Below are 115,343 nucleotides of genomic sequence, written 5' to 3' on the forward strand. Positions count from 1 at the left end.
CGCTTTCGCACCTCAGTGTCAGTATCAGTCCAGGTGGTCGCCTTCGCCACTGGTGTTCCTTCCTATATCTACGCATTTCACCGCTACACAGGAAATTCCACCACCCTCTACCATACTCTAGCTTGTCAGTTTTGAATGCAGTTCCCAGGTTGAGCCCGGGGATTTCACATCCAACTTAACAAACCACCTACGCGCGCTTTACGCCCAGTAATTCCGATTAACGCTTGCACCCTCTGTATTACCGCGGCTGCTGGCACAGAGTTAGCCGGTGCTTATTCTGTCGGTAACGTCAAAACACTTACGTATTAGGTAAATGCCCTTCCTCCCAACTTAAAGTGCTTTACAATCCGAAGACCTTCTTCACACACGCGGCATGGCTGGATCAGGCTTTCGCCCATTGTCCAATATTCCCCACTGCTGCCTCCCGTAGGAGTCTGGACCGTGTCTCAGTTCCAGTGTGACTGATCATCCTCTCAGACCAGTTACGGATCGTCGCCTTGGTGAGCCATTACCTCACCAACTAGCTAATCCGACCTAGGCTCATCTGATAGCGCAAGGCCCGAAGGTCCCCTGCTTTCTCCCGTAGGACGTATGCGGTATTAGCGTCCGTTTCCGAGCGTTATCCCCCACTACCAGGCAGATTCCTAGGCATTACTCACCCGTCCGCCGCTCGCCACCAGGTACAAGTACCCGTGCTGCCGCTCGACTTGCATGTGTTAGGCCTGCCGCCAGCGTTCAATCTGAGCCATGATCAAACTCTTCAGTTCAAACATCTTTGGGTTTTTAAGAAACCCTAAACTTGGCTCAGCAATCGTTGGTTACATCTTTGATTTCTCGCGGAGTAACTTGTGATGCTGATAATCTTGTTGACTATCAGTCTGACTCCACAAGCACCCACACGAATTGCTTGATTCAGTTGTTAAAGAGCGGTTGGTTAAGATCTTTCGTCTCAACCGAGGCGCGCATTCTACAGCAGCCTCTGTTGCTGTCAAGCGGTTATTTTCAGAAGTTTTCAAAGTTTCCTTTGCAACTTCAACCACTTGCGCTTCCGATCTCTCGTTAGCGGGAGGCGAATTCTACAGCGTTACTCGCTGCTGTCAACACCTCTTTTTCTCCGCTTTCGACCGAGAAGATCGAACCGTCAATCAAGCCACACAAACCCGCTTGATCAACTCCTTCTGGGCTTCGATGACCTGAAGCAACTCACTGTCGAAAACTGCGTAACTCTTTGTTTACCAAGGAGTTTTCCGTTTCGACTGCGCCGGAAGTGGGGCGAATTATAGACTTCCAGAATCTGCCGTCAACCCCTGATTTCAGGTTTATTCGGATTTGAGCGTAATGCGCGCAAATGCCTTCTTTCCAGCCTGGCAAACATGGGTCGCGCCCAATACATATATAAAGGTGCGATCGACAACCTCGCCATCTATACGCACACCACCGGAACCCAACAGGTCTCTCGCGACAGCCGAGTTCTTGACCAGGCCTGCCTTATTAAGGACAGCAGCAATCGGCATGTCTTCAGCAGCGATCAGTTCGATCTCTGGCAGATCGTCCGGTAGCTCGCCATCCTTCATACGGTTGCCCGCCGCACGGTGAGCATTGGCCGCAGCCTCTTCACCATGAAAACGCGCAACGATCTCTTCAGCCAGTTTGATTTTGATATCACGCGGATTGGCGCCCGCCTCGACATCCGCACGGAATGCATTTATCTCATCCATGGAGCGGAAGCTGAGCAATTCGAAGTAGCGCCACATCAGCGCGTCCGGAATCGAGACCAGCTTGCCGTACATGACACCCGGCGCCTCCTGGATACCGACGTAGTTGCCCAAGGACTTGGACATCTTCTTCACGCCATCCAGACCTTCGAGCAGCGGCATGGTCAGAATGCATTGAGCCTCTTGACCATAACTGCGCTGCAGCTCACGTCCCATCAGTAGGTTGAACTTCTGGTCGGTACCGCCCAACTCGACATCCGCGCGCAAAGCGACCGAGTCATACCCTTGAACCAACGGATAAAGGAACTCGTGAATGGCGATTGGCTGATTGGTGGTGTAGCGCTTGTCGAAGTCGTCGCGCTCAAGCATGCGAGCCACTGTGTATTGCGAAGTCAGACGAATGAAGTCTGCTGGCCCCATCTGATCCATCCAGGTGGAGTTGAACGCTACTTCCGTCTTGGCTGGATCAAGAATCTTGAAGACTTGAGTCTTGTAGGTCTCGGCATTCTCGAGAACCTGCTCACGGGTGAGCGGAGGACGCGTCGCGCTCTTGCCGCTTGGATCACCGATCATCCCGGTGAAGTCACCTATAAGGAAGATCACCTGATGCCCCAGCTCCTGGAACTGGCGCAGCTTATTAATAAGCACGGTATGACCCAAGTGCAAATCCGGCGCAGTCGGATCGAAGCCTGCCTTAATACGTAGCGGTTGGCCACGCTTGAGCTTTTCGATCAGCTCGGACTCGACCAACAGTTCTTCCGCACCACGTTTAATCAGCGCTAGCTGCTCTTCAACCGACTTCATAACAGACCCGCAAGGCTCGAATTCAAAGGGGACCAACCATACAAGATCACGCGTCAAATACAAAGTTTGGCCGGCGCGATGACGCCAATCCGCTGACAGAGTGACCGCGGACTTGCTTCAGAGATGATTTGGTTATATTTTATACAGTTATTTCATCTTCATCATGTCATTCATCTTTTCCAATTCATCTTTTTCAAAGTCAAAAATTACCTATGACCAAAGAATCGTCTAAAGCGCCACCGCTTTACCCGAAGACCCACCTGCTCGCAGCAAGCGGTATCGCCGCTCTTCTGAGCCTGGCGCTTCTGGTATTCCCTTCCAGTGATGTAGAAGCCAAAAAGACAACGCTGAGTCTTGAACTGGAAAGTCCTGCTGAACAACTGACACAAGATCAAGACGCTGCTGAAGCCGTCCAAGCCACAAATGAGCCGGCAGCCTCGCCTTTCGCGCAGATCGAAAACAGCGCCGAAGAACCTCAGGAAACCGCCCAGGCCGAGCCTGCACCGACGCCTGTCGTCGAAGAAAAGAAGGCGCCAAACCACAGGGAAGTGATCGTTTCCAAAGGCGATACGCTGTCCACGCTGTTTGAGAAAGTCGGCCTCCCCGCCACTTCAGTGCATGAAGTACTGGCCAGCGATAAACAGGCCAAGCAATTCAGCCAGCTCAAACACGGCCAGAAACTCGAATTCGAACTCGCCCCCGACGGCCAACTGACCAATCTGCACAGCAAGGTCAGTGACCTCGAAAGCATCACTCTGACCAAGAATGATAAGGGTTATACGTTCAACCGCATTACCGCCAAGCCTACCGTGCGCTCCGCCTACGTTCATGGCGTGATCAACAGCTCGCTGTCGCAGTCTGGCGCGCGCGCCGGCCTTTCCCACAGCCTGACCATGGACATGGCCAGCGTGTTTGGCTATGACGTCGACTTCGCCCAGGATATTCGCCAGGGCGACGAGTTTGATGTGATCTACGAGCAGAAAGTCGTCAACGGCAAGGCTGTCGGCAACGGCCCGATCCTTTCCGCACGTTTCACCAACCGCGGCAAAACCTACACCGCCGTGCGTTACACCAACAAACAAGGCAACAGCAGCTACTACACCGCTGACGGCAATAGCATGCGCAAGGCGTTTATCCGCACGCCGGTAGACTTCGCCCGCATCAGCTCGAAATTCTCCATGGGCCGCAAACACCCGATCCTGAACAAAATCCGCGCCCACAAAGGTGTCGATTACGCAGCACCACGCGGTACCCCGATCAAAGCAGCCGGTGACGGCAAAGTATTGCTGGCCGGTCGCCGTGGTGGCTACGGCAATACCGTGATTATCCAGCATGGGAACACCTACCGCACGCTGTACGGCCACATGCAAGGCTTCGCCAAAGGCATCAAGACTGGCGGCAGCGTCAAGCAAGGCCAGGTGATCGGATATATCGGCACAACCGGGCTCTCCACCGGCCCGCACTTGCACTATGAGTTCCAGGTCAATGGCGTGCACGTCGACCCACTGGGCCAGAAAGTTGCGATGGCCGATCCAATCTCCAAAGGGGAACGCGCACGCTTCCTTGCGCAGAGTCAGCCGTTGATGGCCCGCATGGATCAAGAGAAGTCCACTATGCTGGCTTCGAAGCGCTAAATCATGACGCTCTATATAGGTGTGATGTCCGGGACCAGCCTAGATGGCTTGGACATTGCGCTGATCGAGCTGACCCCGGCGATCAACTTGATCGCCACGCACTACACTCCCATGCCTGATTCCCTGCGCACCGAGCTGCTTGGCTTGTGCGCCAGCGGCCCGGACGAGATTGCCCGCTCCGCCATCGCTCAACAGAACTGGGTGAAACTGGCCGCTCAGGGCATTAACACCCTCCTCCAACAACACAACCTGAAACCCGAAGACATTCGAGCGATTGGCAGCCACGGCCAGACCATTCGCCATGAACCGGCGCGCGGCTTCACCGTACAGATAGGAAACCCTGCCCTATTGACCGAGCTGACCGGCATCACCGTGGTCAGCGACTTCCGCAGCCGTGACGTGGCCGCCGGCGGACAAGGTGCACCGCTGGTTCCAGCCTTTCACGAAGCGTTGTTTGATGAACGTGCCGGTAATCGTGCGGTGCTGAACGTTGGCGGATTCAGCAACCTCAGCCTGATCGAACCCGGCAAGCCTGTCGCCGGCTTTGACTGCGGCCCAGGCAACGTTCTACTGGATGCGTGGATTCATCAGCAACGCGGCGACAACTTTGATCGCGACGGCCAATGGGCGGCCAGTGGCAAGGTTGAACCGGTTCTGCTGTATGAATTGCTGAGTGATCCGTTCTTCGTGACCAAAGGCCCGAAAAGCACCGGTCGCGAAGTGTTCAACCTGCCATGGCTGACACAACATCTCTCGAAGCTCCCGACCTTCGCCGCTGAAGACGTGCAAGCAACCCTGCTTGAGCTGACCGCACTGACCATCGTCGAATCGCTGCAGCACGCTCAATCGAATACTCAGGAACTGTTGGTCTGCGGTGGCGGCGCCCATAACGCCACACTGATGAAGCGCCTGGCCAGCCTGCTACCCAACGCGACAGTCAGCAGCACCGCCGCCTACGGCGTGGACCCGGACTGGGTTGAAGCCATGGCCTTCGCCTGGCTGGCCCATTGCTGCCTGGAAGGCGTCGCCGCCAATCGCCCAAGCGTCACCGGCGCCCGCGGCCTGCGCGTACTCGGCGCCATCTACCCGGCATAAACGCCACACAGCAAAACGCCGCAAAGCCCTGAAGCCATGCGGCGCTTGATGATGCGGTGAAGGGCGATCAGATCGAGAACGAAGAGCCGCAACCACACGTGGTGCTGGCATTCGGATTCTTGATTACGAAACGCGAACCTTCCAGACCTTCCTGATAATCCACCTCGGCACCTGCCAAGTACTGGAAACTCATTGGGTCGACCACCAGACTCACACCTTCGCGCTCGACGATGGTGTCGTCATCGGCCACTTCTTCATCGAAGGTAAAGCCGTACTGAAAACCTGAACAACCGCCGCCCGTAACGAATACGCGCAGCTTCAAGCGATCATTCCCCTCTTCATCGACCAGGCTCTTCACCTTGTGCGCGGCACCGTGGGTGAATTGCAAAGCGGTGGGGGTGAAGGATTCGACGCTCATGCTGACTATCTCCCGGCGTTACGCCGCCATAATGCGTGATGACGCGCATTATCCGCTTCTCCTAGAAAATTGGTCAACTATTGTTACGGTATATCAATAAACCCGATTGCCGGTTCTAAATGCAAAAAGGCCCGTCAGACGGGCCTTTTTACTGAGCGGGATAAAACCTTACGGCAGCATGCCGGCGTGGGACAGGCCCAAGCGCTCATCCAGCCCGAACAGAATGTTCAGGTTCTGCACCGCCTGACCCGACGCACCTTTGACCAGGTTATCGATCACCGACAAAACCACCACCAGATCACCGTCCTGCGGACGATGCACCGCGATACGGCAGACGTTGGCGCCGCGCACGCTGCGGGTTTCCGGATGGCTGCCGGCCGGCATCACATCGACGAACGGTTCGTTGGCGTAGCGCTTTTCAAACAACGCCTGCAGATCCACCGAGCGATCCACGACAGTCGCATACAGTGTCGAATGAATGCCGCGAATCATTGGCGTCAGGTGCGGAACGAAGGTCAGACCGACGTCCTTGCCCGCTGCGCGACGCAGACCCTGGCGGATTTCCGGCAAGTGACGGTGACCTTTGACGGAATAGGCTTTCATGCTTTCCGACGTCTCGGAGTACAGCGAACCGACCGAAGCACCACGGCCCGCACCGCTGACACCGGATTTGCAGTCAGCGATCAAACGCGTGGTATCGGCCAGCCCGGCTTCGAGCAATGGCAGGAAACCCAATTGCGTAGCCGTTGGATAGCAACCCGGCACGGCGATCAGGCGAGCATCCTTGATCTGCTCGCGATTGACTTCCGGCAGACCGTAGACCGCTTCCTCCAGCAGCTCCGGCGCACCGTGCGGCTGGCCGTACCACTTGGCCCATTCAACCGAGTCTTGCAGGCGGAAGTCCGCCGACAGGTCGATGACCTTGGTCCCGGCCGCCAGCAATTCGCCAGCCAGCGCATGGGCAACACCGTGCGGCGTGGCGAAGAACACCACATCACAGGCGCCCAGTGTCTTGATGTCCGGAACGCTGAACGCCAGGCCGTCGTAGTGGCCTCGCAGGTTCGGGTACATGTCAGCCACGGCCAGACCGGCCTCGGATCGGGAAGTGATCACGACCACTTCAGCTTGCGGATGCTGTGCCAACAGACGCAGCAGTTCGACACCGGTGTAACCCGTGCCGCCGACGATACCGACCTTGACCATATACCTGCCCTCAACGAACCCACTGGAAAGCCGTCGATAATAGGGGCCGCGCGGCCCTGCGACAACCGCTTAGGTGACGTGCGGACAGTCAAGCCTCTACTATTCGGGCTACCGTGAACCTGGGAATAACTAAAAATGCTTTATCTGTGGCTCAAAGCGCTTCATATCATCAGCATGGTCTGCTGGTTTGCCGGCCTGTTTTACCTGCCGCGCCTGTTCGTTTATCACGCCCAAAGCGAGGATACCGTCAGCAAGGAACGCTTCAGCCTCATGGAGCGCAAGCTGTACCGCGGCATCATGGGCCCGGCGATGATCGCCACGCTGATTTTCGGTATCGCGCTGATCTGGCTTAACCCAAGCATCTTCAGCCAGGGCGCCTGGATTCACGCCAAGCTGACGCTGGTGGTGATCCTGATCGGCTACCACCATATGTGCGGCGCGCAGGTGAAACGTTTTGCCCGTGGCGAAAACACCCGCAGCCATGTCTTTTATCGCTGGTTCAATGAAGTGCCGGTTCTGATATTGCTGGCTATCGTAATTCTGGTCGTTGTTCGGCCGTTCTAATAAGCACAACTCACCGGGGTACTTCCAATGTCGCTGCCCGCTTTGCTCGAACAACGTTTGCGCCTGCCCGTAGTGGCTGCGCCGATGTTTCTGATTTCCAATCCGCAATTGGTGCTCGCCTGCTGCCGTAACGGCGTGGTCGGCAGTTTTCCCGCACTGAACCAGCGCGAGAGCAGCGGCTTCAAGGCCTGGCTGGAAGAGATCGAGGCAGGGTTGGCGACACTGGAGAATCCTGCGCCTTACGCCGTGAACCTGATCGTCCACAACACCAACCCACGACTGCAAGCAGACCTTGCGATCTGCATCGAGCATAAAGTGCCGATCGTGATCACCAGCCTCGGCGCTGTGAAAGAAGTAGTCGATGCCGTTCACAGCTATGGCGGCCTGGTGTTTCATGACGTGACGACCCGTCGCCATGCCGAAAAAGCCGCCGAGGCCGGTGTGGACGGTTTGATCGCCGTGGCAGCAGGCGCCGGTGGACATGCCGGGACCTGGAGCCCGTTCTCGCTGATTGCCGAGATTCGCCAGTTCTTCGACAAAACCCTGCTGCTGGCAGGCTGCCTTAACCATGGTCACGAAATTCTTGCCGCGCAATTGCTCGGTGCGGATCTGGCCTACTTCGGTACGCGATTTATCGGCACGACGGAAAGTCATGCGCCTGACGCTTACAAAGAGATGTTGCTGACTGCCAGAGCCGCGGACATCGTCCATACGCCAGCGGTGTCAGGCGTACCGGCAAGCTTCATGCGTCAAAGCCTGGAGGCCGCCGGTTTCGACATGGCCGCGTTGCAAGGCAAGGGCGAGGTCGACTTCGGCTCCAAACTCAAGCCGATCAGCGATGAAGCCAAAGCCTGGAAAACCGTGTGGTCTGCAGGCCAGGGTGTCGGGGAAATCGATGATTTGCCAAGCGTCGATCAACTGGTCGCTCGACTGGACGCGGAATATCGCAAGGCACTGGAACTGGCGGCACAGCTGCCTAAACGCTGGCCGCGCTGAGATGAAAGTTTGGCCAGCCCGCCCCGGCTGGCCTTACACTCCACGCCTGTAACATTTCCTCATTCAAAAACTCGCGACAAGGATGCCTCGCAATGAGCGACAACCGTTTCAAGATCGTGTTCGACGGCGCTCTGCTGCCAGGCGTTGACGCCACCACCGCTAAACAGAAGCTGGCCGAGCTATACAAAAGTGAAGTCGCTGCGGTCGAACGGCTGTTCACTGGCAAGACGGTTACGCTCAAGAAAGACCTGTCGCACACCGACGCGCAAACCTACCTTCAGGCGCTGACGAAAACCGGCATCGATGCTCGCATCGAAAGCGAGCCGTCCATAGAGCTGAACCTGGCCGATGCTCACGAACACCGGCCCGTCAGCAGCCCATCCGGATTCGCCGACCCGGCATCCCCTTACGCCCCGCCTCGGGCTACCGTCGGTGAAGCCCTGCCAGAATACGCCACACTCAAGCCATTCAGCGTTGAAGGCCGCATCGGTCGTTTGCGCTATCTTGCCTGGACGATGGCCCTGACGCTGGTCACGCTGGCCGTCGGTTCGGTACTGGCCATTTTTGCCTTCGCCATCATCAGCGCCGATTCAACCGCAGGCCTGATTCTCGGTGGCCTGGTGGCGTTCATCCTGTTCATTGCCATGGCGGTCGTGAGCATTCAGATCAGCGTTCAGCGCCTGCATGACATCGGCTGGTCCGGCTGGCTCTGGCTGCTGAACCTGGTCCCGTTCGTGGGCAGCTTCTTCCCGTTCGTGATCATGATCGCCCCGGGCACCAACATCGCCAATCAATACGGCGCGCCGCCTCCACCTAACACCACCGCGGTCAAAGTGCTGTCTTCGCTGTGGGTCGTGTTGATTGCCATCGTCTTTATTGGCGCACTGGCCGGAGGCTTGACGGCTATTCAGGAAGAATATGAAACCGCGGCCGAAACCAGCTACGACAGCAGCTCAGTGATTACCGAAGAAATTGAAGTCGAGCCGGCGCAAGAGGCGGAGCAAGCAGCGGATTCCGCAGAGGAAGAAGCCGAATAAGCCCCGGCCCCTGTAGACTCTGCGAAAGAATGAACAGCGCTCCCCGCCCGTGACACCCGCGTCGCCGGCGCGGAGCTGTTGCGATGGAGAACTGCATGACCCGTTACGCTCTGATCACCGGCGCTTCCAGCGGCATCGGCCTGGCGATGGCCGAAGCGCTGGCCCGCCGTGGCCGCAGCCTGATACTGGTGGCCCGACAGCGTGATCAGCTGGAAAGTATTGCAATCGAATTGACCCAACGGTTTGGCGTGGAAGTGCTGTTCCGCGCCTGTGACCTCGGTGAACCACTACGGCTGTCCGGGTTCCTGCTGGAACTGGAAGAAGGTGACCGGCAAATCGATTTGCTGGTCAACTGCGCGGGCATCGGCACCTGCGGGCCATTTCTGGCCCAAGACTGGATGACCGAGCAGGACCTGATCGAAGTGAACATCCTGGCCCTCACCCGCTTGTGCCATGCCATCGGTAACAGCATGGCCTTGCAGGGTGGCGGGCAGATTCTGAACGTCGCTTCAATGGCGGCATTTCATCCCGGCCCGTGGATGAGCACCTATTACGCCAGCAAAGCCTATGTGCTGCACTTTTCCGAAGGGCTGCGCGTCGAGCTGAAGAAGTGCGCAGTCAAGGTCTCGGTGCTTTGCCCCGGCCCGACACGTACCGGCTTCTTCCGCACTGCGCAGTTGAACACCGGCAAACTGGCCGACAGCAACCTGCTGATGAGTCCAGAAGAGGTTGCGCTGTATACCGTGCGAGCCCTGGAGAAAAATCGGGCAATCATTATTCCGGGTCGGGGGAACCGCTGGCGTGCCTTCCTGCCGCGGCTCGGCTCTCGCTGGCTGAACCGGACAATCGCGGGCATGGTCAACAAGGCCTACTGTCCGCGCTGACCAGGCCTCAAGGTAAAAGGCTGGGCTCGGGGATAACCCATGAGTACACTCAGGCCAGCCCCAACAACGGAGAAAACAGCTGTGGATACTCTGTTCACCAAGATCATCAACCGGGAAATCCCGGCAAAAATCATTTACGAGGACGACCAGGTACTGGCCTTCCACGACATCGCCCCACAGGCACCGGTGCATTTTCTGGTCATCCCGAAAAAAGCGGTGCGCACCCTCAACGACCTCACCGAGGACGACAAGGCATTGGCCGGACATATCCTGTTCACCGCCCAACGCCTGGCCCTGGAACTCGGCTGCGAGGAAGGTTTCCGTGTGGTCATGAACTGCAATGAACTGGGTGGACAGACGGTCTATCACATTCATATGCATGTGTTGGGTCAGCGCCAGATGCACTGGCCGCCGGGCTGATTGCAGCAAACCTTGTGGGAGCGGGCTTGCTCGCGAAAGCGATATGTCAGTCGACATCAACGTTGCATGACACACTGCCTTCGCGAGCAAGTCGGATCGCCGCACCGCCGATTCCACAAAGGCTCGTAGCTCAGCAACTGCTTCACAATGACCCAGCGCAAACCTTCCCCGGCCGATTGGGTTAAACTGGCCGCCGAGATTCTTCCCGGAGGTCAGCATGACTACCCAGCGTCACTACTCGCCGATTGACCGCCTTCTGCTGCAAGCCGATGCCGCGATGCGTACCTTGCTGCCCTTCAGTGGCCAGCCGTACCGTCCGTCGCCCGCCATCGTGCAGCCGGATGCGCAAATGAGTGACGAAGACACCCGCCACGTTGCCGGTTTGATGCGCATCAACCATACCGGTGAAGTCTGCGCCCAGGCGCTGTATCAGGGTCAGGCCCTGACTGCGAAGCTGCCGCATGTACGCGCCGCCATGGAACATGCTGCCGAAGAAGAAATCGATCACCTGGTTTGGTGCGAGCAACGCATCAAACAGCTGGGCAGCCACACCAGCATTCTCAACCCGCTGTTCTACGGCATGTCGTTCGGAATTGGCGCGGTGGCTGGATTGATCAGCGATAAGGTCAGCCTGGGTTTCGTTGCCGCGACCGAGCATCAGGTGTGCAAACACTTGAACGAGCACCTTGAGCAATTGCCGGAAGAAGATGAAAAGTCCCGGGCGATTCTTGAGCAGATGCGGATTGATGAAGAACATCATGCCGAGAGTGCGCTGGATGCCGGAGGTTTTCGTTTTCCGGCGCCGGTGAAATTCGGGATGAGTTTGTTGGCAAAAGTGATGACCAAGAGTACTTATCGGATCTGATAGATGCATTGCCTGACAAGGTCTCTTCGCGAGCAGGCTCGCTCCTACAGGGGATTTTGCGACAGACATGAAAAAGGCGACTGCCGTGAGGGAGTCGCCTTTTTTTGTGCTCGAAAATCTTAGTTAGGCATGTTGCGCGCGTAGAAGATTTCCAGCATTTCGTGTTTCACACGGTCGGTCACCTGAGCTCGCTGCTCGGAGGACAGGCTGTTGGTGGCGTCGCCAAACAAGTAGTTGTCCAGTTCGAAGTTCTTCAACAGCATCTTGGTGTGGAACAGGTTTTCCTGGTACACGTTCACGTCGGTCATCTGGTACGCGTCGCGGGTGTCGTCGGAGAGGTAGTTCTGAATCGAGTTGATCTCGTGATCGATGAAGTGCTTGTTGCCTTCCACGTCACGGGTGAAACCGCGCACGCGATAATCCACGGTCACGATGTCCGAATCGAACTGGTGAATCAGGAAGTTGAGCGCCTTGAGCGGTGAAATGACGCCACAGGTCGACACGTCAATGTCCACACGGAAGGTCGCAATGCCATCGTCCGGATGGATTTCCGGGTAGGTGTGCACCGTGATGTGGCTCTTGTCGAGGTGAGCCAGGATAATCTCGGGCAACGGGCCCGGCGACTCTTCGATCTGGCTGTCGGTCGGGGTTACCGGCTCTTCAGAGATCAGAATCGTGACGCTGGCGCCCTGGGGTTCATAGTCCTGACTGGCAATGTTCAGGATGTTGGCACCAATGATATCGACAACTTCTGTGAGGATCTGCGTCAGGCGTTTCGCGTTGTACTCTTTATTGATGTACTCGACGTAAGCCTGTTGGTCTTGCGGGGTTTCCGCGTAGCAGATGTCATAGATGTTGAAGCTCAAGGTCTTTGTCAGGTTATTGAACCCGTGGAGCTTGAGTTTGCTTTTCACCGTTAAAAACTCTCTATGTATTGCGGCCCGGGCCGCGTGATCAAGCATGCCCGTCAGATGCGAACAACGCAGCTGCGTAGGACGGTTAACACCTCTTCGCGATGGCGATTTTGGTTGTCTGTTCGGGTTTGCAGCCGTCGAAGACGGGCCACTACCCTGAAAAAAGTGGCGCATTATGCAGACGTCAGCTTGGGATCGCCAGAGTCTGCACTGCTTTTATGATAGTTGAATGTCGATTCAACCGAGTTCGATGATCTCGTAGTCGTGGGTAATCGCCACGCCAGCCGCGCCGAGCATGATCGACGCCGAGCAATACTTCTCCGCTGACAGTTCGATAGCGCGTTTGACCTGGGCTTCTTTCAGCCCGCGGCCCTTGACCACGAAGTGCATGTGGATCTTGGTGAAGACTTTCGGATCTTCGGTCGCACGCTCGGCTTCGAGGAAGGCTTCACAGCTTTCGACGGCCTGACGGGACTTTTTGAGGATGCTGACCACGTCGAAATTGCTGCAACCGCCAACACCCAGCAGGAGCATTTCCATCGGCCGGACACCCAGGTTACGACCGCCTGCATCGGGCGGACCGTCCATGACCACGACGTGACCGCTGCCGGATTCACCGAGGAACATGGCTTCGCCAGCCCATTGGATGCGTGCCTTCATCGCCAGACTCCACTGCTTAAAAAAGGGTCGCCAGCTTAGCACAGGGCCCCTGATCTACAGCGCCCTGCATTCGTAGGGCATAACCATCCGAACCGTAGGTAATTTCTCGAATATTGCGAGAAGTGTCTGTTAAGCTGGCGCCAATTCGCTGGCGCATAGCCAGCTTTGCTGGCATCCGTCGTCATCGACTCATAAAAAATCAAACACACCGTGAAGTCTTTTCGGGATACAACCATGGTTGCTATTGCCCCAACCCCCAAAATCAAGAACCTCGACAAGCTGTTGATGCATTGCCAGCGCCGTCGTTATGCGGCCAAGAGCAACATCATTTGCGCCGGTGATCGCTCGGAAACGCTGTTCTTCATCATCAAGGGTTCCGTCACGATCCTGATCGAGGATGACGACGGCCGCGAAATGATCATCGCCTACCTGAACTCCGGGGACTTTTTCGGCGAGTTGGGCCTGTTTGAACAAGCGGGGCTCGAGCAGGAACGCAGCGCCTGGGTACGCGCGAAGATCGAGTGTGAAGTGGCGGAAATCAGCTACGCAAAATTCCGCGAACTATCCCAGCAGGATCCAGACATTCTTTACGTGCTCAGCGGACAAATCGCACAACGTCTGCGTAATACCACGCGCAAGGTCGGCGATTTGGCCTTCTTTGACGTCACCGGCCGCGTCGCCCGTTGCCTGCTGGAACTGTGCAAACAGCCGGACGCCATGACCCACCCGGACGGCATGCAGATCAAAGTCACCCGTCAGGAAATCGGGCGGATTGTCGGTTGTTCACGGGAGATGGTCGGTCGCGTGCTCAAGGATCTGGAAGAACGCAACCTGGTGGACGTCAAAGGCAAGACCATGGTGGTCTTCGGTACGCGCTAAGCTTGAAAACTCAAGCGGCGAGCATGTCCGCCAGCAGCTGGCGATAAAGCGCATCAAGCCGCCCGAGCGCATCGGGCGCGGCAAACTTCTCATGCAGGGCAATGTGGCTTTCGGCGCGCACCCGCTGCTCAAGACCGCACGCTTCGTTGAAGCGATTGACCGCAGCGACCATCGATTCACGCTCGTTATCCAGCAACAACGCACCGTGCACCAATCCAACTGGACGCGCTCCACCCTTACTCTGGCGCCAGCGCTGAGCGGTGCCGACCATCTTACGGCCGTCGAGGTTGACGTTGAAACGGCCATCGCAGAACGCACCGTCGACTTCGCCCAAGGAAGATACGCCGCCCAGCTCATCGAGTAACTGACAGATCGGGTCGCAGAGACGGCGATAAGCGGTTTCGATGCGGTTCTGGTCACCTTCGCTGCGAGGGGGTGCGTAGACCAGCGCGATATTGATAGTGGAAGCCGATTGCGGCACAGGCTCTCCGCCGGTTTCACGCAGCAGCACTGGCCAACCGGCGGCGGCTGACACTTCACAGGCGGCTTCGAAACCTGGCAGGCGGTTCAGACGTCGGGGCATGACCAATGCGCGGTCGCTGGGTTGCCAGAACAATAAGCCGAAGTCTGAATCGCCGGTGCAGACATGGGCCAGCAGGTCTTGCTCGGCTTGCAGGCCGGCTTCGACGGTCAGATGGGTCGGCTGAGTCATGGGCTACTCCACTAGGCGTAAAGTCTTTGGGAAATTTGAGGGCCTCTTCGCGAGCAAGCCCGCTCCCACATTAGAATTGTGTACACAGATCCAATGTGGGAGCGGGCTTGCTCGCGAAGGGCGCGCAGCGGTTTGCCTGACTGCACTCAGTCGAGCGTAGAACCGCTGACCGGACCGCCGCGCTCAGGAAAGAACAGGCGCTGCAACTCGGTGCCCGGGCTTTCGGCGCGCATAAACGCCTCGCCCACCAGAAACGCGTACACGTCACTGATTTCCATCAGCTCCACATCGGCCCGGTTGAGAATGCCGCTTTCCGTAATCACCAGGCGATCACGCGGGATGCGTGGCAACAGGTCGAGCGTGGTTTCGAGGCTGACGTCGAAGGTGTGCAGGTTGCGGTTGTTCACGCCAACCAGCGGTGTATCGAGGGTTTTCAAGGCCCGCTCCAGCTCGTCGCCATCGTGGACTTCCACCAGCACGTCGAGGCCGACGCTTTTGGCCACGGCCGCCAGTTCGGCCATCTTCAGGTCATCCAAGGCGGAGACGATCAACAGCACGCAGTCAGCGCCCAACGCGCGGGCTTCGACGATCTGGTACGGATCGATCATGAAATCCTTGCGGATCACCGGCAGGTTGCAGGCCGCCCGCGCCTGCTGCAGATATGCATCGGCGCCCTGGAAGTAATCGATATCGGTCAGCACCGACAAGCACGTCGCGCCGCCCTTCTCGTAGCTTTTGGCGATGTCGGCAGGAACGAAGTGCTCGCGGATCACGCCTTTGCTCGGCGAGGCTTTCTTGATTTCGGCAATGACGGCCGGCTGTTTCAGCTTGGCCTGAGCAATCAGTGCCTTGGCAAAACCACGGGGTGCATCGGCCGCCTTGGCCAGGCTTTCCAGCTCCGCCAGACTCACACGGGCGCTACGCTCGGCAACTTCCTGGACTTTGCGGGCCAGAATGTTTTCCAGAACCGTCGGTACACTCATCCCTCATTCTCCACTTTGAATACCGCGGTAAATGCACCCAACTCCTCAAGTTTTTCCCGAGCGAGGCCTGTGTGCAGCGCATCGTGCGCCAGGGCAACGCCTTCTTTCAAACTGGTTGCCAGGTCGGCGGCGTACAGCGCCGCACCGGCATTGAGCACGATCATCTCGGCGGCTTTCTGGCCGCTTTCGGTCTTGCGCTTGCCCAGGGCATCGCGAATCAGCTCAAGGGACGCCGCCGGGCTTTCCACCGCCAGGCCGTGCAGGCTTTGGCTCTTCATGCCCAGGTCTTCCGGCTCGACCCAATATTCAGTGATCTGGTCATTCTTCAGTTCTGCCACATAGGTTGGCGCCGCCAGACTGAACTCATCCAGGCCATCCTTCGAATGCACCACCAACACGTGCTTGCTGCCCAGACGTTGCAAGACTTCGGCCAATGGCCGGCACAACGCCTGGCTGAACACGCCCACCACCTGGTGTTTCACGCCGGCCGGATTCGTAAGCGGGCCGAGCATGTTGAACAGGGTACGCAGGCCAAGATCCTTGCGCGGGCCGGCGGCGTACTTCATTGCACTGTGATGGGTCTGGGCAAACATGAAACCGATGCCGACATTGTCGATGCAGCGTGCCACCTGGACCGGAGTCAGGTTCAGGTAGATCCCGGCCGCCTCCAGCAAGTCAGCGCTGCCGCTTTTGCCCGACACCGCACGGTTACCGTGCTTGGCCACGGTGCATCCGGCCGCTGCCACCACGAAAGAGGAAGCGGTCGATACGTTAAAGATGTTTGCACCGTCACCACCGGTGCCGACCACGTCGACGACGCCGTCGAGGGTCTTGAGTTCGACCTTGTCCGCCAGCTCGCGCATGACCGACACCGCGCCGACGATCTCGTCGATGCTTTCACTTTTCATGCGCATGGCCATCATGAACGCGCCGATCTGCGCATCCGTGCATTGCCCGGTCATGATCTCGCGCATGACATCGCGCATCTCATCGGTGCTGAGGTCGAGGTGATCGACGATACGGCTCAGGGCTGTCTTGATATTCATGAAAAGTCCTTAGCGCGTGCCGCCGGTTTGTTTGAGGAAGTTAGCGAACAGCTCGTGGCCCTGCTCGGTGAGAATAGACTCGGGGTGGAACTGCACACCCTCGATGTTCAATGTCTTGTGGCGCAGGCCCATGATTTCGTCGACCGAGCCGTCTTCGAGCTGGGTCCAGGCGGTCAGCTCCAGGCAATCGGGCAGGGTTTCGCGCTTGACGATCAGCGAGTGATAACGCGTCACCGTCAGCGGACGATTCAGGCCTTCGAATACGCCCTTGTCCTCGTGGAATACCGGGCTAGTCTTACCGTGCATGACCTGCCGGGCGCGGACCACATCACCGCCAAAGGCCTGACCGATGGATTGGTGACCGAGGCAGACACCAAGAATGGGCAGTTTGCCGGCGAAATGCTTGATCACATCGATCGAGACTCCGGCTTCGGTCGGGGTGCAAGGGCCGGGGGACACGACGATACGCTCAGGGTTGAGCGCTTCGATTTCGGCAACGGTGAGCTCATCGTTGCGCACGACTTTGACCTGGGAGCCGAGCTCACCGAGGTATTGCACAACGTTGTAGGTAAAAGAGTCGTAGTTATCGATCATCAGCAACATGGCGGTTGGAACCTCTTGAATTCACTGACTTTAAGTACAGCCTTCGAATGATTACCCGCAACGTCCTGCGCTTTGTCAGTCGCCGGGTGCGCCGGCAAAGCGGTATGTCATACGGGTGAAGAAGGCAAATCGGTACAGGTCCGGCGGGGCCGGCAAAAGAATTCAGGCGCGCCAACGCCAGCGGGCGTGTGCCTTGATGACTTGATCCAGAAGTTTGCTGATGATCAACACGGGGAAGGTCTCATTCATACGTCTCGGCACAGTAACTTAGCTGGGCAGAGCGTGCAATATAGCCGGCGTGACTGGCCGCGAAACAATTGAACGGTTCGCGACCGATGGCAAAAGGCCGGAAGTTTTTGGTACTGTCGTTTCGTTCACTACAACAATAAATAAACGGACTTGCTCATGATCAAACAGACGTTGTTTGTACCGCTCGCAGGATGCTTGCTCGCCATGGCCTGCGCCCAGGCGATCGCCGCGCCTAATCCTTACTCCAATTTCGTCGTCTTCGGTGACAGTCTCAACGATGCCGGGACCTTTGCCGACACGGGCGGGCCTGCCGGTTCGACCCAGCGCTTTACCAACCGGACGGGGCCGGTTTACCTGGATGGCAGCGGCGAAGTCCGCTCGCTCAACTCCACACAGATTCTTGGCGGAAAACTAGGCTTCTCGGCGGATCAGACCGCCTCATCTTCCTCGGCGGTACGCGCCAACAATGGCCAGCCCGATGGCAACAACTGGGCCGTCGGCGGTTATCGCACCGACCAGATTCTCGATTCGATCACCAGCACCTCCGCCACGGGCGATCGCACCCGCGCAGGCTATCTGCCGTCGAACAATTTCCGCGCCGACCCGAACGCGCTGTATTACCTGTCGGGCGGTGGTAACGACTTCCTGCAAGGTCGCGTGACCAGCCTGCCTCAGGCCAGCGCCGCCGCCGATCGCCTGGTCAGCAGCGTGCAAACCCTTCAACAGGCCGGTGCCCGCTACATCATGGTCTGGTTGCTGCCAGACATCGGCTTCACCCCGGCCTTCAACGGCACACCACTGCAAGCGTTCACCTCCCAACTCAGCACCCAGTTCAACACTGAACTGGTGAGCCAGCTGCAGAACGTCAATGCCAACGTCATTCCGCTGAACATCCCGGTTCTCCTTAAGGAGACGTTTGCCAACCCGGGGCAGTTCGGCCTGGCCACCGATCAGAACCTAAGCGCCACCTGCTTCAGCGGCAGCAGCTGTACGGAAAACGCCCGTTACGGCATCAACAGTGCGACGCCGGACCCAACCAAACTTATCTACAACGACTCGGTGCACCCGACCGAAGCCGGGCAACGCCTGATTGCCGATTACGCCTACTCGCTGCTGGCCGCGCCATGGGAAGCTACCCTGTTGCCACAAATGGCCCAAGGGACTTTGCGTTCTCATCAGGATGAGTTGCGCAACCAGTGGCTGGCTGATTGGGAAAACTGGCAAGGCGTGGGTCAATGGCGGGCGATTGTCGCCGGCGGCGGCCAACACCAGGATTTCGATAGCCAGCGCAGTGGCGCCAGTGCTGACGGCAACGGCGCCAACCTGAATATCGGCGGCAGCTACCGGCTCAATGACGCATGGCGTGTAGGTTTGGCGACGGGCTTCTACAATCAGAAGCTCGAAGCAGGCGATCACGACTCGGATTACAAGCTCAACACCTACATGGGTACGGCATTCGCCCAGTACCAGCAAAACCGTTGGTGGGGTGACGCGGCAGTGACCGCCGGGCATCTGGACTACGACAGCCTCAAACGCAAATTCCAGTTGGGGGTCAACGAACGCGCAGAGAAAGGCGACACCGACGGTTACCTGGTCGCTATCAGTGGCCGCCTGGGGTATGACATCGCGCCAGAGGCCAGCAGCCCGTGGCACCTGTCGCCGTTCGTGAGTGCTGATTTCGCCAAAGTCGAAGTCGACGGTTATTCGGAAGACGGTGCCGACTCCACCGCGTTGACCTTCGATGATCAGTCGCGCATCTCCCGGCGTCTTGGTCTCGGCATCCAGGGCAAGTACCAGATCACTTCGCAGACCCAGGTGTTCGGCGAACTGGCTCACGAGCGCGAGTACAACGACGATACCCAGGATGTGACGATGAACCTCAACAGCCTGCCGAACAACAGTTACTCCCTGGCTGGCTACACACCGCAATCCCACCTGAACCGCTTGAACCTAGGCGTGAGCCACAACCTCACCAAGGATCTGGCATTGCGGGCGAGTTATGACATTCGCAAGGATGACGACTTTACCCAGCAAGGCATTAACGTAGGCGTTGCGCTGGACTTCTAAACATCAGGCAAAAAAAACGCGGCGCCCTCACAGGTGCCGCGTTTTTTTTATGCTGAACACTTATTGTGGCGAGCGAGCTTGCTCGCGCTCGACTGCGAAGCAGTCGTCGATTGGGCCTGCTTCGCAGGCCAACGGGAGCAAGCTCCCTCGCCACAAAGGCTCGCTCCAGGTTTTGTGTGAACTCAGGCGTCCGGGGTTTGCTCGGCCAGGGCCACGGCGCGGAACATCGCACGGCGTTTGTTCAGGGTTTCTTCCCATTCCAGCGCCGGCACCGAGTCGGCGACGATGCCGCCACCGGCCTGCACGTGCAGTTCACCGTTCTTGATCACTGCGGTGCGGATCGCAATCGCGGTGTCCATGTTGCCGTTCCAGGCAAAGTAGCCCACTGCCCCGCCGTAGACGCCACGCTTGACCGGCTCCAGTTCGTCGATGATTTCCATCGCGCGAATCTTCGGTGCGCCCGACAACGTACCCGCTGGCAGAATCGCCCGCAGTGCGTCCATCGCCGTCAGTCCAGCCTTCAATTGGCCGGTAACGTTGGACACGATGTGCATCACGTTGGAATAACGCTCGATGACCATTTTCTCGGTGAGTTTCACCGAACCGATCTCCGACACCCGACCGGTGTCGTTACGGCCCAGGTCAATCAGCATCAAGTGCTCAGCGATTTCCTTGTCGTCCGACAGCAGGTCTTTTTCCAGCGCCAGGTCCGCCTCTTCGTTGGCCCCGCGTGGGCGAGTGCCGGCAATCGGGCGCACGGTGATCAGGTTGTCTTCGACCCGCACCAGCACTTCCGGCGAACTGCCGACGACGTGGAAGTCGCCGAAGTTGAAGAAGTACATGTAAGGCGTCGGATTGAAGCAACGCAGCGCCCGGTACAGATCGATCGGCGCCGCCTTGAAGTCGATCGACATGCGCTGGGACGGCACGACCTGCATGCAGTCACCGGCCAGGATGTATTCCTTGATAGTGTCGACGGCTTTTTCGTAATCATCCTGGGTGAAGCTCGAGCGGAATACCGGATCAGCCGACTGTTGCTTGCTGAAATCCAGGCCACGGCGCGGGGTGATCGGCTGACGGAGTTTTTCCAGCAGCTCTTCCAGACGGGCCTGACCTTGCTCGAAGGCATCTTCCTTTGAGGGGTCAGCCAGCACAATCGCGTGCATCTTGCCGGCGAGGTTGTCGAACACCACCACGGCGTCGGAGACCATCAGCAGAATGTCCGGCACGCCCAGCGGATCCGGGTTCGGGCACTTGCCCAGACGCTTCTCCACATAGCGCACGCAGTCGTAACCGAAATAACCCACCAGACCGCCATTGAAGCGCGGCAGGCCAGGGATGGTCGGCACGTTGTAGCGGGCTTTGAAGGTTTCGACAAAGGCCAGAGGATCTTCGACCTCGTGGCTTTCGATCTCGACGCCGTCGTGGGTCACGCTCACCTGATGATCGTGAACCCGCAGCACGGTGCGGCACGGCAGGCCGATGATCGAATAACGGCCCCACTTCTCCCCGCCTTGCACCGATTCCAGCAGGTAGGAGTTCGGCTCGTCGGCCAGTTTCAGGTAGATCGACAGCGGGGTATCGAAGTCGGCCAGGGTTTCGCAGGCCAACGGGATACGGTTATAGCCGGCAGCGGCCAAACGCAGGAATTCTTCGCGGATCATGGGGTAGCCTCGTGGCTTGAGGTGCTAACAGTCAGGTATGCAAACGCGCCGGAAAGCCGGCCAGAATCAAGTCAGGCGCGCCAACGCCAGCGGGCCAGGGCCTTGATGACTTTCATCCAGAGTTTGCGAGTGACCACCACGATGGCGTTTCCAGAAGGGGGTTGAGCTACGTCGGGCAACGTTATCTCAGCGGCTGGATCCAGGCAACCGGGAATTAGCTTGCGCAGATCGTCGATCACCAGCGTCGGCGACTCTTCCGAAATAGGCCGGCCATGGTTGTAGCCATAGCTGAGGGCCACGCACTTGACCCCCGCCGCTTTCGCCGCCAGCACGTCGCTGCGCGAATCGCCGACAAACAGCGATTGCGAGGCCGGAATATTGGCCATTTTCATCACGAAAAACAGCGCGGCCGGATCAGGCTTTTTCTGCGGCAGGGTGTCGCCGCCGATAATCCACTTGAAGTAACGGCCGATTTTCATCTGATCCAGCAGCGGCGCGACGAAGCGCTCCGGCTTGTTGGTGATCAGTGCCATCTCGACACCCTGCTTGTGCAGCCATTTGAGGGTGTCACGCACGCCTGGATAGACCACGGTCAAGTCATGGCTCTCGCTATAAGCCTCCATGAAAATCGCCAGTGCGCCCTCGGCTTCACCGTCGTCGACCGTCGAATGGTCGATGCCACCGGCCAGCGCACGGCGAACCAGCACCGGTGCGCCGTTGCCGACCCACTCGCGCACCGACTCGAGGCCGGCCGGTTGACGCCCGAGTTTGAGCAGCATGTTATCCACAGCCAGGGCGAGGTCGGGGACCGAATCGATCAGCGTGCCATCCAGATCGAACATCACCAGCCGCGGCAGACGCCCCGGGAACAGCTGCTCAAAGCCACTCATGGACGAGCCAACGCCAGTTCGGAACGCATCTTTTCAATCACCTCTTGGTAGTTCGGTGCATTGAAGATCGCCGAACCGGCGACGAAGGTGTCGGCGCCAGCCGCTGCGATTTCACGAATGTTGTTCACGTTGACGCCGCCGTCGATTTCCAGGCGGATGTCACGGCCGGAGGCATCGATCAGCGCGCGCGCTTCACGCAGCTTGTCGAGGGTGCCGGGGATGAACTTCTGCCCGCCGAAACCCGGGTTGACGCTCATCAGCAAGATCATGTCGACCTTGTCCATCACGTACTTGAGCACGTCCAGCGGCGTTGCCGGGTTAAACACCAGGCCCGACTTGCAGCCGCCTTCGCGGATCAGTTGCAGGGAACGATCGACGTGCTGCGAGGCTTCCGGGTGGAACGTGATGTAGGTCGCACCAGCCTCGATGAAGTCACCGACGATGCGGTCTACCGGGCTGACCATCAGGTGAGCGTCGATCGGCGCGGTCACGCCGTACTTGCGCAGCGCGGCGCACACCATCGGGCCGATGGTCAGGTTCGGCACATAGTGGTTGTCCATGACATCGAAGTGCACGAAGTCGGCGCCGGCGGCCAGGACGTTGTCCACTTCTTCACCCAGGCGGGCGAAGTCGGCGGAGAGAATCGACGGAGCAATGACGAAGGGCTGCATGACGCACCTTTTTTGAGCAGAATCACGATGGCGCGCATTGTATACCTCATGCTTTGACGCGCGCACTGTGACCGCGATGATTGGGCCTGCCATCAATCATTAAAGTGAGCGCAGGCTCTAGTACGCCGCTCGGTAGATCTTCTCGATATCGATGGCGCTCAACTTGCGTGGATTGTTGCGCATCAAGCGCTCGATCCCCGCGGCTTCCACGGCCATGGCCGGGATCGCGTCCTCGGGAACACCGAAACTGCGCAGGCCTGGCGGAATTTCTACCGCGGCGCACAACTCGGTCATCGCCTCCACGGCTTTGTCCGCCGCTTCATTGGCGCTCAGGTGAGCGGTCTTCACCCCCATGGCCTCGGCAATATCCTGCATGCGCTCCACGCAGGCCATCTTGTTCCAGGTCATGACATACGGCAGCAGCAAGGCGTTGCTGACGCCATGGGCAATGTTGAAACGCCCGCCCAGCGGATACGCCAGCGCATGCACCGCGCCGACTCCGGCATTACCGAAGGCCATGCCGGCCATCAGGCTGGCGGTGGCCATGTCTTCGCGGGCTTGCAGGTTGGATGGGTTGGCGTAAGCCTTGGGCAGCGCTTTGGCGATCAGCTTGATGGCGCCAATGGCCAGGGCATCGGTGATCGGCGATGCGTTGATCGACAAGTAGGATTCGATGGCATGCACCAGCGCATCAACGCCACTGGCGGCGGTGACACTGCGCGGGCAGGTCAGAGTCATTTGCGGACTGACCAACGCCACGTCCGGCAATAGATAGTCGCTGACAATGCCCTTCTTCAGTTGCGCGACCTTGTCAGAGAGGATGGCGACGTTGGTCACCTCCGAGCCGGTGCCGGCCGTCGTCGGGATGGCAATCAGCGGTGGGCCTTTGCGTGGCACCTGATCGACGCCGAACAAATCCTCCAGCGCACCGTGATAACCGGCGTAGGCCGCGACGCTTTTGGCGATGTCGATGGCGCTGCCGCCGCCGAGTCCGATCAGACCGTCATGCCCGCCCTCGCGGTATACCCGCATGCAGTCCTCGACGATGGCGATTTCCGGGTCTGGCAGCACACGGTCGAAAATCTCGTAGGATCGATCGCCCAACTGCGCGAGCGCCAGCTCGACCGTGCCGGACTTGACCAGGGCAGCGTCGGTGACGATCAGCGGGTTGTCGACATCCAGGCGGGTGAGTTCGGCGGCCAGTTGCTCGATGGCACCTGCGCCGGTGATCAGTTTGTGAGCGATTTTGAAAGAGGAAAGACTCATCGTGCGCAGCCTCTTATAAATAGGGGAGCTGGGCACAATAGTAGCTGGGGATTGGGGTTTGTCTGCTATTCAGGCCATGAATGACCCAACATCCCGAAAACACCCTGAATCCCTGCGGGAGCGAGCCTGCTCGCGATAGCGGAGTATCAGTCGACATCAATAATTGAATGTCAGTCCGTCATCGCGAGCAGGCTCGCTCCCACAGGGGATGGTGTTTGGGCTTAGACCTGGGCGGTACGCAGTTTTTCGCTGCGGCCGCGCAGCCATTCCAGGGTCAGCAACAGGATCACCGAGAAGGCAATCAGCAGGGTCGCCGCAGCAGCAATCGTCGGGCTGAGGTTTTCGCGGATACCGCTGAACATCTGCCGAGGCAAGGTCGCTTGTTCCGGGCCGGCGAGGAACAGCGTCACCACCACTTCATCGAACGACGTCGCGAAAGCAAACAGCGCGCCGGAGATCACACCCGGCGCAATCAGCGGCAGCGTCACCCGGCGGAACGCCGTCAGCGGCGAAGCACCCAGACTGGCAGCGGCACGCACCAGGTTATGGTTGAACCCCTGCAAGGTCGCCGACACAGTAATGATCACAAACGGCACACCCAACACCGCATGCACCACGATCAGCGAGAAGAAGCTGTTACCCAGGCCCAGCGGCGCAAAGAACAGGTAGCTCGCCACACCGATGATCACCACCGGCACTACCATCGGCGAAATCACCAGCGCCATCACCAGCGCCTTGCCCGGGAAATCGCCCCGCGTCAGGCCGATCGCCGCCAGCGTCCCGAAGATCATTGCCAGTACCGTCGCCGCCGGGGCAACGATGATGCTGTTCTTCAATGCCCGCATCCATTCCGCCGAGGCGAAGAAGTCCTGATACCAGTGCAGCGAGAAGCCTTGCAGCGGATACACCAGGAAACTGCCCGAGTTGAACGACAGCGGAATGATCACCAGCACTGGCAGAATCAGGAACAACAGAATCAGGCCGCAGAGAATCCGCAAGCTGTAAAACCACGCCCGTTCGATGGGCGACATATAAGGACTCAGCATTTCATTCTCCCCTTAGCTCAGGCGCAGGCGACTGGCGCCCACCAGCCAGCTGTAAATCAGATAAAGCACCACGGTCGCCAACAGCAGCAGCCCACCGAGTGCGGTCGCCATGCCCCAGTTGATGCTGGTGTTGGTGTAGAAGGCGACGAAGTAACTGACCATCTGATCGTTCGGGCTGCCCAGCAACGCCGGGGTGATGTAGTAGCCGATCGCGAGGATGAACACCAACAGGCAACCGGCGCCGACACCGGCATAAGTCTGCGGGAAATAAACCCGCCAGAAACTGGCGAACGGGTGGCAGCCGAGGGAGATCGCGGCACGCATGTAGGTCGGGGAGATGCCTTTCATCACGCTGTAGATCGGCAGGATCATGAACGGCAGCAGGATGTGCACCATCGAGATGTAAACCCCGGTACGGTTGAACACCAGCTCCAGCGGCTTATCGATGATGCCCATCGCCATCAGGCCGCTGTTGATCAGCCCGCCCGATTGCAGCAACACGATCCACGCGGCAACCCGCACCAGGATCGAGGTCCAGAACGGAAGCAGCACCAGAATCATCAGCAGGTTGCTTTGGCGTGATGGCAGGTTCGCCAGCAGGTAGGCCAACGGATAAGCCAGCACCAGGCAGATCACGGTGATGATCAGGCCCATCCAGAACGTGCGGGCGAAGATGTCGAGGTAGATCGCCTGGTCAGGAGTGGCCGGGGCGATTTCGCCGAGGTCGTCGATGCGATGATCGACGGACGCCAGCAGGTAGTACGGCGTAATACTGCTGGTGTTGCGGCGCACCGCTTGCCAATAGGCCGGGTCACCCCAACGCTCGTCGAGGCCCTCCAGCGCTTCTTTATAAGAGGCCGGTTCGGTGGCGAACGGCAAGGCGCGGGCGGTTTTGGTCAGCAGGCTGCGGTAGCCGGCCAACTCCATGTTCAAGCGCTTGGACAGGTCGCCCAGGGTCTGATTTTTGCGCGCTTCAGCGAGGTCTTCGCTGGCCGCCTTGTAAACCGGTTCAGCGGGCAGGCCGCGGCCGTCCCAACTGGCGATGGCCGCCACGGTGCGCGGCATGCCGCCGACCACTTCCGGGTTACCAACGCTTTTGTAGAGCAGCGCCACGATCGGCACCAGGAACACCAGCAACAGAAACAGCACCAACGGCGCGATCAATGCCTGGGCCTTCCAGCGGTTGATCCGCTCGGCGTGCTTGAGCCGCTGCTTCAAGGTGGGGTCAGTGCCCGCGTTCAGGGGAATGGCGGTGGCCATGGCGTACTCCGGAAATCTTTGATCAATCGTTGAAGTGGGAACGAGCTTTTGTGGCGAGCGAGCTTGCTCGCGCTGGGCTGCGAAGCGGCCCCAAAATTCTGCTGACAACTTCCAATTTTGTGAGTGCTGCGCACTCAAGCGGGAGCAAGCTCCCTCGCCACAAAAGCTCGCCCTCACAAGAGGGCGAGCCCTCTGGTTACTTCGCAGCCCAGGAATTGAAGCGCTGTTCCAGTTGCTCGCCGTTGTCAGCCCAGAAGCTGACGTCGATCTGCACCTGGTTGGCGATGTTTTCCGGGGTGGTCGGCATGTCTTTCAGGACATCCTTGGACAACAACGGGACGGCCTGAATGTTGGCTGGGCCGTAAGCAATGTTTTCCGAGTAAGTCTTCTGCTGCTGCGGAGCCACCGAGAACGCGATGAACTTCTTCGCCGCTTCGGCGCGCTTGGCGTCCAGACCTTTCGGAATCGCCCATGCGTCGAAGTCGTAGATACCGCCGTTCCACACGACTTTCAGGTTGCTTTCTTTCTGCACGGCGGCGATCCGGCCGTTGTAGGCCGAGCTCATGACCACGTCACCGGACGCGAGGTATTGCGGCGGTTGTGCGCCGGCTTCCCACCACTGAATGCTTGGCTTGAGCTCATCGAGTTTCTTGAATGCGCGATCCTGGCCATCTTTGCCGGCCAGCACTTTATAGACGTCTTTCGGCGCAACGCCGTCGGCCATCAGTGCGAATTCCAGGGTGTACTTGGCGCCTTTACGCAGGCCGCGCTTGCCCGGGAATTTCTTGGTGTCCCAGAAATCTACCCAGCTGGTCGGTGCGGAGACCAGTTTGTCGGCGTTGTAGGCCAACACGGTCGACCACACGAAGAAACCTACGCCACAAGGCTGAATCGCGCCCTTGACGTAATCTTCGGATTTGCCGAACAGCGCAGGGTCAAGTTGCTCGAACATGTCTTCGTCGCAACCGCGAGACAGTTCTGGCGATTCAACTTCCACCAGGTCCCAGGACACGCTCTTGGTGTCGACCATGGCTTTGACCTTGGCCATCTCACCGTTGTATTCGCCTGCCACGATCTTGCCGTTGCCAGCCGCTTCCCACGGTGCATAGAACGCTTTGGCCTGCGCGGCCTTGTTCGCCCCGCCAAAGGACACCACGGTCAAATCCGGGCCCGCCGCCATCGCGTGTGCCGCACCGATCATGCCCATGACCAAAGCGGTGAATTTCAGGGATCTCAACATTTATTGTTCTCTCCACGTGCAGGGTTGGTGTTGGTGTAGCCGGGGCGATCAATGCGCCTCTAGAAGTGGGTCGAGCGCGCGAACGTGTTCGACCTGCCAGCCAAGCGGTACCACATCGCCGACGGCGAGCGCGGGATCGAGCTCGGCAATCGGTTGTTTCACGAAGAAGTCGGTCTTGCCGCAGACTTCCAGGCGAACCCGGACGTGGTCGCCCAGATAGATGAATTCCGCCACCCGCCCTGAGAAGCGGTTGACGCAGGATTCGCTGGAGCCGTTGAGGCTTACGCGTTCCGGACGAATCGACAGCGTGACCGGTTCGCCGGTCTTGCCGACATTGACCGCCAGGGCTTCAACCTTTTCACCGCGACCGAGTTCGACGATGCAACGATCGCCGGTCTGGCTGTGCAAGCGGCCGTTGAGACGGTTGTTCTCGCCGATGAAATTGGCGACGAAGGTGTTTTTCGGCTCTTCATAGAGGGTGCGCGGCGCAGCGATCTGCTGGATCTCGCCCTGATGGAACACCGCCACACGGTCGGACATGGTCAGGGCTTCGCCCTGGTCGTGAGTCACGTAGACCACGGTCACGCCGAGGCGCTGGTGCAGGTGTTTGATTTCCATCTGCATGTGTTCGCGCAGTTGTTTGTCCAATGCGCCGAGGGGTTCGTCCATCAGCACCAGTTGCGGTTCGAACACCAAGGCGCGGGCCAGGGCCACACGCTGTTGCTGGCCGCCGGACAGTTGCGCCGGGTAGCGCTGGGCGAAGGCGTCGAGCTGAACCATGCTCAGGACTTTTTTGACCTTGTCACTGACGTCGCTCTTGTTCAAACCGCGCACGGTCAGCGGAAACGCCAGGTTCTCGGCGACGGTCATGTGCGGAAACAACGCGTAGTTCTGGAACACCATGCCAATGTCGCGCTTGTGCGGCGGCACGTTGTTGATGGAGCGCCCGGCCAGTAGGATTTCGCCGGCAGTCGGCGTTTCGAAACCGGCGAGCATCATCAGGCTGGTGGTCTTGCCGGAGCCGGACGGCCCGAGCAAGGTGAGGAACTCGCCTTTGCGAATTTCCAGGTTGAGGTCTTTGACGATCAGGTTCTCGCCGTCGTAGCTTTTTTGCACTCCACGAAAGCTGACCAGAATGTCACTGGCCCCTGCGTTTGAATCGACCTGGCTCATACCCACACCTTTTTTGTTGATGACTGCTGTGGAGTAAGCCTAGTGGACGGTTGGGAGCGCGCAAATCGGGGCGCAGGAGAGAATCGCCTCAGCGGGATGGAAGGTTGGGGGTAGGGATTGCCCTACACGGATGGCGGGGATGGATAGGGGCGGTGGCTAGCCTGAAGCTACAAGCCGCAAGAACTGGCAAAAGTAGCTTTTCAGGGTGTCGCAAACGGATATGACGACGAGATCCCTGTGGGAGCGAGCCTGCTCGCGATAGCGGTGAATCAGGCAAAGCTATGCCGACTGACACGCCGCTATCGCGAGCAGGCTCGCTCCCACATTGGGACGGTGGTGGGCTTTAGAGAAGCTTGTGCTCCATCGCATATTTCACCAGTTCCGCCAGGGAGGTGATGTTGAGTTTCTGCATCAGCCGCGCCTTGTGGGTGCTGATGGTTTTGCTGCTCAGGGCCAGTTGCTGCGCGATGTCGTTGACGTTGGCGCCCTGGGCCAGGCGTTCGAACACCGAGAACTCACGCTCCGACAGCAACGAATGCAACGGCCGCGAATCGGTCAGGCCGACTTCGAAAACCATGCGATCGGCCAGGTCCGGGTCGATGTAACGACCGCCCGCCGCGACTTTGCGGATCGCCGTCAGCAGCAGTGCGGGATCGCTGTCCTTGGTCGCGTAACCCGCAGCGCCGACCTTCAGCGCCCGCGCCGCCATTTGCGCTTCGTCGTGCATCGACAGCACCAGAATGGCCGGAGGATTGTTCAGCGCACGAATCCGCGGGATCGCTTCCAGGCCATTGACGCCCGGCATGGAGATGTCCAGCAATACCACTTCGCAGGGAACATGCCGCAGGGTCTCGAGCAACTGCTCGCCATTGCTCGCCTCCCCCACCACCAGCAAGTCCTTGGCCAGGCCAATCAACTGCTTGATGCCTTCACGGACGATGGTGTGGTCTTCGGCTACCAGTACACGGATCACAGTCTTCTCCATTTTTCTTGTTTCAGAGCCAAGATCATTCGCGGGCAAGCCACGCTCCCACAGGGTTTTGCGTTGTTCACACTATCCCTGTAGGGGCGAGCCTGCTCGCGAAGCGTCAGTACAGACACCACAAATACTTCAGGCCTCATTCACGGGCACTCGCACACTCAACGTCGTGCCCTCCCCCGGCTCACTCTCCAGCGACAACCGCCCGCCCATGATCAACACCCGCTCACGCATGCCGACCACCCCGAAGGACGTCGCCCTGCCGGTGGCAGGAACAAATCCTACGCCATCATCGCTGACGGTCAGACACAACTCGTCGCCTTCCAGCGTCAACGTCAGTTCAACAGTATGCGCCTGGGCATGGCGCATGACATTGGTCAGCGCTTCCTGAAGAATCCGGAACAGCCCAATGGCCTTGGCGTCACTGAGCACCGGCAGATTCTCCGGCACCTGCACCAGACACGGAATCTGCGTGCGCGCCTCGAATCGCCGGGCTTGCCACTCGATGGCGGACGCGATCCCGGCATCGAGAATCGGTGGCCGCAACGCCGTCGCCACATCGCGCACCAGCTGGAACAGCTGCGCAATCAAGCGTTTCATGCTGTTCAAGCGCTCATTCAGCCCCGGGTCGAGTTGGGCATAGGCCAATTCGCACATGGAGGTTTCCAGCTTGAGCACGGTCAACATCTGACCCAACTCGTCGTGAACTTCCCGGGCAATGCGGGCTTTTTCCTCTTCCCGCACGCTCTCCAGGTGAGCGGATAACTCACGCAGTTGCTCGCGGGAGCTGGCCAGTTCCAGTTCGATGCGCTTGCTCTCGCTGATGTCCCAGACAATCCCGTCCCAGACATACGCGCCGTCTTCGAGCCGACGGGTGATGGCCTTGATCTCGGCCCAGCGTTGCTCGCCCGAACGCGTGAGAATCCGCCCCTGCCATGACCAGTCGCTGTCGGTGTCCAGCGCATGGTCCTGAGTCTGGTGATAGCTGGCCTTGTCGTCCGGATGCACCAGGCTGCGCAGGCCTTTGTCGCGATGGGCCAGGGTCGCCGGCGAGTAGCCCACCAGACTCTCACTGCCTTCACTGATGTAGGCAAAGTCGATTTGCCCCGTCACCGGCGCCCGTTCCAGGCGAAAGACCAATCCCGGAACGTTGGCGGCAATCCCCTGCAACCGCGCTTCGCTTTCCTGCAACGCCGCGAGGGCGCGACGACGTTCGGTGACGTCGTTGAGGTAGACCACCAGGTATTCACCACCGCGAAAGCGCATGAAGCTCAACGAGACATCGGTCGGCAGGATGCTGCCATCGGCTCGAACACAGTTGGTTTCGAAACTTTGCGGCCCCTCTTCGCTGGCCCGGGCGCGCTTCCACAGGTTTAACCAGCGGTCCATGTGCAAGCCCGGCTCGAAGTCGATCAATGGCCGATCAATGATTGCACCGGACGGATAGCCGAGCATGGTTTCAGCGGCGCGGTTGGCATAGCGCACGTGACTGTCCCAGTTGACCCAGAGGATGCCGACGGTGCTTTGATCGATGGAGAACTGCGTCAGGCGCAACGCCTCTTCACTGGCCTCGCGCAGGGCAATGTCCTCGCGCGCCGCCAATAGACGCTGCTCCAGACTGTGCTGCTGGCGGCGCTGCCAGAACACGATGGCCATGCTGCTCAGCATCAATACCGCCATCAGCAGGCAGAGGTTTTGCCAGAATCCCCGGGATTCGGTCAGACGCGGGTACTTGGGTTGCAGCCATTGGTTGTGCAGTTGTTCAAGGTCTTTGGCCGGGATCGCCCGCAGCGCGCTTTCGACGATGCCGGCCAGTTCCGCCTGGTCCCGTCGCGTGGCGACTCGCAGCAATTGCGGCAGACCGATATCGCCCACCACGACCAGTCCGGAGAACTCAGGCTCCACGGATAAACGTCCCAACTGCGCTTCATCGACCACGGCGTAACCAGCCTGCTGGCTCAGCAACAGCTGCAACGCCTGGCGCTCGATCGGTACGCCTTGCAGGTTCAGATGGGGATAGTTGCCGCGAAGGTAATCGGCCGTCGCGCTGGGCATGCGCACGGCGACGCGGGTCTGGCTGTCGAGTTTCTCCAGCTCCACCACACCAGCGCTTTTCTGATCGCTGACCACCAGTTGCGGCACTCGCATGTAGGGGTCAGAGAACTGCCAGAACCGCAGGCCGGCGGGGGTTTGAGTCAGCCCGGGGGCAATGTCGATTTCACCCTCGCGCGCGGCGGCTTCCAGTTGCGCGAGGTCGGGGAAATTACGCCAGCTCAGTTCGACCTTGAGGGCCTTGGCCAGCCATTTCATCAACTCGACGTTGACCCCGGACAAGCGCTGCAAGCGGCGATCGTATTGCGCGTAAGGCGCCTGCAACACCAGCCCCACGCGCAACTCGCCGTGCGCGGCCAACCACTGTTGTTGCTGGGGCGACAAGGCCGCGACGTGCGCCGGTGGCGCGGAAGCCGCCCAACTCATCAAGGGAAACCACAAACAGCCGATAACCCACAGGCAGCGAAAACGCATCATCGAAGTCTCACACACTGACAAATACTGACCAACCCATTAGGCTGCCGGAATAACTTCTGGCCTGGAATATCCGATGCCCCCTGTCTACCGCCTGGCATTGCCAGCATTGTGCCTGTCGCTGATCCTGCCTTGCGCCTTTTCCGTCGAGGCGGCCGACCCTGCGCCTGCTGCCGCGGAAAAACCCGCAGAAGAAAAACCGGTCGAACGCCAGCCACTGCTTGAGCGTAGTCAGGAAGAAGCGAAAGCACTCGAGCGACAAATCCCTGCGCAGGAACAGCAACAACTGCAAGCCGGCGCCGACACCTTTCTTGCGTTGTGGAAACCGGCCAATACCGCCGAGCCCAAAGGTGCGGTGATTATCATCCCGGGCGCTGGCGAAACCGTTGACTGGCCGCAAGCAATCGGCCCGTTGCGCAACAAATTGCCCGACGCCAAGTGGAGCAGCCTGAGTATCACCTTGCCGGACGTGCAAAGCGATGCCATCGCACCACGCGTCATGGAAATGCCACCAACGCTCAAGGCGCCCGAAACCGGTAGCAAGGACTCGACCACGGCAGCTCCCATCGAGCAAGCGGCCGGTGGTGAAGCGGAAGTTGCCGACAAGGCCATCGCCGAAACCACCGAGGAGCAAGCCAAAGCCAATGCCGAGCGCATCTTTGCTCGCATTGATGCGGCTATTGCCTATGCCGAACAGCAAAGCGCTCGCAGCATCGTGGTATTGGGCCATGGCACCGGTGCTTATTGGGCCGCGCGTTATCTGAGCGAAAAGCAGCCGTCGCAAGTGGAGAAATTTGTGATGGTCGCGGCACAGACACCTGCCGCGGCGAAGCCCGAGCTGGTTGAACTGACGCCGACACTGAAGCTGCCGACGGCGGACATCTTCTATATGGACAAGCCGCTGGATCGCAACGCAGCGCTGGCACGGATGCAGGCCAGCAAGCGCTTGAAGACTTCGGCGTTCAGCCAGGTGTCGCTCAAGGCGCTGCCCGGTGATGCAAAGGCCGAGCAAGAGCAACTCGTGCGGCGGGTGCGTGGTTTGTTGAATCCGCAGAAGGCGGCGGACTGACAGACCGCGTCGCCCCCATCGCGAGCAAGCTCGCTCCCACAGTTGATCTCGGTCGAACACAAATTTTGTGTTCACTGGAAATCTAATGTGGGAGTGAGCCTGCTCGCGATGGCGGCCTCACAGTCAACGCTTGAGTGTCTGCTACCGAAAATCCCGCCGCTCACGAATCAACGTATAAGCCGTATGCAGTTCGCGAGTCTTGTCAGTCGCCTCACGCACCTGCAACGCCGTCGCACCGCTGCCGGCAATCTTGTCCGGGTGATGGCGACTGAGCAGGCGTCGATAGGCACGCTTGATCTGCGCCGGCTCGCTGGTCGCCGACACCCCCAACAGCCGCAAGGCATCCTGATACGTCAGGGTGCTGCTGACCTGCGGTCGCTTGTGCTGATCGTAGTCGGCCGCCAGCGCCAGTACTTGTTGCGGCGTCCAGCCCAGCCACTTGCCCCACTGGGCCAGCAGTTCGCGCTCATTGTTCCCCGCTCGCCCATCGGCCCAGACCATCCGCCAACAGGCGCGCAACACGCCTTCGGCAGCATGAGGCTGGGCACTCAAGCGCCGTAGATATCCGCGCAAGCGGTCATTGCCCGACTTGCCACGATTGAACGCGGCAATGGCACGACGCTGCGCCGACTCGGTCATCTCCAGCGAGCGCATTTCCTGGCGGGCCTGCTGGATGTGGCCTTCAACCACTCGTCCATCGCTCTTGGCCAGTCGTCCCAGCAACACGAACAACAGTTCATCGTTGCGCAGCATCGGACGACCGCCGAGCTTTTCCCGCAAATGCCCCCAGCTCTGCAGGTGCAAACGCCGATCCAGCGCCTGTCCCAACAAAGCGCCGAGCATGGCCCCCGGAATGCTGGCTATGGCAAAGCCCGCTCCGGCTCCAATCAGAGTCCCTGGCCACAGCATGTCAGCGTCTCGCTTCTATCAGGGTTTCAACTTCAGCCAGGCGTTCGTGCGTGCCGACATCCACCCAGTGTCCGTTCAGGCGTTCACCGGTGACCTGTCCATCAGCCATGGCTTTGCGCAGCAGCGGTGCCAGTTTGAAGGCGCCGGCCGAGCAACCGTCGAACAATTGCGGATGCAACACGGCAATGCCGCTGTAGGTCAAGGTGTCGGTGTCTGGCTGACCGTCACGCACTTGCCCGTCGACCAGCGTGAAATCGCCGGTCGGGTGATGGGGCGGGTTGTCCGCCAGCACCAGGTGCGCCAACCCGGCGATAGGTTGATGCAGCACACTGAAGTCGTAGTCGGTCCAGATGTCACCGTTGACCACCAGGAACGCGTCATCGCCCAGCAAGGGCAATGCGCGGAAGATGCCGCCGCCGGTTTCCAGTGGCTCACCTTCCGGCGAGTACTGGATACGCAAGCCGTATTGCGAACCGTCACCCAGGTAACTTTCGATCTGCTGACCGAGCCAGGCGTGATTGATGACGATCTCGGTAAACCCGGCGATCGCCAGGGCTTTCAAGTGGTACTCGATCAGAGGAACGCCGCCGGCACGAACCAGCGGCTTGGGTGTGGTCAGCGTCAGCGGGCGCATGCGCTCGCCTTTTCCCGCGGCCAGAATCATTGCCTTCATTCAGAGGCTCCAGCACGCAGACTCAGCAGCAACACATCCAGCTCAGCCAGTTCAGGACGGCGGGCGATCACCGCGTCTATATAGGCAAAGAAGCGCGGCACATCGGCCAGATAGCGCGGTTTGCCGTCGCGGTGGCAGATGCGGGCGAAGATGCCGATCACTTTCAGGTGGCGCTGCACGCCCATCAAGTCGCTGGCCCGCAGGAAATCTTCAAAGTCGGGTTGCACGGGAATACCGAGCGCGCCTGCTTGCTGCCAGTAATCTTCCAGCCAGATACGCACACGTTCCTCGGGCCAACTGAGGAAGGCGTCCTTGAACAGGCAGGTCACGTCATAGGTCACAGGGCCATAGACCGCATCCTGGAAATCCAGCACGCCAGGGTTCGGCTCGCTGAGCATCAGGTTGCGTGGCATGTAGTCGCGGTGCACCAGCACTTTGGGTTGGGCCAGGGCGCTGTCGATCAGCAGCTCGGTCACGTTCTGCCAGAGCATTTGCTGCGCCGAGTCGAATTCGATGCCCAGCTCACGTTTCACGTACCACTCGGGGAACAGTTCCAGTTCGCGGCGCAGTAATGCCACGTCATAACTTGGCAACGGCGCGACCATCGGCAATTGCTGAAAAGCCAGCAGTGCTTGCAGGGCATCCTTGAACAAATCGTCGGCATTTTCGCTGTCGATCACGTCGAGGTAAGTCTTGTTGCCCAGGTCATTGAGCAAAAGAAAACCGCGCTCGAGGTCTTCGGCATAAATTTTCGGCACATTTATTCCGGATTTCGCCAGCAAAAAAGCGATATCCACGAAGGGTTTGCAGTTTTCCTGGGGCGGTGGCGCGTCCATTACGACGAAACTTCTGCCCTCGCCTTCCCAGCGGAAATAGCGTCGAAAACTCGCGTCGCTGCTGGCCGCGATCAATGTGGCCGGGGGTACGACGCCCCATCCCTGTTCTGCAAAGAGGGTTGCCAACTGCTCATCGAGCCAAACTTTCAGGTGTTGCAAACGTACATCTTGGTCAGGCATTGCAAGGGTCTCCGACGGCGCTAGCCGTCAAGCGGGTCATGCTTTATTATCCAGCATCTTTTTCAGACCATCGAGAGGCGTGCGGCCCACACCGCGGGCAGATGGCACGCAGGAAGCCCGGACTAATAAGATGGCATTGAAATCCCCCGCGTTTCGTAAAAAATTTCCGTTGTTGGTTACCGGCAGTCTGCTGGCCCTGCAACCCCTAGCCACCTCATTCGTGGTCGCCGCGGAACAGTATGACTGCTCAGTCTCTGCTTCGGGTGCCTGGGACTGTGCGCCAAAAGCGCCAGCGGCGGCATTGCCACCGCGTCCCGTCCATGACGGCAGCGCAGTTTCCGCCACTGGCGAAGCTGCAACCGAGAGTGGCACCAGCGAAGACACCGGCGCCAAGCCTGTGCTGGTTACCGAGTCCAAAGGCCGCGGCCTGAAGTCGCGTAGTGCAGACTACAGTCACCTCGACTGGGTTCCGCGCGAGAACCTCACGGCGGCGCAACTGGCAGAGACCGGTCCTTACTGCTCTGGTTCCTATATCGAACCGATTCGTCCTGGCATGAATGACAAGACGGATAAAAGTGATGCCCCGACCTTTATCGGCGCGAAGGCCTCCCGCTATAAGCAGGAAGAGCAAGTCGCGACCCTGGCCGGCGACGTCGTCATGCGCCAGGGCAGCATGCAGGTCGAAGCCGACGAAGCGAACCTTTACCAGGCCGAGAGCCGTGGTGAACTGAGCGGTAACGTGCGCATTCGCGACAACGGCGCGCTGATCGTGGGCGACCACGCCGACGTGCAGCTCGATACCGGTGAAGCCAAGGTCGATAACGCCGAATACGTGATGCACAAGTCGCGTATCCGCGGTAACGCGCTGTACGCCAAACGTGCCGAAAACGCGATCATCCGCCTCAAGGACGGTACGTACACCACGTGCGAACCGAACAGCAACGCCTGGCAGCTCAAGGGCAACAACATCACCTTGAACCCGGCGACCGGTTTCGGTACCGCAACCAACGTGACTCTGCGGGTCAAGGACATTCCAGTCCTGTACACGCCGTACATCTATTTCCCGATCGATGACCGTCGCCAGTCCGGCTTCCTGCCGCCGACTATCGGCACGGGCAGCGATACCGGCTTCATGCTGGTCACACCGTATTACTTCAACCTGGCGCCGAACTACGATGCCACGTTGTACCCGCGTTACATGAGCAAGCATGGCTTGCTGATGGAAGGCGAATTCCGCTACCTGACCCCGTCCAGCGAAGGTCAGTTCGGTGCCGCGTACCTCAACGACGAAGACACCGATCGCAGCAAGCAGACCGACTACCAGAAAAACCGCTACATGTATAACTGGCAGCACAAGGGTGGTCTGGATTCGCGTGTTCTCACACAGGTCGATTACACCAAGATCAGCGATCCGTATTACTTCCAGGATCTGCAGACTGACCAGATTGGTGTGAAAAGCGCTGACTACGTTAACCAGCAGGGCTCCGTTACGTACCGTGGAGATAGCTACACGGCTCGACTCAATGCCCAGGCCTATCAGTTGGCGACGGTGTCGAACATTACGCCTTACAACCGTTTGCCGCAGATCACCTTCGATGGCGCTCTGCCGTATCACCCGGGCGGACTGGATTTCAGTTACAACACTGAAATCGTACGATTTGATCGCGACCTGAAAGACGGCACCTTCACAGATGAAGATGGCAATGAGTCTCCACGCTTGGACACAAACGTTTTCGGGTTAGCCCGCGCAAACGGTGATCGCCTGAACGTCGCCCCGGTTGTCAGCTATCCGATGAATGCCAGCTATGGTTTCCTGAAGCCATCCTTGAAGTACCAGTACACGCAGTACCAACTGGATCTGGACGGCAAGGGTAAAACTAACATTGCCAATCAGGGAGCGGAAGGTGACCGCCTCAACGGTACCTTCGGCACCAACCAGAGCCGTGGCGTACCAATCGCCAGCATCGACAGCGGCCTGTACTTCGATCGCAACACCACATGGTTTGGCAAGAACTATCGTCAAACCCTGGAACCGCGCCTGTTCTACCTCTACGTACCTGAGGAAAACCAGGAAGATATCCCTGTGTTCGACACTGCCGAATACACCTTCAACTATGCGTCGCTGTTCCGTGACAACCGTTTCTCGGGTGCCGACCGTGTCGGCGACGAAAACAAGCTGTCGTTGGGTGTGACCAACCGCTGGATCGAAGACAACGGTTTTGAGCGTCAGCGCATCAGTGTCGGCCAGGCTTTGTACTTCAAGGACCGCGAAGTCCAGTTGCCAGGTATCGATGCAAAAACACGCGACGATGCACACGCCAATGTTTCGCCGTATGCATTGGAATACGAATATCGCTGGAACCGCGATTGGCGCACCACCGCCGATTACAACTGGGACCCGGACAGCCGCAGCCCTCGCTCGGGCAGCGCGATGTTCCACTACCAGCCTGAAGACAATCCGAACAAGGTCATCAACGCCGGTTACCGCTATCGCAATGACCAGGTTCGTTACGACCAGAACACCGGTAAATGGTCGGTGGGCGGCGGTGACTACGGCACCCCGGGCCAACCTGGCTACGTGAAGGACTACTACAAAATCCAACAGCACGACTTCTCGGTGATCTGGCCGGTCGTGCCGCAATGGAACGTCATCAGTCGCTGGCAGTATGACTACAACCGCAACCGTACCCTGGAAGCCTTCGGTGGTTTCGAGTACGACAACTGTTGCTGGAAACTGCGCCTGATCAATCGTTACTGGGTTTCGTATGACGAATTCAGTCAGAACGCCCCGGAAAACGAAAAAGGCGACCACGGCGTCTTCCTACAAATCGTTCTGAAAGGTCTCGGCGGCCTCACCGGCGCCAAAGTAGAGAGCTTCCTCGACAAAGGCATCCAAGGTTATCGTGAACGTGAAGACCAAGCTTTCTGATTGTCTGCGCCCGCTAGTGCTGGGCGCGCTGTTCCTGGGTACCGCGGCTAACGCCGCGGTACAGTCCATCGATAAAGTGGTGGCCATCGTCGACAACGACGTGGTCATGCAGAGCCAACTGGACCAGCGCGTTCATGAAGTTCAGCAAACCATCGCCAAACGCGGTTCAGCGGTGCCGCCGGCCGGCGTGCTGGATCAGCAAGTACTTGAGCGCCTGATCGTCGAAAACCTGCAATTGCAGATCGGCGAGCGATCCGGCATCCGCATTACCGATGAAGAACTGAACCAGGCTGTCGGCACCATTGCCCAGCGCAATAACATGTCGATTGATCAGTTCCGCGCCGCCCTGACTCGCGACGGCCTCTCTTACGAGGACGCCCGGGAGCAGATTCGCCGCGAAATGATCATCAGCCGCGTGCGCCAGCGTCGTGTGGCCGAACGCATCCAGGTTTCCGAGCAGGAAGTGAAGAACTTCCTGGCTTCCGACCTTGGCAAAATGCAGTTGTCCGAAGAGTTCCGCCTGGCCAACATCCTGATTCCTACACCGGAAAGCGCCAATTCCGATGCGATTCAGAATGCTGCCAAGCAAGCGGACGCGGTCTACCAGCAACTCAAGCAAGGCGCTGACTTCGGTCAGTTGGCAATCGCCAAATCCGCCAGCGAAACCGCACTGGAAGGCGGCGACATGGGCTGGCGTAAAGCCGCTCAATTGCCACCTCCATTTGATCGCATGCTGAGCACCATGACCGTTGGCGACATTACCCAGCCGATGCGTACGCCGGGGGGCTTCATCATCCTGAAGATCCTCGACAAGCGTGGCGGTGAGACCCAGACGCGTGACGAAGTGCATGTGCGTCATATCCTGGTCAAGCCAAGCCCGATCCGTGACGAAGCAAAGACCAAGGCCTTGGCTGAGTCGCTCTACACCCGGATCGAAGCGGGCGAAGATTTCGGCGAACTGGCGAAAAGCTTCTCGGAAGATCCGGGTTCCGCCCTCAACGGTGGCGACCTGAACTGGATCGATCCGAATGCATTGGTACCTGAGTTCCGCGAAGTGATGGCCAAGACCCCGCAAGGTCAGCTGTCCAAGCCGTTCCAGACCCAATACGGCTGGCACGTTCTGGAAGTCCTTGGCCGTCGCGCCACCGACAGCACTAACCAGGCCCGTGAGCAGCAAGCGATGACCGTACTGCGTAACCGCAAATACGACGAAGAGCTGCAAACCTGGCTGCGTCAGATTCGTGACGAAGCGTACGTAGAGATCAAACTCCCTGGTGCAGACCAGGCAGCGCAGTGAAACCCAAGCGTTTCGCGCTGACACCCGGCGAACCGGCCGGCATAGGTCCCGATCTGTGCCTGCTGCTCGCCTCGCAAGCCCAGCCACACCCTCTGATTGCCATTACCAGCCGCGACCTGCTCCTTGAGCGGGCCGCGCAGCTGGGTGTGGTTGTCGATTTGCTGCCGGTAACGCCGGACAGCTGGCCGGATGTACCGGCACCCGCCAACAGCCTGTATGTCTGGGACACCCCGCTCAATGCACCGGTCAGCGCCGGGCAACTGGACAAGGCCAACGCGGCTTTCGTTCTGGAAACCCTGACCCGTGCGGGCCAAGGCTGCCTCGACGGGCACTTCGCCGGCATGATCACTGCCCCTGTGCACAAGGGCGTGATCAATGAATCCGGGATTGCCTTCTCCGGGCACACCGAATTTCTCGCTGACCTGACCCACACCGCACAAGTGGTGATGATGCTTGCCACCCGCGGCTTGCGCGTGGCACTGGTGACCACTCACCTGCCCCTTCGCGAGATTGCCGATGCAATCACGCCGGAGCGTCTGGAACGGGTCACACGGATTCTGCACACAGACCTGCAACAAAAATTCGGCATCGCCCGGCCACGCATCCTGGTTTGCGGGTTAAACCCGCACGCCGGTGAAGGCGGTCACCTGGGCCATGAAGAAATCGACATCATCGAACCTACATTAGAGCGCCTGCGCGGCGAGGGCATGGACCTTCGCGGCCCCCTGCCCGCCGACACTCTGTTTACCCCCAAATATCTGGAGCACTGCGACGCGGTGCTGGCGATGTACCACGACCAGGGCCTGCCTGTGCTGAAATACAAAGGCTTCGGCGCGGCAGTCAACGTGACCCTGGGCTTGCCGATCATCCGCACGTCAGTCGACCACGGCACCGCCCTGGATCTGGCCGGCAGCGGCAACATCGACACCGGCAGCCTGCAAGTCGCCCTGGAAACCGCCTACCAGATGGCCGAGACCCGTATATGACCGAGCATTACCAACACCGGGCGCGCAAGCGTTTCGGCCAGAACTTCCTGCACGATGCCGGCGTTATCGACCGCATCCTGCGCTCCATCCACGCCAAGCCTGAAGACCGCCTGCTGGAAATCGGCCCAGGCCAGGGTGCGTTGACCCAAGGCCTGCTGGGCAGCGGCGCGCAGCTGGACGTGGTGGAACTGGACAAGGACCTGATCCCGATCCTCAACCAGCAGTTCGCCGGCAAGAGCAACTTCAACCTGCATCAGGGCGACGCGCTGAAGTTCGACTTCAATAGCCTGAATGCAGCACCGGGCAGCCTTCGTGTCGTCGGCAACCTGCCGTACAACATCTCGACGCCGCTGATTTTTCACTTGCTGCATAACGCCAGCCTGATTCGCGACATGCACTTCATGCTGCAAAAAGAAGTGGTCGAGCGCATGGCGGCAGGTCCTGGTGGCGGTGACTGGGGTCGCCTGTCGATCATGGTTCAGTATCACTGCCGGGTCGAACATCTGTTCAACGTTGGCCCGGGCGCTTTCAACCCGCCACCGAAAGTCGATTCGGCCATCGTGCGCCTGGTGCCTCACGCGGTGCTGCCGCACCCGGCCAAGGATCACAAGCTGCTGGAACGTGTGGTGCGCGAAGCCTTCAACCAGCGTCGCAAGACCCTGCGCAACACCCTCAAGTTGCTGCTGAGCAACGACGAAATCACCGCAGCCGGCGTTGACGGCAGCCTTCGCCCAGAGCAGCTCGACCTTGCCGCCTTCGTGCGCCTGGCCGACAAGCTCAGCGAACAAGTCCCGCCATCCCCCGCCGCCGACTGACAGGCGACGAACGTCATCGGGTAGGACACCAGCGCCCATGTCTGGTTTACTACCCGATACTTGGCCTAGACTGAGTTCAATCAGCTACGCCCCGCGTCCCGCTTCGTTTTTAAGGCCTCTTGCATGTCCGATCCTCGTTATCAGGTCGACGTCAGCGTCGTCACCCGCTATCTGGCAGAACAATCGCAACCCGAGCACGACCGCTTTGCCTTCGCCTACACCATCACCGTGCAGAACAACGGCGAGTTACCGGCCAAGCTGCTGTCACGGCACTGGGTCATCACCGATGGCGACGGGCATGTCGAAGAGGTTCGCGGTGCGGGCGTTGTCGGCCAGCAACCGTTGATCGAACCAGGCAAGAGCCATACCTACAGCAGCGGCACCGTCATGACTTCCAAGGTCGGCACGATGCAGGGTACTTACGAAATGGTCGCCGATGACGGCAAACACTTTGACGCCATCATCGCGCCATTCCGCCTGGCGGTGCCCGGAGCCCTGCACTGATGGCGACGTACGCCGTCGGCGACCTTCAAGGCTGTCTTGAAGCCCTTCAATGCCTGCTCAAAAAAGTCGCGTTCGACCCGGCAAAGGATCGTCTGTGGCTGGTGGGTGATCTGGTCAACCGTGGCCCGCAGTCGCTGGAAACCTTGCGCTTTCTCTACAGCATCCGCGAATCGCTGGTGTGCGTGCTCGGCAACCATGACCTGCACTTGCTGGCGGCCGGGAAGAACATCGAACGGCTGAAGAAAACCGATACCCTTCGCGAGATTATCGAAGCCCCCGATTGCGCCGAGCTACTGGAATGGCTGCGCCAGCAAAAACTCATGCACTACGACGAGCAACGTAACGTTGCGCTGGTGCATGCCGGCATTCCGCCGCAATGGTCGCTGCGCAAAGCACTGAAGTGCGCCGCCGAAGTCGAGACGGCGCTGCGCGACGACAATTTGCTGCCACCCTACCTCGACGGCATGTACGGCAACGATCCGGCGAAATGGGACAGCGACCTCCAAGGCGTCACGCGTCTTCGGGTGATCACCAACTATTTCACCCGCATGCGTTTCTGCACGGCCGAAGGCAAGCTGGACCTCAAGAGCAAGGAAGGCCTGGGCACTGCGCCACCCGGCTACAAACCCTGGTTCCAGCACAAGGAACGCAAGACCAAGGGCATGAAAATCATTTTCGGGCACTGGGCCGCGCTTGAAGGCCAGTGCAACGAGCCGGGCATCTCTGCCCTCGACACGGGTTGCGTCTGGGGCGGTGCCCTGACGATGATGAATGTCGACAGCGGGGAACGCCTGTCCTGCAAATGCGACGAGCATGGCCATGCTGCCGCGCCACCAGTCGCCCCACTCACTTGCGAACAAACGCCAGCCAGCGCCCAGCGCTAGACTGCGCTTTCAGCCGAGCCACCGGAGCCCGCCATGAGCGAATTCAAACGCATCCCCCCAGAACAGGCACAAGCCCTGCGCGAACAAGGCGCAGTGGTGGTCGATGTCCGCGACCCTGCAACTTTTGCCGCGCTGCACATCAGCGGCTCGAAGCATCTGGACAATCATTCACTGCATGCCTTTATTCAGGCTGCCGATCTGGATGCACCGACCGTAGTGGTCTGCTACCACGGCAATTCCAGCCAAGGCGCGGCCGCGTACCTGATCAGCCAGGGCTTTTCAGACGTGTACAGCATGGACGGCGGTTTTGAGCTGTGGCGTACGACTTACCCGGCGGAAACGGCGCAAGGCACGTCCGAATAATTTTTTTGTAACGTGCAAGCCCCGGCCCCCGCGGGCTCGCGCGGTGGCAGACGAACGGTCTGCCACAACTAATTACGTATCTCGCCTTTACCTCCCGAATAAGCAACTATCCTTAAGCGCAGGCCATCCAAAACAGGGGAGAGCCGGTACACCGGCGCGCGGGTCATCGGGAGTAGCTTTCGGGGTAGTCAGCCCTGAAAGAGTTCTGGGGGGTAAACAGCAACTGCATATCCGGTTGCTGCCAGCATCGACTGAATGATCCGGCGTCGGCTCCACGTATCGAGCGAGGTGACGTCATGAGTATCTTTAGCCACTTCCAACAACGCTTCGAGTCCACACGCCAGGAAGAACTCTCGCTGCAAGAGTATCTTGAGCTGTGCAAACAGGACCGCAGCGCCTATGCCTCCGCCGCCGAGCGTCTATTGCTGGCCATCGGAGAACCGGAGCTGCTCGACACCTCGACCAACTCGAGACTGTCGCGAATCTTCTCCAACAAGGTGATCCGCCGCTATCCGGCCTTTGAAGACTTCCACGGGATGGAAGAATGCATAGACCAGATCGTGTCGTATTTCCGCCACGCCGCTCAGGGCCTGGAAGAGAAGAAACAAATCCTCTATCTGCTCGGCCCCGTCGGTGGCGGTAAATCGTCCCTGGCCGAGAAGCTCAAACAACTGATCGAGAAAGTGCCCTTCTACGCCATCAAGGGCTCGCCGGTATTCGAGTCGCCTCTGGGTCTGTTCAACGCCACTGAAGATGGCGCGATCCTCGAGGAAGACTTCGGTATTCCACGGCGCTACCTCAATACCATCATGTCGCCATGGGCCACCAAACGCCTGGCCGAATTCGGCGGCGACATCAGCCAGTTCCGCGTAGTGAAACTCTATCCGTCGATCCTCAACCAGATCGCGGTGGCCAAAACCGAACCGGGCGATGAAAACAACCAGGACATCTCCGCACTGGTGGGCAAGGTCGATATTCGCAAACTGGAAGAATTCCCGCAAAACGACGCCGACGCCTACAGCTATTCGGGCGCACTGTGCCGGGCCAACCAAGGCCTGATGGAATTCGTCGAAATGTTCAAGGCACCGATCAAGGTGCTGCACCCATTGCTGACCGCCACTCAGGAAGGCAACTACAACAGTACTGAAGGCCTCGGGGCGATTCCGTTTACCGGGATCCTGCTCGCCCACTCCAACGAATCGGAATGGCACACCTTCCGTAACAACAAGAACAACGAAGCCTTCATCGACCGGATTTACATCGTCAAAGTGCCGTACTGCCTACGGGTCAGCGACGAAGTGAAGATCTACGACAAGCTTCTGTTCAACAGCTCCCTGGCCAAGGCCCATTGCGCGCCCGACACCCTGAAAATGCTCGCCCAGTTCACCGTGCTCTCGCGTCTCAAGGAGCCGGAAAACTCCAACATCTACTCCAAGATGCGTGTGTATGACGGCGAGAATCTCAAGGACACGGATCCAAAAGCCAAGTCGATCCAGGAATACCGTGATAACGCCGGTGTCGACGAGGGCATGAACGGTCTGTCGACCCGGTTCGCGTTCAAGATCCTGTCCAAGGTCTTCAACTTTGATCCGCACGAAATCGCCGCCAACCCGGTGCACTTGCTCTATGTGCTGGAACAACAGATTGAACAGGAACAGTTCCAGGCCGAGACCCGCGAACGCTATCTGCGCTTCCTCAAGGAGTACCTGGCGCCGCGTTATATCGAATTCATCGGCAAGGAGATCCAGACCGCCTATCTCGAGTCTTACAGCGAGTACGGCCAGAACATCTTCGATCGTTACGTGCTGTACGCCGACTTCTGGATCCAGGACCAGGAATACCGCGATCCGGAAACCGGCGAGATCCTCAACCGCGTCGCGCTGAACGAAGAACTGGAGAAAATCGAAAAACCGGCCGGTATCAGCAATCCGAAGGATTTCCGCAACGAAATCGTCAACTTCGTATTGCGCGCCCGGGCCAACAACAATGGCAAGAACCCGACCTGGCTCAGCTACGAAAAACTGCGGGTGGTCATTGAGAAGAAAATGTTCTCCAACACCGAGGACCTCCTGCCGGTCATCAGCTTCAACGCCAAGGCCAGCAAAGAGGACCAGCAGAAACACAACGACTTCGTCACACGGATGGTCGAGCGGGGCTACACCGACAAACAGGTACGACTGCTGTCCGAGTGGTACCTGCGGGTCAGAAAATCACAGTAACCCGCTGCCGGTCAGACCGGTTGTCGTCAGCCAGAGGCCTGTGTACGCATTTTCTGTTACACAGACCTCTGGAAGGTGTTCGAAAGTCGGTAGCGAGGTTCAGTCAGCGTCCAAAAGCGCTTGGGGGAGCGTGAACATCCCTTGGCACCGTCGATGCTGCATAACCGCTCGCCCCTTTCAGGACAGCTTCTAAGGAGCAGTCATGAGCTATGTGATCGACCGACGTCTCAATGGCAAGAACAAGAGCACGGTAAACCGTCAGCGGTTTCTGCGGCGTTACCGTGATCACATCAAGAAGGCTGTCGAAGAGGCGGTCAGTCGGCGTTCCATTACCGATATGGAGCACGGCGAACAGATCAGTATCCCCGGCCGCGACATCGATGAGCCGGTGCTTCACCACGGACGCGGTGGCAAGCAGACGGTCGTGCACCCCGGCAACAAGGAATTCACCAGCGGCGAACACATCGCCCGTCCACCAGGCGGTGGTGGCGGCCGGGGCCCGGGCAAGGCTGGCAACTCGGGCGAAGGGATGGACGAATTTGTCTTCCAGATCACCCAGGAGGAATTTCTCGAATTCATGTTCGAGGACCTCGAACTGCCAAACCTGGTGAAGCGCAACCTCACCGGCACCGACACCTTCAAGACCGTACGCGCGGGTATCAGCAACGAAGGTAACCCGTCGCGGATCAACATCATCCGGACCCTGCGCTCGGCCCATGCCCGGCGAATAGCCCTGTCTGGCAGCAGCCGGGCAAAATTGCGCGAAGCCAAAGAGGAACTGCTGCGACTCAAGCGAGATGAACCGGACAACTTCGGCGATATTCAGGAGATCGAAGCAGAAATCGAGAAACTCAGTGCGCGCATCCATCGCGTACCCTTTCTGGACACCTTTGACCTCAAGTACAACCTGCTCATCAAGCAGCCGAACCCAAGCTCCAAAGCGGTGATGTTCTGCCTGATGGACGTGTCTGGCTCCATGACCCAGGCGACCAAGGACATCGCCAAGCGCTTCTTCATCCTGCTGTACCTGTTTCTCAAGCGTAACTACGACAAGATCGACGTCGTATTCATCCGCCACCACACCAGCGCTCGCGAAGTGGATGAGGAAGAGTTCTTCTACTCCCGGGAAACCGGCGGCACTATCGTCTCCAGCGCCTTGAAACTCATGCAGGAGATCATGGCCGAGCGTTATCCGAGCAATGAGTGGAACATCTACGCGGCCCAGGCCTCCGATGGTGACAACTGGAACGACGATTCGCCGATCTGCCGCGACATTCTGATCAACCAGATCATGCCATTCGTGCAGTACTACACTTACGTTGAGATTACCCCGCGCGAACACCAGGCTCTGTGGTTCGAGTACGAACGCATTGCCGAAGCCTTTTCTGACACTTTTGCCCAACAGCAACTGGTCTCGGCCGGAGATATCTATCCGGTCTTCCGTGAACTCTTCCAGCGCAGGTTAGTGACATGACCGCCAAAGAGCAGAAGCGCCAACCCATTTCCACCGGCTCCGAATGGACGTTCGAGCTGATCCAGGCGTACGACAAGGAAATCAGTCGCCTGGCGGCTCGTTATGCCCTGGATACCTACCCCAACCAGATCGAAGTGATCACCGCTGAGCAGATGATGGACGCCTATGCCTCCGTCGGCATGCCGCTGGGTTATCACCATTGGTCCTACGGTAAACACTTCCTCAGCACCGAGAAATCCTACAGCCGTGGGCAGATGGGACTGGCCTACGAGATCGTGATCAACTCGGACCCGTGCATCGCCTACCTGATGGAAGAAAACACCATCTGCATGCAGGCCCTGGTGGTCGCTCACGCGTGCTACGGCCACAACAGCTTCTTCAAGGGCAATTACCTGTTCCGCACCTGGACCGACGCCAGTTCGATCATCGATTACCTGGTTTTTGCCAAGCAATACATCATGCAGTGCGAAGAACGCCATGGCATCGACGCGGTGGAGGACTTGCTGGATTCCTGCCACGCGCTGATGAACTACGGGGTCGATCGTTACAAACGTCCGTATCCGATTTCGGCTGAAGAAGAACGCCGTCGTCAGAAGGATCGGGAAGAGCATCTGCAGAAGCAGATCAACGATCTGTGGCGGACCATTCCAAAAGGCGCGGACAAGTACAGCGACAAGGACAACGCTCGCTTCCCCGCCGAACCTCAGGAAAACATCCTGTACTTCATCGAAAAACACGCGCCGCTGCTTGAGCCCTGGCAGCGGGAAATCGTGCGGATCGTGCGCAAGATCGCCCAGTATTTCTATCCGCAACGCCAGACCCAGGTGATGAACGAAGGCTGGGCCACGTTCTGGCACTACACACTGATGAACGACCTGTATGACGAAGGCCTCGTCACCGATGGCTTCATGATGGAGTTTCTGACCTCCCACACCAGTGTGGTCTACCAACCCGGCTTCGACAGCCCCTACTACAACGGCATCAACCCCTACACCCTGGGTTTTGCCATGTACCGGGACATCCGCCGCATGTGTGAACACCCGACCGAAGAGGACTACCGCTGGTTCCCTGAGATTGCCGGCACCGACTGGCTGTCGAGCATCAAGTTCGCCATGAGCAGCTTCAAAGATGAGAGCTTCATCCTGCAGTACTTGTCACCCCAGGTGATACGCGACCTTAAGTTGTTCAGCATTCTCGATGACGATCAAAAGGACGATCTGCTGGTCCCGGCGATTCACGACGAAGGGGGCTACCGCATCATTCGCGAAACCCTGGCCGCGCAGTACAACCTGGGAAATCGCGAGCCCAACATTCAGATCTACAGCATCGACCGACGCGGCGACCGCTCCCTGACCTTGCGTCACCAGCAGCACGACCGCAAACCGTTGGGCGAGTCCACCGAAGAAGTGCTCAAGCATCTGCACCGACTGTGGGGCTTCGACATTCATCTGGAAACGCTGCAAGGCGACCAGGTCATGAAAGTTCACCATGTTCCGCCCAGAAGCGAACACAGCGAGGGGGATTACGGCCGGCTGGACCTGGCTGTCATTCATCTTTGATTCTGTTTCTGCCTCCGGAAGTTCGACGCAAAGGTTATTCTGTCGAGCTAACGGAGGTTTTTTATGCGGATTTATAAAGTCGGCGGCGCGGTACGCGATCGCCTGCTGGGCAAGCCGGTCACCGATATCGACTGGGTCGTGGTCGGTGCCAATACCGAAGAAATGCTCGCCAAGGGTTTTCGCCCGGTAGGCGCTGATTTCCCGGTATTTCTTCACCCCAAGAGCGGTGAGGAATACGCCCTCGCCCGTACCGAACGCAAAAGCGGACGCGGTTACGGCGGTTTCACCTTCCATGCCAGCCCCGAGGTCACCCTCGAAGAAGACTTGATCCGTCGCGACCTGACGATCAACGCCATGGCCGAGGACGACAAGCAGAACCTGACGGACCCGTACCACGGCCAACGCGACCTTGAAGCTCGCGTGCTTCGCCACGTTTCCCCCGCTTTCGCCGAAGATCCACTCCGTGTCCTGCGCGTTGCCCGCTTCGCAGCTCGATACGCCGGGCTGGGTTTCACCGTCGCGCCTGAAACAATGGACCTTATGCGGCAACTCAGTGAGTCAGGTGAACTGGAGGCGCTGACTGCCGAACGCAGCTGGAAGGAAATTTCCCGCGCACTGATGGAAGATCAGCCACAGATATTCATCGAAGTGCTGCGCGAATGTGGCGCGCTCAAGGTATTGATGCCGGAAGTCGACGCCCTGTTCGGCGTGCCACAACCGGAAGCCCATCACCCTGAGATCGACACGGGCGTGCACACCCTGAGCGTGCTCGAGCAAGCGGCTCTGCACAAACAACCGCTGACTGTGCGTTGGGCGTGCTTGCTGCATGATCTGGGCAAAGGATTGACGCCCCAGGAAGAATGGCCGCGCCACATCGCCCACGAACACACGGGCCTGAAGCTGATCAAAGCGGTCAACGAACGGTTCAAGGCACCGAAGGATTGCCAGGAATTGGCATTGCTGGTGGGCCAGTATCACACCCACGGCCACCGCGCCCTGGAGCTGAAGGCCTCGACTCTGCTGGAGTTGTTGCAGAGTTTTGACGTGTACCGTCGTCCGCAGCGGTTTGAAGAGTTCATTGCAGCGTGCGAGATGGATGCGCGCGGGCGCAAAGGGCTGGAGCAGAGAAGTTATCCACAAGCGGATTATTTGCGCGGCGCGGCGACTGCAGCCCGGAGCGTGGCAGTTCAGCCGTTGCTGGAGAAGGGATTCAAGGGGCCGGAGCTGGGCGAGGCGATCAAGCGTGAGCGGCTAAAAGCGCTCAAGGCCTACAAAGAGGCAGCGTCTGCCTGAAAAGCTTCGCGAGCAAGCCCGCTCCCACAGTTTCAGTGTAAATCCCTGTGGGAGCGGGCTTGCCCGCGATTGCGTCAGTCAGATCACAGCAAATTCGAAGGCGTCAGCTGCTCACCGCGCCACTCGAACGCCACTGGCGCCAACACCTGATCGATCTGCGCTTCACCCCACAAGGTCGCAAAGCTTTTGCCTACGCCCGGATGCGCACGATCCGGCGCAATCAGCGACAACGGCCACAGTACAAAGGCGTTTTTCAGAATCTCTGCCCGCGGCAGGATCAACCCATCGAAATTGCCCACCAGATCGCCAAACAAAAGCACATCGATATCCAGCGGCAGCCCCTTGCGGTCAGGCGCATAACGGCCATTGTCCGCCTCGATGAATTTCAATCGACGGTCCAGCTCCATCAGCGGCAAATTGGTGTACGCCGAGACCACGAAATTAAAGAACGGCCCGCTCTTGATCCCCACTGGCTGGCTTTCGAACACCGCCGAGCAACGGATATCCACGAGAAAACCCGCCAGGGCTTCGAGCCCGGCATGCAAATGGGTTTCGCGCTCGATATTGCTACCGAGCCCGAGATACACCTGAGTCAGCGACATCCGCGCTCGATCTCCACGCCCACACCACCGGTGGCCGCCGGGACCGCGCCAGGCTTGGTCAGCTTGAGGCGCATCCAGGTGATGTTGAATTCGCTCATCAACACTTCGACCAGACGCTCGGCAAAAGTCTCGACCAGCTGGAACTGCGCCTGCTCGGCAAACGCCTGAGTGCGCGACGAAACGCTCGCGTAGTCGAGCGCCAGGGTCAGGTCGTCCCCTGCAGCGGCCGGACGATTGTCCCAGGCGAAGCTCAGATCAAGTCTCAGGCACTGTCGGATGCCTCGCTCCCAGTCGTAGGCACCAATCACGGTGTCGACTTCCAGGCCCTCGATAAACACTCTGTCCAAGCACTTTTCTCCGCTGCACGACAAGGGCGCAATGCGCCGTTAGAATCAGGGCGTCCTCGCCCGGAATAGTTAGCATGTTTTGGTTATTGGCGACCCTCGCCTACCTGCTCGGCTCTCTGTCCTTCGCCATTTTGCTCAGCCGCCTGACCGGTAACCCCGATCCGCGAATGAGTGGCTCGGGCAATGCCGGCGCCACCAACATGTTGCGTCTGGCCGGCAAAAAACTCGCCATCCTGACGTTGATCGGCGACCTCTGCAAAGGCCTGCTGCCAGTATTAATCGCCGGCTTTGCGGGTCTTTCCCTACAAGAACAGGCCTGGATCGGCGTTTGTGCCGTCATCGGTCACCTGTTCCCGCTGTACTTCCGCTTTCGCGGCGGCAAGGGCGTCGCCACCGCGGCCGGCATGCTGCTGGGCCTGTATCCGCCTGCAGCACTGCTGGCGGTCTGCGCCTGGCTGCTGACGTTCTACCTGACCCGCACCAGCTCACTCGCCGCGTTGATCGCCACGCCGTTGACCCTGCCACTGCTGGCCTGGCAAGAACCGGCGGCACTGCTGCCCATGAGCGCACTCACGGGGCTGATCGTCTGGCGTCATCGCGGCAATCTACGCGACCTGTTTGCCGGGCGCGAACGGCATTTTTAAATACCGGACATGAGCACCGCTCATTACAGCGCCGACAGCTGCTCCATCGGCCAGCGCGCCTGCACGCTGATCGCCAGGCTTTCGTGCTGACCAGCCTGCAAGCGCTGGCAACCGGCAAACGCGATCATCGCGCCATTGTCGGTGCAGAACTCCGGGCGGGCATAAAACACATCGCCTTTCATGTCGCCGAGCATTTTTTCCAGTGAAGTGCGCAGTGCCTTGTTGGCGCTGACGCCTCCAGCGATCACCAGACGCTTCATGCCCGCCTGTTTCAGGGCGCGCTTGCACTTGATGGTCAAAGTCTCCACCACGGCCTGCTGGAACGCCAGCGAGATGTCGCAACGGGCTTGCTCGCTGTCGTCCCCGGCGCTGACGCTCTGTTGCCAGGTGTTCAGGGCGAAGGTTTTCAAGCCGCTAAAGCTGAAGGCCAAGCCCGGGCGGTCGCACATCGGACGCGGAAAGGTGAAACGTCCTGAAACGCCCCGCTCAGCCAGTTTGGCGATTTCCGGACCGCCTGGATAATTGAGGCCCATCATCTTCGCGGTCTTGTCGAACGCTTCACCGGCGGCATCGTCGAGGGTCTCGCCCAACAGCGTGTAATGGCCGATTCCGTCGACCTGAACGAGCTGCGTATGACCGCCCGACACCAACAAAGCGACGAACGGGAATTGCGGCGGTTGCGGCTCCAGCATTGGCGCCAGCAAGTGGCCTTCCATGTGGTGCACACCGAGCGCCGGAATACCCCAGGCAAACGCCAGCGCCTGCGCGCAGGAGGCGCCCACCAGCAAGGCACCGACCAGGCCGGGACCCGCGGTATAAGCGATGGCATCGATCTCGGTCGGCACACAGTCAGCTTCGGCCAACACCTGACGAATCAAGGGCAGCATGCGTTTGACGTGGTCGCGCGAGGCCAGCTCCGGCACCACACCGCCATAGGCGCGGTGCAGGTCGATCTGACTGAACAGCGCGTCGGCCAGCAGGCCGCGTTCACTGTCATATAATGCGACACCGGTTTCGTCGCAGGAGGTTTCTAATCCCAGTACTAGCATGGGTTTGCGCCTTGTTTAGGCTGAATTCGAAGGCGCGCATAATAGTCGCCATGGGATGCCCCGACTAGCGGTTTTCGATCAGAGGCTTTGCATTCCGGTCGATGAGGAGTTAACATCCGCAACCCTTAAAAACCGACGTCTTCAAGTGCTCTTTTGCCGCGAGGATGTTGACCCCGGTAATGAATGAAGGTAGCTCTGGATGCCAGCCGTCAAAGTAAAAGAGAACGAACCCTTCGACGTAGCTCTGCGTCGTTTCAAGCGCTCCTGCGAAAAAGCCGGTGTACTGGCTGAAGTTCGTAGCCGCGAATTCTACGAGAAGCCTACTTCTGAGCGTAAGCGCAAAGCAGCAGCCGCTGTTAAGCGTCACGCGAAGAAAGTTCAGCGCGAACAGCGCCGCGCCGTTCGTCTGTACTAATACACAGACATTCGTAGCAAGCTTCTGCCAAGCCCGGCCCTCAGCCGGGCTTATGGCATTTGCGGAAAACGCTTGATGCTTCACCGTCAAAGCCGCAGACGCGACCGAGACAAACCTGCTTCACAGCGTCAGACCTGGCTCTTTTGCCAGCGGTGCACGTCTTTTCTGACGAGCCTTCCAAGGCTACTGACGAGCACACCCACTGATTCCTCTCACGACGATCAGCCCAAGGCACCTTCTTGCGTGCCCGCTTATGAGCTATCCGAGGCCCTCGACTGGCCGCAGCGGATTTCAGCGCAACACTTTCAAATAGTCGAATACTGATTGGTACTAACGTCAGTGGATTTTCGGCAGATACACTTCCCGACAGCGATTACGCAGACGACACCGGTCGAGCCGCACATTTTGCGTGCCTCAAACAACGACCCGCGTTCGGCAGCTCATCGTTTTGGGTCCATTCAAGCGCAGATGACGAGAACGCCATGGCCGGGCTAATTCCCCAGAGCTTCATTGACGACCTTCTGAACCGCACCGACATCGTCGATGTGGTCAGCTCGCGCCTGCAAATGAAAAAGGCCGGCAAGAACTACACCGCCTGCTGCCCTTTTCATAAAGAGAAAACCCCGTCTTTCAGCGTCAGCCCTGATAAACAGTTCTATTACTGCTTCGGCTGCGGCGCTGGCGGCAACGCCCTCGGCTTCATGATGGACCACGACAACCTGGACTTCGTCCAGGCTGTTGAAGAACTGGCCAAAGCCGCCGGCATGGAAATCCCCCGCGAAGAAAGCGGTCGGCCGCACAAACCGCGGCAACCGACCGATTCGCCGCTGTACCCGCTGCTGACTGCGGCCGCCGATTTTTACCGCCAGGCCCTGAAAAGTCATCCATCGCGCAAAGCCGCTGTGGATTATTTGAAAGGTCGCGGGCTGACCGGCGAAATCGCCCGGGACTTCGGCCTCGGTTTCGCCCCGCCCGGCTGGGACAACCTGTTCAAGCACCTCAGCAGCGACACCCTGCAACAGAAAGCCATGGTCGACGCCGGCCTGCTGATCGAGAACGCCGAAACCGGCAAGCGCTATGACCGCTTTCGCGATCGCGTAATGTTCCCGATCCGCGACAGTCGAGGGCGCATCATCGCTTTCGGTGGCCGGGTATTGGGCGATGACAAGCCGAAATACCTGAACTCACCGGAAACCCCGGTATTCCATAAGGGCCAGGAACTCTACGGCCTTTATGAAGCACGCAAGAATAACCGCAACCTCGACGAAATCATCGTCGTCGAAGGCTACATGGACGTCATCGCCCTCGCCCAACAAGGCTTGCGCAATGCTGTCGCAACCCTGGGTACCGCCACCAGCGAAGAGCATATGAAGCGGCTGTTTCGCGTCGTGCCCAACGTACTGTTTTGCTTCGACGGCGACCAGGCCGGCCGCAACGCCGCATGGCGTGCGCTGGAAGCTACCCTGCCTTGCTTGCAAGACGGGCGGCGCGCACGCTTTCTGTTCCTGCCTGAGGGCGAGGACCCGGATACGCTGGTACGCTCAGAGGGCACTGACGCGTTTCGCGCGCGAATCAACCAGCATGCCCAGCCATTGGCGGATTATTTCTTTCAGCAACTGACCGAGGAATCGGACCCGCGCTCGCTCGAAGGCAAGGCCCACATGGCCACCCTCGCCGCGCCGCTGATCGACAAGGTACCGGGCGCGAATCTACGCATCCTGATGCGTCAACGCCTGACCGAAATTACCGGCCTGAGCGGTGAAGCCGTGAGCCAGTTGGTGCAGAGCGCTCCACAGGATGCGCCGCCGGCGTACGACCCAGGCATCGATTACGACGCCATGCCGGATTACAGCGACTACCATCAGCCGCAGGCACAAGAGATGTACGTGCCGCAGCAGGAGTGGACGCCGAAGAAACCCGGTGCAGGCGGCAAGAAGTGGGACAAGAAGCCCTGGGACAAGAATGGCAAGCGTGGTGGTGATCGCGATCAACCGAGCGCTCCACGCACACCGATTGCGGTGGAAGCCCCGACCCTGATTGCACTGCGCACACTCATCCATCACCCGGATCTGGCTGGCAAGGTAGAAACCGCCAACCATTTCGCCAATGAGAGCAATACCTACGCTCAGCTGCTGGTAGCTCTGATCGAGGCCGTGCAAAAAAATCCTAAGCTAAACTCAATTCAGTTAATGGCCCGGTGGCACGGGACCGAACAGGGTCGCTTGCTCAAGGCTTTGGCGGAAAAGGAGTGGCTGATTGCGGGTGACAACCTTGAACAACAGTTTTTAGACACCATTACTAGGTTATCAGCCTCTCAACACACCGATAGCCTGGAAGCACTAATCAGAAAAGCAAGGCAGCCAGGACTGACCGCGGAGGAAGCAAATCAGATCGCAAATCAGATGCGCGACCTATTAAAACGCAATATGGCTGTATCAACCCCGACCTCAACTGGCGCGTGAGGTCATAGCTCAGGTATAATCCTCGGCTTGTTTTTTGCCCGCCAAGACCTTCAGTGGATAGGGTGTTATGTCCGGAAAAGCGCAACAGCAGTCTCGTATCAAAGAGTTGATCACACTTGGTCGTGAGCAGGGTTACCTGACTTACGCGGAGGTCAACGACCACCTGCCGGAGGATATTTCAGATCCGGAACAGGTGGAAGACATCATCCGCATGATCAATGACATGGGGATCAACGTATTCGAGGTTGCGCCAGATAAGGATTCCCTTATGCTGGCCGACGCCGATACCGACGAAGCCGCGGCCGAAGAGGCAGCAGCAGCGTTGGCAGCGGTCGAGACCGACATTGGTCGCACCACCGACCCAGTGCGCATGTATATGCGTGAAATGGGTACGGTAGAGCTCCTCACACGTGAAGGCGAAATTGAAATCGCCAAGCGTATTGAAGAGGGTATCCGTGAAGTGATGGGCGCAATTGCGCACTTCCCTGGCACGGTTGACCACATTCTCTCCGAGTACACTCGCGTCACCACCGAAGGTGGCCGCCTGTCTGACGTCCTGAGCGGTTATATCGACCCGGACGACGGCATTGCGCCGCCTGCAGCAGAAGTGCCGCCGCCTGTCGATCCGAAAGCCGTGAAAGCGGACGACGATACCGACGACGATGACGCCGAAGCGGCAACTGATGACGAAGAAGAAGCCGAAAGCGGTCCGGATCCGGTCATTGCAGCTCAGCGCTTTGGCGCTGTCTCCGATCAGATGGAAGTCACCCGCAAGGCGCTGAAAAAGCACGGTCGTGGCAACAAGCTGGCAATTGCCGAGCTGGTGCTGCTGGCTGAGCTGTTCATGCCGATCAAACTGGTTCCGAAGCAATTCGAAGGCCTGGTCGAGCGTGTTCGCAGTGCCCTGGATCGTCTGCGTCAGCAAGAGCGCGCGATCATGCAACTTTGCGTTCGTGATGCCCGCATGCCGCGTGCCGACTTCCTGCGCCAGTTCCCGGGCAACGAAGTTGACGAAAGCTGGACCGATGCACTGGCCAAAGGCAAAAGCAAATACGCTGAAGCCATTGGTCGCCTGCAACCGGACATCATTCGTTGCCAGCAGAAGCTGACCGCGCTGGAAACCGAAACCGGTTTGACGATCGCCGAGATCAAGGACATCAACCGTCGCATGTCGATCGGTGAGGCCAAGGCCCGCCGCGCGAAGAAAGAGATGGTTGAAGCGAACTTGCGTCTGGTGATCTCCATCGCCAAGAAGTACACCAACCGTGGCTTGCAATTCCTCGATCTGATCCAGGAAGGCAACATCGGTCTGATGAAAGCGGTAGACAAGTTCGAATACCGCCGCGGCTACAAATTCTCGACTTATGCCACCTGGTGGATCCGTCAGGCGATCACTCGCTCGATCGCCGACCAGGCACGCACCATCCGTATTCCGGTGCACATGATCGAGACGATCAACAAGCTCAACCGTATTTCCCGGCAGATGTTGCAGGAAATGGGTCGCGAACCGACCCCGGAAGAGCTGGGCGAACGCATGGAAATGCCTGAGGACAAGATCCGCAAGGTATTGAAGATCGCTAAAGAGCCGATCTCCATGGAAACCCCGATCGGTGATGACGAAGACTCCCATCTGGGTGACTTCATTGAAGACTCGACTATGCAGTCGCCAATCGATGTTGCCACTGTTGAGAGCCTTAAAGAAGCGACTCGCGAAGTTCTGTCCGGCCTCACTGCCCGTGAAGCCAAGGTTCTGCGCATGCGCTTCGGTATCGACATGAATACCGACCACACCCTCGAGGAGGTTGGTAAGCAGTTCGACGTGACCCGTGAACGGATTCGTCAGATCGAAGCCAAGGCGCTGCGCAAGCTGCGCCACCCGACGAGAAGCGAGCATTTGCGCTCCTTCCTCGACGAGTGATCACAGAACCCCCGGCCCAGGCCGGGGGTTTTGCTTTCTACAGATAAAATCCCCCGTACCTCCCCCCCGCCGAATTGCCCGTCTACACTCGAAACATTCCCCGAGCCATAACGAGACCGTTATGCCCAGACTGCCGACCGTGCTTTTTTTGCTGTCGCTGATGACCTGGACCGCAACGGCTGGCGCGCTGACTCTGACCGACGAAGAACGTAGCTGGCTGGCGGCTCACCCGGACTTGCGCCTGGGTGTCGACGCGTCTTGGCCGCCGTTTGAATTTCGTGACGACCAAGGCCGCTATCAGGGCCTGGCGGCGGACTACATCAACGTGATCCGTCAGCGGCTGGCCGTCAAACTGACGCCCATCGAACCGATCAGTTGGACCGAAGTCCTGCAGCAGGCCAAGCAAGGTAAGCTGGACGTCCTGCCGGGCATCATGTCGACCCCTGAACGCCAGTCGTACCTGTCATTCACTCGCCCCTATCTGGACTTTCCGATTGTCATCCTCGCCCATGTCGGCGGCCCCCAGCCGCGCAAGCTCGAAGACCTCTACGGGCTGAAGATCGCGGTGGTGGAAAACTATGCGCCCCACGAACTGCTGCGCACGCACCATCCCGACCTGAATCTGGTAGCGATGCCCAATGTCAGTTCGGCCTTGCAAGCGCTGGCCACCGATGAAGTGGACGCGGTCGTGGGCGATCTCGCCTCCAGCGTCTGGAGCCTGCGCCAGCTCAAGCTCGACGGCCTGTATGTCAGCGGTGAAACGCCCTACCGCTATCAATTGGCGATGGCCGTGCCCCCAAACAACAAAATGCTGGTCGGTATCCTGGACAAAGTTCTGGCGGATATGAGCTCAAGTGAAATCAGCGCCATTCAGGAGCACTGGATCGGTAACGTCCTGGATCATCGAACTTTTTGGTCGGATCTGCTGGTTTACGGTCTGCCAGGGCTGCTGTTTCTGATGATCATGCTGGCAGTGGTCATCCGGATCAACCGCCGCTTGAGTTCGGAAATTGCCCGGCGAGTCGATCTGGAACAAGAGCTACGCAGCAGCGAATATCATTACCGCGGGCTGGTGGAGAGCCTTTCCGCGATAGCCTGGGAAGCGCGAATCAGCGATTTCACCTACAGCTATGTGTCACCGCATGCCGAAGAACTCCTTGGCTATCCCCTTTCCCACTGGCTGATTCCGGGCTTCTGGCGCAACATCATCCACCCTGCGGACCTGACCCGGGCCCAGACCTTCTGCGATCACGAAGTGCTGGCCGGCCGCGATTACAGCGTCGATTACCGGGTCATCACCGCCGACGGCCGCTGCCTGTGGGTGCGCGATATCGTCAGTCTGATCGAGCACGGGCATGAGCCGGTGATGCGCGGACTGATGATCGACATCAGCGACGCCAAGCGCACGGAAGAGGCGCTGAGCCTGTCCGAGCAAAAATTCGCCTCCGTGTTTCAGCAATGCCCGGACATCCTGGTGATTGCGCGGCTTTCCGACGGCTGCCTGCTGGAAGTCAACAAAGCGTTCGAGGAACAAATTGGTCTCAGGGCCGAAGACGTTATTGGCCAGACCGCTACGGACCTGAACATCTGGGGCATTCCCGGCGTCGGTCCGGGTTTGCTGCAGCGCCTTCAGGCCGGCAGCATCCGCAACCTGGAGATGCCCTTTCGCCGCAACAATGGCCAGGTGTTTACCGGCCTGATTTCCGCCGAACCCTTCGATCTCGATACGACCCCTGCCTTGGTCGTCGTCGTGCGCGATATCAGTCAGCTCAAGGAAACCCAGCAACAACTGCAAACCTCTGAAGAAAAGTTCGCCAAGGCCTTCCACGCCTCCCCGGATGGCCTGTTGCTGTCGCGGCAGAGCGACGGGTTGCTGCTGGAGGTCAACGAGGGTTTCAGTCGCATCACAGGCTTCAATAGCGCGATGTCGGTGGATCGTTCAGCCCTGGAGCTGGGGATATGGGTCAATCTCAACGAGCGCAAACAGATGCTCGATTTGCTGCACCGGGATGGCTTCGTTCGCGACTTCAGTTGCCATATCCGCCGCAGTGACGGGCAGATCCGTCTCTGCGAGGTGTCCAGCCGTCCGCTGCCCATCGGCGACGAAGACTGCATGTTGACCATTGCCCGGGACATCACCGAGCGGCATTTGATGCAGGAAAAACTGCAACAGGCCGCCACGGTGTTCGAGAGCACCGCCGAAGGTGTATTGATCACCGACACCCAACAACACATCAGCGCGGTCAACCGTGCGTTTACCGAGATCACCGGCTACAGCGAGAGCGAAGCACTGGGCCACACCCCTCGCCTGCTCGCCTCGGGCCTCCACGACAGCGCCTTCTATGCGGCGATGTGGCATCAACTGACAGACGAAGGTCACTGGCAAGGCGAGATTTCCAACCGACGCAAGAATGGCGAGCTCTATCCGAGCTGGCTGACCATCAGCGCCGTGCGCAACCGGGATAAATTTGTCACCCACTTCGTGGCGGTGTTCGCCGACATTTCCAGCCTCAAGCACGCGCAGGCCAAACTCGACTACCAGGCGCACCACGACCCACTGACGGGCCTGCCAAATCGCACGCTGTTCGAGAGTCGACTGCTGACCGCACTCAATACCCAACAGGAAAACGGCGGTCAGGGCGCAGTGTTGTTCCTCGACCTGGACCGCTTCAAACACATCAACGACAGCCTTGGCCACCCGGTCGGTGACTTGCTGCTCAAAGGCATCGCCGTGCGCCTCAAAGAGCAGCTGCGCGATATCGATACCGTTGCGCGCCTGGGTGGCGACGAATTCATCATCCTGCTGCCCGGCCTGCAGCAGTCCAGCGATGCCGACAACATCGCCACCAAACTGCTCAATTGCTTCGCCGCACCGTTCCAGGCCGGCGAGCACGAGTTCTTCATCAGCGCCAGCATTGGCACCAGCCTGTATCCCAAGGACGGCTGCGACGTTGCCACGCTGGTCAAGAACGCCGATGCCGCGATGTATCGCTCCAAAGCCAAGGGCCGCAATCGGGTGGAAAGCTACACCCGCGACCTTACCGCCCAGGCCAGCGAGCGCGTGGCGCTGGAACATGAACTGCGGCGCGCCATCGAGCGCAACGAGCTCTATCTCTACTACCAACCGAAAATCAGCCTCGCCGACCATCGACTGGTCGGCGCCGAAGCGCTCATTCGCTGGCATCACCCGACCTTCGGTGCGGTACCGCCGGAACACTTCATTCCCTTGGCCGAAGAAAACGGCATGATCCTGCAAATCGGCGACTGGGTACTGGAGACCGCCTGCCGACAAATGTTTGAGTGGAACCAGGTCTATGAGTGCCTCGGCCCGCTGTCGGTCAACCTCGCCGGCGCTCAACTGCGCCAGCCGAATCTGCTCGGGCGGATCGAACAACTGCTCAAGGACAACGGCCTGGCACCCGGTTTTCTGCAACTGGAAATTACCGAAAACTTCATCATGAGCCAGGCCGAAGAAGCGCTGGCCGTGTTGCACCAACTCAAACACCTGGGCGTGCAATTGGCGATAGACGACTTCGGTACGGGCTACTCGTCCCTGAGCTACCTCAAGCGCCTGCCGCTGGACATCCTCAAGATCGACCAGTCCTTCGTCCGCGGCCTGCCTGACGATCCGCACGATGTGGCGATTGTTCGCGCAATTATCGCCTTGGGGCGCAGCATGCAATTCACCATCATTGCGGAGGGCGTCGAGACCCTGGCGCAGCAACAATTCCTGGCCGAAGAAGGCTGCGAACAGATCCAGGGCTACATCGTCAGCCTGCCCCTTCCCCCCGATGAATTCGCCGCGACGTTTCTTCGTATAGCCGTATCGGATTTTTCGGATAGCACAGCCGAGAAACCATCGCTATAATCCGCGGCCTACTGAGGGCCTATAGCTCAGTTGGTTAGAGCAGAGGACTCATAATCCTTTGGTCCACGGTTCAAATCCGTGTGGGCCCACCAAACAAGAAAGCCGCGCTGATGCGCGGCTTTTTTTCTGCGACTAACGTTTGGCCTAAGAGATCAGACCAGCCGAACCACCAAGGCAACAGCAACAATAGTCACGAGCGCCAGCGCGGCACCGAGTCCAAACGGCAGTAGGATTGCTCGGGTCGCGATGGGGGATGGGCTACGCATGTCTTCGGCCAAGGCGGCCACGTCACGGTGTAACTGTTCAATGCTGGCTTGAATCGTAGGAGGTGTGGACATACTGCGTCTTCCTGCTGGGATCACGGGTCACGCCTAATGCGCTAACCCTTGTTAGATAAGGTGGGCTGCTAAGCGGTAAAACTCAAGCACCTCCGATCATTGGTCGCTTCCGTGTGTTAGGGATTTTAAAGCTTGGACCACCATCCGACGGCGGCGACAACGGCGGTCACTAGACCGGCGCCTACTGCGAACGGATACCAAAAAGCCTCCTGCCTAAGCTTGCTTTCTTCGGCCATAAACTTGCGGGTTTCAGCAATGAATCTCCGGATTTCGACTTGAAGCTTATCGAGCTCCAGATTTTTGCGGTCATTTTGTAGCATCAGTCATCCTGTCGGGGCTCGGGTCGCGTCCTGTGCGCTGCTCCGCGGCGGGACATGCGTTTTTTCCTGTCTGCCGTCTAGGTTATATTTTGCGCTGACGTCGGGTTATCGGATGACGTCTGCCAAGGTTGTAGGCAAACTCCGAGAATTGCGTAATGGGTGCGTTTGGGCACTTTGCCGCCTTGTTGGCGTTCTCTTCGACGGGATACTCTCCGGACGTCGCTGCAAATGCAGTGATCGGGTGTGGTAACCCGGCTAGACAAAGTGCAGCAGTGCTCCCATCACGGTTTCATGTGTTTTTACACCTGTAATCCTGAGTTATGGCGGCTGTGCGTGGGAGACCTTCGGGTCTGCCGGTTTCTTTGCTCTCCCGGTTTACCACCCTGCGTACAGCTGCCACCCATTCGTGTGGTAACGAATGCGGCAGCTCCTCGTTTTAAGGAGCGAAACAATGAGCAAAACCAATTCGTCTGCACCGTCAGACCTGAAAACCATCGGTTTCACCCCACTCATCTACTGCTCGGATCAGGCGTTGTTTAACGTCCGCGCCGGCGTCCCCATCGTTGATGCATTGTCACAAGCCTCCGATCTGCTGCTCCTCGCCAAATCATTTGCCGAGGACGCAGCCTACGCAAGAGACACCGACCGCCACGCCTGGGCCGCGCACTATCTGACGGCGATGGGTAAGGCGGTGATTGATGATGTGGTTAAAGTTCTGACACCAAGGCCTCCACGGACAGCGACGGAGTCCGAGTAATAGCGCGGCTTTTCCCTTGAAAGACGCCCCGATTATTCGGGGCTTCCAAATCGTGATCGGGCGTGCAATGCGCGCCCGCATTGTTGTTATTTCCTGAATGGATCGGCATCACTCAGCTGCCAGCACTGGCACTCACCTCTGGAATCGCCTGCACCAACCCCATCCGCTCAAGCCCCTCCCTCGTCAACACGCCCTCATACGTATCCGCCGCCCTGCCCCATTGCTCGACGATACCCATGCCATCCACCAACGCCTCGCCCAACCCAATAATCGTATCGGCCAGCTGCTCAACGATTGTTTGAGTCCGTAACCACAGGCGATCCGTAATCTCTTTCAGCTCGGCGGTTACGCGATCAGGCGAAGCCGGATCCGTATCGGGGTAGGTGATGTTACGCAGCAAGTGCCGTAACTCCCTGATTTTTGCGTAGTCCTGTTCTGCCCCAAGTTCTCCCCTCAGGATGGCGGCCGCTTTCGGCTTATCGACGCGTTTGCCGGGCGAACGCTTTGAAGCCAATGACTGCGCCATGGCGCCCGCAAAGAGGACCATCATTCGGGCTTGCAGATGCTCCTTCATTGCCTCAATCGTCGTAATTGAACGCGCCAAGGTAATGGAAGCGCCCGCTTGATGCCTCAAGTCCATGGTCACTGTCAGGCTCACATCACCCGTTTCAAACCCCAAGACTCGGGCAACGACGTAGTGACCCATTTCGTGATTGGCAATCTGCACTGCGTGATCCCGGACAGCGGGAGGCATATTCTTTGTCATTTTGATCACCTCGCATCCCTCGATTTCTCATTCGACTATGACTGACAGCTGGTGTCCATCCTGTCTTCCGCGCGCCGTCTGACGTTCTCAGACATCCGCCGTGCCAGCCGTGCTGTAACATGCCGACTCACTGATTTGTGTTGCCGGAGACGACCCTTGCCTGACACCCGCCCACCCGTTCTTGACGAAATCGACCGCCAACTGATCGCAGCCTTGCAGATCAATGCCCGTGAAAGCGTGGCCATGCTCGCTCGACAATTGGGCATCGCACGGACCACGGTGACTTCACGTCTGGCGCGGCTGGAAAAGGCAAAAGTCATCACCGGTTACGGAGTGCGTTTGGGCCAACGGGTGGTGGATGGTGGATTGCAGGCGTACGTCGGGATCACGGTGCAACCGCGCTCGGGCAAGGAAGTGCTGCGTCGGCTCAGCGCCATGGCCCAGGTGCAGCAGTTGTGTGCGGTGAGTGGCGAATTTGATTATGTCGCGTGGTTGCGCACTGAATCGCCGGAGCAACTGGATCAGTTGCTGGATCAGATTGGCAGTGTCGATGGGGTGGAGAAGACCACGACGTCGATCATCTTGAGCAGCAAGATTGATCGGGGGCAGCCGGTTTAAACGCGGTCCAGGGTGGGAGCGGGCTTGCTCGCGAAAAGGGAGTGTCAGTCGACATCTCTGCTGTCTGGCCCACCGCATTCGCGAGCAAGCCCGCTCCCACACTGGTCAGTGTGTAGCGATTGATCGTCATAGTGATCGAGTAATTGGCAAAACGACGACACATTGCGTCTTATTAACGTGTTCTACGCTCTCTAGAATGGCTGCCATCTTTTCCTATACTCAGATGCGCATTCCGCGTCGGGTCGCCAGTAAGGTCAGTCATGAACAAGAACAATCGCCATCCTGCAGACGGTAAAAAACCAGTCACCATTTTCGGCCCGGACTTTCCTTTCGGCTTTGACGACTGGATCGAACACCCGGCCGGCTTGGGCAGCATTCCAGCACACAATCATGGCGCTGAAGTGGCGATTGTCGGCGCGGGCATCGCCGGCCTGGTGGCCGCCTATGAACTGATGAAACTGGGCCTCAAGCCCGTCGTCTACGAAGCCTCGAAGATGGGCGGTCGTCTGCGTTCCCAAGCGTTCAACGGGACCGATGGCATCGTCGCCGAACTGGGCGGCATGCGCTTTCCGGTGTCGTCCACGGCGTTTTACCACTATGTCGACAAGCTCGGTCTCGAGACCAAACCCTTCCCCAATCCGCTGACGCCCGCCTCTGGCAGCACCGTGATCGACCTGGAAGGCAAAACCCACTACGCACAAAAGCTGGCCGACCTTCCTGCACTGTTCCAGGAAGTGGCTGACGCGTGGGCGGATGCGCTGGAGGCCGGCTCGCAGTTTTCCGATATCCAGCAAGCGATCCGCGACCGCGATGTGCCACGCCTCAAAGAGCTGTGGAACACCCTGGTTCCGTTGTGGGATGACCGCACGTTCTATGACTTTGTCGCCACCTCCGAAGCTTTCGCCAAGCTCTCCTTCCATCACCGCGAAGTGTTCGGCCAGGTCGGTTTCGGCACTGGCGGCTGGGACTCAGACTTCCCGAACTCGATGCTGGAAATCTTCCGCGTCGTGATGACCAACTGCGACGATCATCAACATCTGGTCGTCGGCGGCGTCGAACAAGTGCCGCAAGGCATCTGGCGTCATGTGCCGGAACGTTGCGTGCACTGGCCCGAAGGCACCAGCCTCAAGTCGCTGCACAGAGGCGCGCCACGCTCCGGGGTTAAAAAAATCGCTCACGCCCCGGACGGCCGTTTTGCGGTCACCGATAACAACGGCGACACCCGCGAATACGCCGCGGTGCTGACCACCTGCCAGAGCTGGCTGCTGACCACCCAGATCGAATGCGACGAAACCCTGTTTTCGCAAAAGATGTGGATGGCCCTCGACCGCACCCGCTACATGCAGTCGTCGAAAACTTTCGTGATGGTCGACCGCCCGTTCTGGAAGGACAAGGATCCGGAAACCGGCCGCGACCTGATGAGCATGACCCTCACCGATCGCCTGACCCGCGGCACCTACCTCTTCGATAACGGCGACGACAAGCCAGGGGTGATTTGTCTGTCGTACTCGTGGATGAGCGACGCGCTGAAAATGCTTCCGCACCCGGTGGAAAAGCGCGTGAAACTGGCGCTGGATTCATTGAAAAAGATCTACCCGAAAGTCGACATCGCCGCGCGCATCATCGGCGATCCGATCACCGTGTCGTGGGAAGCCGATCCGCATTTCCTCGGCGCGTTCAAAGGCGCACTGCCCGGCCATTATCGCTACAACCAACGCATGTACGCGCACTTCATGCAGGACGACATGCCGGCCGAACAACGCGGGATTTTCATCGCCGGCGACGACGTTTCGTGGACGCCGGCATGGGTAGAAGGCGCAGTACAGACCTCGCTCAACGCGGTGTGGGGCATCATGAAACACTTCGGCGGTGAAACTCACGCCGAGAACCCGGGTCCAGGTGATGTGTTCAACGAGATCGGTCCGATCGCCCTGCCCGAGTAAGAGGAATCCTAAATGCGCGTAGCCCTTTACCAATGTCCACCGCTGCCCCTGGATGTCGCAGGCAACCTGCAACGCCTGCATCAACTGGCGCTGGAGGCCAAGGGCGCCGACTTGCTGGTGCTGCCGGAGATGTTCCTGACCGGCTACAACATCGGCATCGATGCGGTCAGCGTGCTGGCGGAGGTGCACAACGGTGAATCGGCGCAGCAGATCGCGCGCATTGCCAAGACCGCCGGGATCGCCATTTTGTACGGCTATCCCGAGCGCACCGAGGACGGGCAGATCTACAACGCCGTGCAGTTGATCGACGCCAACGGCGAGCGCCTGTGCAACTACCGCAAGACTCACCTGTTCGGCGACCTCGATCACTCGATGTTCAGCGCCGGGCAGGATGATTTCCCGTTGGTGGAACTCAATGGCTGGAAGCTCGGTTTCCTGATCTGCTACGACCTTGAGTTCCCGGAAAACGCCCGACGCCTGGCCTTGGCCGGCGCCGAGCTGATCCTGGTGCCGACGGCGAACATGATTCCCTTCGACTTCGTCGCCGATGTCACCGTTCGTTCCCGCGCCTTCGAAAACCAGTGCTATGTGGCCTACGCCAACTACTGCGGGCAGGAAGGCGAGATCAATTACTGCGGCCAGAGCAGCATCGCCGCGCCGGATGGCAGCCGTATCGCCCAGGCGGGCCTGGATGAAGCGCTGATTGTCGGTGAGCTGGATCGTCAGTTGATGGTCGATTCCCGCGCTGCCAATCGTTACTTGATTGATCGCCGCCCTGAGCTTTACGGCGACCTTAACAAGCGCTGATCCACCGTAATCCGCTAGCATTAGCGCTTCTCTGTTCTGGAAGTGCTCATGCCTGCGCTGAATCACCCTCGCCCCCACACTGAAACCCTGGCCAACGGCCTGCGGGTGACGCTGCGTCATGCTCCCGATTTGAAGCGCTGCGCTGCTGCGTTGCGGGTTTTCGCGGGCAGTCATGACGTGCCGCTGGCATGGCCCGGCCTTGCGCATTTTCTCGAGCACTTGTTGTTTCTGGGGACGGAGCGCTTTCCCGCAGGGCAAGGGCTGATGGCCTACGTGCAAGGTCACGGCGGCCAGGTGAATGCGCGCACCAGCGAACGCACGACCGACTTCTTTTTCGAACTGCCGCCTCAGGCGTTTAGCGGTGGGCTGGAGCGTCTGTCAGACATGCTCGCTCATCCGCGTATGAATCCGGACGATCAGCGGCGGGAACGGGAAGTGCTGCACGCTGAATTTGTCGCATGGTCCCGGGATGCCACGGCTCAGCAGCAGTTCGCGCTGTTCGATGGGCTGTCAGCAGCTCACCCGCTTCGGGCATTTCATGCAGGCAACCGGTACAGCCTGCCGGTGCCGCAGCCGGAGTTTCAGCAAGCGTTGCAGGATTTCTATCAGCGGTTTTATCGGACCGGGCAGATGACGTTGAGCCTGACGGGCCCGCAAAGTCTCGATGAGTTGAGGGCAATGGCTCAGCGCTTTGGCGACCCTATCGCCGTAGGGGAAAAGGTCCAGCAAGAAGCACCTGCAGCGCTGATGGATTCTTCCGACACAAGTTATCAACAGGCTCGCGAACGTCGGCTCGATCTACTGTTCGCGTTCGAAGCGTTGCCAGACTCATCCCGCGAAGCATTAGCATTCCTGTGCCATTGGCTGAACGCGTCGAAACCTGGCGGTCTGTTGGCTGAATTGCGCGAACAAGGGCTGGCGGACAACCTGAAAGCCGCGCCGCTGTATCAGTTCGCCGGGCAAGCGTTGCTGCACATTGAATTCAACACCGATAAACCGGGAAGCGCGATCAGCGAGCGGCTCGTGGATTGGCTGGGCTTTTTTGCTTCTCATCAGAACTGGACCGAGTTGCGCAAAGAATACGCCGCCCTGCTCGACCGCCAGCAACAAGTCAGCGGCGCCCTGCAACGGGCGCGACTGGACAGCGAGCAGTTTGAACCCGGTTTATCCGAACAAGGCGTCATAGCGCTCAACGACATCCTGAAAAAAATCGGCGCTGTGGATAACTTCAGCGGTGAATGGCAATTGCCGACGCCTAATCCGTTCTTACGGGCTGAAGTCGCTGTGGCCAATGCCGGGCTGATTCGCGGCCAGGCCAGCAAACACCGTGGCCTGCGGACGTTCGCCCAGGATCGCTCGCGCAGCCGTCGCGAAAACTCTCCTATGCAGTTCAGTCAGGCGTTGCCGGATAACACCGATGAAGGTGCGATTTATCTGCGCTGGCGGCTATTGGCCAAACCTCACCCGCGCCTTCAGTCGAGCCTGGAAAATCGTTTGCAGCCACTGCGCGAAGACGCCTGTCAGGCGGGTGTCGACTTTTCCTTCAGTGCCGCAGGCAACGAATGGCTGTTGAAGATGACCGGTCTACAAGAGCCGATGCCGACCGTCCTCGAACATGCGCTGAAAGAGCTGACAAAACCCGACGCCGGTTTCCCACAGGAAGAATCGATACGCGTGCCGTTGATGCCGATCAGACAGCTGCTGAAGGCGCTGCCCGAGCAGTGCCTTGAACGCACCGCTGAAAGTAATGACGTGCAACAGTTGTGGGCAAGTGCGCGCTGGCAAGGCCAGGCCACCGGCTTGCCGGCACAGACTCAAGCGGCGATGGGCCTGGCACTGAGCCGTGTGCCCGGTGTTGCGGACGATCAGCCGTCGCCGCCCGCGTCAATAAACTCTCGGCATCTGTGGAGTGTGATCGACACAGGCTCCAGCGAACACGCGTTGTTGCTGTTTTGTCCGACGGCCACGCCGGACATCGCCGACGAAACTGCGTGGCGATTGCTCGCGCACCTGTGCCAGATGCCGTTCTATCAGCGTCTGCGGGTTGAGCTGCAATTGGGTTACGCTGTGTTCAGCGGCCTGCGTCAGATTCATGGGCAGACCGGGCTGCTGTTCGGCGTTCAATCACCGAGTGTTGCGCCTCAGGATCTGCTGGAACACATGGAACGCTTCTTGAGCGAAATGCCCACGATGATTGAAGGCATTGATGAAGCGACTTTCATCGTTCAGCGCCAGGCTCTGGCCGATCAATTCCACGCCACCGCACTGCCCCACGCACAGGCAGCCGAATTGCTCTGGCAGGGCAAACTGGCCGGCCACTCGTCGGATTATCTGGAGCGTCTGCCCGAAGCGATCCTGATGATCGATCGCAAAACGTTGAAAGCCGCCGCCCAACGACTGAATCAAGCCGAAGGTGGCTGGCGCTGCCTGGCCAGCAGTGCTTGCGCAAAGGCGCCTTGGCAAGTGACAAAATGATCATTACCGACGCTGCAATTAGCTTTCTCAAAGATTCGCGGCCAATCGCTCTGTAATTTTGAGTAACATAGCCACCTAACTATCTGAACATCTCCGGCTGGAGGTGGACTATATGTATAGATCTCAACTGTCCTATCACCTGAAGGAGCGCTTCCATGTCCTGGTCCAAACCCGCTTACACCGACCTGCGTATCGGCTTTGAAGTCACCATGTACTTCGCAAGCCGCTAAGGTCTGCCGTTGTCATGATGTGCAACGCCTCGGTTTACCGGGGCGTTTTTATTTTCAGCGTTGAAATGATGGAGCGTCCATGTTTGTCCAGATTCTAGGTTCCGCCGCCGGCGGCGGTTTCCCCCAGTGGAACTGCAACTGCGTGAACTGCGCCGGTTTTCGCAACGGCAGCCTGAACGCCAAGGCGCGTACCCAGTCGTCCATCGCCATTTCCGATGACGGCGTGAACTGGATCCTGTGTAACGCTTCGCCGGACATCCGTGCCCAACTCCAAAGCTTCTCCCCGATGCAACCGGGCCGCGCCCTGCGCGATACCGGCATCAGCGCGATCATCCTGATGGACAGCCAGATCGACCACACCACCGGCCTGCTCAGCCTGCGCGAAGGTTGCCCGCATCAGGTCTGGTGCACCGACATGGTCCACGAAGACCTGAGCACCGGTTTCCCGCTGTTCAACATGCTCAAGCACTGGAATGGCGGGCTGGACTGGAACCGTATCGAACTCGACCGCAGCTTCACCATCCCGGCCTGCCCGAGCCTGCGCTTCACCCCGCTGCCCCTGCGCAGCGCCGCGCCGCCCTACTCGCCGCACCGCTTCGACCCGCACCCGGGCGACAACATCGGCCTGATCGTCGAAGACCTGAACACCGGCGGCAAGCTGTTCTATGCGCCGGGCCTGGGCAAGGTCGATGCGCCGCTGCTGGAAATCATGGCCGGTAGCGATTGCCTGCTGGTGGACGGCACGATGTGGGATGACGACGAAATGCAGCGCCGTGGCGTCGGCACCCGCACCGGACGGGAAATGGGTCATCTGGCGCAAAACGGCCCCGGCGGCATGATTGAAGTGCTGGAGCAGTTACCCAAGCAGCGCAAGGTGCTTATCCACATCAACAACACCAACCCGATTCTTGATGAGGATTCGCCGGAGCGGGCCGAGCTGGTTCGGCGCAAGGTTGAAGTGGCCTATGACGGCATGAGTATTGTGTTGTAGGGCATCGAGACCGCTGCGCGGTCTATCGCCAGCAGGCTGGCTCCCACAGGGGAATGCGATCAACTGTGGGAGCCAGCCTGCTGGCGATGAGGCCGGACCAGACACAACAGAAACCACCGGTTGTTCCCGGAGAACCGCAATGACTGACACCCCCATGTCCCCCGCCGAATTCGAAGCGGCCCTGCGCGCCAAGGGCGCCTATTACCACATCTATCACCCCTATCATGTGGCGATGTATGAAGGTCGGGCGACCCGCGAGCAGATCCAGGGTTGGGTCGCCAACCGCTTCTACTATCAGGTGAACATCCCCCTGAAGGACGCCGCCATCCTCGCCAACTGTCCGGACCGCGAGATCCGTCGCGAGTGGATTCAGCGCTTGCTGGACCATGACGGCGCCCCCGGCGAAGACGGCGGCATCGAAGCCTGGCTGCGTCTGGGCCAGGCCGTCGGCCTCGACCCGGATCAGCTGCGCTCGCAGGAACTGGTATTGCCCGGCGTGCGTTTCGCCGTGGACGCCTACGTCAACTTCGCCCGCCGAGCCAGTTGGCAGGAAGCCGCCAGCAGCTCGCTGACCGAGTTGTTCGCGCCGCAGATCCACCAATCGCGCCTGGACAGCTGGCCGCAGCATTACCCGTGGATCGACCCGACTGGTTACGAGTATTTCCGCACACGCCTCGGCCAGGCGCGCCGGGATGTCGAGCATGGTCTGGCCATCACCTTGCAGCACTACACGACGCGGGAAGGCCAGGAGCGCATGCTGGAAATTCTCCAGTTCAAACTGGACATCCTTTGGAGCATGCTCGATGCCATGAGCATGGCCTACGAATTGAACCGCCCGCCGTATCACAGCGTGACCGACCAGCGGGTCTGGCATAAAGGAATCACCTTATGAGTTTCGATCGCAGCAAAATCCCGAACTGGCGTCAGGGCTATCGCTACCAGTACGAACCGGCGCAGAAAGGCCACGTGCTGCTCTACCCCGAAGGCATGATCAAACTCAATGAAAGCGCCGCTTTGATCGGTGGTTTGATCGATGGCGAACGTGACGTCGCGGCGATCATTGCCGAACTGGACGCGCAGTTCCCCGGCGTACCCGAGCTCGCTGAGGACATCGAGCAGTTCATGGAGGTTGCCCGTGCTCAGCACTGGATCGAACTTGTCTGATTCCGTGTCGGACAAGTTACCGCCCAAACCCGACATCGGCCTGCCTTTATGGCTGCTGGCCGAGCTGACTTATCGCTGCCCGCTGCAATGCCCGTACTGCTCCAATCCGCTGGATTTTGCCGAGCAAGGCAAAGAACTGAGCACCGAACAGTGGATCAAAGTGTTCCGCGAAGCGCGGGAGATGGGTGCAGCGCAACTGGGCTTCTCCGGCGGTGAGCCGCTGGTGCGTCAAGACCTCGCCGAGTTGATCGCCGAGGCGCGCAAGCTGGGTTTCTACACCAACCTGATCACCTCCGGCATCGGCCTGACCGAACAGAAAATCAGCGACTTCAAGAAGGCCGGTCTGGACCACATCCAGATCAGTTTCCAGGCCAGCGACGAGCAAGTGAATAACTTGCTGGCCGGTTCGAAAAAAGCCTTCGCGCAGAAGCTGGAAATGGCCCGCGCGGTGAAGGCCCACGGTTATCCGATGGTGCTGAACTTCGTGACCCATCGGCACAACATCGACAAGATCGACCGGATCATCGAGCTGTGCATCGCCCTTGAGGCCGACTTCGTAGAACTCGCGACGTGCCAGTTTTACGGTTGGGCGCAGCTCAATCGGGTCGGCCTGCTGCCGACCAGGGAACAACTGGTCCGCGCCGAACGCATCACCAACGAATACCGCGCCAGGCTGGAAGCCGAAGGGCATCCGTGCAAGCTGATTTTCGTCACGCCGGACTACTACGAAGAACGCCCGAAAGCCTGCATGAACGGCTGGGGCAGCATCTTTCTGACAGTCACGCCGGACGGAACCGCACTACCCTGTCACGGTGCCCGACAGATGCCGGTGCAATTTCCCAATGTGCGCGACCACAGCATGCAGCACATCTGGTACGACTCGTTCGGCTTCAACCGCTTTCGCGGTTACGACTGGATGCCCGAGCCGTGCCGCTCCTGCGACGAGAAAGAAAAAGACTTCGGCGGCTGCCGCTGCCAGGCCTTCATGCTCACGGGTGACGCGAGCAATGCCGACCCGGTGTGCAGCAAGTCGGAACATCACGGCGTGATTCTCAAGGCCCGCGAAGAAGCCGAGCACGCGACCCAGACCATCGAACAACTGGCCTTTCGCAATGAACGAAATTCACGCCTCATCGCCAAAAGCTGAACCCTTCAGCGCCTCCCGGGCCGTCGCGGCCGGTATCGACTTCGCCGAGTTGCTGGTCGGCAAACATGGCCTGTTCTGGAACGAATACCGCCCCGAAGATGCCGCCTGCAGGATCTGGCATTGGCGTAACGGCCAGGCCCATTGCCTGACGCCAACGGGTTTCAGCGTGCGCAGTCGGGTGTACGAATACGGCGGTGGCGCGTTTTGTCTGACCGATGACGGGATTGTTTTCGTCAACGAGGCGGATCAACAACTTTATCGACAATCGCTGGCGGGCGAGACGCCTGAGGTGCTGACCTCGGGTGAATGCCGTTACGGCGATCTGCAGTTTGCCAATGGCCAGGTGCTCGCGGTTGAAGAGAATCGTGACCGGCATCGTCTGGTCGCGATCGACGTGGCTGACGGCCAACGTCATCTGCTGGCTGAGGGTGCCGACTTCTATGCTGCGCCGACATTGAGTCCTGGCGCGCAGCGATTGGCGTGGATCGAATGGAGCCGCCCGGATCAGCCATGGACCGCGACTCGGCTGATGGTTGCCGAACGCAGGGACGATGGGCGCTTTGCTCAACCGCGTTGTGTGGCGGGCGAAGGTGTTCAGGAGTCGCTGCAACAACCTCATTTCGACAGCGGCGGCCGTCTGTTTTGCCTGACAGATCGCGCCGGCTACTGGCAGCCTTGGGTGGAATCCTCAGAGGGACTGAGCCCGTTGCCGAGTGCCGCTGCCGATCATGGCCCGGCGCCTTGGCAGCTGGGTGGCAGCACCTGGTTGCCACTGGGCGAACGCCGTTACCTGGCCAGTTGGACCGAAGGCGGGTTTGGCAAATTGGCGCTTTGTGGTGACACCGTGGAAGACTTCACCGGTGATTACAGCCGCTTTCGTCACCTCGCACTGGATGAGCAATTCATCTACTGCATCGCGGCATCGCCGGTGAGTTCGTCGGCGGTCGTTGCCATCGACCGCGATACCCGACAGGTCAAGGTATTGGCTGGCGGGATTGCACCGCTGCCCGCCGAGCACATCAGCGTCCCGCAAACCTTGCGCTACCCGAGCGGTTCGGGCGAGGCCCACGGTTTCTTCTATCCGGCGATGACCGGCGAAGCGAAACCACCGCTGGTGGTGTTCATCCACGGCGGCCCGACCTCGGCCTGCTATCCGATGCTTGATCCCCGTATTCAGTATTGGGCGCAACGCGGTTTCGCCGTAGCCGATCTCAACTACCGCGGCAGCAGTGGTTATGGCCGGGCGTATCGCCAGGCCTTGCATTTGAGTTGGGGCGACGTGGACGTTGAAGATGCCTGCGCAGTCGTCGCTCATCTTGCCGAACGAGGAATGATCGACGGCGACAAGGCATTTATCCGCGGTGGCAGTGCCGGCGGTTACACCACCCTTTGTGCGTTGGCCTTTAACAATGTTTTCCGCGCGGGTGCCAGCCTTTACGGTGTCAGCGATCCCGTTGCACTGAGCCGTGCAACCCATAAGTTCGAAGGCGATTATCTGGATTGGCTGATCGGCGATCCGGTAGAGGATGCCGAACGCTACGCCGCACGCACGCCGCTGCTGCATGCGAGCAACATCAGTGTTCCGGTGATTTTCTTTCAGGGGGAACTGGACGCCGTCGTGGTGCCGCAACAGACCCGTGACATGGTCACGGCGCTACAGGACAACGGTATTCTGGTTGACGCGCATTACTACGCGGACGAACGTCATGGCTTTCGCAAGGCGGGGAACCAGGCCCATGCACTGGAGCAGGAATGGTTGTTTTATCGGCGGGTGATGGAGTTGGCGGACTGAGTTTCTGCGAGCCGCGCGGAAATTGCGGCGCCTCTATCGCGAGCAGGCTCGCTCCCACATTGGATTTGTAAACGACGCAAATCCCCTGTGGGAGGGAGCCTGCTCGCGATGCTATCTGTCAAACGCTGCAGAACTTAACGCTTGGCGATGATGTACACCGCATGCACGATCCCCGGAATGTAACCGCACAACGTCAGCAGAATATTCAGCCAGAACGCGCCGGCGAAACCGACTTGCAGAAACACACCCAGTGGTGGCAACAGAATGGCAATGATGATGCGAATGAAATCCATGGGGCAGCTCCTGATTTGAAGTGGGCTCGTGAAAGCCCTACAGCTAATCGACCTGCGCCATTCGTCAGGGTTCAGTAGGAACCTGGCCGAATACCGGAACCGAACGAATCGCAGGCAAAAAAACGCCCCACGCGAAAAGAATCAAACGTGGGGCGATGCGTTATTACCGCGAGACGGTTCTGGAATTCGTGCAGGAAGAGTCTGATCAGACCGCAATCCCCTTGCGGCACTGCAGTTGTGCGGTGCGTACGCGAGAAAAGGCGCGGGACAGACGCAGGAGCATTTCGTCAATGTTGGCGTTGCTGACGGTGAGGGCCGGGGTGAAGCGCAGGCAATCGGGTTGCGGGGCGTCGAGCAACAAGCCTTCGTACAACGCTGACTTGACTACGGCATCAGCCGAATCATCGGACAGAGTCAGCCCCCAGAGCAGCCCTTGCCCGCGCAGTTCACCGTGACCGTAGCGATGGGATAACCGACTCAGTCCTTCGCGCAGGTGCTGACCGGTTTCGCCCACATGATCGAGAAAACCCTTGTCCCGGATCGTGTTGAACACGGCAAGACCGGCCGCCGTCATCAGCGCATTGCCATGGTGAGTTCCGCTCAGTTCGCCCACCTCGAAACAGCAGGCGTTACCTCGCGCCAACATCGCGGCCAGTGGCACACCGCCGCCAAGCCCTTTGCCGAGGACGACGATATCGGCTCGAACGCCAAAGGACTGTTCAGCTAGCAAGGTGCCGCAGCGACCGATGCCGGTTTGCACTTCGTCGAGGATCAACAGAATGCCCAGGTCTCGGCACAGCCGTTCGACGCCCTTGAGGTAATTCTCGGTGGCCGGAATCACCCCGGCTTCGTTCTGGATCGGTTCGAGCAGGATTGCCACGGTCCGAGCATCGACCGCCGCGTGCATCGCCGCAAGATCATTGAAGGGAACGTGGTGGAAGTCCGACACGGAAATTGTCCCGAGACTACGGCCATGGCAGCCGTTACTCGCAACAATGATCCGTGAGGCCCCGCCGCGATGCCGCTGCCCCCATTTACGTGCCAGGTGAATCGCTGCATCACAGGCTTCCCTGCCACTGTTAAGCAGGTACGCCTGATCACTGCCGGTGCTAGCGCAGAGCCGCTCGGCAAGGTTGAGCATGCCGCGGTTGTGCAGGGCAAAACCCGGATTGATCAGTAACTGAGCCTGTTCCGAGATCGCGTTGACCAGCACCGAAGGGCTGTGGCCGAGGCTATTGGCGCCGCCACCTTGCGAGAAATCCAGATAAGCGCGGTCATCGCTGTCCCACAACCATGAGCCTTGGCCGCGGACGAAAATCTGTTTCGGCCGCTCGACACTGGGCATCAGGCACTCGCTGGAAAGGGTGTCGCGTCTGGAAGACTGGAAAGTGTCCACGACCAAGTCATCGAGACTCGGGGGATTGCGACGCAAGCTAAATAAATTCATTGGTTCAAACCTCGCTTGAGGTTTTTTGCCTTACCTATGTAAACACCATCGACGTAAACGGTATTCATCGTGCGTTCCGGCCCTGTAAGCCTTGTGAATACGGTTAGACTAGGCTCAGGCACGGCGTTGAGCCATTTCGATTTCCCAGCATTTTCGATAAGCGCACCTTATGGATTTCAAGCAACTGCGTTATTTCGTCGCGGTCTACGAGGAAGGCCACGTGGGCCGGGCGGCCGAGCGACTGTCAATCTCCCAACCGGCACTGTCGCAACAGATCCGCCAGCTCGAACAGAACCTCGATGTGAGCCTGTTCGAACGCAGCAGCAAGCGCCTGCTGCCTACCCTCGCCGCCCACACTTTGTACAACCATGCCGTGCCATTGCTTGATGGGCTGCAACGGGCGCGCGAAGCCTTGGGCAACTTCAAGGGCCAGGCGTTACGCACTCTGGCTATCGGCGTGTTGCAGACGGTTCACACCAGCCTGGTGCCGCAGATGCTCGAACGCGTGCGCAAGGCGCAGCCGCATCTGGTGGTGCAGATCTATGAGCTGACGGGGCTGGAAATCGAACGGCGGCTGCTCAATGGTTCGCTCGACATCGGCATCAGCTACCTGCCACCCCGTCAGCCGGGTTTACATGGCGTCATGCTGTACGAAGATGAACTGACCCTGGTCATCCCGGCGGACCACCCCCTGCGCGAATTCAAGAAAGTCTCGATGAGCCAGGCCGCCGAGTTACCCATGCTGTTGCTGGGAGAAGAGTTCCAGATACGGCAGATCTGGCAGACACAACTGGCCAATCTGGGACGACGCCCGCAGGTGCAGGCAGAACTGAACAACATGGCGGGGATTCTCGACAGTCTGCCCCACACCCGCCTGGCCACCGTCCTGCCCGGGCGCTCGCAAAAGGCGCTCGGCAATAACGAACTGCTGTGGAAACCGCTGACCGAACCGCGAGTGCCACTAAAAGTCGGATTGGTGTGTCGGGATGTGCAGCGGCAACAAGCCTCGCTGGCCTTGTTACGCACGCTGTTGGAGGAAGTGATGAACCGGCCGGACGACCACTTGAACAGCCCGACTGCGCCCCACGGGCTGAGCTGAATACTTTTCTCGAGGCAAAAGAAAACCCCGCCGAAGCGGGGCTTTGCAGACTGTTTCCCTGACATCCATTTCACTCCGCCGTCCTGGCAGAATCCTACGTGTCCGTGTTGTTGCTTTGCGCTTCCTGCGCGACGTCCATGTGAAGTAGATTAGCTCTGGATCCAATCTTCGCCTATGGGAGAACAGCAGCACGTCATGTAAGAGAATGCTTACATGACGCTATCGGGTCAGAACTGTGCAGCGTCCAGCAGAAACAGCGACTCGCTCCCCGCCTTCACCGACGCGCTCAACGAATGAATACGCGGCAACAGACGGGCGAAATAGAACCGCGCCGTGCCCAACTTGCTCGCGTAGAAATCGTCCTGCGCTTCTTTGCCCAGGGCTGCCTTGGCCATGAGCGCCCACATGTAGGCGTACGCCACGTAACCGAAAGTTTGCAAGTACTCGACCGACGCCGCGCCGATTTCGTTCGGGTTGTTTTTTGCCCGGTCCAGCAACCACGAGGTCAGTTCATCGAGTGTGGTCACGGCATCGTTGAGAGGCTTGGTGAACTCTGCCAAGTCAGCGCTGGCAGTGGCGGTGAAGTGACGGATTTCGTCCGCAAACAGGTTGTAGAACGCTCCGCCGGTGCCGACGATCTTGCGTCCTACCAGGTCCAGCGCCTGAATACCGTTGGTGCCTTCGTAGATCTGGGTGATGCGCACATCACGAACCAGTTGCTCCTGGCCCCACTCACGGATGTAACCGTGGCCGCCGAACACTTGCTGGCCGTGAACGGTGGTCTCCAGACCGAGGTCGGTGAGGAACGCCTTGGCCACCGGGGTCAGCAAAGCGACCAGATCTTCCGCACGTTTGCGGGTGGTCGCGTCTTCGCTGAACTTGGCGGTGTCCAGTTGCATGGCCACGTAAGTGGAGAAGGCACGACCGCCTTCGTTTGAGGCTTTCATGGTCAGCAGCATGCGACGCACGTCTGGGTGGACGATGATCGGGTCAGCGACCTTGTCCTTGTTCTGCGCGCCGGTCGGCGAACGGCTTTGCAGACGGTCGCGGGCGTATTCGACGGCGTTCTGGTACGAGCGCTCGCCGGTGGCCAGGCCCTGGATACCGACGCCCAGACGCTCGTAGTTCATCATGGTGAACATCGCCGCCAGGCCTTTGTTCGGCTCGCCGACCAGGTAACCCACGGCTTCGTCGAAGTTCATCACGCAGGTCGCGGAGGCCTGGATGCCCATCTTGTGTTCGATCGAACCGCAGTTCGCCGGGTTGCGCGCGCCCAGGCTGCCATCGGCATTGACCATGAACTTCGGCACAAGGAACAGCGAGATGCCTTTCGGCCCCGCCGGTGCGTCCGGCAGTTTGGCCAGCACCAGGTGGATGATGTTTTCGGTCAGGTCGTGTTCGCCACCGGTGATGAAAATCTTGGTGCCGCTGACTTTGTAGGAACCGTCGGCCTGAGGCTCGGCCTTGGTGCGGATGATCCCAAGGTCGGTACCGGCGTGCGGCTCGGTCAGGCACATGGAACCGGCCCAGACCCCGGCGTACATGTTCGGCAGGTACGCGGCTTTCAGCTCTTCGCTGGCGTGGGCGTTGATCGACAGGCAGGCACCGGCAGTCAGCATCGGGTACAGACCGAAGGACAGGCTGGCGGAGTTGACCATTTCTTCGACTTGCGCCGAAACGGCCTTGGGCATGCCCATGCCGCCGTAGGTCGGATCGCCACCGACACCGACCCAGCCGCCTTCGGCGTAAGTCTGATAAGCCTGTGGGAAACCGGCCGGCGTGGTGACGGCACCGTCCGCCCAATGGCAACCTTCTTCGTCCGCCGCACGGCTCAGCGGGGCAATGCTTTTGCTGGTGACCTTGCCGGCTTCTTCGAGAATGGCTTCGACGGTTTCCGCATCGACGGTCTCGGCCAGCGCCGGCAGCTCGGCCCAGAGTTTGGCGACCTCGAAGACTTCATTGAGGACGAAGCGCATATCGCGCAGGGGCGCTTTGTAGTCAGCCATGGCAAACCTCGCAAGATCTAAACAGGTGATTCGTGGGAATGGTGTTTTCGTTGGGTCCGAGTGTAACCCAACAACTTTTGCGACACATAGGGTCAGCCAGTGACCGTTTTGTAATGTTTAGTCACTGACCATTCAGTCATGAAAAAGCCCGCAAACGAGGCGGGCTTCTTTGTGTCTGGTTTTACAAAGACTAAAGCGCAAACAACTCCGCCGGCAGCTTCATCAGGCAATCGCTGCCCGCTTCGATGGCCGCCCGATGAGCGGCGGTGCGGGGCAGCAAACGCTTGAAGTAAAACTCGCTGGTTGCCAGTTTGCCCCGGCAGTAGTCGACATCGCCGATGCCCGCGTCAAGTTGTGCCTGAGCCACCAGCGCCATGCGCAGCCACAAATAGCCGAGGATGATGTAACCGCTATACATCAGGTAATCCACCGACGCAGCACCGACTTCGTCCGGATTCTTCATCGCGGCCATGCCGACCTGGGTGGTCAACTCGCCCCATTGCTGATTCAGGCCATTGAGTTGCGCCACATAGCTGGCCAGTTGTGGATGCTCGGCATTCGCCGCACAGAACTTATGGACGATTTTGGTGAAGCCACGCAGGAGTTTGCCCTGGCTGCCCAGCACTTTGCGCCCGAGCAGATCCAGCGCCTGAATGCCGTTAGTGCCTTCGTAGATCGGCGCGATCCGGCAGTCACGAACCAGCTGCTCCATACCCCATTCACGGATGAACCCGTGGCCGCCAAACACTTGCATACCGTGGTTGGTCACTTCCAGCCCGGTATCGGTCATGAAGGCTTTGCAGATCGGTGTGAGGAATGCCAACAGGTCTTCGGCGTCCTGGCGCGCCGTTTCATCCGGGCTCAGATGCGCCGCGTCCAGCAACTGCGCGGTGAAATAGGTCAGGGCGCGGTTGCCTTCGTTGAAGGCTTTCATGGTCAGCAACATCCGGCGCACGTCGGGATGAACGATGATCGGATCGGCGGCTTTTTCCGGTGCTTTGGGACCGGTGAGCGAGCGCATTTGCAGGCGATCGTTGGCGTACTTGATAGCACCCTGAAAGCTCGCCTCACCCAGACACAGACCCTGCATGCCGGTGCCGAGCCGCGCGTGGTTCATCATGGTGAACATGCAGTTCAAGCCCTTGTTCGGCTCGCCGATCAGGAAGCCCTTGGCCTCGTCGAAGTTCAGCACGCAGGTGGCCGAGGCCTTGATGCCCATTTTGTGTTCGATCGAGCCGCAGGAAACGCCGTTGCGCTCGCCGGCTTCACCCTCGGCATTGGGTAGGAATTTGGGAACGATGAACAGGGAAATGCCCTTGGTGCCTGCCGGAGCGTCCGGCAGTTTCGCCAACACCAGATGAATGATGTTGTCGCTCATGTCGTGTTCGCCGGCCGAGATAAAGATCTTGCTGCCGGAAACCGCATAGCTGCCGTCGGCGGAAGGGACGGCGCGGGTTTTGATGATGCCCAGGTCAGTACCGCAATGGGCCTCGGTCAGGCACATGGTGCCGGTCCATTGGCCGGCCGTCAGTTTGCTCAGGTAGGTGTTTTTCTGCTCGTCGGTGCCGTGGGCATGGATGGCCGACATTGCACCGTGGGTCAGGCCGGGGTACATGCCCCAGGAGGTATTGCTGGAGCCAACCATTTCACTAATGACCAGGCCCAGGGAGCTTGGCAAACCCTGGCCGCCATACGCCGGATCAGCCGCCAGACCATGCCAGCCGCCTTCCACGTATTGTGCGAAAGCCTGCTTGAAACCTGTAGGCGTTGTCACCACGCCATTGTCGAAATGGCAGCCTTCTTCGTCGCCGCTGCGATTCAGCGGCGCCAGAACGTTCTCACAGAACTTCGCACCTTCTTCGAGGATCGCATTGACCATGTCCGGGCTGGCGTCGGTGGCACCCAGCGCGGCGTAGTTGGTGTGGAAGTCGAAGACGTGGTCGATCAGAAAGCGCATGTCGCGCAGGGGAGCTTTGTATTCGGGCATGGTCATTTCTCCGTCAGCAGATCCCTCAAACCTACTGCCGCCCACCTTGCCTCACAATCACAGTCCAGACGCTGAATGCGCCATCATCACTCAACCCGCAGCGGCGTCCATGCGCACCGCGCCACGGCGAGTCTGACCGAAGGCCACCACACAATTCCGCCCGGCGCCCTTGGCGCTGTAAAGCGCTTCGTCAGCGGACTTGAGCACTTTTTCGGGGGTTCGTTGCTCCACGCGTTCGGCGACACCGATGCTGACGGTGACCGACACACTTGAAGCGCCGGAGCCCGCGCGACGCTGACGCCCCTGTTGGTCGTCCTGCGGGCGGGCGTCTTGGTTGCGCAGTTGAATGTTGTAAGTGGCGATGGACTCGCGGATGACTTCCAGGTGCGGCATGCACTCTTCGAGGGTCTTGCCCGCGAACACCAGGGCAAATTCCTCACCGCCGTAGCGATACGCCCTACCGCCTCCGCCGATTTTCGACAGTTTGCTGGCGACCAGTCGCAGCACTTGGTCGCCGACATCGTGACCGTGGGTGTCGTTGAATTTCTTGAAGTGATCGACGTCGCTCATGGCCAGCACGTAATTGCGCCCCAACCGCTGCATCCGCTCGTTCAAGGCGCGACGACCCGGCAGGCCGGTGAGTTCGTCGCGGAAGGCCATTTGATACGCCTCGTGAGCGACCGCTGCGGCAATCATCAACATCACCTGGCTGCACATGATGTTCAGGGTGAACGGCAGGATGAAGGTTTTCGGCAGCGCCCAGAACAACCCGAGCAAACCCACCAGCTGCGCGGCGTGCAAGGGTCTCGGGTTACGCCAGTATTGCCAGCTCAGCAGCAGGAACGAGGCGATGAATACGGGATAGGACAGCTGAATCAGGCTCATCCAGGCGCCGTGCAGCGCTGGCCAGCGGATTTCCGAAAGCCACATCAGCAAGGCCTGGGGATAACTTTGCTCCAGCCCGAGCGCGACACTGCCGACGGCCAGCAACACTGCGAAACGCGCCACCATGTCCTGAAACAGATGAGTGCGTTCCTGCCAGGCTGCGAACACGCCGAACAACAGCGGCAGCAACAGGCAACACAGATGGAAAATCACTGCTGCGTCATCACGAACCTTGCCGTGGTCGCGGTAATAGTCGGTCTGGGTATCGAGCAGGAAGTAGGCGATGTACACCGTGACCATCAGAAACAGCTCACGCTGCCTTCGGTAAACCGCGCAGTACGCACCGCCGAGCAACAGCACCAGGGTTGGCAGCACGTTGAACAGCGAAGTGAAGAAGACGTTGAGATCCTTGATGTAAGCGGCCGCAAGCCCCGCAAGTAAAAGCAGTATCGACGGTAGGAAATGGCTGAGACGTACAGCGGAAGAACGCGGCAAGGGTAAAGCTCCGACCGTCATGACAATAGATGGCATTGTGCCCACCTACTGTAACGGCAGACATGTCGACTTACTGAGTCAATTGTCGGGTTTTTTTAGCGTGTGTGTCAGTGGCCGTAGACCGGGTGGGCAGTGCCTCGATCCCATCAACAATCGCGGGCGACTGCTTTTACTTTTCCCAAGAACAAAAAAGCCGCTACCCCCGAAGGGATAGCGGCTTTGTGAAGAACAGCGTTAAGGCTTAGTAGCCCAGCGCGAAGTCCTCTTCTTTCATGTCCATCAAGTTGTTGGCACCCGACAGCATGGTTGCAACGTGAGTGCGGGTACGCGGCAGGATGCGCTGGAAGTAGAAGCGCGCAGTCTGCAGCTTGGCGGTGTAGAACGCCTCTTCGGAAGTGCCGGCAGCCAGCTTCTCGGCAGCCAGACGCGCCATGTCAGCCCAGAAGTAGGCCAGGCAGGCGTAACCGGAGTACATCAGGTAGTCCACCGAGGCCGCGCCGACTTCTTCGCGATCTTTCATGGCGGCCATACCGACCTTCATGGTCAGCTCACCCCACTCTTTGTTCAGCGCAGCCAATGGCTCGACGAACTCTTTGACCGCTTCGTTGCCTTCGTTGGTCTGGCAGAACTTGTGGACGATCTTGGTGAAGCCTTTCAGGGCTTCGCCTTGAGTCATCAGCACTTTACGGCCCAGCAGGTCGAGCGCCTGGATACCGGTGGTGCCTTCGTACAGCATCGAAATGCGGCTGTCGCGAACGTTCTGCTCCATGCCCCACTCGGCGATGAAGCCGTGGCCGCCGTAGATTTGCACGCCGTGGTTGGCGGATTCGAAGCCGACTTCAGTCATGAAGGCTTTGGCGATTGGAGTCATGAAGGCCAGCAGTGCGTCGGCTTTCTTCTTCTCTTCTTCGTCTACGCCGTATTTGACGATGTCGACTTGCTTGGCGGTGAAGTAAACCATTGCGCGGTTGCCTTCGGCGAACGCTTTCATGGTCAACAGCATGCGACGCACGTCAGGGTGAACGATGATCGGGTCAGCGGCTTTTTCCGGCGCTTTCGGGCCAGTCAGCGAACGCATTTGCAGGCGATCGCGAGCGTATTTCAGGCCGCCCTGGAAGCCGATCTCGGCGTGGGCCAGACCTTGCAGCGCGGTACCCAGACGTGCGGTGTTCATGAAGGTGAACATGCAGTTCAGGCCTTTGTTCGCCGGGCCGATCAGGTAACCGGTGGCCGAATCGAAGTTCATCACGCAGGTGGCGTTACCGTGGATGCCCATTTTGTGTTCCAGGGAACCACAGGTCACAGCGTTGCGCGCGCCGATCGAGCCGTCAGCGTTCGGCATGAACTTCGGCACGATGAACAGCGAAATGCCTTTGGTGCCAGCCGGTGCATCCGGCAGACGTGCCAGCACGATGTGGACGATGTTGTCGGCCATGTCGTGTTCGCCGGCCGAGATGAAGATCTTGGTGCCGGAAACTTTGTAGGAACCGTCGGCCTGAGGCTCGGCCTTGGTGCGCAGCATGCCCAGGTCGGTGCCGCAGTGCGGTTCGGTCAGGCACATGGTGCCGGTCCATTCGCCGGACACCAGTTTAGTCAGGTAAGCCTCTTGCTGCTCAGGCGTACCGTGCTCGGAAATGGTGTTCATCGCGCCGTGCGACAGGCCTGGGTACATGCCCCACGACCAGTTGGCTTCGCCAACCATTTCGCTGACCGCCAGACCCAGAGACTCCGGCAGGCCTTGGCCGCCGTGCTCTACGTCGTGGGCCAGGCTTGGCCAGCCGCCTTCAACGAATTGCTTGTAGGCTTCTTTGAAGCCGGTCGGGGTTTTAACGCCGGACTCGCTCCAGGTGCAGCCTTCGGTGTCACCCACGCGGTTCAGCGGAGCCAGTACCTGCTCACAAAACTTGGCGCCTTCTTCGAGAATGGCGCTAACCATGTCAGGAGTTGCGTCTGCACAAGCCGGAAGGCTCTGATAGTGCGCTTCGTAGCCGAGCAGTTCGTCACGAACGAAGCGAATATCACGCAAGGGGGCCTTGTAGTCAGGCATAGCGATAAACCTCTGCTGATGTAACCGGGAATGAACGACCGTGTTGATTTGTTGTGACGGTCAAACAGTTGTTTGAAACATACGTTTACGACCAAATCTTGTCAAGCGCCGATCTTTTGCCGTTCGTCATCACGCCACGCAAATGCCGGACACGCGGCCGCGCTGCCGCCGTTGACAACGCAACAGGCCTTGCAGGAAAGATTAGTTGAGGGAGAAGGACTTACGCACAAAAATGCCGCGAATAATCGCGGCGTTTTAGTGATGCGGATTCAGCGAGGGATCAAGCGAAAGTATCGATCAACGTGCCAAGCACTTCATCGGAAGCCTTGGCGACTTTGGCACCCGCCTCAACCTGAAACTTGCCCTGGGCCATCTCGACCATGTTGCTGGCCAGGTCAGATTGCTGACTGCGGTCTACCGAACGCAGGCGATCGATCTGGACCTCGGAAGACTGGCTGATCACCGAGCGCTCGATGGTGCTGCTGGCGATCTGGCTGGAAGCCTGATCGACACGGTTCTGCCCTGTCTGAATAGTGCTCAGACCGGCATAAAAAGCGGTGTTTCCTGAGATTTCCATAGGGGAACTCGTCCTACAAAGGATCAATGGCGGCCATTGAAACAGACCCGATGGCAAAAGGCCCGACAAAAACACTAATGGCACAGTGCCTTGTCATAGGCAAAATCTCAATCCAGCAGATCCAGTTGCAGATGTTCCGCCACCGCTTCTGCCGTGACTGATTTGAGTTTTGGCACTCGTCCAAGACAAGGCGCGGGAATACGCTCGGCGAGGGTCGCGAGGTTCTCTTCCAGACGCGAGGTTTTCGGATCGATGATATTGGCCACCCATCCCGCCAGCTGCAAACCGTCCTGAGCAATCGCCTCGGCTGTCAGCAGTGCATGATTGATGCAACCCAGGCGCACGCCGACCACCAGGATCACCGGTAGGCCCAGCGCCATCGCCAGATCCGACAGATTGTCCTGATCCGCCAGCGGCACGCGCCAGCCGCCGGCGCCTTCGATCAAGGTGAAATCCGCCTGCATGTCGAGAATGTCGAGCATCGGCGTCAACAATGATTGCACCGTCAGCGCCACGCCCGCCTCCCGTGCAGCCAGGTGCGGAGCGATCGGCGGTTCGAACGCCACCGGATTGATCTGTGCATAAGTCAAAGGCAACGAGCACTCGGCCAACAGCGCCAGCGCATCGGAATTACGCAACCCCTTGGGCGTCACATCACAGCCGGAGGCGACCGGCTTGCCCGCCGCCGTGCTCATGCCTGCCGACCGCGCAGCATGCAACAAGCCTGCTGCAATGGTGGTCTTGCCGACATCAGTGTCCGTGCCGGTGATGAAATAGGCTGCGCTCATACGGGTTTCTCCAACACGGCGTAGACCACCTGATAAGTCGCTGGCAATCCTTCGGCCTGACGAAACTGCTCATAAGCCTCGATCAAGCCGAGGATCCGCGCGCGACCGGTCAAACCACCCGGCCGACCAGGGTTCAAGTTGTGCGCGCCCAGTGCCTTGAGTTCATGCGTCAGGCTGCGCACATCCGGGTAATGCAACACATGCGCACGGGTTTGCAGGCCGACGACCTTCAACCCACTGGACGCGCACACATGTTGATAAACCCCCAACTCGCGGAAGCGATTGACGTGCACCATGCCATCCACCTGCCGCCAGCTGTCACGCAACTCAAACAACGTTCCTACGCAAAGACTAGCAAACGCGAAAATCCCACCCGGTTTCAGGGCCCGATACGCCTCACTGAGCACCGATTCGAAATCCGCACACCACTGCACCGCCAGGCTCGAGAAGATCAGATCACAGGTCGAATCCTGCAGCGGCAAGTGCTCGGCATCACCGGCGATGAAATGCGTGGCGCCGCCCAGTGGCCGGGCGTGGTTGAGCATGCCTTCGGCGATGTCCATTGCCAGTCCGTGACCGGCAGGAAAGCGCTCGCCCAATGCCCGGCTGAAATGCCCGGTGCCGCATCCCAGATCCAGCCAGACACCCGGTACAAAATCATCCGGCAAACGGCTCAACAACTGGCTGCCGACATCGCGCTGCAGTTCAGCCACGCTGTCGTAGCTCGCCGCCGCGCGGGAAAAGGAGGCCGCTACCTGGCGCTTGTCGGGCAAGCCGCCGGGCAGATTGGGAAGGGATAAATCAGTCATCACCGGACTCGTGCAAAAAGGCCTGGATCGCCCCCGCCACACCGTGGGGATCTTCCAGAAGAAATGCATGGCTGGCCTGTTCAATCAGACCGATTTCGACGTCCGGAAGCAAGGCCAACAAATCACCCGCCGCTTCCGCCGGAACCAGACCGTCGAGGCCGGCGAACAAATGCAGTTGTGGACCGCGAAATGCCTGCAACGCTTGACGGGTATCCAGTTGGGCGAGCACTTCCAGTCCGCTCATCAGCACCGCTTCTGAGGTATGCGGCGCCCCACCGAGCAACAACCGCGACAGCCCGCGAGGATCTTCCGAGCCTTGGGCGCAAAGGAGTGAAAAGCGCTTCAACGTCATCCGCGGGTCGGCTTTGCAACCGGCGAGAAACGCATCGAAGGTTTCGCCAGGCATCGCACTCGGCCACTGCTCATGGGCGACAAAAGAAGGATTGCTCGCCAAGGTCAGCAAGCCGCAGCAACGATCACCCCGACGCGCCGCCAGCTCAGACGCAAGCATGCCGCCGAGGGACCAGCCACCGAGCCAGGCGTCTTGCGGGATCGTCGAATCCAGCTCATCGAGCCACTCTTCAAGCTCGCTCGATTCCAGTTCCGGCAACGGCTCGATCTCGACCCGCAGATGCTCATCCAGCCCCTGCAACGCGGCTGCCAACGGTTCCAGCGGTGAAATTCCGAGGCCCCAACCTGGCAGCAGAATCAGTCGATCACGCATGGTTTGGCTCCGGTCCAAGTTGTTGGAAACAATCGGCCAGTCCATTCAACAATAGCTGCACCTGCGCCTCGCTGTGGGCGGCGGTCAGGGTCACGCGCAGACGGGCGCTGCCGGCAGGCACGGTGGGCGGTCGAATCGCCGTGACCATCAGCCCGCGCTCGCGCAGCATCTGCGACAGTCGCATCGCACGCCCGGCATCGCCGATCATGATCGGCTGGATCGGCGTGAAGCTGTCCATCAACTCAAGGCCGATCTGCTCGGCGCCATGACGGAACTGGCGGATCAAGACTTTCAGATGCTCGCGACGCCAATGTTCAGTGCGCAGCAGCTCGAGGCTTTTGAGCGTCGCACAGGCCAGGGCCGGCGGTTGGCTGGTGGTGTAGATGTAGGGGCGGGCAAACTGGATCAGGCTTTCGATCAGCTCTTCGCTGCCGGCCACAAAGGCACCCGCGGTGCCGAACGCTTTGCCAAGGGTGCCGACCAATACCGGCACGTCTTCCTGGCTCAGACCGAAATGCTCGACGATCCCGCCGCCGTTGGCGCCCAGCGGACCGAAGCCATGGGCGTCATCGACCATCAGCCACGCGCCTTTGGCCTTGGCTTCACGGGCCAGCGCCGGCAAGTCCGCGATATCGCCGTCCATGCTGAACACGCCGTCGGTGACCACCAGCGTATTGCCGGTCGCCTTCTCCAGACGCTTGGCCAGACTCGCCGCGTCGTTGTGCAGATAACGATTGAAACGCGCGCCGGACAACAATCCAGCATCCAGCAACGATGCGTGATTGAGTCGGTCTTCCAGAACCGTATCGCCCTGCCCGATCAACGCGGTGACCGCGCCAAGGTTGGCCATGTAACCGGTGGTGAACAGCAGCGCACGCGGGCGACCCGTCAGATCCGCCAACGCTTCCTCCAGCTCATGGTGTGGCGTGCTGTGGCCGATGACCAGGTGCGACGCCCCGCCACCGACGCCCCAACGGGCCGCACCGGCGCGCCAGGCTTCGATCACTTGCGGGTGATTGGAGAGGCCCAGATAGTCGTTGTTGCAGAACGCCAGCAACGGCTGACCGTCGACCACCACTTCCGGGCCTTGAGGGCTTTCGAGCAGCGGGCGCTGGCGATAAAGGTTTTCGGCACGACGGGCAGCAAGGCGTGCGGCGAGATCGAAAGACATGCAGGCCTCGAGGATCAGTATGGGTTTTCACCCAGTCCCAGTGTGGGAGCGGGCTTGCTCGCGAAGGGGCCGTCACATCCAACATTGATGGTGACTGAAACTCCGCCTTCGCGAGCAAGCCCGCTCCCACATTGGATTTGTGTCGGGGTCAGACGGCGGCGTTATAGAACTGCTCGCTGCTCTTCTGCTCCACCAGCGCTTGTTCGATCGCCGCCTGATGCACCTCGTCCGCGTGCTCTTCGCGCGCTTCCGGCAGGATCCCCAGGCGCGAGAACAGTTGCATGTCCTTGTCGGCCTGCGGGTTGGCGGTGGTGAGCAGTTTGTCGCCGTAGAAAATCGAGTTGGCACCGGCGAAGAACGCCAAAGCCTGCATCTGCTCGTTCATCGCTTCGCGGCCGGCGGACAGGCGCACGTGGGATTGCGGCATCAGGATGCGCGCGACGGCGAGCATGCGGATGAAGTCGAATGGGTCGATGTCTTCGGCATTTTCCAGCGGCGTGCCGGCGACTTTCACCAGCATGTTGATCGGCACTGACTCCGGATGCTCCGGGAGGTTGGCTAACTGGATCAGCAGATTGGCGCGATCATCGAGAGACTCGCCCATGCCGAGAATGCCGCCGGAGCATATCTTCATCCCGGACTCACGCACGTAGGCCAGCGTTTGCAGGCGCTCGCTGTAAGTGCGGGTGGTGATGATGCTGCCGTAGAACTCAGGCGAGGTATCGAGGTTGTGGTTGTAGTAGTCGAGGCCGGCGTCAGCCAGAGCGACGGTCTGGTCCTGATCCAGTCGCCCTAGGGTCATGCAGGTTTCCAGGCCCATGGCTTTCACGCCTTTGACCATTTCCAACACGTACGGCATGTCTTTGGCCGATGGGTGTTTCCAGGCAGCGCCCATGCAGAAACGGGTCGAACCGATGGCCTTGGCGCGAGCGGCCTCTTCGAGGACCTTCTGCACTTCCATCAGTTTTTCTTTTTCCAGGCCGGTGTTGTAGTGACCGGACTGTGGACAATATTTGCAATCTTCCGGGCAGGCGCCGGTTTTGATCGAGAGCAGGGTGGAAACCTGGACGCGATTGGCGTCGAAATGCGCGCGGTGCACCGTCTGCGCCTGGAACAACAGGTCGTTGAATGGCTGTACGAAGAGTGCTTTGACTTCGGCCAAAGACCAGTCATGACGCAGGGTTGCAGAGGTGCTGGCGCTCATGGGCGTTTCCTTTGTTTTATGCTTGGCAAGCGGTCGGGGGATGGAATACCCACAGACGCGACACGGATGTTCGGCATATTTAAGGAAGAGCGATGCGCTGTCAACCACCATACGTAGGACCGGTTTACATCTGGTTAAATAATGATCAACACTGCTTACTCTGCAGCGAGGCCACCGAAGAAGTCAGGCCCATCTGCATGGCCTGCGAAACGGACCTGCCCTGGCTGGGGGATCACTGCCAGACCTGCGCCCTGCCATTGCCTGCGGCGGGCCTGACGTGTGGCCCATGTTTAAAACGGCCGCCGGCTTTCGAGCGGGTCGCTGCGCCCTGGACTTACAGTTTTCCGGTGGACACGTTGATCACGCGCTTCAAGCACAGCGCCAAGTGGCCGTTTGGCCGCCTGCTCGGCGAACTTCTCGCGCAATACCTGCAACATCGCTTCGATGAGGACCTTGATCGGCCCGACGCTCTGGTCCCTGTTCCGCTTGCTGCTAAACGCCTGCGTCAACGGGGTTTCAACCAGGCCGCGATGCTCGCCCGCTGGCTCGGTGACAGCCTCAACATCCCTTGCGATGAAAAACTGCTGCTGAGGATTCAGGACACCAGCGCGCAACAAGACCTGAATGCCGATGCGCGCAAGAAGAACCTGCGCAATGCTTTTGCGCTGGTGCCCGAAGCATCCATCAAGGGCCGGCACCTGGCGATCGTGGACGACGTGCTGACCACCGGCGCCACCGCACAGGCCCTGGCCCGCCTGTTGATGGACGCTGGCGCGGCACGGGTCGACGTCTACTGCCTGGCCCGCACGCCCAAACCCGGCGATGCGGTTTAACCCAGGGGCGCAAAACCTGTGGGAGCGGGCTTGCTCGCGAAGGCGGCTTGGCATTCAACATCGATGTCGACTGAACTGACGCCTTCGCGAGCAAGCCCGCTCCCACAGGGTTTGTGGTCTGACTTGACTCCAGCAGTCCAAGCCGCCAACGTCCTCCCCATCGCCACAACCCAAAGCCTCTCTCCATGTCCTTGCCCACCTTGTTGTCTCAGCACATTGCCCGTCGCCCGCAGCGCATCGCGTTGCTGCAGCACATCGCCGAACAGGGCTCGATCACCCGCGCCGCGAAAAGCGCGGGGCTGAGCTACAAGGCGGCCTGGGATGCCATCGATGAGCTGAACAACCTCGCGCAAAAACCGCTGGTGGAACGCAGCGTCGGCGGCAAGGGCGGCGGTGGCGCCAAGCTCTCCAGCGAAGGTGAGCGCGTGCTGCGCCTGTATCAAAAGCTGCAAGCGTTGCAGGCCCAGGTGCTGGAAGCCGCGGAAGATGCCAGCGACCTGGACCTGCTCGGTCGGCTGATGCTCAGAACCAGCGCGCGCAATCAATTGCACGGAAAGATCGTGGCGATCCGCAGCCAGGGGCACAACGATCGAGTCCGTCTTGAACTGGCCGAAGGCTTGACCCTCGATGCGCAGATCACTCACGACAGCACCCTGCGCATGGAGCTGGAGACCGGCACCGAAGTCGTGGCCCTGATCAAGGCCGGTTGGCTGGAGTTGCTGGGCATCGATCAACAAACAACACCCGGCAACAATTGCCTCACGGGCATGATCGAAACCATTCTCGATGCCAAAGACGGCCCCAGCGAAGTGCGAATCGGCCTTCCCAACGGCCAGACCCTCTGCGCACTGGCCGAGCCGCTGCACTTGCGAACGCTAGGTCTTGCCGCAGACAAACCGGTGCGGGTGCAGTTCGCGCCGTCCAATGTTTTGCTCGGCACTCCACTCTGAAACAAAAGCTTCATCGACGCTCTTTAAGGTGGCTGCAAAAACCAACAGGGAGCCTGATGTGAGCCTATTAGAAGAAAACCAGTCCACCGACCTCGAGAAAATGGTCGGTCTCAGCCGCCGTGGCTTCATCAGCGCCGGTGCCCTCTGCGGTGCGGCCATGTTCCTCGGCGGCAACCTTCTGAGCCGCAGCGTGCTGGCCGCGAGTGTCAGTGCAGGCTCCAGCAAACTGTTGGGTTTTGACAGCATTCCCGCCGCCACCAGCGACGCTATTACCTTGCCGCCGGGTTACAAGTCCTCGGTGTTGATCAGTTGGGGCCAGCCTTTACAGAAAAACGGTCCAGCGTTCGACCCGAGTGGCAACGGCACCGCCGAGCAGCAGGAAGTCCAGTTCGGCGACAACAACGACGGCATGAGCCTGTTCGAGTTTCCTGGCGAGAAAGACCGGGCGCTGATGGCGATCAACAACGAATACACCAACTACCGCTACCTCTACCCGCACGGCGGCATGCCGCAATCGGCGCAAGAGGTGCACAAGGCACTGGCCTGCGAAGGCGTGTCGGTGATCGAAGTGCAGCGCAAGAACGGCCAATGGCAATTCGTCCAGGGCTCGCGCTACAACCGCCGCATCCACGGCAACGCGCCGATCAACCTGAGCGGCCCGGCCGCCGGTCATGCCTTGGTGAAAACCAGCGCCGACCCACAGGGCAAGCATGTCCTCGGCACTTTCCAGAACTGCGCTAACGGTAAGACGCCGTGGGGCACCTATCTGACCTGTGAAGAAAACTTCACCGATTGTTTCGGCAGCAGCAATGCCGAGCAGAAGTTCGATGCCGCACAAAAACGCTACGGCGCAGTGGCTGCCAGCAAAGAGATCAACTGGCATCAACACGATGAGCGCTTCGATTTGGCGAAAAATCCGAACGAGCTCAACCGCCACGGCTGGGTCGTGGAAATCGACCCGTTCGATCCGCAATCGACACCGGTCAAGCGCACCGCCCTGGGCCGCTTCAAACATGAAAACGCCGCCCTGGCCGAAACCAATGACGGCCACGCCGTGGTGTACATGGGCGACGATGAGCGCGGCGAGTTCATCTACAAATTCGTCAGCCGCGACAAGATCAACCACAAAAACCCCAAGGCCAACCGCGACCTGCTGGACCACGGCACGTTGTACGTGGCGCGTTTCGATGCGGGCGACAGCAACGCCGATCACCCCAAAGGCCAGGGCGAATGGATCGAACTGACCCACGGTAAAAACGGCATCGACGCCAGCAGTGGTTTTGCCGATCAGGCCGAAGTCTTGATTAACGCGCGCCTCGCGGCCAGCGTGGTGAAAGCCACACGCATGGACCGTCCGGAATGGATCGTCGTCAGCCCGAAAGATGGCCAGGTTTACTGCACGCTGACCAACAACGCCAAACGCGGCGAAGACGGCCAGCCCGTGGGCGGACCGAACCCGCGCGAGAAGAACATCTACGGGCAGATCCTGCGCTGGCGCACCGACCGCGACGATCACGGCTCGAAAAGCTTTGCCTGGGACCTGTTTGTGGTCGCCGGCAACCCGGGCGTCCACGCTGGCACGCCGAAGGGCGGTTCGTCGAACATCACGCCACAGAACATGTTCAACAGCCCGGATGGTTTGGGCTTCGACAAGGCCGGACGGTTGTGGATTCTCACGGATGGCGATTCGAGCAATGCCGGGGATTTTGCCGGTATGGGTAACAACCAGATGCTCTGCGCCGATCCGGTGACCGGGGAGATTCGTCGGTTCATGGTCGGGCCGGTGGGTTGCGAGGTGACGGGGATCAGCTTTTCACCGGATCAGAAGACGCTGTTTGTCGGGATTCAGCATCCGGGGGAGAACGGGGGATCGACGTTCCCTGAGCATCTGCCGAATGGCAAGCCGCGGTCATCGGTGATGGCGATTTCCCGCGAGGATGGCGGGATCGTCGGCGCCTGACAGGGCCCCATCGCGAGCAGGCTCGCACACACTGGATCTGCGACACACCGCAAATCCCCTGTGGGAGCTAGCCTGCTAGCGATGGCAACACCACTCATCTCAAGCCTTAACACTAAAGACGGCCCGTCTGCGCTACCATGCTTGGCCGGACGCGGCAGCCTGCTGCGCGCAGGAGTCAGCATGGCCCACCCGTTTGCAACCCTCACCCCAGACCTCGTGCTCGATGCCGTCGAAAGCATCGGCTTTCTCAGCGACGCGCGCATTCTGGCGCTCAACAGCTACGAGAACCGCGTCTACCAAGTCGGCATCGAAGACTCCGAGCCGCTGATCGCCAAGTTCTATCGCCCACAACGCTGGACCAACGAAGCGATTCTCGAAGAGCACCAGTTCACCTTCGAACTCGCCGAATGCGACGTACCGGTGGTCGCGCCGATGATTCACAACGGCGCCAGCCTGCACGAACATGCCGGGTTCCGTTTCACCCTGTTCCCCCGCCGTGGCGGCCGTGCGCCGGAGCCGGGCAATCTCGATCAGCTGTATCGCCTGGGCCAACTGCTCGGCAGGCTGCACGCCGTCGGTGCGACCAAGCCGTTTGAACACCGTGAAGCACTGGGTGTAAAGAACTTCGGTCACGATTCGCTGACCACATTGCTCGAAGGCAACTTCGTGCCCAAAAGCCTGCTGCCAGCCTACGAGTCCGTGGCCCGCGACCTGCTCAAGCGCGTGGAAGAGGTCTACAAGGCGACGCCACACCAGAACATCCGCATGCACGGCGATTGCCACCCCGGCAACATGATGTGTCGCGACGAGATGTTCCACATCGTCGACCTCGACGACTGTCGCATGGGCCCGGCGGTCCAGGACATCTGGATGATGCTGGCCGGTGATCGCCAGGAATGTCTCGGTCAGTTGTCGGAATTGATGGACGGTTACAACGAATTCCACGACTTCGACCCGCGCGAACTGGCGCTGATCGAACCGCTGCGCGCCTTGCGCCTGATGCACTACAGCGCCTGGCTCGCCCGCCGCTGGGACGACCCGGCATTCCCCCACAGTTTTCCGTGGTTTGGCAGTGAACGGTATTGGGGAGATCAGGTGTTGGCGTTGCGTGAGCAATTGGCTGCGCTGAACGAAGAACCGCTGAAACTCTTCTAACAACTACAAATTCCCAGTGGGAGCGGGCTTGCTCGCGAAGACGGACTGGCATTCACCGATGATGTCGCCTGTACTGACGCCTTCGCGAGCAAGCCCGCTCCCACATTGGTCCGCGACCATTCCTGCAAATCTCCTTACAATCCCCCTCTTTGTTAGCTGCCTAAGCAAGGATTCTGCATGCAAGCTGCCAACCCGCGCCGCGGGTACATCCTGGGTCTGAGTGCCTACATCATTTGGGGCCTGTTCCCGATCTACTTCAAAGCCATCGCCAACGTGCCCTCCGTGGAGATCATCATCCACCGCGTGCTGTGGTCAGCGCTGTTCGGCGCCTTGCTGCTGATGGTGTGGAAGCATCCGGGCTGGTGGCGTGAGTTGCGTGACAACCCGAAACGACTGGCGATTCTGGCCCTGAGCGGCACGCTGATTGCGGCCAACTGGTTGACTTACGTCTGGTCGGTGAATAACGGGCGCATGCTCGAGGCCAGCCTCGGTTACTACATCAACCCTCTGGTCAACGTGCTGCTGGGGATGTTGATCCTCGGCGAACGGCTGCGGCGCATGCAGTGGATCGCCGTGGGACTGGCGGCGGTCGGCGTGGCGCAACAGGTGTGGCAGGTCGGCAGTCTGCCGTGGGTGTCGCTGGTGCTGGCGTTGACGTTCGGTTTCTACGGCCTGATCCGCAAGCAAGCACCGGTCAAAGCGCTGCCCGGTCTTGTTGTGGAAACCTGGATGCTGGTGCCGATTGCCATTGCCTGGCTGCTGTTCAATCAGACGGCCATGAGTGCTCAGCCCGAGTTCTGGACCACCTCCGAAGCCTGGTGGCTGGTGGCGGCTGGGCCGGTGACGTTGGTGCCGCTAGTGTGTTTCAACGCCGCCGCACGGCATTTGCCCTACACCACACTGGGATTTCTCCAGTACCTGGCGCCGACGCTGGTGCTGTTGCAAGCCGTGTTGCTGTTTGGCGAGCACTTGTCTTCCAGCACGCTGGTCGCGTTTATCTTTATCTGGGCTGGCTTGGCGATTTACAGCGTCGATGCGGTGATCAGTATGCGCCGCCGCAGCTGATCAAAAAACATACAAACCTCTACAGGCCACGCCCTTCGTGGCCTGTATTGATCCTTCCCAAGGTTATCCACAGCGTGATCCCCGCCGTTTGTGCGCAACTTGTTGAAACTGCTGGTTTTTTGATCAGATCCTGAAGAAGCCCGGCCGGCGTGGGCTGGCGGGCTGTCTCTACAGGTTATCCACAGGCAGGTGCACGTATAACTTGGATAACCCTGTCAGGGTTCGCTGCGCAGCACCAACTCCACCATCAGATCGTCGGCCAAGGTTTCCAGCCGTGACTGCAATACATCCAGAGACAAGGTGAGCGGCACCGCCAGAATGGCTTCGGCGTGAAACAGCGGCTCGCTGCTCATCGGCGCCGGACGCACTTCGGTCACCAGTCGCTCCAGGTTCACCCCTTGTTCACTCAGCAAGCGGGTAATGTCGCGGACAATCCCGGGGCGGTCATTACCCACCAATTCCATGGCAATAGGCTTCCAGGTGCAGGATTGCTCGATGCCGCTTTCGGCGATCAGCACGCGAATACCGTGGGCGGACAACGCCTTCAGAGCATCGACCAGCTCATCGTAGGCTTCGGCCGGCACACCCACCCGGAGAATCCCGGCAAACTGCCCGGCCATACGCGACATGCGGCTCTCCAGCCAGTTGCCGCCATGCTCGGCAATGCATTGGGCAATGCGCTCGACCTGCCCTGGCTTGTCCGGAGCGAAAACAGTGAGTACGAGGTGGTCCATGGCGCAGCCCTCTAGTCATGACTTTTGTTATAGAAAAGCAAGTATAGGCAAGGGCCGTTTCTGCGCTGGTCCTGCGCTGAATCGCCTGACGCCTTCGCGAGCAAGCCCGCTCCCACAAGGATTGCGCAGGACCTGTGGGAGCGGGCTTGCTCGCGAAGGCAAGCGCCGCCTATACCGCTAAAAAAAACAAATCGTGTACAACTTCATATATTTAACTGGAACAATCTAATACTTTTTTGAGAACATCCCCATCCCCGACGTGACCGCAATGCGTCATGGGGTCGCAGAACGACGTAATTAGTCTAATTTTCACAAGCGCAATTCATCATGTAGTATGCCGCAGCGCGCACTACATAACGTTGGATCGATGTCTGCCACCGGCACAGTCGCAGCCCTGAAAGCCCTATCAGCAAGGCCTCAACGCCGTTGATCGGTTCCATCCCAGCCGCCCGAAATGGCATGTACTGGTGGAAGGGGTTTGTGGTTTAAATAGCCAGAGGCTTCATTGTTAATTTGAAGAGCTGAAAAGCGAAATAGCTGAGCAGAGTGAGGCAAGCAATGACTGAACACGTTCAAGTCGGGGGCCTGCAGGTCGCCAAAGTCCTGTTCGACTTCGTGAACAACGAAGCCATTCCCGGTACCGGCCTCACCGCCGATAAGTTCTGGGCCGGTGCCGACAAGGTCATTCATGACCTGGCGCCGAAGAACAAAGCCCTACTCGCCAAACGCGATGATTTCCAGGCTCGTATCGATGGCTGGCACCAATCCCGTGCCGGTCAATCACACGACGCTGTGGCCTATAAAGCCTTCTTGCAAGACATCGGTTATCTGCTGCCAGAAGCGGCTGATTTCCAGGCAACGACGCAAAACGTCGATGACGAAATCGCCCGCATGGCCGGTCCACAGCTCGTGGTGCCGGTAATGAATGCCCGTTTCGCGCTCAATGCCTCGAACGCCCGCTGGGGTTCGTTGTACGACGCGCTCTACGGCACCGACGCCATCAGCGAAGCCGACGGCGCGGAAAAAGGCAAAGGCTACAACAAGGTTCGCGGCGACAAGGTCATTGCCTTCGCCCGCGCCTTCCTCGACGAAGCCGCGCCCTTGGCGGCCGGCACTCACGTCGATTCCACCGGCTACAAGATCGTTGACGGCAAACTGGTGGTCGCCCTCAAAGGCGGCAGCAACTCCGGCCTGCGTAACGACGCTCAGTTGATCGGCTTCCACGGCGATGCGGCTGCACCGACCGCGATCCTGCTGAAAAACAATGGCCTGCATTTCGAAATCCAGGTGGACGCCAGCACCCCGGTCGGCCAGACCGACGCTGCCGGCATCAAAGACATCCTGATGGAAGCCGCGTTGACCACCATCATGGACTGCGAAGACTCCGTCGCCGCTGTCGATGCCGATGACAAAGTGGTGATCTACCGCAACTGGCTCGGCCTGATGAAGGGCGACCTGTCAGAAGAAGTCTCCAAGGGCGGTCAGACTTTTACCCGCACCATGAACGCCGATCGCACCTACACCGGTGTCGACGGTAAAGAATTGAGCCTGCACGGTCGTTCGCTGTTGTTCGTGCGTAACGTCGGTCACCTGATGACCATCGATGCAATCCTCGACAAAGATGGCAACGAAGTGCCGGAAGGCATTCTTGACGGCCTGATCACCAGCCTGGCGGCGATCCACAGCCTAAATGGCAACAGCTCGCGCAAGAACAGCCGCACCGGTTCGGTCTACATTGTGAAACCGAAAATGCACGGCCCGGAAGAAGCCGCGTTCACCAACGAGCTGTTCGGTCGCATCGAAGAAGTCCTCGGTCTGCCGCGCAACACGCTGAAAGTCGGGATCATGGACGAGGAGCGCCGGACCACGGTCAACCTCAAGGCCTGCATCAAGGCCGCCAGCGAGCGCGTAGTGTTCATCAACACTGGTTTCCTCGACCGCACCGGCGACGAAATCCACACCTCCATGGAAGCCGGCCCGATGGTGCGCAAGGCCGACATGAAGGCCGAGAAGTGGATCGGCGCCTACGAGAACTGGAACGTCGATATCGGTTTGAGCACCGGCCTGCAAGGTCGCGCCCAGATCGGTAAAGGCATGTGGGCGATGCCCGACCTGATGGCCGCGATGCTCGAACAGAAAATCGCTCACCCGCTGGCCGGCGCCAACACCGCCTGGGTTCCATCGCCGACCGCCGCCGCGCTGCACGCGCTGCATTACCACAAGGTCGACGTGTTCGCCCGTCAGGCCGAACTGGCCAAACGTGCACGCGCTTCGGTGGACGACATCCTGAGCATCCCGCTGGCCGTGAACCCGAGCTGGACCGCGGAACAGATCAAGAACGAACTGGACAACAACGCCCAGGGCATTCTCGGTTACGTGGTGCGCTGGATCGATCAGGGCGTGGGTTGCTCGAAGGTGCCGGACATCAATGACATCGGCCTGATGGAAGACCGTGCGACGCTACGTATTTCCAGCCAGCACATCGCCAACTGGCTGCGTCATGGCATCGTCACGCAAGATCAGGTCATGGAAAGCCTCAAGCGCATGGCGCCGGTGGTTGACCGTCAGAACGCCAACGACGCGCTGTACCGTCCTTTGGCACCCAACTTCGACAGCAACATCGCCTTCCAGGCGGCGGTCGAACTGGTGGTTGAAGGCACGAAGCAGCCGAATGGCTACACCGAGCCGGTCCTGCACCGTCGTCGTCGCGAGTTCAAGGCTGCCAATGGCCTGTAACTGAACGCTGACGCCGGACAAAAAAAGGCCCTGATCGAAAGATCAGGGCCTTTTTGTTTTAAATCGGTGTGTGCTCATCCATTATTCCCAGCTCGTGTTTGACCAGCTCTAACAGCTTGCCGGTATCGACAGGTTTGAGCAGGAAGTCGACCACGCTCAGATGCATTGCGGCAATCGCGTCTTGCACATCGGCATCACCGGAAACGATGATGAACGGCATTGCTGCCCTGACCGACTCGCGCACCTGGCGGATCAGGTCCAGGCCATCGATGTGGCCCATTCGCAAATCGGTAATCACCAGGCCAATCGTTGGTTTCTCGATCACCATTTTGAGTGCGGTTTCGCCACTGGCGGCAGTCATGCAACGAATACCGTCCAACGCAAGAATCTCCGACAACAACTCCCGCGCATCTTTATCGTCATCGACGATCAGCACCCGCTGCGGCGGCAAGTCAGGTTCAAGCATGACGGCACTCAGCGCCTCGCGCTCGGCGTCACTCAAAATATCGTGGTCGGACATGGCTTTCTCTACGTTTTCAATTCAATCCCCTAGCACTTCCGTCAGACATCGCTAAGCAGACCTACAATGTGCACTTCGTCGGAAACTTTTCCTATAGCCAATGTAGGAGGTTTTTCCTGCATTTGCGTCAGACATTTCCTAACTTCCGACGCCTGCAACGCCCGACCTAGACTTACGTCCAATGGGCACCCTGCGCATAGAGGCCGACCATGGCTGAGTCATCCGACAACAACAATTCAAAAAGACTGCGGTCATGGTTATGAGTAAAGCGGACGCCTTCACCCAGGCAGGGAAAACCGCGGTGTTGCAGAACATCCAGGGCACTTTGCAATTCCTTCAGCGATTCCCGCCGTTCAATCAAATGGAACACGCGCACCTGGCGTACCTGGTCGAACAATGCCAGATGCGTTTCTACGCCCCGGGCGAGAGCATCATCAAACCTGCCGATGGGCCGGTTGAGCATTTCTATATCGTCAAGCAAGGTCGGGTCGTGGGTGAACGCCCGCATACGGCCAAGGGCGGCACCGAAACCACCTTTGAAATCACCACCGGCGAGTGTTTCCCCCTCGCCGCGCTACTGGGTGAGCGCGCAACCCGTACCGAACACCTGGCGGCCGAAGACACCTTCTGCCTACAGCTGAACAAGCTGGCGTTCATCAAGCTGTTCGCACTTTCCACCACGTTTCGTGACTTTGCCCTACGCGGTGTCAGCAGCCTGCTGGATCAGGTCAATCAGCAAGTCCAGCAAAAAGCCGTGGAAACCCTCGGCACTCAATATTCACTAAACACGCGGCTGGGCGAATTGGCCATGCGTCATCCGGTGACCTGCAGCCCCGCCACGCCATTGCGTGAAGCCGTGACCCTGATGCATGAGCAGCAGGTCGGCAGCATCGTGATCGTCGACGAGCACAAAGCTCCGCTGGGCATTTTCACCCTACGCGACCTGCGCCATGTGGTGGCCGACGGCACTGACGACTTCAATGAAGCCATCGAACAGCACATGACCCGGGCGCCGTTTTTCCTGTCGCCGGACCACAGCGCTTTCGATGCGGCGATCGCCATGACCGAGCGCCACATCGCCCACGTCTGCCTGGTGAAAGACCATCGTCTGTGTGGCGTGGTGTCCGAGCGGGATCTGTTTTCACTGCAACGGGTCGACCTGGTGCACCTGGCGCGGACCATTCGCAGCGCCCAGAAACTGGAAAACCTGGTGGCGATTCGCGGCGAGATCGGCCAATTGGTCGAACGCATGCTGGCGCACGGTGCCTCCTCGACCCAGATCACCCACATCATCACCCTGCTCAACGATCACACGGTGTGCCGGGTGATCGAACTGACCCTCGCCGAGAAAGGAGACCCAGGCATTCCGTTCAGCTGGCTGTGTTTCGGTAGCGAAGGTCGCCGCGAACAGACGCTGCACACCGATCAGGACAACGGCATTCTGTTCGAAGCCCGGGACGCGGCCCATGCCGCCGAAATCCGCGGTCAATTGCTGCCGATTGCCCAGCACATCAACCAGAGCCTGGCGCTCTGCGGCTTCACGCTGTGCAAGGGCAACATCATGGCCGGCAACCCCGAACTGTGTTTGTCCCGGGCCGAATGGGCGCGACGCTTTGCGGCGTTTATTCGCGAGGCGACGCCAGAGAATCTGCTGGGTTCGAGCATTTATTTTGACCTGCGCGTGGTCTGGGGCGACGAGCAGGGCTGCGATCAGCTGCGTCAGGGCATTCTCGATCAGGTGAACGACAATCGGCTGTTCCAGCGGATGATGGCCGAGAACGCCTTGCGCAACCGTCCGCCCGTAGGACGTTTCCGGGAGTTCGTGCTGGCGCGCAAGAATGGCGAGAAAGCCACGCTGGATCTCAAGGTTCAGGGCCTGACGCCTTTCGTCGACGGCGCTCGATTGCTGGCCCTGGCCCATGGCATCGAGTCCAACAACACCCTGGAGCGCTTTCGCGAATTGGTGGCCAAAGAGGTCATTGAACGGCTGGACGGTGCTGCGTATGAAGAGGCGTATCACTTCATCCAGCAAACCCGCATGCAGCAACATCAGCTACAGACCCGGGAGAACTTGCCTTACTCCAACCGGGTCGATCCGGAAAGCCTCAATCACCTGGACCGACGGATCCTTCGTGAATCCCTGCGCCAGGCTCAACGCCTGCAAAGCAGCCTGGCCCTGCGGTATCAGCTATGAGCCTGTTTTCGTGGCTTCGCCCGGCAGGCCCAAGCCTGACCGGCGAACTCCAGCAGCGCCTGCAACGCTTGCCCTCGGCGGCAGAGCTGAGCGAGTGCAGCCTGCGCGAGCAGCGTTGGGTGGTGCTCGATCTGGAAACCACTGGCCTGAACTTGAACAAGGATCGGGTGTTGTCGATCGGCGCGGTGGTGATCGAGGACGGCGCAATCGATTTCAGCCAGCAATTCGAACGCACGCTGCAATGCGCCGATATGAAGCTGGGGCCCAGCGTATTGATTCATGGCCTGGGGCCGAGTGAGATTGCCGCCGGTAGCGATCCGGGACTGGCGCTGCTCGACTTCATGGAATTCGTCGGTGACAGTCCGGTGCTGGCGTTTCATGCGCCGTTTGATCAACACATGCTTGGGCGTTCGTTGAAGGACCATTTGGGCTACAAATTGCAGCATCCGTTTCTGGATGTGGCGGACATCGCCCCGCTGCTGTGTCCGCAGGCGCACATTCGCGATGCCGGGCTGGATGAGTGGATCGACTGGTTCAAGCTGGAAGTCTTCGAACGGCATAACGCCAGCGCGGATGCGTTGGCCACGGCGGAACTGGCGTTGATTTTGTTCAGCCGGGCGCGGCAGCAACAGATTCATAGCCCGCTGAATTTGCAGCAGCGAGTGAGCCAATGGAAACGCCGGCAGCGGGTGCCATCCTTTTAAGACAAGCAAATCTTCTGTGGCGAGGGAGCTTGCTCCCGCTCGGCTGCGCAGCAGTCGTCAATCAGCGATACGGGTCTGCCTGGATAAATGCAAGCGGCCGCTTCGCGCCCCAGCGGGAGCAAGCTCCCTCGCCACAGGTTACTTTGCACAATGCCCTGGAAACTCACCTGACCAGTGGCCAATTGCTTACCTCCCCCGCCTCTGCCACAATCGCGAACAATTCTCGTTAGTTAACACTTCCCAATCGGTGATGCTGCGTGTCGTCAGTCCAAAGCCCCCAAAGTGAGCTCGTTGGTGCGTTGTATCGCGACCATCGCGGTTGGCTATTGGCTTGGTTACGACGCAATGTGGCCTGTCCGCAACGGGCTGAAGACCTGAGCCAGGACACCTTCGTGCGCTTGCTGGGCCGCGATGAACTGAAGGAGCCTCGCGAACCGCGGGCGTTTCTGGTGGCGATCGCCAAGGGCTTGCTGTTCGACTATTTCCGTCGCGCAGCGCTGGAACAGGCCTACCTCACCGAATTGATGCTGATCCCCGAAGGCGAACAACCGTCGGTGGAAGAACAGCAGCTGATCCTCGAAGACCTGAAAAACATCGACCGCCTGCTCGGCAAGCTTTCAAGCAAGGCCCGGGCGGCGTTTCTCTATAGCCGTCTCGACGGCCTCGGACACGCGGAAATCGCCGAGCGTCTGGGCGTGTCGGTGCCCCGGGTTCGTCAGTACCTGGCACAAGGCATTCGTCAGTGCTACATCGCGCTGTACGGTGAGCCAATATGAGCCCGGCCAGTTCCAAACCGGTATCAGCCCACGTGCTGGATGCCGCGATTGCCTGGCAATTGTCCCTGGATTCCGGCAATCCGGTGGAGCGAGAAGAGTTCGCCAAATGGCACGCCGCCCACGAGGAACACGCTCGGGCGTGGCGCCAGTTGGGCATGCTCGACCAGCGTTTCAGCGTCGCCAGCGGCCCGGCTCGCACGGCGTTACTGCAATCGCGCGAAAGCATTCGCCGGCGGGTACGTAAGCTCGGCAGTGGCCTGGCCAGCATCATCGCAGTGATCGGACTGGCGCTGTTCGCCGGTGATCGTTATCTGCCCATCGACTATTGGCTGGCCGACCAGCGCACCGCCACCGGCGAGCAGCGCACCCTGCGCCTGACCGACGGCACGCTGATCAACCTCAACACCCACAGCGCCGTGGATGTGCGCTTCGATGAGAAGCAGCGGCTGATCATCCTTCAGGAAGGCGAGATTCTCGTCGAAACCGGTCACGGCGATGCCCGGCCGTTTATCGTCGAAACCCGCGAAGGCAGCCTGCGCGCGCTGGGCACGCGGTTCCTGGTCAAACGCGAGGACGACGGCACGCGGCTGAGCGTGTTGCAGTCCGCAGTGGCGGCCCATCCGGAATCGAGTCCTGAGGAGCAGATCCTGCGTGAAGGCCAGCAAGTGCTGATGCGCAGCAATGGCCTGGGCCCAATCGTCGCGCTGAACCTCGGCGCCGATGCCTGGACCCGCGGCATGCTGGTGGTGGACAACGCACGACTGGAAGACCTGGTGCACGAACTCGATCGCTATCGACGCGGGCATTTGGGCGTTGCGCCGGAGGTTGCTGACTTGCGGATCACCGGCAGCTTCCCTCTGCACGACACCGACAAGGCCTTGAGTGCGCTGCTGCCGACCCTGCCCGTGCAGATTGAACAGCACACGCCGTGGTGGGTGACGGTGGCGAAGGCTGAAGCCAAGCCCTGAGAGGTGTTGCGCCTGCTAGGCCGCCTTCGCGGGCAAGCCCGCCCCCACAGGTTTTGGTGTCATTCACAGATTTCTTGCTCGACACAAAACCTGTGGGAGCGTGGCTTGCCCGCGATGGGGTCATCAGCCTCACCGCAATTGATGAATCGAAATTATTTTCATCCAGCCCTATCACTTTTGGATTCTCGTTCGGCACCTAGGCAATTGAGAAATATTTCCATTCAGGAGCCGCTGTATGTCCCGCTCGCTAGACACCTTGTTGCGCCCCAGCTTGCTGGCAGTTGCCATTGCCCTTTGCGCCCCGCTGGCCAGCAGTCAGCTGATTGCCGCCGAACAGGCGTCCAGCGTTCACGCCTACAACCTGCCGGCCGCGCCGCTGGCCAGCACCCTGAACCAGATCGCCAGCCAGGCGGGCCTCGCGCTGTCGTTGAATCCATCGCTGGCCGCGGGAAAGACTTCCGCGCCGGTCAAGGGCCAGTTCGACGCCGCTACCGCCCTGCGTGAAGCCCTGCGCGGCACCGGTCTGCAATTGGAACAAAGCAGCGCCGGCACCTACAGCCTGGTCGCCATTCCCGAGGGCACGCTGGCCCTGCCGGAAACCGCCGTCATCGGCGTCGAAAATACTGAAAGCGCCTGGGGCCCGGTCGAAGGCTACGTGGCCACGCGCACCGCCGCCGGCACCAAGACCGATACCGCGCTGGTCGAAGCGCCGCGCTCGATTTCGGTCGCGACCCGCCAGCAAATGGAAGATCGCAATGTGCAGAACCTCGACGACGCCGTGCGCTACATGCCCGGTATCGTCGCCAGCAGCTACGGCAGCGACACCCGCGCCGACTGGCTGCGGGTACGCGGTTTCGAACCGACCCAGTTCCTTGACGGCCTGCCGCTGCCAAAAGGCGTCTACGCCAACCCGAAACAGGAAACCTGGAACCTCGATCGCCTCGCCCTGCTGCGCGGCCCGGCGTCGTCGGTTTACGGCCAGACCCCGCCGGGCGGCCTGCTCGACATGGTCAGCCGCCGTCCAACCGCTGAAGACAGCCACGAGATCCAGCTGCAATACGGCAGCGACAACCAGCGCCAGATCAACTTCGCCAGCACCGGCAAGATCGATGATGAAGGTCAGTTCCTCTACAGCCTGAGCGGCGTGGTGCGCGACAGCGGCACGCAGATCGACCACGTCGACAACAAGCGCTACAACATCGCGCCAAGCCTGACCTGGAACATCGACGAAGACACCAGGTTCACCCTGCTCACGCAATTCACCCGCGACGATACCGGCATTACCAGCCAGTTCCTGCCGGTGCAGGGCACCAAGATCGACATGCCGTTCGGCAAGGTTTCCCATCACAAGAACCTCGGCGATCCGGACTGGGAATACTACGACCGCACCTATTACGCGCTGGGTTATGCGTTCGAACATCGCTTGAACGATGTCTGGCAGTTCAATCAGAACCTGCGTTACACCAAATCCGATCTGTCGTTCCAGGGGCTCACCGTCGGCTCTTACCCGTTCACCCAGGTGGATAACGACGGCAACGTCGGGCGCACCAGCACCATCGTCGATGAAGACATCAGCCAGTTCGCCGTGGACAACAATTTCCAGGCCGACTTCGCCACCGGCGATGTCCGTCACACCCTGCTGCTGGGTCTCGACCACCAGCGCAGCAACACCAACTACACCTCGATTTTCGGCGACGGGCTGACCACCAACGTCAACAACCCGATCTATGGCCAGCCAATCGTTCGTCCGCCGCGCTCCACCGCGTTCTACGACTACAACCAGAAGACCTACCAGACCGGCCTGTACGTGCAGGATCAAATGGCCCTCGACCAATGGCGCCTGACCGTCGGCGGACGTGAGGATTGGGTCCACACCAGCACCGAGTTCTTCAACAAGGGCGACGCCACCAACACCGAGCGCGACAAGGCCTTCAGCGGCAACGCGGCGATCAGCTATGTGTTTGACTCGGGCTTTGTGCCGTACCTGTCGTACGCCGAATCCTTCCAGCCGACCACTGGCGCATCAGCCTCGGCCACCGAATCGTTCAAGCCGACCGAAGGCAAGCAGTGGGAACTGGGCATCAAGTACCAGCCACCGGGCAGCAACACCCTGCTCAGCGCGGCGGTGTATGACCTGACCCAGAAAAACGTCTCGGTTACCACCACCGTCGGCGCCACACCGATCACCAGCCAGACCGGCGAAGTGAAAGTGAAGGGCCTGGAGCTGGAAGCGGTGTCCGACGTCACCGAAAACCTGAAAATCATCGCCGCCTACACCCTGGCCAAGTCCGAAGTGCAAAAAGGCGACAACAAGGGCAACCGTCTGCAATTGATGCCTAACCAACAGGCTTCGCTGTGGGCCGATTACACCTGGCACGCCGGCGTGCTGGACGGCTTCGGCATTGGTGCCGGCGCTCGCTACACCGGCAATACCTACGGCGATCAGGGCAACACCTGGCTGGGCAAGGCCGATGCCTACACCGTGTTCGACGCGGCGGTCCATTACGACCTCGGCCGTCTGGACAACAGCCTGAAAGGCGCGTCGCTGGCACTGAACGCCACCAACCTGCTGGACAAGGACTACATCTCCACCTGTGACAGTTTCTACTGCTACTACGGCGACCAGCGCAGCGTCGTCGCCAGTGCAACTTACAAGTGGTAATTGCCTGAGCTGAACGCTCCAAGACCAAGCCGTCCCTCGAGGACGGCTTTGGTATTTCTGAAGGCCAACAAATGAAAAGTAAAACGATTCGCCGCTGGTCATGCGTCCACACCTGGACCAGCCTGATCTGCACCGTGTTCCTGCTGATGCTGGCGCTGACCGGCTTGCCGTTGATCTTTCACCACGAGATCGACCATCTGCTGGGCGATGCCGCCGAGTTGAAGCACATGCCGGCGGACACCCCGCAACTGAATTTGCAGCAGTTGGTGCAGGCGGCGGAAAAACATCGCCCCGGTGAAGTCATGCAGTATTTCGGCTTCGACGAGGAAGAACCCAACGCCGCGATCGCCATCATGGCCGCCACCGCCGGCACCGAACCCAATTCGTCGCACACCTTCATGCTCGACGCCCGCACCGGTGAAGCGCTGGAGATGCCGTCGGCCAATGGCGGTTTCATGATGGTGATGCTGCGTCTGCACGTGGACATGTTCGCCGGTCTGCCGGGCAAGTTGCTGCTGGCGTTCATGGGACTGATGTTTGTCGTGGCAATTGTTTCCGGGACAGTGCTGTACCTGCCGTTCATGCGCCGCTTGAAATTCGCCACCGTGCGTCAGGACAAATCCACTCGCCTGCGCTGGCTCGACCTGCACAACTTGATCGGGGTGGTTACCCTGACCTGGGCGCTGGTGGTCGGTGTCACCGGCGTGATCAGTGCCTGCGCCGACCTGCTGATCGCCGCGTGGCGTAACGACGCCTTGAGCACGATGATCGCGCCGTATCGCGATGCGCCACCGCTGACGCAATTGGCGCCAGCGACTCGTTTGCTCGACATCGCCAAGGAAGTCGCGCCAGGCATGCAACCCGATTTCATCGCCTTCCCCGGCACACGGTTTTCCAGCGAACACCATTACGCTGTGTTCATGAAAGGCAGCACCCACCTGACGTCGCACCTGCTGACCCCGGTGTTGATCGACGCCAGTACCCTGCAAGTTACGGCGGTGGCCGAACGACCGTGGTACATGGACGCCATGGGCATGTCGCAACCGCTGCACTTTGGTGATTACGGCGGCATGCCGATGAAAATCCTCTGGGCGACCCTGGATGTGCTGACCATCGTCGTGCTGGGCAGTGGGGTTTATCTGTGGGTGGTGCGGCGCAGGGCGGCGAAAAAACCGGTGCTCGAACAGGCGGAGGCTCAAGCATGAGGCCACGACAGTCGAACTTCTGGAAGGTCTTCGCCACGCCCACCGTAATTGCGCTGCTCAGCGCCGCGGGGCTGTTCGCCGCGCTGCTGGGCGATGGCGTTTGGGATGCCTTGAGCTGGCTTGGCTTGGGCGTCCCCGCTGTGCTTGCCCTGCGCGGCCTGCTGCAACGCCGCTGATCTTTGTGGAAGCGAGCCTGCTCGCGATAGCGGCCTGACATTCAACAGGGGTGCTGAATGTAAACGACCTCTTCGCGAGCAGGCTCGCCCCCACGATCTTGAGCAATCTCTTGAACGCGCTATGCTGCCCAGCACTGCCCAACTCCGAGACGCTGCCATGTCCGCCCCCAGCATGACCCTGTTCCACAATTCGTTATCGCCCTTCGTTCGCAAAGTCATGGTGCTGTTGCACGAAACCGGTCAGACCGACCGCGTGGCGTTGCAAGACTGCGTGCTCACACCGGTTAGCCCGGATCAGGCGCTCAACGAAGACAACCCGCTGGGCAAGATCCCGGCCCTGCGCCTGGCCGACGGCAACGTCATCCATGACAGCCGGGTGATCCTCGATTACCTCGACCATCAACACGTCGGCAATCCGCTGATCCCCCGCGAAGGCTCGGCCCGCTGGCGCCGTTTGACCCTGGCCTCCCTGGCCGACGGGATCATGGACGCTTCGGTGATGGTTCGGTATGAAATGGTCCTGCGAGCCCCCGAGAAGCATTGGGACGAATGGCTCGATGGCCAGCGCGACAAGATTCGTCGCGCATTGGCGCTGTTGGAGAAGGATGCGATTGCCGAGCTGACCAGCCATTTTGATGTGGCGGCGATCAGCGTGGCGTGTGCGTTGGGTTACCTCGACTTGCGGCATCCGGATCTGGGATGGCGCGAGGCGAATCCACAATTGGCGGCCTGGTATTTCGAGGTGAGTCAGCGGCCTTCGATGGTGGCGACGATGCCTAGGGTTTAGATCTTCGCTGGCTGTACCGACCTCTTCGCGAGCAAGCCCGCTCCCACATGTTGATCTGTGATGCATACGTATTTTGTGTCCACTGAAGATCCCGTGTGGGAGTGGGCTTGCTCGCGAATGCACCACACCGGATCAACAGGAAACAACACCGCAATCAGCGTCGCCAACACCTCCCCTTCCCGCTGATCCTCACGCAACCCCAGCGACCGGCTCATTCCACCGCTCCAATATCAAACGCCAGCGGCTTGGCCGGCTTCGGCCCGATTCCGTACCAATCCAGCTTGCGGGTCAGCACCATGAACACGCCGAGCAAGCCGAACAGCAACAGCGAGCCCATCAACAGCGCGTAATCCTCGGCACTCAACAAGCCGTAGAGCAAGCCATACAGCGCCGCCAACCCCGCCGAAAAGCTCAAGCCGTGACGCACGCTGCGCAGCACATGGCAGACATAAAAGCCGATCAACAACACGCAGCCACCCGCCGACAACAGATAAGCCAGGGCAAAACCGATGTGCTCCGACAGCGACAGCAGCAACAGGTAAAAGAACGCCAGCGCCACGCCCACCAATGCGTATTGCACCGGGTGCACCGCCAGGCTTTTCAGCACTTCGAAGAGGAAGAATCCGGCGAAGGTCAGCACGATGAACAGCAGTGCATATTTGATCGCCCGATCGCTCTTCAGGTACTGGTCCACCGGATCGATGAAGCTCACGCCGAAGCTGCGGCCGTTGTATGCCTCGCAACCACCGCCAGACACGCAGCTGCTTAGCGCTTCCTGCAGATTGGTGGAGAAAAACGAGGTCTGCCAGTTGGCGGTAAAGCCTTGATCGGTGACTTCACGCTGGGCCGGCAGGTAATTGCCTATGAAGCTTGGGTGCGGCCAGTTGGCGCTCAGCGACACTTTGCTGGTCTTGCCCACTGGAAGGATCTGCAACTGACCGGTGCCTTGCAGCCGCAGGTCGAAACCGAAGGTCAACTCCGTGGCTTGCTTCGCATCCAGCGCCGGCAACGTCACGTGGACACCTTCGCCTAACCAGCCCACCTGAGTGCCTGGAACAAAGTCCAGGCGCTGGTCATTGAGTTCGAGTTTCAGGGCGTTTTCGATGCCGCGAATGTCGCTGATGCCGACGGCCAGAAACGGCTGGTCGAACTGGTAATCGGCGAAGTCTTCTTTGATGCCCAGTTGCGCCGGGACCGAGAAATGCCCGCTGATGCGGTTGTCGGCGTGGAACAACCGCGCCTCGTAAATACCTCGGGAGCGCAATTCGGTCTGCACCTGGCCGTCGAGCTCGAAACGTTCCGGGAGGAAATACAGACGACCGCGTTCTTCACCCACTTCCTGGTAGCGCTGGTTGGTTTTCTCGTTGAGTTTCCAGGTGCGCACCACTTTGCGATACGGCACCACCATCAGCGGCCCGCTTAACTGCTGGCTGTAGCTGGAACTGCGGGCGATATCTTCAAGCACACCATCACGCAATTGCTGACGATCCTGGATGACGCCGTTAATCATCAGCAACGGAATGAGCAATAACAGAATCAGAAGGGCAATGGCCCCGAGTTTTATGGTCAGGCTGCGGTTCATGGGACTCTCCCTGTTTGGATGGGGAGAGTCTGGGAGGGGTGTGTGGGGGTTTTGTGGGGGGAATGTGGAGACTTTGTGGAGAGTGTTTCAGCGGAAGATCCACCCCTCACCCCAACCCTCTCCCCAGAGGGGAGAGGGGGAAAGGGAGCCGATCTTCAAGTCTTTCAAATGATGAGTCCCACTCGATATCTCAAGTCGCCAATTTTCTACATAACACATCGGTTAGTCCCCTCGCCCCCTGGGAGAGGGTTAGGGTGAGGGGTGATTCTAAGCAGGCATACACAATTTGACTTCAACACCGCCGTCAATATTGCCGATGCTCAATGTCCCGCCATGCAACTTGACCACTTCTTCCACAAAGTTAAGCCCCAACCCGGTGCTCTTGCGCCCACTGTCCGGTCGCGGCAAGGAATAGAAGCGCTCACTCAAACGCGGTAACGCATAGTCAGGAATCGCCTCAGCCTGGTTGAACAGCCTGAACTCGATTTGCTCACTGACCTTCTCGGCGCTGAACCGCAGCACGCCTTGAGAGGGAGTGAAATCCAACGCATTCTCCAGCAGGTTCCCCAACGCCTGACGCAACAGAAAAGGTTCACCATGCAGTTTCATGTCCGGCGCAATCCGCTGTTCCACACGCAACTTCTTGCCTTCGATTCGCGCGGCCTGTGCATTGAGCAACTCATCCACCAGCCCCGCCAATGGCACCGCCACCCGCTCTTCCAGCCCTTGGCGCTGCTCAACCTGGGCCAGATTCAGCAACCGTTCAATCAACTGCTGCATGCGCACACTTTCGCTGTCGATATTGCTGACGAAACGCTGCTGCTGAGCCAACGGCATTTCCCCTTGCAGTAACTCCGCAGCACCGCGAATCGCCGCCAACGGGCTCTTCAATTCATGGGTCAACGTGTGCACATAACGCTCGACGTAGGCTTTGCCTTCCAGCTGCGTTCGCATCTGTTCCACCGCCGTCGCCAGTTGCTCCAGCTCACCGCCGCGATAATGCGGCACCTCGACGCGCCGCCCTTCGCTGACGGCCTGCGCATAGACTGTCATCCGCCGTAACGCCGCACTCAACCACCACGACAACAGCGCGCCGAACAGCAGGCCCAAGCCGATCAACCCGGCGCCATAGGCGAGTAATCGACGCTCGGTGCGATCCACATAAGGCTGCAACGAGCTGTTGGGCTTGGCCACGGTGACCACACCGATGATCCGGCCGTTGTCACGAATCGGCGCGCCGACGTGCATCACCGAGGAGTTCGCATCATTGGGATCGCTGCGAGTGGAACGCGCACCGTATTCACCGCGCAACGTCAGGTAGACGTCGTTCCAGCGCGAATAATCCTGGCCCACCGCTACGCCGCTGGAATCCAGCACGACGGTGCCTTTGGCGTTGGTGACGTAGATGCGGTGGTTGACCTGGTTCTTCGGCAAACCCCAGATGCTTGCCTTAGGCTGCCGTTCGCCATAGGCCTTGAGCAGTTCGGGCCAGCGGTTCTGATTGAGGGTGCCGGCCTTGAAGTCGTCGCGCAGGATCTCGGCCATCAGGTTTGCTGTATCCACCAACGTTTCTTCGGTGGATTGACGCACCCCGGGGCGGATTTCTTCCATCACCGTGTTGAGCACGAAATAACCGGTCAGGCCGATAAACAGCACGTAGACCAGGAAGATCCGGATCCCCAACGGCATCAGCTGTGCCCCGGGCTGTAGCTGTAGCCGAGGCCGCGATGGGTCTGGATCGGTTCGGCGTCAGCCTTCACCAGTCGCAACTTGGTGCGCACGCTTTTGATGTGGCTGTCGATGCTGCGCTCGTAACCGGCATCGGCGGCGACCCCCAGCGCATCGAGCAACTGCTCGCGACTGAAGACCCGTTCGGGTTGTTCCACCAAGCATCGCAGCAGACGGAATTCGTGCCGCGTGAGGATCAATGGCTGATTGCGATAGCTGATCTGCACGCGTTCGCTGTCGATCCGAAACAGCGTCGACGAAACCTCGGCCACCGGGCGCGGCGCCATACGCTTGAGAATCGCCCGGACCCGCGCGGCGACTTCCCGGGGGCTGAACGGCTTGACCACATAGTCGTCAGCGCCGATTTCCAGGCCCACCACGCGATCGATTTCCGCATCACGGGCACTGAGGAAGATCACCGGCACTTCGCTGAAACGCCGCAGTTGCTTGCAGGTTTCAAAACCGCTGATGTCCGGCAGGCCAATGTCGAGAATGATCAGGTCGGCCGGCGTCTGGCGCTGATGCTCCAGCGCCGCCACGCCGAGGCTCAACCAGGTCGTGGTGAACCCCTCGCCCTGCAACGCGAATATCAGGGTATCGGCAATCGCCGCTTCGTCTTCAACAATCAGGATATGAGGCATGGCGTCCGAGCCCGGCAGTTAAGTGGGCGAACGGTGCCCCAAGCCTCACATTCCGTCAATCAGCAGTCGGGTTTGTCGGCGGTGAAACGTCGCGCCGGGTTTACCGCTGCGCCGAATTCACGCAAGGCCTTGGCACCGATCAGCAACGGGTAGTTGAAGCTGCTGCGGTCGGTGAGGTTGACCTCGACGGTGCGCTTGACGTTGCCCAGGCACAGCTCCAGATCGACCACCGGACGCTTGGTTGGCTCGATGGCTTCCTTGTCATCATCGTCTTCTTCGGAGCGGGTCTTGATCTTGCTGATCCGCGCGACCTTGTGCTCGTAGACCTTATTGCTCGCGTCTTTGGTGGCGAGGCGGAAACGTACCCACTCGTCGCCGTCGCGGGTGAAGGTTTCGATGTCCTTGGCCGACAGCGACGCCGTCAGGGCGCCGGTGTCCATTTTGGCTTTAAGGACTTCGCCGCCGATTTCCGGCAGCGCAATGTATTCGTAACGCCCGTACAGCGTCGGCTCAGCGGCCAGGACCGGCAGGGCCACGAGGGAAAGCAGTGCAAGGAGGGATTTCACGTAGTGGGCATCCTTTGGGAATGGGGGCGCAATGGCCGAATTCTAGACCGCAAACAACAACGATAGTTGGACGAGCACATACCTTTGTGGCGAGGGAGCTTGCTCCCGCTGGGCTGCGAAGCGGCCCCAAAGCTATGTGAATTGACTTGTCAGGAACACCGAGTTGAATGGATTTACGGCGGCTTCGCCGCCGAACGGGAGCAAGCTCCCTCGCCACAGGGATCTCATCAGGCTGCAAGCATAACGATGTAAAGGTGAAACATTCGTCACCGCCGATTTGGTCTGTCGCCCGAAGCTGCTTATCATGGCGCGCCCAAAGGCTTTCAAGAGTTACTTATGCGCCGCCTGCTCACCGGCTGTTTCGTTACCCTGCTGCTGTTGCTCAACACCCTGGTCCTGTTCGGGCCGCTGATGGTGTTTGCCCTGCTCAAACTGATCCTGCCCGGGCGGTTTCGCGACTACGCCTCATGGGCCGTCATGTGGATCGCCGAGACCTGGGCTGAAATCGACAAGCTGATTTTCCACCTGTGCATCCCCACCCAATGGGACATCCGCGGTGGCGATGACCTGCGCCGCGACACCTCGTACCTGGTGATCAGCAACCATCAATCCTGGGTCGATATCCCGGCGCTGATCCAGACGCTGAATCGCCGCACGCCATTCTTCAAGTTCTTCCTCAAGAAAGAACTGATCTGGGTGCCGTTCCTGGGCCTGGCGTGGTGGGCGCTGGATTACCCGTTCATGAAGCGCTACACCAAGGCAT

General features: G+C 59.4%; 100 protein-coding genes, 1 tRNA gene and 1 rRNA gene (2 of these 102 cut by a window edge). 55 read left to right on the top strand and 47 right to left on the bottom strand.

The annotated features are described in order from the left end of the window. Together ACA053_RS26340 and tyrS are read right to left on the bottom strand one after the other, a co-directional pair. Positions 1-767, bottom strand: a 16S ribosomal RNA gene (locus tag ACA053_RS26340) (it extends 772 nt beyond the left edge of the window). Between the two features lie 552 nt (positions 768-1,319). Beyond that, positions 1,320-2,519: a tyrosine--tRNA ligase gene (gene tyrS, locus ACA053_RS26345; protein WP_497394022.1), complete on the bottom strand. Its 1,200-nt coding sequence runs from the start codon at positions 2,517-2,519 to the stop codon at positions 1,320-1,322. Positions 2,520-2,731: 212 nt separating this feature from the next. Here tyrS and ACA053_RS26350 point away from each other — a divergent pair, with 212 nt between their 5' ends. Next, positions 2,732-4,153, top strand: a complete 1,422-nt coding sequence (locus tag ACA053_RS26350) for a peptidoglycan DD-metalloendopeptidase family protein (protein ID WP_497394023.1) — start codon at positions 2,732-2,734, stop codon at positions 4,151-4,153. A 3-nt stretch (positions 4,154-4,156) separates the two neighbouring features. Next, positions 4,157-5,248, top strand: a complete 1,092-nt coding sequence (locus ACA053_RS26355; RefSeq protein ID WP_497394024.1) for an anhydro-N-acetylmuramic acid kinase — start codon at positions 4,157-4,159, stop codon at positions 5,246-5,248. Positions 5,249-5,315: 67 nt separating this feature from the next. Here ACA053_RS26355 and erpA read toward each other — a convergent pair whose 3' ends face one another. Both erpA and argC read right to left on the bottom strand, forming a co-directional pair. Further along, complete coding sequence (erpA, locus tag ACA053_RS26360; protein ID WP_007947969.1) at positions 5,316-5,666, bottom strand: iron-sulfur cluster insertion protein ErpA; 351 nt, start codon at positions 5,664-5,666, stop codon at positions 5,316-5,318. Positions 5,667-5,834: 168 nt separating this feature from the next. Next, positions 5,835-6,869, bottom strand: coding sequence for an N-acetyl-gamma-glutamyl-phosphate reductase (argC, locus tag ACA053_RS26365; RefSeq protein WP_109635271.1), 1,035 nt, complete (start codon positions 6,867-6,869; stop codon positions 5,835-5,837). 135 nt (positions 6,870-7,004) lie between these two features. Between argC and hemJ the strand changes: the two genes are divergently transcribed. The 6 genes from hemJ to coq7 all read left to right on the top strand — a co-directional run bounded on the left by hemJ (position 7,005) and on the right by coq7 (position 11,635). After that, complete coding sequence (gene hemJ, locus ACA053_RS26370; RefSeq protein WP_109635272.1) at positions 7,005-7,433, top strand: protoporphyrinogen oxidase HemJ; 429 nt, start codon at positions 7,005-7,007, stop codon at positions 7,431-7,433. Between the two features lie 27 nt (positions 7,434-7,460). After that, complete coding sequence (locus tag ACA053_RS26375; RefSeq protein ID WP_497314039.1) at positions 7,461-8,429, top strand: NAD(P)H-dependent flavin oxidoreductase; 969 nt, start codon at positions 7,461-7,463, stop codon at positions 8,427-8,429. 92 nt (positions 8,430-8,521) lie between these two features. After that, a complete protein-coding gene (locus ACA053_RS26380; RefSeq protein ID WP_497394025.1) occupies positions 8,522-9,466 on the top strand; it encodes a DUF805 domain-containing protein in 945 nt (314 codons plus the stop codon). A 95-nt stretch (positions 9,467-9,561) separates the two neighbouring features. Beyond that, positions 9,562-10,350, top strand: a complete 789-nt coding sequence (locus tag ACA053_RS26385) for an SDR family NAD(P)-dependent oxidoreductase (RefSeq protein ID WP_109635278.1) — start codon at positions 9,562-9,564, stop codon at positions 10,348-10,350. 81 nt (positions 10,351-10,431) lie between these two features. Next, positions 10,432-10,770: a histidine triad nucleotide-binding protein gene (locus tag ACA053_RS26390; RefSeq protein ID WP_094470373.1), complete on the top strand. Its 339-nt coding sequence runs from the start codon at positions 10,432-10,434 to the stop codon at positions 10,768-10,770. A gap of 217 nt (positions 10,771-10,987) precedes the next feature. Next, positions 10,988-11,635 carry a 2-polyprenyl-3-methyl-6-methoxy-1,4-benzoquinone monooxygenase gene (coq7, locus tag ACA053_RS26395; protein WP_109635280.1) on the top strand — a complete coding sequence of 216 codons (648 nt, stop codon included), beginning with the start codon at positions 10,988-10,990 and terminating at the stop codon, positions 11,633-11,635. Between the two features lie 119 nt (positions 11,636-11,754). Here the strand turns inward: coq7 and speD are convergent, their stop codons facing one another. Together speD and ACA053_RS26405 are read right to left on the bottom strand one after the other, a co-directional pair. Continuing rightward, on the bottom strand, positions 11,755-12,549 hold the full coding sequence (gene speD / locus ACA053_RS26400) for an adenosylmethionine decarboxylase (RefSeq protein ID WP_109635282.1): 795 nt from the start codon (positions 12,547-12,549) through the stop codon (positions 11,755-11,757). 237 nt (positions 12,550-12,786) lie between these two features. Continuing rightward, entirely contained in the window at positions 12,787-13,209 is a 423-nt protein-coding gene (locus ACA053_RS26405) for an OsmC family protein (protein ID WP_007941657.1), read from the bottom strand. A gap of 234 nt (positions 13,210-13,443) precedes the next feature. On the opposite strand from ACA053_RS26405, the gene crp reads away from it, so the two are divergent. After that, complete coding sequence (gene crp, locus ACA053_RS26410) at positions 13,444-14,088, top strand: cAMP-activated global transcriptional regulator CRP (RefSeq protein WP_008027103.1); 645 nt, start codon at positions 13,444-13,446, stop codon at positions 14,086-14,088. A 10-nt stretch (positions 14,089-14,098) separates the two neighbouring features. On the opposite strand, the gene ACA053_RS26415 is transcribed toward crp, so the two are convergent. From ACA053_RS26415 to ACA053_RS26430, 4 genes are all read right to left on the bottom strand, one after another. Next, entirely contained in the window at positions 14,099-14,800 is a 702-nt protein-coding gene (locus ACA053_RS26415) for a lipoate--protein ligase family protein (RefSeq protein ID WP_497394027.1), read from the bottom strand. 146 nt (positions 14,801-14,946) lie between these two features. Further along, positions 14,947-15,783 (bottom strand): indole-3-glycerol phosphate synthase TrpC, encoded by an 837-nt coding sequence (gene trpC / locus ACA053_RS26420; protein ID WP_109635285.1) that lies wholly within the window; start codon positions 15,781-15,783, stop codon positions 14,947-14,949. Then, positions 15,780-16,829: an anthranilate phosphoribosyltransferase gene (trpD, locus tag ACA053_RS26425; RefSeq protein ID WP_497314048.1), complete on the bottom strand. Its 1,050-nt coding sequence runs from the start codon at positions 16,827-16,829 to the stop codon at positions 15,780-15,782. Before trpD ends, trpC begins: the two co-directional genes overlap by 4 nt. A 9-nt stretch (positions 16,830-16,838) precedes the next feature. Continuing rightward, the gene (locus tag ACA053_RS26430) at positions 16,839-17,432 is read right to left on the bottom strand and encodes an aminodeoxychorismate/anthranilate synthase component II (protein ID WP_109635289.1); all 594 of its coding nucleotides are present in this window, start codon (positions 17,430-17,432) and stop codon (positions 16,839-16,841) included. Positions 17,433-17,837: 405 nt separating this feature from the next. On the opposite strand from ACA053_RS26430, the gene estP reads away from it, so the two are divergent. Then, positions 17,838-19,748, top strand: coding sequence for an esterase EstP (estP, locus tag ACA053_RS26435; RefSeq protein WP_497394028.1), 1,911 nt, complete (start codon positions 17,838-17,840; stop codon positions 19,746-19,748). A gap of 182 nt (positions 19,749-19,930) precedes the next feature. On the opposite strand, the gene trpE is transcribed toward estP, so the two are convergent. The 10 genes from trpE to ACA053_RS26485 all read right to left on the bottom strand — a co-directional run bounded on the left by trpE (position 19,931) and on the right by ACA053_RS26485 (position 32,466). Next, positions 19,931-21,412: an anthranilate synthase component I gene (gene trpE, locus ACA053_RS26440; RefSeq protein ID WP_497314052.1), complete on the bottom strand. Its 1,482-nt coding sequence runs from the start codon at positions 21,410-21,412 to the stop codon at positions 19,931-19,933. A 71-nt stretch (positions 21,413-21,483) separates the two neighbouring features. After that, positions 21,484-22,302 (bottom strand): phosphoglycolate phosphatase, encoded by an 819-nt coding sequence (locus ACA053_RS26445; protein WP_497314054.1) that lies wholly within the window; start codon positions 22,300-22,302, stop codon positions 21,484-21,486. Beyond that, on the bottom strand, positions 22,299-22,973 hold the full coding sequence (gene rpe, locus ACA053_RS26450; RefSeq protein ID WP_008027088.1) for a ribulose-phosphate 3-epimerase: 675 nt from the start codon (positions 22,971-22,973) through the stop codon (positions 22,299-22,301). The genes ACA053_RS26445 and rpe overlap by 4 nt, the downstream gene beginning before the upstream one ends. 117 nt (positions 22,974-23,090) lie before the next feature. Continuing rightward, positions 23,091-24,239, bottom strand: a complete 1,149-nt coding sequence (locus ACA053_RS26455) for an iron-containing alcohol dehydrogenase (RefSeq protein ID WP_497394029.1) — start codon at positions 24,237-24,239, stop codon at positions 23,091-23,093. Positions 24,240-24,460: 221 nt separating this feature from the next. Next, positions 24,461-25,285: an ABC transporter permease gene (locus ACA053_RS26460; RefSeq protein WP_403107452.1), complete on the bottom strand. Its 825-nt coding sequence runs from the start codon at positions 25,283-25,285 to the stop codon at positions 24,461-24,463. Positions 25,286-25,297: 12 nt separating this feature from the next. Further along, positions 25,298-26,545 (bottom strand): ABC transporter permease, encoded by a 1,248-nt coding sequence (locus tag ACA053_RS26465; RefSeq protein ID WP_497314057.1) that lies wholly within the window; start codon positions 26,543-26,545, stop codon positions 25,298-25,300. A gap of 196 nt (positions 26,546-26,741) precedes the next feature. Then, positions 26,742-27,785 (bottom strand): ABC transporter substrate-binding protein, encoded by a 1,044-nt coding sequence (locus ACA053_RS26470; RefSeq protein ID WP_497394030.1) that lies wholly within the window; start codon positions 27,783-27,785, stop codon positions 26,742-26,744. A 48-nt stretch (positions 27,786-27,833) separates the two neighbouring features. After that, positions 27,834-28,958 carry an ABC transporter ATP-binding protein gene (locus ACA053_RS26475; protein ID WP_109635305.1) on the bottom strand — a complete coding sequence of 375 codons (1,125 nt, stop codon included), beginning with the start codon at positions 28,956-28,958 and terminating at the stop codon, positions 27,834-27,836. 343 nt (positions 28,959-29,301) lie between these two features. Further along, complete coding sequence (locus tag ACA053_RS26480) at positions 29,302-29,931, bottom strand: response regulator (RefSeq protein WP_003210977.1); 630 nt, start codon at positions 29,929-29,931, stop codon at positions 29,302-29,304. 138 nt (positions 29,932-30,069) lie between these two features. Continuing rightward, a complete protein-coding gene (locus ACA053_RS26485) occupies positions 30,070-32,466 on the bottom strand; it encodes a PAS domain-containing sensor histidine kinase (protein ID WP_497394031.1) in 2,397 nt (798 codons plus the stop codon). Between the two features lie 73 nt (positions 32,467-32,539). Between ACA053_RS26485 and ACA053_RS26490 the strand changes: the two genes are divergently transcribed. Beyond that, on the top strand, positions 32,540-33,532 hold the full coding sequence (locus ACA053_RS26490; RefSeq protein WP_497394032.1) for an alpha/beta hydrolase family protein: 993 nt from the start codon (positions 32,540-32,542) through the stop codon (positions 33,530-33,532). Positions 33,533-33,673: 141 nt separating this feature from the next. Here the strand turns inward: ACA053_RS26490 and ACA053_RS26495 are convergent, their stop codons facing one another. Genes ACA053_RS26495 through ACA053_RS26505 form a run of 3 tightly spaced genes read right to left on the bottom strand, consistent with a single transcriptional unit; the run spans position 33,674 to position 36,130 of the window. After that, positions 33,674-34,441 carry a TerB family tellurite resistance protein gene (locus ACA053_RS26495; protein ID WP_109635310.1) on the bottom strand — a complete coding sequence of 256 codons (768 nt, stop codon included), beginning with the start codon at positions 34,439-34,441 and terminating at the stop codon, positions 33,674-33,676. Between the two features lies 1 nt (position 34,442). Further along, positions 34,443-35,114, bottom strand: a complete 672-nt coding sequence (gene murU / locus ACA053_RS26500) for an N-acetylmuramate alpha-1-phosphate uridylyltransferase MurU (RefSeq protein WP_497314064.1) — start codon at positions 35,112-35,114, stop codon at positions 34,443-34,445. Continuing rightward, complete coding sequence (locus tag ACA053_RS26505; RefSeq protein WP_497394033.1) at positions 35,111-36,130, bottom strand: aminoglycoside phosphotransferase family protein; 1,020 nt, start codon at positions 36,128-36,130, stop codon at positions 35,111-35,113. Before ACA053_RS26505 ends, murU begins: the two co-directional genes overlap by 4 nt. Positions 36,131-36,260: 130 nt before the next feature. Between ACA053_RS26505 and ACA053_RS26510 the strand changes: the two genes are divergently transcribed. The 11 genes from ACA053_RS26510 to ACA053_RS26560 all read left to right on the top strand — a co-directional run bounded on the left by ACA053_RS26510 (position 36,261) and on the right by ACA053_RS26560 (position 50,453). After that, the gene (locus tag ACA053_RS26510) at positions 36,261-39,059 is read left to right on the top strand and encodes an LPS-assembly protein LptD (RefSeq protein WP_497394034.1); all 2,799 of its coding nucleotides are present in this window, start codon (positions 36,261-36,263) and stop codon (positions 39,057-39,059) included. Beyond that, a complete protein-coding gene (surA, locus tag ACA053_RS26515; RefSeq protein WP_109635318.1) occupies positions 39,040-40,356 on the top strand; it encodes a peptidylprolyl isomerase SurA in 1,317 nt (438 codons plus the stop codon). The genes ACA053_RS26510 and surA overlap by 20 nt, the downstream gene beginning before the upstream one ends. Continuing rightward, positions 40,353-41,342, top strand: a complete 990-nt coding sequence (gene pdxA / locus ACA053_RS26520) for a 4-hydroxythreonine-4-phosphate dehydrogenase PdxA (RefSeq protein ID WP_497394035.1) — start codon at positions 40,353-40,355, stop codon at positions 41,340-41,342. The genes surA and pdxA overlap by 4 nt, the downstream gene beginning before the upstream one ends. Further along, on the top strand, positions 41,339-42,157 hold the full coding sequence (gene rsmA, locus ACA053_RS26525; protein ID WP_109635321.1) for a 16S rRNA (adenine(1518)-N(6)/adenine(1519)-N(6))-dimethyltransferase RsmA: 819 nt from the start codon (positions 41,339-41,341) through the stop codon (positions 42,155-42,157). The genes pdxA and rsmA overlap by 4 nt, the downstream gene beginning before the upstream one ends. 123 nt (positions 42,158-42,280) lie before the next feature. After that, entirely contained in the window at positions 42,281-42,661 is a 381-nt protein-coding gene (gene apaG, locus ACA053_RS26530; protein ID WP_497314073.1) for a Co2+/Mg2+ efflux facilitator ApaG/CorD, read from the top strand. Continuing rightward, positions 42,661-43,545: a symmetrical bis(5'-nucleosyl)-tetraphosphatase gene (locus tag ACA053_RS26535; RefSeq protein ID WP_497394037.1), complete on the top strand. Its 885-nt coding sequence runs from the start codon at positions 42,661-42,663 to the stop codon at positions 43,543-43,545. Before apaG ends, ACA053_RS26535 begins: the two co-directional genes overlap by 1 nt. A gap of 33 nt (positions 43,546-43,578) precedes the next feature. After that, complete coding sequence (glpE, locus tag ACA053_RS26540) at positions 43,579-43,908, top strand: thiosulfate sulfurtransferase GlpE (RefSeq protein WP_109635326.1); 330 nt, start codon at positions 43,579-43,581, stop codon at positions 43,906-43,908. Between the two features lie 296 nt (positions 43,909-44,204). Further along, positions 44,205-46,127 carry a PrkA family serine protein kinase gene (locus ACA053_RS26545; RefSeq protein WP_059407387.1) on the top strand — a complete coding sequence of 641 codons (1,923 nt, stop codon included), beginning with the start codon at positions 44,205-44,207 and terminating at the stop codon, positions 46,125-46,127. A 202-nt stretch (positions 46,128-46,329) separates the two neighbouring features. Next, positions 46,330-47,601: a YeaH/YhbH family protein gene (locus ACA053_RS26550; RefSeq protein ID WP_010467159.1), complete on the top strand. Its 1,272-nt coding sequence runs from the start codon at positions 46,330-46,332 to the stop codon at positions 47,599-47,601. Then, the gene (locus tag ACA053_RS26555; protein WP_109635328.1) at positions 47,598-49,160 is read left to right on the top strand and encodes a SpoVR family protein; all 1,563 of its coding nucleotides are present in this window, start codon (positions 47,598-47,600) and stop codon (positions 49,158-49,160) included. Before ACA053_RS26550 ends, ACA053_RS26555 begins: the two co-directional genes overlap by 4 nt. A 63-nt stretch (positions 49,161-49,223) precedes the next feature. Next, entirely contained in the window at positions 49,224-50,453 is a 1,230-nt protein-coding gene (locus ACA053_RS26560; RefSeq protein ID WP_497394038.1) for a multifunctional CCA addition/repair protein, read from the top strand. A gap of 83 nt (positions 50,454-50,536) precedes the next feature. On the opposite strand, the gene folK is transcribed toward ACA053_RS26560, so the two are convergent. Beyond that, a complete protein-coding gene (gene folK, locus ACA053_RS26565; protein ID WP_497394039.1) occupies positions 50,537-51,055 on the bottom strand; it encodes a 2-amino-4-hydroxy-6-hydroxymethyldihydropteridine diphosphokinase in 519 nt (172 codons plus the stop codon). Beyond that, positions 51,046-51,402: a dihydroneopterin aldolase gene (gene folB / locus ACA053_RS26570; protein WP_497394040.1), complete on the bottom strand. Its 357-nt coding sequence runs from the start codon at positions 51,400-51,402 to the stop codon at positions 51,046-51,048. Before folB ends, folK begins: the two co-directional genes overlap by 10 nt. Positions 51,403-51,476: 74 nt before the next feature. Between folB and plsY the strand changes: the two genes are divergently transcribed. Next, entirely contained in the window at positions 51,477-52,046 is a 570-nt protein-coding gene (gene plsY / locus ACA053_RS26575) for a glycerol-3-phosphate 1-O-acyltransferase PlsY (protein ID WP_109635333.1), read from the top strand. Between the two features lie 23 nt (positions 52,047-52,069). Here the strand turns inward: plsY and tsaD are convergent, their stop codons facing one another. After that, on the bottom strand, positions 52,070-53,095 hold the full coding sequence (tsaD, locus tag ACA053_RS26580) for a tRNA (adenosine(37)-N6)-threonylcarbamoyltransferase complex transferase subunit TsaD (protein ID WP_010467153.1): 1,026 nt from the start codon (positions 53,093-53,095) through the stop codon (positions 52,070-52,072). Positions 53,096-53,294: 199 nt separating this feature from the next. Between tsaD and rpsU the strand changes: the two genes are divergently transcribed. The 5 genes from rpsU to ACA053_RS26605 all read left to right on the top strand — a co-directional run bounded on the left by rpsU (position 53,295) and on the right by ACA053_RS26605 (position 61,850). Then, positions 53,295-53,510, top strand: a complete 216-nt coding sequence (gene rpsU, locus ACA053_RS26585) for a 30S ribosomal protein S21 (RefSeq protein WP_002551877.1) — start codon at positions 53,295-53,297, stop codon at positions 53,508-53,510. A gap of 482 nt (positions 53,511-53,992) precedes the next feature. Then, entirely contained in the window at positions 53,993-55,972 is a 1,980-nt protein-coding gene (gene dnaG, locus ACA053_RS26590; protein WP_109635335.1) for a DNA primase, read from the top strand. 67 nt (positions 55,973-56,039) lie between these two features. Further along, positions 56,040-57,890 carry an RNA polymerase sigma factor RpoD gene (gene rpoD, locus ACA053_RS26595; RefSeq protein WP_109635336.1) on the top strand — a complete coding sequence of 617 codons (1,851 nt, stop codon included), beginning with the start codon at positions 56,040-56,042 and terminating at the stop codon, positions 57,888-57,890. 121 nt (positions 57,891-58,011) lie between these two features. Further along, on the top strand, positions 58,012-61,758 hold the full coding sequence (locus tag ACA053_RS26600; RefSeq protein WP_497394041.1) for a bifunctional diguanylate cyclase/phosphodiesterase: 3,747 nt from the start codon (positions 58,012-58,014) through the stop codon (positions 61,756-61,758). 15 nt (positions 61,759-61,773) lie between these two features. Further along, a tRNA-Ile gene (locus ACA053_RS26605) sits at positions 61,774-61,850 on the top strand. A 60-nt stretch (positions 61,851-61,910) separates the two neighbouring features. Here ACA053_RS26605 and ACA053_RS26610 read toward each other — a convergent pair. Both ACA053_RS26610 and ACA053_RS26615 read right to left on the bottom strand, forming a co-directional pair. Then, positions 61,911-62,096, bottom strand: coding sequence for a hypothetical protein (locus tag ACA053_RS26610; protein ID WP_077747304.1), 186 nt, complete (start codon positions 62,094-62,096; stop codon positions 61,911-61,913). Between the two features lie 125 nt (positions 62,097-62,221). Next, a complete protein-coding gene (locus ACA053_RS26615) occupies positions 62,222-62,416 on the bottom strand; it encodes a hypothetical protein (protein ID WP_497394043.1) in 195 nt (64 codons plus the stop codon). A 451-nt stretch (positions 62,417-62,867) separates the two neighbouring features. Here ACA053_RS26615 and ACA053_RS26620 point away from each other — a divergent pair, with 451 nt between their 5' ends. Then, positions 62,868-63,173 (top strand): DUF3077 domain-containing protein, encoded by a 306-nt coding sequence (locus tag ACA053_RS26620; protein WP_497394044.1) that lies wholly within the window; start codon positions 62,868-62,870, stop codon positions 63,171-63,173. Between the two features lie 112 nt (positions 63,174-63,285). Here ACA053_RS26620 and ACA053_RS26625 read toward each other — a convergent pair whose 3' ends face one another. Then, positions 63,286-63,939 carry a peptidase M41 gene (locus tag ACA053_RS26625; RefSeq protein ID WP_497394045.1) on the bottom strand — a complete coding sequence of 218 codons (654 nt, stop codon included), beginning with the start codon at positions 63,937-63,939 and terminating at the stop codon, positions 63,286-63,288. Between the two features lie 156 nt (positions 63,940-64,095). On the opposite strand from ACA053_RS26625, the gene ACA053_RS26630 reads away from it, so the two are divergent. The 10 genes from ACA053_RS26630 to ACA053_RS26675 all read left to right on the top strand — a co-directional run bounded on the left by ACA053_RS26630 (position 64,096) and on the right by ACA053_RS26675 (position 75,106). Next, positions 64,096-64,557: an Lrp/AsnC family transcriptional regulator gene (locus tag ACA053_RS26630; protein ID WP_109635345.1), complete on the top strand. Its 462-nt coding sequence runs from the start codon at positions 64,096-64,098 to the stop codon at positions 64,555-64,557. Positions 64,558-64,817: 260 nt separating this feature from the next. Beyond that, the gene (locus tag ACA053_RS26635; protein ID WP_109635346.1) at positions 64,818-66,500 is read left to right on the top strand and encodes a flavin monoamine oxidase family protein; all 1,683 of its coding nucleotides are present in this window, start codon (positions 64,818-64,820) and stop codon (positions 66,498-66,500) included. A gap of 12 nt (positions 66,501-66,512) precedes the next feature. Beyond that, complete coding sequence (locus ACA053_RS26640; RefSeq protein WP_109635347.1) at positions 66,513-67,307, top strand: carbon-nitrogen hydrolase family protein; 795 nt, start codon at positions 66,513-66,515, stop codon at positions 67,305-67,307. 48 nt (positions 67,308-67,355) lie between these two features. After that, positions 67,356-69,782, top strand: a complete 2,427-nt coding sequence (gene pqqF / locus ACA053_RS26645) for a pyrroloquinoline quinone biosynthesis protein PqqF (RefSeq protein WP_497394046.1) — start codon at positions 67,356-67,358, stop codon at positions 69,780-69,782. A 155-nt stretch (positions 69,783-69,937) separates the two neighbouring features. Further along, on the top strand, positions 69,938-70,012 hold the full coding sequence (gene pqqA / locus ACA053_RS26650; protein ID WP_009045898.1) for a pyrroloquinoline quinone precursor peptide PqqA: 75 nt from the start codon (positions 69,938-69,940) through the stop codon (positions 70,010-70,012). Positions 70,013-70,091: 79 nt separating this feature from the next. After that, positions 70,092-71,003 carry a pyrroloquinoline quinone biosynthesis protein PqqB gene (gene pqqB / locus ACA053_RS26655; RefSeq protein WP_497314100.1) on the top strand — a complete coding sequence of 304 codons (912 nt, stop codon included), beginning with the start codon at positions 70,092-70,094 and terminating at the stop codon, positions 71,001-71,003. A gap of 139 nt (positions 71,004-71,142) precedes the next feature. After that, positions 71,143-71,895, top strand: a complete 753-nt coding sequence (pqqC, locus tag ACA053_RS26660; RefSeq protein WP_497331388.1) for a pyrroloquinoline-quinone synthase PqqC — start codon at positions 71,143-71,145, stop codon at positions 71,893-71,895. Beyond that, complete coding sequence (gene pqqD, locus ACA053_RS26665; RefSeq protein WP_109635353.1) at positions 71,892-72,167, top strand: pyrroloquinoline quinone biosynthesis peptide chaperone PqqD; 276 nt, start codon at positions 71,892-71,894, stop codon at positions 72,165-72,167. The genes pqqC and pqqD overlap by 4 nt, the downstream gene beginning before the upstream one ends. A 4-nt stretch (positions 72,168-72,171) precedes the next feature. Then, the gene (gene pqqE, locus ACA053_RS26670) at positions 72,172-73,314 is read left to right on the top strand and encodes a pyrroloquinoline quinone biosynthesis protein PqqE (RefSeq protein WP_162556278.1); all 1,143 of its coding nucleotides are present in this window, start codon (positions 72,172-72,174) and stop codon (positions 73,312-73,314) included. Continuing rightward, positions 73,280-75,106 carry a S9 family peptidase gene (locus tag ACA053_RS26675; RefSeq protein ID WP_497394047.1) on the top strand — a complete coding sequence of 609 codons (1,827 nt, stop codon included), beginning with the start codon at positions 73,280-73,282 and terminating at the stop codon, positions 75,104-75,106. The genes pqqE and ACA053_RS26675 overlap by 35 nt, the downstream gene beginning before the upstream one ends. Positions 75,107-75,240: 134 nt before the next feature. Here the strand turns inward: ACA053_RS26675 and ACA053_RS26680 are convergent, their stop codons facing one another. Together ACA053_RS26680 and ACA053_RS26685 are read right to left on the bottom strand one after the other, a co-directional pair. Continuing rightward, positions 75,241-75,399 carry a YqaE/Pmp3 family membrane protein gene (locus ACA053_RS26680; RefSeq protein WP_007904205.1) on the bottom strand — a complete coding sequence of 53 codons (159 nt, stop codon included), beginning with the start codon at positions 75,397-75,399 and terminating at the stop codon, positions 75,241-75,243. Between the two features lie 205 nt (positions 75,400-75,604). Beyond that, positions 75,605-76,846, bottom strand: a complete 1,242-nt coding sequence (locus ACA053_RS26685; protein ID WP_497394049.1) for an aspartate aminotransferase family protein — start codon at positions 76,844-76,846, stop codon at positions 75,605-75,607. A gap of 169 nt (positions 76,847-77,015) precedes the next feature. Between ACA053_RS26685 and ACA053_RS26690 the strand changes: the two genes are divergently transcribed. Then, complete coding sequence (locus ACA053_RS26690) at positions 77,016-77,945, top strand: LysR family transcriptional regulator (protein ID WP_497394050.1); 930 nt, start codon at positions 77,016-77,018, stop codon at positions 77,943-77,945. Positions 77,946-78,172: 227 nt separating this feature from the next. On the opposite strand, the gene ACA053_RS26695 is transcribed toward ACA053_RS26690, so the two are convergent. From ACA053_RS26695 to bioB, 10 genes are all read right to left on the bottom strand, one after another. Then, entirely contained in the window at positions 78,173-79,951 is a 1,779-nt protein-coding gene (locus ACA053_RS26695) for an acyl-CoA dehydrogenase C-terminal domain-containing protein (RefSeq protein ID WP_497331398.1), read from the bottom strand. 190 nt (positions 79,952-80,141) lie between these two features. Further along, positions 80,142-81,938, bottom strand: coding sequence for an acyl-CoA dehydrogenase C-terminal domain-containing protein (locus tag ACA053_RS26700; RefSeq protein WP_497314111.1), 1,797 nt, complete (start codon positions 81,936-81,938; stop codon positions 80,142-80,144). Positions 81,939-82,028: 90 nt separating this feature from the next. Continuing rightward, positions 82,029-83,318 carry a GGDEF domain-containing protein gene (locus tag ACA053_RS26705; protein WP_109635364.1) on the bottom strand — a complete coding sequence of 430 codons (1,290 nt, stop codon included), beginning with the start codon at positions 83,316-83,318 and terminating at the stop codon, positions 82,029-82,031. 241 nt (positions 83,319-83,559) lie between these two features. Beyond that, entirely contained in the window at positions 83,560-85,365 is a 1,806-nt protein-coding gene (locus ACA053_RS26710; protein WP_497394051.1) for a phenylacyl-CoA dehydrogenase, read from the bottom strand. Between the two features lie 280 nt (positions 85,366-85,645). Next, the gene (locus ACA053_RS26715) at positions 85,646-85,942 is read right to left on the bottom strand and encodes a pyrroloquinoline quinone biosynthesis protein PqqE (RefSeq protein ID WP_497394052.1); all 297 of its coding nucleotides are present in this window, start codon (positions 85,940-85,942) and stop codon (positions 85,646-85,648) included. Positions 85,943-86,049: 107 nt separating this feature from the next. Continuing rightward, entirely contained in the window at positions 86,050-86,730 is a 681-nt protein-coding gene (bioD, locus tag ACA053_RS26720) for a dethiobiotin synthase (protein ID WP_497394054.1), read from the bottom strand. Beyond that, a complete protein-coding gene (gene bioC, locus ACA053_RS26725; protein ID WP_497394055.1) occupies positions 86,727-87,539 on the bottom strand; it encodes a malonyl-ACP O-methyltransferase BioC in 813 nt (270 codons plus the stop codon). The genes bioD and bioC overlap by 4 nt, the downstream gene beginning before the upstream one ends. Beyond that, positions 87,532-88,263, bottom strand: coding sequence for an alpha/beta fold hydrolase (locus ACA053_RS26730; protein WP_497314118.1), 732 nt, complete (start codon positions 88,261-88,263; stop codon positions 87,532-87,534). Before ACA053_RS26730 ends, bioC begins: the two co-directional genes overlap by 8 nt. Next, positions 88,256-89,434, bottom strand: a complete 1,179-nt coding sequence (bioF, locus tag ACA053_RS26735; protein ID WP_497394056.1) for an 8-amino-7-oxononanoate synthase — start codon at positions 89,432-89,434, stop codon at positions 88,256-88,258. Before bioF ends, ACA053_RS26730 begins: the two co-directional genes overlap by 8 nt. A gap of 148 nt (positions 89,435-89,582) precedes the next feature. Next, on the bottom strand, positions 89,583-90,638 hold the full coding sequence (gene bioB / locus ACA053_RS26740) for a biotin synthase BioB (RefSeq protein WP_438658123.1): 1,056 nt from the start codon (positions 90,636-90,638) through the stop codon (positions 89,583-89,585). A 92-nt stretch (positions 90,639-90,730) separates the two neighbouring features. On the opposite strand from bioB, the gene ACA053_RS26745 reads away from it, so the two are divergent. The 5 genes from ACA053_RS26745 to rarD all read left to right on the top strand — a co-directional run bounded on the left by ACA053_RS26745 (position 90,731) and on the right by rarD (position 96,601). Next, positions 90,731-91,471: a ComF family protein gene (locus tag ACA053_RS26745; RefSeq protein WP_497394057.1), complete on the top strand. Its 741-nt coding sequence runs from the start codon at positions 90,731-90,733 to the stop codon at positions 91,469-91,471. 185 nt (positions 91,472-91,656) lie between these two features. Further along, entirely contained in the window at positions 91,657-92,421 is a 765-nt protein-coding gene (locus tag ACA053_RS26750) for a TOBE domain-containing protein (RefSeq protein ID WP_497314126.1), read from the top strand. 58 nt (positions 92,422-92,479) lie between these two features. Further along, positions 92,480-94,381: a PhoX family protein gene (locus tag ACA053_RS26755; protein ID WP_497314127.1), complete on the top strand. Its 1,902-nt coding sequence runs from the start codon at positions 92,480-92,482 to the stop codon at positions 94,379-94,381. 180 nt (positions 94,382-94,561) lie between these two features. Then, positions 94,562-95,536 (top strand): serine/threonine protein kinase, encoded by a 975-nt coding sequence (locus ACA053_RS26760; protein WP_109635384.1) that lies wholly within the window; start codon positions 94,562-94,564, stop codon positions 95,534-95,536. A 177-nt stretch (positions 95,537-95,713) separates the two neighbouring features. Continuing rightward, complete coding sequence (gene rarD / locus ACA053_RS26765; RefSeq protein WP_109635386.1) at positions 95,714-96,601, top strand: EamA family transporter RarD; 888 nt, start codon at positions 95,714-95,716, stop codon at positions 96,599-96,601. Positions 96,602-96,816: 215 nt separating this feature from the next. Here rarD and ACA053_RS26770 read toward each other — a convergent pair whose 3' ends face one another. Further along, complete coding sequence (locus tag ACA053_RS26770; RefSeq protein WP_094470306.1) at positions 96,817-97,335, bottom strand: glycine cleavage system transcriptional repressor; 519 nt, start codon at positions 97,333-97,335, stop codon at positions 96,817-96,819. 558 nt (positions 97,336-97,893) lie between these two features. Between ACA053_RS26770 and ACA053_RS26775 the strand changes: the two genes are divergently transcribed. Further along, positions 97,894-100,071, top strand: a complete 2,178-nt coding sequence (locus ACA053_RS26775) for a malate synthase G (protein WP_497394058.1) — start codon at positions 97,894-97,896, stop codon at positions 100,069-100,071. A 58-nt stretch (positions 100,072-100,129) separates the two neighbouring features. Here the strand turns inward: ACA053_RS26775 and ACA053_RS26780 are convergent, their stop codons facing one another. Continuing rightward, positions 100,130-100,591, bottom strand: a complete 462-nt coding sequence (locus ACA053_RS26780) for a response regulator (RefSeq protein ID WP_497314133.1) — start codon at positions 100,589-100,591, stop codon at positions 100,130-100,132. Positions 100,592-100,844: 253 nt separating this feature from the next. Between ACA053_RS26780 and ACA053_RS26785 the strand changes: the two genes are divergently transcribed. The 8 genes from ACA053_RS26785 (at position 100,845) to ACA053_RS26820 (ending at position 110,063) form a co-directional block, all read left to right on the top strand. Beyond that, positions 100,845-102,785: a putative nucleotidyltransferase substrate binding domain-containing protein gene (locus ACA053_RS26785; protein WP_109635394.1), complete on the top strand. Its 1,941-nt coding sequence runs from the start codon at positions 100,845-100,847 to the stop codon at positions 102,783-102,785. Beyond that, positions 102,782-103,489: a 3'-5' exonuclease gene (locus tag ACA053_RS26790; protein WP_109635396.1), complete on the top strand. Its 708-nt coding sequence runs from the start codon at positions 102,782-102,784 to the stop codon at positions 103,487-103,489. Before ACA053_RS26785 ends, ACA053_RS26790 begins: the two co-directional genes overlap by 4 nt. Positions 103,490-103,746: 257 nt before the next feature. Next, a complete protein-coding gene (locus ACA053_RS26795) occupies positions 103,747-104,265 on the top strand; it encodes an RNA polymerase sigma factor (RefSeq protein WP_497394059.1) in 519 nt (172 codons plus the stop codon). Next, on the top strand, positions 104,262-105,233 hold the full coding sequence (locus tag ACA053_RS26800; RefSeq protein ID WP_497394060.1) for a FecR domain-containing protein: 972 nt from the start codon (positions 104,262-104,264) through the stop codon (positions 105,231-105,233). Before ACA053_RS26795 ends, ACA053_RS26800 begins: the two co-directional genes overlap by 4 nt. A 235-nt stretch (positions 105,234-105,468) precedes the next feature. Beyond that, positions 105,469-107,895 carry a TonB-dependent siderophore receptor gene (locus ACA053_RS26805; protein ID WP_497394061.1) on the top strand — a complete coding sequence of 809 codons (2,427 nt, stop codon included), beginning with the start codon at positions 105,469-105,471 and terminating at the stop codon, positions 107,893-107,895. Between the two features lie 71 nt (positions 107,896-107,966). Then, positions 107,967-109,100 carry a PepSY-associated TM helix domain-containing protein gene (locus ACA053_RS26810; RefSeq protein WP_497394062.1) on the top strand — a complete coding sequence of 378 codons (1,134 nt, stop codon included), beginning with the start codon at positions 107,967-107,969 and terminating at the stop codon, positions 109,098-109,100. Then, entirely contained in the window at positions 109,097-109,276 is a 180-nt protein-coding gene (locus ACA053_RS26815) for a hypothetical protein (protein WP_010467072.1), read from the top strand. The genes ACA053_RS26810 and ACA053_RS26815 overlap by 4 nt, the downstream gene beginning before the upstream one ends. 157 nt (positions 109,277-109,433) lie before the next feature. After that, the gene (locus ACA053_RS26820; protein ID WP_497394063.1) at positions 109,434-110,063 is read left to right on the top strand and encodes a glutathione S-transferase; all 630 of its coding nucleotides are present in this window, start codon (positions 109,434-109,436) and stop codon (positions 110,061-110,063) included. Between the two features lie 211 nt (positions 110,064-110,274). On the opposite strand, the gene creD is transcribed toward ACA053_RS26820, so the two are convergent. The 4 genes from creD to rloA2 all read right to left on the bottom strand — a co-directional run bounded on the left by creD (position 110,275) and on the right by rloA2 (position 114,580). Continuing rightward, the gene (gene creD, locus ACA053_RS26825) at positions 110,275-111,645 is read right to left on the bottom strand and encodes a cell envelope integrity protein CreD (RefSeq protein ID WP_497394064.1); all 1,371 of its coding nucleotides are present in this window, start codon (positions 111,643-111,645) and stop codon (positions 110,275-110,277) included. 267 nt (positions 111,646-111,912) lie between these two features. After that, the gene (gene creC / locus ACA053_RS26830) at positions 111,913-113,334 is read right to left on the bottom strand and encodes a two-component system sensor histidine kinase CreC (RefSeq protein ID WP_497394065.1); all 1,422 of its coding nucleotides are present in this window, start codon (positions 113,332-113,334) and stop codon (positions 111,913-111,915) included. Further along, complete coding sequence (creB, locus tag ACA053_RS26835) at positions 113,334-114,014, bottom strand: two-component system response regulator CreB (RefSeq protein ID WP_497394066.1); 681 nt, start codon at positions 114,012-114,014, stop codon at positions 113,334-113,336. The genes creC and creB overlap by 1 nt, the downstream gene beginning before the upstream one ends. Positions 114,015-114,073: 59 nt before the next feature. Then, entirely contained in the window at positions 114,074-114,580 is a 507-nt protein-coding gene (rloA2, locus tag ACA053_RS26840; RefSeq protein WP_109635414.1) for a retropepsin-like aspartic peptidase RloA2, read from the bottom strand. Positions 114,581-114,916: 336 nt separating this feature from the next. Here rloA2 and yihG point away from each other — a divergent pair, with 336 nt between their 5' ends. Next, positions 114,917-115,343 carry the beginning of a 1-acylglycerol-3-phosphate O-acyltransferase, YihG family gene (gene yihG, locus ACA053_RS26845; protein WP_497394067.1) on the top strand. Its footprint extends 461 nt past the window's final position, so 427 of the gene's 888 nt are visible here — the first part of the coding sequence; it begins with the start codon at positions 114,917-114,919; the stop codon falls past the right edge of the window.

The sequence above is a fragment of the Pseudomonas sp. LBUM1672 genome (assembly GCF_059695655.1).

Bases quoted from the DNA above. Each gene is read 5' to 3' on its own strand.
- tyrS (WP_497394022.1), bottom strand. From the start codon at position 2,519: ATGAAGTCGGTTGAAGAGCAGCTAGCGCTGATTAAACGTGGTGCGGAA.
- ACA053_RS26350 (WP_497394023.1), top strand. From the start codon at position 2,732: ATGACCAAAGAATCGTCTAAAGCGCCACCGCTTTACCCGAAGACCCAC.
- ACA053_RS26355 (WP_497394024.1), top strand. From the start codon at position 4,157: ATGACGCTCTATATAGGTGTGATGTCCGGGACCAGCCTAGATGGCTTG.
- erpA (WP_007947969.1), bottom strand. From the start codon at position 5,666: ATGAGCGTCGAATCCTTCACCCCCACCGCTTTGCAATTCACCCACGGT.
- argC (WP_109635271.1), bottom strand. From the start codon at position 6,869: ATGGTCAAGGTCGGTATCGTCGGCGGCACGGGTTACACCGGTGTCGAA.
- hemJ (WP_109635272.1), top strand. From the start codon at position 7,005: ATGCTTTATCTGTGGCTCAAAGCGCTTCATATCATCAGCATGGTCTGC.
- ACA053_RS26375 (WP_497314039.1), top strand. From the start codon at position 7,461: ATGTCGCTGCCCGCTTTGCTCGAACAACGTTTGCGCCTGCCCGTAGTG.
- ACA053_RS26380 (WP_497394025.1), top strand. From the start codon at position 8,522: ATGAGCGACAACCGTTTCAAGATCGTGTTCGACGGCGCTCTGCTGCCA.
- ACA053_RS26385 (WP_109635278.1), top strand. From the start codon at position 9,562: ATGACCCGTTACGCTCTGATCACCGGCGCTTCCAGCGGCATCGGCCTG.
- coq7 (WP_109635280.1), top strand. From the start codon at position 10,988: ATGACTACCCAGCGTCACTACTCGCCGATTGACCGCCTTCTGCTGCAA.
- ACA053_RS26405 (WP_007941657.1), bottom strand. From the start codon at position 13,209: ATGAAGGCACGCATCCAATGGGCTGGCGAAGCCATGTTCCTCGGTGAA.
- crp (WP_008027103.1), top strand. From the start codon at position 13,444: ATGGTTGCTATTGCCCCAACCCCCAAAATCAAGAACCTCGACAAGCTG.
- ACA053_RS26415 (WP_497394027.1), bottom strand. From the start codon at position 14,800: ATGACTCAGCCGACCCATCTGACCGTCGAAGCCGGCCTGCAAGCCGAG.
- trpC (WP_109635285.1), bottom strand. From the start codon at position 15,783: ATGAGTGTACCGACGGTTCTGGAAAACATTCTGGCCCGCAAAGTCCAG.
- trpD (WP_497314048.1), bottom strand. From the start codon at position 16,829: ATGAATATCAAGACAGCCCTGAGCCGTATCGTCGATCACCTCGACCTC.
- ACA053_RS26430 (WP_109635289.1), bottom strand. From the start codon at position 17,432: ATGTTGCTGATGATCGATAACTACGACTCTTTTACCTACAACGTTGTG.
- estP (WP_497394028.1), top strand. From the start codon at position 17,838: ATGATCAAACAGACGTTGTTTGTACCGCTCGCAGGATGCTTGCTCGCC.
- trpE (WP_497314052.1), bottom strand. From the start codon at position 21,412: ATGATCCGCGAAGAATTCCTGCGTTTGGCCGCTGCCGGCTATAACCGT.
- ACA053_RS26445 (WP_497314054.1), bottom strand. From the start codon at position 22,302: ATGAGTGGCTTTGAGCAGCTGTTCCCGGGGCGTCTGCCGCGGCTGGTG.
- rpe (WP_008027088.1), bottom strand. From the start codon at position 22,973: ATGCAGCCCTTCGTCATTGCTCCGTCGATTCTCTCCGCCGACTTCGCC.
- ACA053_RS26455 (WP_497394029.1), bottom strand. From the start codon at position 24,239: ATGAGTCTTTCCTCTTTCAAAATCGCTCACAAACTGATCACCGGCGCA.
- ACA053_RS26460 (WP_403107452.1), bottom strand. From the start codon at position 25,285: ATGCTGAGTCCTTATATGTCGCCCATCGAACGGGCGTGGTTTTACAGC.
- ACA053_RS26465 (WP_497314057.1), bottom strand. From the start codon at position 26,545: ATGGCCACCGCCATTCCCCTGAACGCGGGCACTGACCCCACCTTGAAG.
- ACA053_RS26470 (WP_497394030.1), bottom strand. From the start codon at position 27,785: ATGTTGAGATCCCTGAAATTCACCGCTTTGGTCATGGGCATGATCGGT.
- ACA053_RS26475 (WP_109635305.1), bottom strand. From the start codon at position 28,958: ATGAGCCAGGTCGATTCAAACGCAGGGGCCAGTGACATTCTGGTCAGC.
- ACA053_RS26485 (WP_497394031.1), bottom strand. From the start codon at position 32,466: ATGATGCGTTTTCGCTGCCTGTGGGTTATCGGCTGTTTGTGGTTTCCC.
- ACA053_RS26490 (WP_497394032.1), top strand. From the start codon at position 32,540: ATGCCCCCTGTCTACCGCCTGGCATTGCCAGCATTGTGCCTGTCGCTG.
- ACA053_RS26495 (WP_109635310.1), bottom strand. From the start codon at position 34,441: ATGCTGTGGCCAGGGACTCTGATTGGAGCCGGAGCGGGCTTTGCCATA.
- murU (WP_497314064.1), bottom strand. From the start codon at position 35,114: ATGAAGGCAATGATTCTGGCCGCGGGAAAAGGCGAGCGCATGCGCCCG.
- ACA053_RS26505 (WP_497394033.1), bottom strand. From the start codon at position 36,130: ATGCCTGACCAAGATGTACGTTTGCAACACCTGAAAGTTTGGCTCGAT.
- ACA053_RS26510 (WP_497394034.1), top strand. From the start codon at position 36,261: ATGGCATTGAAATCCCCCGCGTTTCGTAAAAAATTTCCGTTGTTGGTT.
- rsmA (WP_109635321.1), top strand. From the start codon at position 41,339: ATGACCGAGCATTACCAACACCGGGCGCGCAAGCGTTTCGGCCAGAAC.
- apaG (WP_497314073.1), top strand. From the start codon at position 42,281: ATGTCCGATCCTCGTTATCAGGTCGACGTCAGCGTCGTCACCCGCTAT.
- ACA053_RS26535 (WP_497394037.1), top strand. From the start codon at position 42,661: ATGGCGACGTACGCCGTCGGCGACCTTCAAGGCTGTCTTGAAGCCCTT.
- glpE (WP_109635326.1), top strand. From the start codon at position 43,579: ATGAGCGAATTCAAACGCATCCCCCCAGAACAGGCACAAGCCCTGCGC.
- ACA053_RS26545 (WP_059407387.1), top strand. From the start codon at position 44,205: ATGAGTATCTTTAGCCACTTCCAACAACGCTTCGAGTCCACACGCCAG.
- ACA053_RS26550 (WP_010467159.1), top strand. From the start codon at position 46,330: ATGAGCTATGTGATCGACCGACGTCTCAATGGCAAGAACAAGAGCACG.
- ACA053_RS26555 (WP_109635328.1), top strand. From the start codon at position 47,598: ATGACCGCCAAAGAGCAGAAGCGCCAACCCATTTCCACCGGCTCCGAA.
- ACA053_RS26560 (WP_497394038.1), top strand. From the start codon at position 49,224: ATGCGGATTTATAAAGTCGGCGGCGCGGTACGCGATCGCCTGCTGGGC.
- folK (WP_497394039.1), bottom strand. From the start codon at position 51,055: ATGTCGCTGACTCAGGTGTATCTCGGGCTCGGTAGCAATATCGAGCGC.
- plsY (WP_109635333.1), top strand. From the start codon at position 51,477: ATGTTTTGGTTATTGGCGACCCTCGCCTACCTGCTCGGCTCTCTGTCC.
- tsaD (WP_010467153.1), bottom strand. From the start codon at position 53,095: ATGCTAGTACTGGGATTAGAAACCTCCTGCGACGAAACCGGTGTCGCA.
- rpsU (WP_002551877.1), top strand. From the start codon at position 53,295: ATGCCAGCCGTCAAAGTAAAAGAGAACGAACCCTTCGACGTAGCTCTG.
- dnaG (WP_109635335.1), top strand. From the start codon at position 53,993: ATGGCCGGGCTAATTCCCCAGAGCTTCATTGACGACCTTCTGAACCGC.
- rpoD (WP_109635336.1), top strand. From the start codon at position 56,040: ATGTCCGGAAAAGCGCAACAGCAGTCTCGTATCAAAGAGTTGATCACA.
- ACA053_RS26600 (WP_497394041.1), top strand. From the start codon at position 58,012: ATGCCCAGACTGCCGACCGTGCTTTTTTTGCTGTCGCTGATGACCTGG.
- ACA053_RS26610 (WP_077747304.1), bottom strand. From the start codon at position 62,096: ATGTCCACACCTCCTACGATTCAAGCCAGCATTGAACAGTTACACCGT.
- ACA053_RS26615 (WP_497394043.1), bottom strand. From the start codon at position 62,416: ATGCTACAAAATGACCGCAAAAATCTGGAGCTCGATAAGCTTCAAGTC.
- ACA053_RS26620 (WP_497394044.1), top strand. From the start codon at position 62,868: ATGAGCAAAACCAATTCGTCTGCACCGTCAGACCTGAAAACCATCGGT.
- ACA053_RS26625 (WP_497394045.1), bottom strand. From the start codon at position 63,939: ATGACAAAGAATATGCCTCCCGCTGTCCGGGATCACGCAGTGCAGATT.
- ACA053_RS26635 (WP_109635346.1), top strand. From the start codon at position 64,818: ATGAACAAGAACAATCGCCATCCTGCAGACGGTAAAAAACCAGTCACC.
- ACA053_RS26640 (WP_109635347.1), top strand. From the start codon at position 66,513: ATGCGCGTAGCCCTTTACCAATGTCCACCGCTGCCCCTGGATGTCGCA.
- pqqF (WP_497394046.1), top strand. From the start codon at position 67,356: ATGCCTGCGCTGAATCACCCTCGCCCCCACACTGAAACCCTGGCCAAC.
- pqqB (WP_497314100.1), top strand. From the start codon at position 70,092: ATGTTTGTCCAGATTCTAGGTTCCGCCGCCGGCGGCGGTTTCCCCCAG.
- pqqC (WP_497331388.1), top strand. From the start codon at position 71,143: ATGACTGACACCCCCATGTCCCCCGCCGAATTCGAAGCGGCCCTGCGC.
- pqqD (WP_109635353.1), top strand. From the start codon at position 71,892: ATGAGTTTCGATCGCAGCAAAATCCCGAACTGGCGTCAGGGCTATCGC.
- ACA053_RS26675 (WP_497394047.1), top strand. From the start codon at position 73,280: ATGAACGAAATTCACGCCTCATCGCCAAAAGCTGAACCCTTCAGCGCC.
- ACA053_RS26680 (WP_007904205.1), bottom strand. From the start codon at position 75,399: ATGGATTTCATTCGCATCATCATTGCCATTCTGTTGCCACCACTGGGT.
- ACA053_RS26685 (WP_497394049.1), bottom strand. From the start codon at position 76,846: ATGAATTTATTTAGCTTGCGTCGCAATCCCCCGAGTCTCGATGACTTG.
- ACA053_RS26690 (WP_497394050.1), top strand. From the start codon at position 77,016: ATGGATTTCAAGCAACTGCGTTATTTCGTCGCGGTCTACGAGGAAGGC.
- ACA053_RS26695 (WP_497331398.1), bottom strand. From the start codon at position 79,951: ATGGCTGACTACAAAGCGCCCCTGCGCGATATGCGCTTCGTCCTCAAT.
- ACA053_RS26700 (WP_497314111.1), bottom strand. From the start codon at position 81,938: ATGCCCGAATACAAAGCTCCCCTGCGCGACATGCGCTTTCTGATCGAC.
- ACA053_RS26710 (WP_497394051.1), bottom strand. From the start codon at position 85,365: ATGCCTGACTACAAGGCCCCCTTGCGTGATATTCGCTTCGTTCGTGAC.
- ACA053_RS26715 (WP_497394052.1), bottom strand. From the start codon at position 85,942: ATGGAAATCTCAGGAAACACCGCTTTTTATGCCGGTCTGAGCACTATT.
- bioD (WP_497394054.1), bottom strand. From the start codon at position 86,730: ATGAGCGCAGCCTATTTCATCACCGGCACGGACACTGATGTCGGCAAG.
- bioC (WP_497394055.1), bottom strand. From the start codon at position 87,539: ATGACTGATTTATCCCTTCCCAATCTGCCCGGCGGCTTGCCCGACAAG.
- ACA053_RS26730 (WP_497314118.1), bottom strand. From the start codon at position 88,263: ATGCGTGATCGACTGATTCTGCTGCCAGGTTGGGGCCTCGGAATTTCA.
- bioF (WP_497394056.1), bottom strand. From the start codon at position 89,434: ATGTCTTTCGATCTCGCCGCACGCCTTGCTGCCCGTCGTGCCGAAAAC.
- bioB (WP_438658123.1), bottom strand. From the start codon at position 90,638: ATGAGCGCCAGCACCTCTGCAACCCTGCGTCATGACTGGTCTTTGGCC.
- ACA053_RS26745 (WP_497394057.1), top strand. From the start codon at position 90,731: ATGCGCTGTCAACCACCATACGTAGGACCGGTTTACATCTGGTTAAAT.
- ACA053_RS26750 (WP_497314126.1), top strand. From the start codon at position 91,657: ATGTCCTTGCCCACCTTGTTGTCTCAGCACATTGCCCGTCGCCCGCAG.
- ACA053_RS26760 (WP_109635384.1), top strand. From the start codon at position 94,562: ATGGCCCACCCGTTTGCAACCCTCACCCCAGACCTCGTGCTCGATGCC.
- rarD (WP_109635386.1), top strand. From the start codon at position 95,714: ATGCAAGCTGCCAACCCGCGCCGCGGGTACATCCTGGGTCTGAGTGCC.
- ACA053_RS26770 (WP_094470306.1), bottom strand. From the start codon at position 97,335: ATGGACCACCTCGTACTCACTGTTTTCGCTCCGGACAAGCCAGGGCAG.
- ACA053_RS26775 (WP_497394058.1), top strand. From the start codon at position 97,894: ATGACTGAACACGTTCAAGTCGGGGGCCTGCAGGTCGCCAAAGTCCTG.
- ACA053_RS26780 (WP_497314133.1), bottom strand. From the start codon at position 100,591: ATGTCCGACCACGATATTTTGAGTGACGCCGAGCGCGAGGCGCTGAGT.
- ACA053_RS26785 (WP_109635394.1), top strand. From the start codon at position 100,845: ATGGTTATGAGTAAAGCGGACGCCTTCACCCAGGCAGGGAAAACCGCG.
- ACA053_RS26790 (WP_109635396.1), top strand. From the start codon at position 102,782: ATGAGCCTGTTTTCGTGGCTTCGCCCGGCAGGCCCAAGCCTGACCGGC.
- ACA053_RS26800 (WP_497394060.1), top strand. From the start codon at position 104,262: ATGAGCCCGGCCAGTTCCAAACCGGTATCAGCCCACGTGCTGGATGCC.
- ACA053_RS26805 (WP_497394061.1), top strand. From the start codon at position 105,469: ATGTCCCGCTCGCTAGACACCTTGTTGCGCCCCAGCTTGCTGGCAGTT.
- ACA053_RS26810 (WP_497394062.1), top strand. From the start codon at position 107,967: ATGAAAAGTAAAACGATTCGCCGCTGGTCATGCGTCCACACCTGGACC.
- ACA053_RS26815 (WP_010467072.1), top strand. From the start codon at position 109,097: ATGAGGCCACGACAGTCGAACTTCTGGAAGGTCTTCGCCACGCCCACC.
- ACA053_RS26820 (WP_497394063.1), top strand. From the start codon at position 109,434: ATGTCCGCCCCCAGCATGACCCTGTTCCACAATTCGTTATCGCCCTTC.
- creD (WP_497394064.1), bottom strand. From the start codon at position 111,645: ATGAACCGCAGCCTGACCATAAAACTCGGGGCCATTGCCCTTCTGATT.
- creC (WP_497394065.1), bottom strand. From the start codon at position 113,334: ATGCCGTTGGGGATCCGGATCTTCCTGGTCTACGTGCTGTTTATCGGC.
- creB (WP_497394066.1), bottom strand. From the start codon at position 114,014: ATGCCTCATATCCTGATTGTTGAAGACGAAGCGGCGATTGCCGATACC.